The organism is Streptomyces sp. NPDC002958, assembly GCF_055563255.1.
Genome location: NZ_JBVHDS010000001.1, coordinates 362,495 through 477,837 on the forward strand (window position 1 = coordinate 362,495; position 115,343 = coordinate 477,837).

90 protein-coding genes, 5 pseudogenes and 1 riboswitch are annotated in these 115,343 nt (G+C 69.7%); of the genes and pseudogenes, 58 read left to right on the plus strand and 37 right to left on the minus strand.

Translation table 11 applies throughout. From position 1 onward, the window contains the following. Positions 1-86 precede the first annotated feature (86 nt). Entirely contained in the window at positions 87-1,349 is a 1,263-nt protein-coding gene (locus ACZ3IC_RS01765; RefSeq protein ID WP_467411538.1) for a nucleotide sugar dehydrogenase, read from the minus strand. A 250-nt stretch (positions 1,350-1,599) separates the two neighbouring features. On the opposite strand from ACZ3IC_RS01765, the gene ACZ3IC_RS01770 reads away from it, so the two are divergent. Continuing rightward, a complete protein-coding gene (locus ACZ3IC_RS01770) occupies positions 1,600-3,306 on the plus strand; it encodes a glycerol-3-phosphate dehydrogenase/oxidase (protein ID WP_467411539.1) in 1,707 nt (568 codons plus the stop codon). A gap of 20 nt (positions 3,307-3,326) precedes the next feature. Here the strand turns inward: ACZ3IC_RS01770 and ACZ3IC_RS01775 are convergent. Next, positions 3,327-4,141: pseudogene (locus tag ACZ3IC_RS01775) on the minus strand (serine hydrolase). Positions 4,142-4,262: 121 nt separating this feature from the next. Here ACZ3IC_RS01775 and ACZ3IC_RS01780 point away from each other — a divergent pair. The 5 genes from ACZ3IC_RS01780 (at position 4,263) to ACZ3IC_RS01800 (ending at position 14,123) form a co-directional block, all read left to right on the plus strand. Next, positions 4,263-6,269: a serine/threonine-protein kinase gene (locus ACZ3IC_RS01780; protein ID WP_467411540.1), complete on the plus strand. Its 2,007-nt coding sequence runs from the start codon at positions 4,263-4,265 to the stop codon at positions 6,267-6,269. Between the two features lie 180 nt (positions 6,270-6,449). Beyond that, a complete protein-coding gene (locus ACZ3IC_RS01785; RefSeq protein ID WP_467411543.1) occupies positions 6,450-8,687 on the plus strand; it encodes a serine/threonine-protein kinase in 2,238 nt (745 codons plus the stop codon). A 131-nt stretch (positions 8,688-8,818) separates the two neighbouring features. Then, a complete protein-coding gene (locus tag ACZ3IC_RS01790) occupies positions 8,819-10,468 on the plus strand; it encodes a serine/threonine-protein kinase (protein WP_467411544.1) in 1,650 nt (549 codons plus the stop codon). A gap of 139 nt (positions 10,469-10,607) precedes the next feature. Continuing rightward, complete coding sequence (locus ACZ3IC_RS01795) at positions 10,608-12,236, plus strand: succinic semialdehyde dehydrogenase (RefSeq protein WP_467411545.1); 1,629 nt, start codon at positions 10,608-10,610, stop codon at positions 12,234-12,236. A gap of 48 nt (positions 12,237-12,284) precedes the next feature. Continuing rightward, on the plus strand, positions 12,285-14,123 hold the full coding sequence (locus tag ACZ3IC_RS01800) for a GMC oxidoreductase (protein WP_467411547.1): 1,839 nt from the start codon (positions 12,285-12,287) through the stop codon (positions 14,121-14,123). 859 nt (positions 14,124-14,982) lie between these two features. Here the strand turns inward: ACZ3IC_RS01800 and ACZ3IC_RS01805 are convergent. Beyond that, complete coding sequence (locus tag ACZ3IC_RS01805; protein WP_467411548.1) at positions 14,983-15,285, minus strand: chorismate mutase; 303 nt, start codon at positions 15,283-15,285, stop codon at positions 14,983-14,985. 362 nt (positions 15,286-15,647) lie between these two features. Here ACZ3IC_RS01805 and guaA point away from each other — a divergent pair, with 362 nt between their 5' ends. The 7 genes from guaA (at position 15,648) to ACZ3IC_RS01840 (ending at position 21,836) form a co-directional block, all read left to right on the plus strand. Beyond that, the gene (guaA, locus tag ACZ3IC_RS01810; RefSeq protein ID WP_467411549.1) at positions 15,648-17,246 is read left to right on the plus strand and encodes a glutamine-hydrolyzing GMP synthase; all 1,599 of its coding nucleotides are present in this window, start codon (positions 15,648-15,650) and stop codon (positions 17,244-17,246) included. Positions 17,247-17,359: 113 nt separating this feature from the next. Further along, positions 17,360-17,962 carry a Uma2 family endonuclease gene (locus ACZ3IC_RS01815; RefSeq protein ID WP_467411551.1) on the plus strand — a complete coding sequence of 201 codons (603 nt, stop codon included), beginning with the start codon at positions 17,360-17,362 and terminating at the stop codon, positions 17,960-17,962. A 48-nt stretch (positions 17,963-18,010) separates the two neighbouring features. Then, the gene (locus tag ACZ3IC_RS01820; RefSeq protein ID WP_467411552.1) at positions 18,011-18,766 is read left to right on the plus strand and encodes an SAM-dependent methyltransferase; all 756 of its coding nucleotides are present in this window, start codon (positions 18,011-18,013) and stop codon (positions 18,764-18,766) included. Positions 18,767-18,885: 119 nt separating this feature from the next. After that, entirely contained in the window at positions 18,886-19,656 is a 771-nt protein-coding gene (locus tag ACZ3IC_RS01825) for a class II aldolase/adducin family protein (protein WP_467411554.1), read from the plus strand. Positions 19,657-19,769: 113 nt separating this feature from the next. After that, positions 19,770-21,038 (plus strand): hypothetical protein, encoded by a 1,269-nt coding sequence (locus tag ACZ3IC_RS01830; RefSeq protein ID WP_467411555.1) that lies wholly within the window; start codon positions 19,770-19,772, stop codon positions 21,036-21,038. A gap of 126 nt (positions 21,039-21,164) precedes the next feature. Then, complete coding sequence (locus tag ACZ3IC_RS01835; protein ID WP_467411556.1) at positions 21,165-21,674, plus strand: DoxX family protein; 510 nt, start codon at positions 21,165-21,167, stop codon at positions 21,672-21,674. A gap of 15 nt (positions 21,675-21,689) precedes the next feature. Continuing rightward, entirely contained in the window at positions 21,690-21,836 is a 147-nt protein-coding gene (locus tag ACZ3IC_RS01840; protein WP_467411557.1) for a hypothetical protein, read from the plus strand. On the opposite strand, the gene ACZ3IC_RS01845 is transcribed toward ACZ3IC_RS01840, so the two are convergent. Further along, on the minus strand, positions 21,831-23,168 hold the full coding sequence (locus ACZ3IC_RS01845; RefSeq protein WP_467411559.1) for a PspC domain-containing protein: 1,338 nt from the start codon (positions 23,166-23,168) through the stop codon (positions 21,831-21,833). The two genes, ACZ3IC_RS01840 and ACZ3IC_RS01845, sit on opposite strands and share 6 nt — an antisense overlap. A 230-nt stretch (positions 23,169-23,398) precedes the next feature. Between ACZ3IC_RS01845 and ACZ3IC_RS01850 the strand changes: the two genes are divergently transcribed. Both ACZ3IC_RS01850 and ACZ3IC_RS01855 read left to right on the plus strand, forming a co-directional pair. Further along, the gene (locus ACZ3IC_RS01850) at positions 23,399-24,697 is read left to right on the plus strand and encodes a PspC domain-containing protein (protein WP_467411560.1); all 1,299 of its coding nucleotides are present in this window, start codon (positions 23,399-23,401) and stop codon (positions 24,695-24,697) included. Continuing rightward, positions 24,681-25,376: a LuxR C-terminal-related transcriptional regulator gene (locus tag ACZ3IC_RS01855; RefSeq protein ID WP_467411562.1), complete on the plus strand. Its 696-nt coding sequence runs from the start codon at positions 24,681-24,683 to the stop codon at positions 25,374-25,376. The genes ACZ3IC_RS01850 and ACZ3IC_RS01855 overlap by 17 nt, the downstream gene beginning before the upstream one ends. A 96-nt stretch (positions 25,377-25,472) precedes the next feature. Here the strand turns inward: ACZ3IC_RS01855 and ACZ3IC_RS01860 are convergent, their stop codons facing one another. After that, positions 25,473-26,507, minus strand: a complete 1,035-nt coding sequence (locus ACZ3IC_RS01860; RefSeq protein ID WP_467411563.1) for a C40 family peptidase — start codon at positions 26,505-26,507, stop codon at positions 25,473-25,475. A gap of 356 nt (positions 26,508-26,863) precedes the next feature. On the opposite strand from ACZ3IC_RS01860, the gene ACZ3IC_RS01865 reads away from it, so the two are divergent. Beyond that, positions 26,864-27,217, plus strand: a complete 354-nt coding sequence (locus tag ACZ3IC_RS01865) for a hypothetical protein (protein WP_467411565.1) — start codon at positions 26,864-26,866, stop codon at positions 27,215-27,217. An 88-nt stretch (positions 27,218-27,305) separates the two neighbouring features. Here ACZ3IC_RS01865 and ACZ3IC_RS01870 read toward each other — a convergent pair whose 3' ends face one another. After that, entirely contained in the window at positions 27,306-28,475 is a 1,170-nt protein-coding gene (locus tag ACZ3IC_RS01870; protein ID WP_467411566.1) for a C40 family peptidase, read from the minus strand. After that, a riboswitch (cyclic di-AMP (ydaO/yuaA leader) is annotated at positions 28,474-28,638 on the minus strand. Its footprint overlaps the gene before it by 2 nt. A gap of 257 nt (positions 28,639-28,895) precedes the next feature. Here ACZ3IC_RS01870 and pcrA point away from each other — a divergent pair. Continuing rightward, complete coding sequence (gene pcrA / locus ACZ3IC_RS01875; protein WP_467411568.1) at positions 28,896-31,340, plus strand: DNA helicase PcrA; 2,445 nt, start codon at positions 28,896-28,898, stop codon at positions 31,338-31,340. Between the two features lie 111 nt (positions 31,341-31,451). On the opposite strand, the gene ACZ3IC_RS01880 is transcribed toward pcrA, so the two are convergent. Beyond that, complete coding sequence (locus tag ACZ3IC_RS01880) at positions 31,452-32,975, minus strand: M23 family metallopeptidase (RefSeq protein WP_467411569.1); 1,524 nt, start codon at positions 32,973-32,975, stop codon at positions 31,452-31,454. A gap of 250 nt (positions 32,976-33,225) precedes the next feature. After that, positions 33,226-34,194: an esterase/lipase family protein gene (locus tag ACZ3IC_RS01885; RefSeq protein ID WP_467411570.1), complete on the minus strand. Its 969-nt coding sequence runs from the start codon at positions 34,192-34,194 to the stop codon at positions 33,226-33,228. Positions 34,195-34,633: 439 nt separating this feature from the next. Here ACZ3IC_RS01885 and ACZ3IC_RS01890 point away from each other — a divergent pair, with 439 nt between their 5' ends. After that, the gene (locus ACZ3IC_RS01890; protein ID WP_467411572.1) at positions 34,634-35,047 is read left to right on the plus strand and encodes a cobalamin B12-binding domain-containing protein; all 414 of its coding nucleotides are present in this window, start codon (positions 34,634-34,636) and stop codon (positions 35,045-35,047) included. Between the two features lie 615 nt (positions 35,048-35,662). Here ACZ3IC_RS01890 and ACZ3IC_RS01895 read toward each other — a convergent pair. Next, on the minus strand, positions 35,663-37,255 hold the full coding sequence (locus ACZ3IC_RS01895) for a DUF5691 domain-containing protein (RefSeq protein WP_467411573.1): 1,593 nt from the start codon (positions 37,253-37,255) through the stop codon (positions 35,663-35,665). A 23-nt stretch (positions 37,256-37,278) separates the two neighbouring features. Then, positions 37,279-38,742 (minus strand): SWIM zinc finger family protein, encoded by a 1,464-nt coding sequence (locus ACZ3IC_RS01900; RefSeq protein ID WP_467411574.1) that lies wholly within the window; start codon positions 38,740-38,742, stop codon positions 37,279-37,281. A gap of 285 nt (positions 38,743-39,027) precedes the next feature. Between ACZ3IC_RS01900 and ACZ3IC_RS01905 the strand changes: the two genes are divergently transcribed. From ACZ3IC_RS01905 to sucD, 5 genes are all read left to right on the plus strand, one after another. Next, entirely contained in the window at positions 39,028-40,140 is a 1,113-nt protein-coding gene (locus tag ACZ3IC_RS01905; protein ID WP_467411576.1) for an ATP-binding protein, read from the plus strand. Continuing rightward, the gene (locus tag ACZ3IC_RS01910) at positions 40,137-42,581 is read left to right on the plus strand and encodes a DUF5682 family protein (protein WP_467411577.1); all 2,445 of its coding nucleotides are present in this window, start codon (positions 40,137-40,139) and stop codon (positions 42,579-42,581) included. The genes ACZ3IC_RS01905 and ACZ3IC_RS01910 overlap by 4 nt, the downstream gene beginning before the upstream one ends. Next, on the plus strand, positions 42,578-43,846 hold the full coding sequence (locus tag ACZ3IC_RS01915) for a VWA domain-containing protein (RefSeq protein ID WP_467411579.1): 1,269 nt from the start codon (positions 42,578-42,580) through the stop codon (positions 43,844-43,846). The genes ACZ3IC_RS01910 and ACZ3IC_RS01915 overlap by 4 nt, the downstream gene beginning before the upstream one ends. Positions 43,847-44,186: 340 nt before the next feature. Then, on the plus strand, positions 44,187-45,368 hold the full coding sequence (gene sucC, locus ACZ3IC_RS01920; RefSeq protein ID WP_467411580.1) for an ADP-forming succinate--CoA ligase subunit beta: 1,182 nt from the start codon (positions 44,187-44,189) through the stop codon (positions 45,366-45,368). Positions 45,369-45,389: 21 nt separating this feature from the next. Further along, positions 45,390-46,274: a succinate--CoA ligase subunit alpha gene (gene sucD / locus ACZ3IC_RS01925; protein ID WP_266358624.1), complete on the plus strand. Its 885-nt coding sequence runs from the start codon at positions 45,390-45,392 to the stop codon at positions 46,272-46,274. A 137-nt stretch (positions 46,275-46,411) separates the two neighbouring features. Here sucD and ACZ3IC_RS01930 read toward each other — a convergent pair whose 3' ends face one another. Beyond that, positions 46,412-47,383: an RNA polymerase sigma factor gene (locus ACZ3IC_RS01930; protein ID WP_467411582.1), complete on the minus strand. Its 972-nt coding sequence runs from the start codon at positions 47,381-47,383 to the stop codon at positions 46,412-46,414. A 227-nt stretch (positions 47,384-47,610) separates the two neighbouring features. Between ACZ3IC_RS01930 and ACZ3IC_RS01935 the strand changes: the two genes are divergently transcribed. Next, positions 47,611-49,269 (plus strand): cell division protein PerM, encoded by a 1,659-nt coding sequence (locus tag ACZ3IC_RS01935; protein ID WP_467411584.1) that lies wholly within the window; start codon positions 47,611-47,613, stop codon positions 49,267-49,269. A 4-nt stretch (positions 49,270-49,273) separates the two neighbouring features. Here the strand turns inward: ACZ3IC_RS01935 and ACZ3IC_RS01940 are convergent, their stop codons facing one another. Further along, positions 49,274-50,236, minus strand: a complete 963-nt coding sequence (locus ACZ3IC_RS01940; protein WP_467411585.1) for a hypothetical protein — start codon at positions 50,234-50,236, stop codon at positions 49,274-49,276. A gap of 320 nt (positions 50,237-50,556) precedes the next feature. On the opposite strand from ACZ3IC_RS01940, the gene purN reads away from it, so the two are divergent. Together purN and purH are read left to right on the plus strand one after the other, a co-directional pair. Next, complete coding sequence (gene purN, locus ACZ3IC_RS01945; protein WP_467411587.1) at positions 50,557-51,216, plus strand: phosphoribosylglycinamide formyltransferase; 660 nt, start codon at positions 50,557-50,559, stop codon at positions 51,214-51,216. After that, the gene (gene purH, locus ACZ3IC_RS01950; protein ID WP_467411589.1) at positions 51,203-52,756 is read left to right on the plus strand and encodes a bifunctional phosphoribosylaminoimidazolecarboxamide formyltransferase/IMP cyclohydrolase; all 1,554 of its coding nucleotides are present in this window, start codon (positions 51,203-51,205) and stop codon (positions 52,754-52,756) included. The genes purN and purH overlap by 14 nt, the downstream gene beginning before the upstream one ends. Before the next feature lie 113 nt (positions 52,757-52,869). Here purH and ACZ3IC_RS01955 read toward each other — a convergent pair whose 3' ends face one another. Beyond that, positions 52,870-53,640, minus strand: a complete 771-nt coding sequence (locus ACZ3IC_RS01955; protein WP_467411590.1) for an RDD family protein — start codon at positions 53,638-53,640, stop codon at positions 52,870-52,872. A gap of 229 nt (positions 53,641-53,869) precedes the next feature. On the opposite strand from ACZ3IC_RS01955, the gene ACZ3IC_RS01960 reads away from it, so the two are divergent. The 7 genes from ACZ3IC_RS01960 (at position 53,870) to ACZ3IC_RS01990 (ending at position 60,853) form a co-directional block, all read left to right on the plus strand. Next, positions 53,870-54,733 carry a bifunctional methylenetetrahydrofolate dehydrogenase/methenyltetrahydrofolate cyclohydrolase gene (locus ACZ3IC_RS01960; RefSeq protein WP_467411592.1) on the plus strand — a complete coding sequence of 288 codons (864 nt, stop codon included), beginning with the start codon at positions 53,870-53,872 and terminating at the stop codon, positions 54,731-54,733. 29 nt (positions 54,734-54,762) lie between these two features. Then, complete coding sequence (locus ACZ3IC_RS01965) at positions 54,763-55,545, plus strand: DUF3017 domain-containing protein (protein WP_467411594.1); 783 nt, start codon at positions 54,763-54,765, stop codon at positions 55,543-55,545. 487 nt (positions 55,546-56,032) lie between these two features. Then, positions 56,033-57,022 (plus strand): malate dehydrogenase, encoded by a 990-nt coding sequence (locus ACZ3IC_RS01970; protein ID WP_467411595.1) that lies wholly within the window; start codon positions 56,033-56,035, stop codon positions 57,020-57,022. Positions 57,023-57,291: 269 nt separating this feature from the next. After that, the gene (locus ACZ3IC_RS01975) at positions 57,292-58,371 is read left to right on the plus strand and encodes a tyrosine-type recombinase/integrase (protein WP_467411597.1); all 1,080 of its coding nucleotides are present in this window, start codon (positions 57,292-57,294) and stop codon (positions 58,369-58,371) included. Then, complete coding sequence (locus tag ACZ3IC_RS01980; protein ID WP_467411599.1) at positions 58,368-58,700, plus strand: helix-turn-helix domain-containing protein; 333 nt, start codon at positions 58,368-58,370, stop codon at positions 58,698-58,700. Before ACZ3IC_RS01975 ends, ACZ3IC_RS01980 begins: the two co-directional genes overlap by 4 nt. Before the next feature lie 4 nt (positions 58,701-58,704). Continuing rightward, positions 58,705-60,300, plus strand: coding sequence for a tyrosine-type recombinase/integrase (locus ACZ3IC_RS01985; protein ID WP_467411601.1), 1,596 nt, complete (start codon positions 58,705-58,707; stop codon positions 60,298-60,300). A gap of 43 nt (positions 60,301-60,343) precedes the next feature. Further along, positions 60,344-60,853 (plus strand): hypothetical protein, encoded by a 510-nt coding sequence (locus ACZ3IC_RS01990; protein ID WP_467411602.1) that lies wholly within the window; start codon positions 60,344-60,346, stop codon positions 60,851-60,853. Positions 60,854-61,304: 451 nt separating this feature from the next. Here ACZ3IC_RS01990 and ACZ3IC_RS01995 read toward each other — a convergent pair whose 3' ends face one another. Continuing rightward, positions 61,305-61,679, minus strand: a complete 375-nt coding sequence (locus ACZ3IC_RS01995) for a fluoride efflux transporter FluC (RefSeq protein ID WP_467411604.1) — start codon at positions 61,677-61,679, stop codon at positions 61,305-61,307. Continuing rightward, a complete protein-coding gene (locus ACZ3IC_RS02000) occupies positions 61,676-62,206 on the minus strand; it encodes a fluoride efflux transporter FluC (RefSeq protein ID WP_467411605.1) in 531 nt (176 codons plus the stop codon). The genes ACZ3IC_RS01995 and ACZ3IC_RS02000 overlap by 4 nt, the downstream gene beginning before the upstream one ends. 269 nt (positions 62,207-62,475) lie before the next feature. On the opposite strand from ACZ3IC_RS02000, the pseudogene ACZ3IC_RS02005 reads away from it, so the two are divergent. After that, positions 62,476-62,907, plus strand: a pseudogene (locus ACZ3IC_RS02005) (Tn3 family transposase); the annotation flags it as partial. Between the two features lie 49 nt (positions 62,908-62,956). Here ACZ3IC_RS02005 and ACZ3IC_RS02010 read toward each other — a convergent pair. Next, positions 62,957-63,577 carry a hypothetical protein gene (locus ACZ3IC_RS02010; protein ID WP_467411607.1) on the minus strand — a complete coding sequence of 207 codons (621 nt, stop codon included), beginning with the start codon at positions 63,575-63,577 and terminating at the stop codon, positions 62,957-62,959. Between the two features lie 107 nt (positions 63,578-63,684). Here ACZ3IC_RS02010 and ACZ3IC_RS02015 point away from each other — a divergent pair, with 107 nt between their 5' ends. The 3 genes and pseudogenes from ACZ3IC_RS02015 to ACZ3IC_RS02025 all read left to right on the plus strand — a co-directional run bounded on the left by ACZ3IC_RS02015 (position 63,685) and on the right by ACZ3IC_RS02025 (position 65,178). Beyond that, positions 63,685-64,323 carry a hypothetical protein gene (locus ACZ3IC_RS02015; RefSeq protein ID WP_467411608.1) on the plus strand — a complete coding sequence of 213 codons (639 nt, stop codon included), beginning with the start codon at positions 63,685-63,687 and terminating at the stop codon, positions 64,321-64,323. Positions 64,324-64,508: 185 nt separating this feature from the next. After that, positions 64,509-64,916: pseudogene (locus ACZ3IC_RS02020) on the plus strand (recombinase family protein); the annotation flags it as partial. Next, positions 64,906-65,178: a hypothetical protein gene (locus tag ACZ3IC_RS02025; protein ID WP_467412150.1), complete on the plus strand. Its 273-nt coding sequence runs from the start codon at positions 64,906-64,908 to the stop codon at positions 65,176-65,178. The pseudogene ACZ3IC_RS02020 and the gene ACZ3IC_RS02025, both read left to right, overlap by 11 nt. 49 nt (positions 65,179-65,227) lie before the next feature. On the opposite strand, the gene ACZ3IC_RS02030 is transcribed toward ACZ3IC_RS02025, so the two are convergent. From ACZ3IC_RS02030 to ACZ3IC_RS02040, 3 genes are all read right to left on the minus strand, one after another. Then, the gene (locus ACZ3IC_RS02030) at positions 65,228-65,974 is read right to left on the minus strand and encodes an isocitrate lyase/PEP mutase family protein (RefSeq protein ID WP_467411610.1); all 747 of its coding nucleotides are present in this window, start codon (positions 65,972-65,974) and stop codon (positions 65,228-65,230) included. 56 nt (positions 65,975-66,030) lie between these two features. Further along, a complete protein-coding gene (locus tag ACZ3IC_RS02035) occupies positions 66,031-66,543 on the minus strand; it encodes a carboxymuconolactone decarboxylase family protein (RefSeq protein WP_467411611.1) in 513 nt (170 codons plus the stop codon). 145 nt (positions 66,544-66,688) lie between these two features. Further along, complete coding sequence (locus ACZ3IC_RS02040) at positions 66,689-66,979, minus strand: hypothetical protein (protein ID WP_467411612.1); 291 nt, start codon at positions 66,977-66,979, stop codon at positions 66,689-66,691. Positions 66,980-67,446: 467 nt separating this feature from the next. On the opposite strand from ACZ3IC_RS02040, the gene ACZ3IC_RS02045 reads away from it, so the two are divergent. Then, positions 67,447-67,752: a hypothetical protein gene (locus tag ACZ3IC_RS02045; protein ID WP_467411613.1), complete on the plus strand. Its 306-nt coding sequence runs from the start codon at positions 67,447-67,449 to the stop codon at positions 67,750-67,752. Between the two features lie 6 nt (positions 67,753-67,758). Then, positions 67,759-68,964, plus strand: coding sequence for a glutathionylspermidine synthase family protein (locus ACZ3IC_RS02050; RefSeq protein WP_467411616.1), 1,206 nt, complete (start codon positions 67,759-67,761; stop codon positions 68,962-68,964). Positions 68,965-69,008: 44 nt separating this feature from the next. On the opposite strand, the gene rocD is transcribed toward ACZ3IC_RS02050, so the two are convergent. After that, positions 69,009-70,214, minus strand: coding sequence for an ornithine--oxo-acid transaminase (rocD, locus tag ACZ3IC_RS02055; RefSeq protein WP_467411617.1), 1,206 nt, complete (start codon positions 70,212-70,214; stop codon positions 69,009-69,011). A 273-nt stretch (positions 70,215-70,487) separates the two neighbouring features. Between rocD and trpS the strand changes: the two genes are divergently transcribed. Together trpS and ACZ3IC_RS02065 are read left to right on the plus strand one after the other, a co-directional pair. Further along, positions 70,488-71,501, plus strand: coding sequence for a tryptophan--tRNA ligase (gene trpS / locus ACZ3IC_RS02060; RefSeq protein WP_467411618.1), 1,014 nt, complete (start codon positions 70,488-70,490; stop codon positions 71,499-71,501). Between the two features lie 110 nt (positions 71,502-71,611). Further along, positions 71,612-72,202, plus strand: a complete 591-nt coding sequence (locus tag ACZ3IC_RS02065; RefSeq protein ID WP_467411620.1) for a 2'-5' RNA ligase family protein — start codon at positions 71,612-71,614, stop codon at positions 72,200-72,202. A gap of 92 nt (positions 72,203-72,294) precedes the next feature. On the opposite strand, the pseudogene ACZ3IC_RS02070 reads toward ACZ3IC_RS02065, so the two are convergent. The 3 genes and pseudogenes from ACZ3IC_RS02070 to ACZ3IC_RS02080 form a co-directional block, all read right to left on the minus strand. Continuing rightward, positions 72,295-72,480: pseudogene (locus ACZ3IC_RS02070) on the minus strand (decaprenylphospho-beta-D-erythro-pentofuranosid-2-ulose 2-reductase); the annotation flags it as partial. Positions 72,481-72,627: 147 nt separating this feature from the next. Continuing rightward, positions 72,628-73,200 (minus strand): annotated as a pseudogene (locus ACZ3IC_RS02075) (SDR family NAD(P)-dependent oxidoreductase); the annotation flags it as partial. Between the two features lie 60 nt (positions 73,201-73,260). Continuing rightward, entirely contained in the window at positions 73,261-74,610 is a 1,350-nt protein-coding gene (locus ACZ3IC_RS02080; protein WP_467411622.1) for an FAD-binding protein, read from the minus strand. A 141-nt stretch (positions 74,611-74,751) separates the two neighbouring features. On the opposite strand from ACZ3IC_RS02080, the gene ACZ3IC_RS02085 reads away from it, so the two are divergent. After that, on the plus strand, positions 74,752-75,681 hold the full coding sequence (locus tag ACZ3IC_RS02085; RefSeq protein ID WP_467411623.1) for a YihY/virulence factor BrkB family protein: 930 nt from the start codon (positions 74,752-74,754) through the stop codon (positions 75,679-75,681). On the opposite strand, the gene ACZ3IC_RS02090 is transcribed toward ACZ3IC_RS02085, so the two are convergent. Beyond that, positions 75,629-76,882 (minus strand): D-alanyl-D-alanine carboxypeptidase family protein, encoded by a 1,254-nt coding sequence (locus ACZ3IC_RS02090; protein ID WP_467411625.1) that lies wholly within the window; start codon positions 76,880-76,882, stop codon positions 75,629-75,631. The two genes, ACZ3IC_RS02085 and ACZ3IC_RS02090, sit on opposite strands and share 53 nt — an antisense overlap. A gap of 121 nt (positions 76,883-77,003) precedes the next feature. Here ACZ3IC_RS02090 and ACZ3IC_RS02095 point away from each other — a divergent pair, with 121 nt between their 5' ends. The 3 genes from ACZ3IC_RS02095 to ACZ3IC_RS02105 all read left to right on the plus strand — a co-directional run bounded on the left by ACZ3IC_RS02095 (position 77,004) and on the right by ACZ3IC_RS02105 (position 80,435). Beyond that, positions 77,004-77,249 carry an SCO4848 family membrane protein gene (locus tag ACZ3IC_RS02095; RefSeq protein WP_384452198.1) on the plus strand — a complete coding sequence of 82 codons (246 nt, stop codon included), beginning with the start codon at positions 77,004-77,006 and terminating at the stop codon, positions 77,247-77,249. Positions 77,250-77,279: 30 nt separating this feature from the next. Continuing rightward, the gene (locus tag ACZ3IC_RS02100; protein WP_467411627.1) at positions 77,280-78,692 is read left to right on the plus strand and encodes a metallophosphoesterase; all 1,413 of its coding nucleotides are present in this window, start codon (positions 77,280-77,282) and stop codon (positions 78,690-78,692) included. Between the two features lie 186 nt (positions 78,693-78,878). After that, a complete protein-coding gene (locus tag ACZ3IC_RS02105) occupies positions 78,879-80,435 on the plus strand; it encodes an ABC transporter substrate-binding protein (RefSeq protein ID WP_467412093.1) in 1,557 nt (518 codons plus the stop codon). Positions 80,436-80,631: 196 nt separating this feature from the next. Here the strand turns inward: ACZ3IC_RS02105 and ACZ3IC_RS02110 are convergent, their stop codons facing one another. Both ACZ3IC_RS02110 and ACZ3IC_RS02115 read right to left on the minus strand, forming a co-directional pair. Beyond that, positions 80,632-81,342 (minus strand): TetR/AcrR family transcriptional regulator, encoded by a 711-nt coding sequence (locus ACZ3IC_RS02110; protein ID WP_467411628.1) that lies wholly within the window; start codon positions 81,340-81,342, stop codon positions 80,632-80,634. A gap of 180 nt (positions 81,343-81,522) precedes the next feature. Then, positions 81,523-82,785 (minus strand): MFS transporter, encoded by a 1,263-nt coding sequence (locus tag ACZ3IC_RS02115; RefSeq protein WP_467411629.1) that lies wholly within the window; start codon positions 82,783-82,785, stop codon positions 81,523-81,525. Between the two features lie 87 nt (positions 82,786-82,872). On the opposite strand from ACZ3IC_RS02115, the gene ACZ3IC_RS02120 reads away from it, so the two are divergent. Beyond that, complete coding sequence (locus tag ACZ3IC_RS02120; RefSeq protein ID WP_467411631.1) at positions 82,873-83,382, plus strand: MarR family winged helix-turn-helix transcriptional regulator; 510 nt, start codon at positions 82,873-82,875, stop codon at positions 83,380-83,382. 306 nt (positions 83,383-83,688) lie between these two features. On the opposite strand, the gene ACZ3IC_RS02125 is transcribed toward ACZ3IC_RS02120, so the two are convergent. The 6 genes from ACZ3IC_RS02125 to ACZ3IC_RS02150 all read right to left on the minus strand — a co-directional run bounded on the left by ACZ3IC_RS02125 (position 83,689) and on the right by ACZ3IC_RS02150 (position 88,617). Continuing rightward, positions 83,689-84,291: a hypothetical protein gene (locus ACZ3IC_RS02125; protein ID WP_467411632.1), complete on the minus strand. Its 603-nt coding sequence runs from the start codon at positions 84,289-84,291 to the stop codon at positions 83,689-83,691. 183 nt (positions 84,292-84,474) lie between these two features. Beyond that, on the minus strand, positions 84,475-85,236 hold the full coding sequence (locus ACZ3IC_RS02130) for a succinate dehydrogenase iron-sulfur subunit (RefSeq protein ID WP_467411634.1): 762 nt from the start codon (positions 85,234-85,236) through the stop codon (positions 84,475-84,477). Continuing rightward, entirely contained in the window at positions 85,236-86,990 is a 1,755-nt protein-coding gene (gene sdhA, locus ACZ3IC_RS02135) for a succinate dehydrogenase flavoprotein subunit (RefSeq protein WP_467411635.1), read from the minus strand. The genes ACZ3IC_RS02130 and sdhA overlap by 1 nt, the downstream gene beginning before the upstream one ends. A gap of 28 nt (positions 86,991-87,018) precedes the next feature. Beyond that, positions 87,019-87,495, minus strand: coding sequence for a succinate dehydrogenase hydrophobic membrane anchor subunit (locus ACZ3IC_RS02140; protein WP_351202296.1), 477 nt, complete (start codon positions 87,493-87,495; stop codon positions 87,019-87,021). Positions 87,496-87,500: 5 nt separating this feature from the next. Next, complete coding sequence (sdhC, locus tag ACZ3IC_RS02145) at positions 87,501-87,881, minus strand: succinate dehydrogenase, cytochrome b556 subunit (protein WP_093900148.1); 381 nt, start codon at positions 87,879-87,881, stop codon at positions 87,501-87,503. Between the two features lie 208 nt (positions 87,882-88,089). Further along, positions 88,090-88,617, minus strand: a complete 528-nt coding sequence (locus tag ACZ3IC_RS02150) for a 2-oxo-4-hydroxy-4-carboxy-5-ureidoimidazoline decarboxylase (protein ID WP_467412094.1) — start codon at positions 88,615-88,617, stop codon at positions 88,090-88,092. A 313-nt stretch (positions 88,618-88,930) separates the two neighbouring features. On the opposite strand from ACZ3IC_RS02150, the gene ACZ3IC_RS02155 reads away from it, so the two are divergent. After that, positions 88,931-90,535 carry a beta-N-acetylhexosaminidase gene (locus tag ACZ3IC_RS02155; protein WP_467411639.1) on the plus strand — a complete coding sequence of 535 codons (1,605 nt, stop codon included), beginning with the start codon at positions 88,931-88,933 and terminating at the stop codon, positions 90,533-90,535. Between the two features lie 204 nt (positions 90,536-90,739). On the opposite strand, the gene ACZ3IC_RS02160 is transcribed toward ACZ3IC_RS02155, so the two are convergent. After that, complete coding sequence (locus tag ACZ3IC_RS02160) at positions 90,740-93,418, minus strand: FG-GAP-like repeat-containing protein (RefSeq protein WP_467411642.1); 2,679 nt, start codon at positions 93,416-93,418, stop codon at positions 90,740-90,742. A 192-nt stretch (positions 93,419-93,610) separates the two neighbouring features. Continuing rightward, complete coding sequence (locus ACZ3IC_RS02165) at positions 93,611-94,039, minus strand: hypothetical protein (RefSeq protein ID WP_467411643.1); 429 nt, start codon at positions 94,037-94,039, stop codon at positions 93,611-93,613. Between the two features lie 362 nt (positions 94,040-94,401). On the opposite strand from ACZ3IC_RS02165, the gene ACZ3IC_RS02170 reads away from it, so the two are divergent. From ACZ3IC_RS02170 to ACZ3IC_RS02180, 3 genes are all read left to right on the plus strand, one after another. Further along, positions 94,402-103,518: a golvesin C-terminal-like domain-containing protein gene (locus ACZ3IC_RS02170; protein ID WP_467412097.1), complete on the plus strand. Its 9,117-nt coding sequence runs from the start codon at positions 94,402-94,404 to the stop codon at positions 103,516-103,518. A gap of 14 nt (positions 103,519-103,532) precedes the next feature. Then, on the plus strand, positions 103,533-104,396 hold the full coding sequence (locus tag ACZ3IC_RS02175; RefSeq protein ID WP_467411645.1) for a hypothetical protein: 864 nt from the start codon (positions 103,533-103,535) through the stop codon (positions 104,394-104,396). A 920-nt stretch (positions 104,397-105,316) separates the two neighbouring features. Continuing rightward, positions 105,317-105,814 carry an Imm21 family immunity protein gene (locus tag ACZ3IC_RS02180; protein ID WP_467411647.1) on the plus strand — a complete coding sequence of 166 codons (498 nt, stop codon included), beginning with the start codon at positions 105,317-105,319 and terminating at the stop codon, positions 105,812-105,814. A gap of 214 nt (positions 105,815-106,028) precedes the next feature. On the opposite strand, the gene ACZ3IC_RS02185 is transcribed toward ACZ3IC_RS02180, so the two are convergent. From ACZ3IC_RS02185 to ACZ3IC_RS02195, 3 genes are all read right to left on the minus strand, one after another. After that, positions 106,029-106,460 (minus strand): hypothetical protein, encoded by a 432-nt coding sequence (locus ACZ3IC_RS02185; RefSeq protein WP_467411648.1) that lies wholly within the window; start codon positions 106,458-106,460, stop codon positions 106,029-106,031. 582 nt (positions 106,461-107,042) lie between these two features. Then, positions 107,043-107,264, minus strand: coding sequence for a DUF397 domain-containing protein (locus ACZ3IC_RS02190; protein ID WP_467411650.1), 222 nt, complete (start codon positions 107,262-107,264; stop codon positions 107,043-107,045). Beyond that, a complete protein-coding gene (locus tag ACZ3IC_RS02195) occupies positions 107,245-108,099 on the minus strand; it encodes a helix-turn-helix domain-containing protein (RefSeq protein WP_467411652.1) in 855 nt (284 codons plus the stop codon). The genes ACZ3IC_RS02190 and ACZ3IC_RS02195 overlap by 20 nt, the downstream gene beginning before the upstream one ends. A gap of 197 nt (positions 108,100-108,296) precedes the next feature. On the opposite strand from ACZ3IC_RS02195, the gene ACZ3IC_RS02200 reads away from it, so the two are divergent. The 8 genes from ACZ3IC_RS02200 (at position 108,297) to ACZ3IC_RS02235 (ending at position 115,223) form a co-directional block, all read left to right on the plus strand. Continuing rightward, a complete protein-coding gene (locus ACZ3IC_RS02200) occupies positions 108,297-108,524 on the plus strand; it encodes a hypothetical protein (RefSeq protein WP_467411654.1) in 228 nt (75 codons plus the stop codon). Then, on the plus strand, positions 108,524-108,970 hold the full coding sequence (locus ACZ3IC_RS02205; protein WP_467411656.1) for an ATP-binding protein: 447 nt from the start codon (positions 108,524-108,526) through the stop codon (positions 108,968-108,970). Before ACZ3IC_RS02200 ends, ACZ3IC_RS02205 begins: the two co-directional genes overlap by 1 nt. A 369-nt stretch (positions 108,971-109,339) precedes the next feature. Beyond that, positions 109,340-110,362: an NAD-dependent epimerase/dehydratase family protein gene (locus tag ACZ3IC_RS02210; RefSeq protein ID WP_467411659.1), complete on the plus strand. Its 1,023-nt coding sequence runs from the start codon at positions 109,340-109,342 to the stop codon at positions 110,360-110,362. 329 nt (positions 110,363-110,691) lie between these two features. After that, entirely contained in the window at positions 110,692-111,090 is a 399-nt protein-coding gene (locus tag ACZ3IC_RS02215) for a hypothetical protein (RefSeq protein ID WP_467411661.1), read from the plus strand. Between the two features lie 123 nt (positions 111,091-111,213). After that, on the plus strand, positions 111,214-111,843 hold the full coding sequence (locus tag ACZ3IC_RS02220) for an RNA polymerase sigma factor (RefSeq protein WP_467412099.1): 630 nt from the start codon (positions 111,214-111,216) through the stop codon (positions 111,841-111,843). Then, the gene (locus ACZ3IC_RS02225) at positions 111,840-112,658 is read left to right on the plus strand and encodes a hypothetical protein (protein ID WP_467411663.1); all 819 of its coding nucleotides are present in this window, start codon (positions 111,840-111,842) and stop codon (positions 112,656-112,658) included. The genes ACZ3IC_RS02220 and ACZ3IC_RS02225 overlap by 4 nt, the downstream gene beginning before the upstream one ends. A gap of 553 nt (positions 112,659-113,211) precedes the next feature. Further along, entirely contained in the window at positions 113,212-114,060 is an 849-nt protein-coding gene (locus ACZ3IC_RS02230; protein ID WP_467412102.1) for an RNA polymerase sigma factor, read from the plus strand. Further along, positions 114,060-115,223, plus strand: coding sequence for a hypothetical protein (locus tag ACZ3IC_RS02235; RefSeq protein ID WP_467411664.1), 1,164 nt, complete (start codon positions 114,060-114,062; stop codon positions 115,221-115,223). Before ACZ3IC_RS02230 ends, ACZ3IC_RS02235 begins: the two co-directional genes overlap by 1 nt. Positions 115,224-115,343 lie beyond the last annotated feature (120 nt).

Below are 115,343 nucleotides of genomic sequence, written 5' to 3' on the forward strand. Positions count from 1 at the left end.
GAAAGCGCACGACTGTGCGAGAAGTGACGCCGCAGGCTAGCAGCCGCCTGTGACATCGCCCACCGAAATCCTTGGGTAAATCCTTCTTACAACCGGTGTGCGGCCCCTCCCGGGGTCGCGCCGCGGGTGTCCAGGAGGAGCTGAGCCTTCACCGCGAGGCCCTGGAGATCGTACGTACGGTGATGCTGGAGCAGCACCGTGAGGTCGGCGCTCGATGCCGCCTCGTACAGCGAGTCGGCGCGCGGGACCGGGAGTTCGCGTACGCGCCAGTCCAGGACGTGCGGGTCGTGGTAGCCGATCTGGGCGCCCATGTCCATGAGCCGGGTCGCGATCTCCCGGGCGGGGGAGGCCTCCTGGTCGGCGAGGTCCGGCTTGTAGGTGACGCCGAGGAGAAGTACCCGGGCGCCGCGTACGGATTTGCCGTGTTCGTTCAGGAGGGTGGCGCAGCGCTGGATCACGTACTGGGGCATCCGGTCGTTGATCTCCAGGGCGAGCGAGACCATGCGCAACGGGTGGCCGGGGGTGCGGCTGTTGTACGGGAGGTAGCCCGGGTCGACGGGGGCGCCGTGGCCGCCCACGCCCGGGCCCGGCCGGAACGGCTGGAAGCCGAAAGGCTTGGTCTCGGCGCATCGGATGACATCCCACAGGTCGACGCCGAGATCGTGGCAGAGCACCGCCATCTCGTTGACCAGGGCGATGTTGACGTGCCGGAAGTTGGTCTCCAGGACCTTCGTCATTTCGGCCTCGCGCGGCCCGCGGGCCCGGACCACCTTGTCGGTGAGCCGGCCGTAGAAGGCGGCGGCGGATTCGGTGCAGGCGGGGGTGAGGCCGCCGATGACCTTGGGGGTGTTGGCGTAGACGTGGGTCCTGTTGCCGGGGTCGAGGCGGCTGGGGGAGTGGGCGAGGTGGAAGTCGCGTCCGGCGCGGAGCCCCGAACCCTCTTCGAGGAGGGGCAGCACATAGGTCTCGGTGGTGCCGGGCTGCACGGCCGATTCCAGCAGGACCGTGGTGTGCGGGCGCAGCCGGGCGGCGAGCGCGCGGGCCGCGTCGCCGACCGCGGTGAGGTCGAGGGTGCGGTCGGCGCCGAGCGGGGTGGGCGCGCAGATCACCGCGGTACGGACCCGGCCCAGTTCGGCCGGGTCGGTGGTGGGCCGGAAACCCCCCGAGAGCATCCGGCGGACGTCCGAGGCGGTGAGCGATCCCTCGACGGGGGTGCGGCCCGCGGAGAGTTCCGCGTAGGCGCGTGGGTCGGTGTCGTAGCCGACGGTCTGGACACCGGCGGCGACGGCGGCTTGGGCGAGGGGCAGGCCGAGGTGGCCGAGTCCGATGACGGCGAGGTCTGCGGGCATGTGGATGGGCCGTCCTTCCCTAAGACCATAGGAGTAGAAAGCGCAACCGCTGAGGACAGCGCAATGTCAGACTAGGCGTAAATATGACCTATATGTCGCATTGCAACGCCCCAGCCGCCCAGGTGTTGTCCACAGGCGCTGGCCGAAGTCATGGACGGCGGACAGAATCGAGAGGTGGGCACGGGCCACCCGGCCGCTCGGTCGGGTCGCACTCCATGCCGGACCACCCCGATCTACCCGGGAGGCAGCAGTGAGGACAGCGACACTGGGACCTGCGGAGCGTGCCGACGCGCTTGCCGCGATGGCCGAGCGCGAACTGGACGTGCTGGTCGTGGGGGCGGGCGTGGTCGGTGCCGGTACGGCGTTGGACGCGGCGACGAGAGGGATCTCGACCGGCCTGGTCGAGGCGCGCGACTGGGCCTCGGGCACATCGAGCAGGTCGAGCAAGCTGATCCATGGCGGGCTGCGGTATCTGGAGATGCTCGACTTCGCGCTCGTCCGGGAGGCGCTGAAGGAGCGCGGACTGCTCCTGGGACGGTTGGCCCCGCATCTGGTGAAGCCCGTGCCATTCCTCTATCCGCTGCGGCACAAGGGCTGGGAGCGTTTCTACGCCGGCTCCGGCGTGGCCCTCTACGACGCGATGTCGGTGTCATCGGGGCACGGCCGCGGACTGCCCGTCCACCGGCATCTCTCCCACCGCCGCGCTCTGCGGGCCGCCCCGGCGCTGAGGAAGGACGCCCTGGTCGGGGCGTTGCAGTACTACGACGCGCAGATGGACGACGCCCGTTACGTGGCGACCCTGGTGCGCACCGCCGCCGGATACGGCGCCCATGTGGCGAACCGGGCGCGGGTGATCGGCTTCCTCCGGGAGGGCGAGCGGGTCGTCGGCGCCCGCGTGAAGGACGTAGAGGCGGGCGGGGAGTACGCGGTCAGGGCCAAACAGGTGGTCAACGCGACCGGGGTCTGGACGGATGACACCCAGGCGCTGATCGGGGAGCGCGGTCTCTTCCACGTCCGTGCGTCCAAGGGCATCCATCTGGTCGTCCCGAAGGACCGCATCCACTCCTCGACCGGCCTGATCCTGCGGACGGAGAAGTCCGTCCTGTTCGTCATCCCGTGGGGACGGCACTGGATCGTCGGGACGACGGACACCGACTGGGACTTGGACAAGGCGCACCCGGCGGCGTCGAGTGCCGATATCGACTATCTGCTCGAACATGTCAACTCGGTCCTGGCCACGCCCCTGACCAGGGACGATGTCCAGGGTGTCTATGCGGGGCTGCGGCCGCTGCTGGCCGGCGAGTCGGATGTGACGAGCAAGCTCTCGCGCGAGCACACGGTGGCGCACCCCTTGCCGGGCCTAGTGGTCGTGGCGGGTGGCAAGTACACGACATACCGGGTGATGGCGAAGGACGCCGTGGACGAGGCGGTGCACGGTTTCGACCAGCGGGTGGCGGAGTGCGTCACCGAGGACATTCCGCTGCTGGGGGCCGAGGGATACCGGGCGCTGTGGAATGCCCGGGCGAGAATCGCGGCCCGTACGGGGCTCCATGTCGCCCGGGTGGAGCATCTGCTCAACCGCTACGGCTCGATGACCGAGGAGCTCCTCGAACTGATCGTCGGCGATCCGACGCTGGGTCAGCCGCTGCCGGCGGCGGACGACTATCTGAAGGCCGAGATCGTCTACGCAGCCTCGCACGAGGGGGCCCGCCACCTCGACGACGTACTGACCCGCCGCACCCGGATCTCCATAGAGACCTTCGACCGGGGCACGCGCAGCGCCCGGATCTGCGCGGAGCTGATGGCACCGGTGCTGGGCTGGGACGAGGGGCAGATCGACCGGGAGGTCGAGCACTACGAGAAGCGGGTGCAGGCGGAGCGCGAGTCGCAGCGCCAGCCGGACGATCTCACGGCGGACGCGGCGCGGCTCGGAGCACCGGATATTGTGCCGCTCTAGGGGCGGACGCGCCCCAGGTCTCACGCACGGGGTTCGCCGCTGCAGAACTCCGCGTCGAGCAGCCCCGGTTCGAGAGTCTCCGCATTGGTCAGCATGTCCGTGTCGATGCGGAATGTCAGGGTGTGCTTGCCGTCGCGCGTGGTGGCGGTACGGACGTAACTGCCCGCGATGCGGCCGCTGTGGCCCCGGACGGTGGTGCCGCAGGAGAGCTTCTGCGGATAGATGCCCAGGCCGTAGACGCTGTGCGTGGCACCGGTGTTCAGCAGGGTTGCCGGCTGGGTGGGCGGGAGGAGGCGCCCGCCAGCAGGGCCGCGTAGAAGCGGTTCAGATCGGTGAGCGTGGAGACCAGCTCCCCGGCCGCGCCCGCCGTGCGCGGGTCGAGCACGGTGACATCGCGGAGGCTGCTGTCGGCCGGGTCGCGGGTGCAGCCGCGGCCGTGCGGGGAGGGCAGGGCGTGCAGGGTGATGCCACGGCCCTCGTTGCCGTTGCCGTGGATCAGCTCCGGCAGCAGGTCGTCGACGATGTCCGACAGGTGCAGCCGTTTCTCCCGGGCGAGTTGGAGCACGACGGTGGCGACGAGGGTCTTGGTGACGCTGCCGGCCCGGAACCGGTCCGCCCTGCGGATACCGGGACCCGTCGAGCGGTAGGTGTCGTACGGTGCGGAAGCGGTGCGATAGGCCGGTAGCGCCGCAGTCGGAGCACCGCCTTCGGCGACGAGCCGGGGAAGGTAGGAGGCTGCGGGCGTGAGGTGTGGTTCGCTGGGCAAGGTCGCTGTTCCCAGGCCGAACAGCGCCGGCAGCAACGGGGCGGCGCGCAGCGCCCTGAGTATCGGCATGGCAGGGAACCCCCTTTCTCCGGGCGCATCATGACGGGCCTGCGGACCCGGCACCATGACCCATCCTGGGGTGAGGGACAATGAACGCTCTGCCAGGGCGGGTTGATCGCAGAGGGGACGCATGTCGGAGGCGGAGCAGGCACGGGAGCCCCAACGGGACAAGGACGGACGTCTCCTCGCGGGGCGGTACCGGCTCGGGGAGGTGCTCGGCCGGGGCGGTATGGGCACGGTCTGGCGTGCTGTCGACGAGACGCTTGGCCGCACGGTCGCGGTCAAGGAGCTGCGGTTCCCTTCGGCCATCGATGACGACGAGAAGCGTCGGCTCATCACGCGCACGCTGCGTGAGGCGAAGGCGATCGCCAGGATCCGCAACAACGGCGCGGTGACGGTCTACGACGTGGTCGACGAGGACGACCGGCCGTGGATCGTGATGGAACTCATCGAGGGCAAGTCCCTCGCCGAGGCCATCCGTGAGGACGGTGTGCTGACGCCGAGGCGCGCCGCCGAGGTCGGTCTCGCCATCCTCGACGTGCTGCGTTCGGCGCACCGCGAGGGCATCCTGCACCGCGATGTGAAGCCTTCCAACGTGCTGATCGCCGAGGACGGCCGGGTCGTGCTGACCGACTTCGGCATCGCGCAGGTCGAGGGCGACCCGTCGGTCACCTCGACGGGCATGCTCGTCGGCGCACCCTCGTACATCTCCCCGGAGCGCGCCCGCGGGCACAAGCCGGGACCGCCCGCCGACCTGTGGTCGCTCGGCGGACTGCTGTACGCCAGCGTCGAGGGAACCCCGCCGTACGACAAGGGCTCGGCCATCGCCACCCTGACCGCGGTGATGACCGAGCCGCTCGACCCGCCGAAGAACGCCGGTCCGCTGGAGGAGGTCATCTACGGCCTGCTCGCCAGGGATCCCGAGCGGCGGCTCGACGACGCGGGCGCGCGCGCCCTGCTCAACGATGTGATCCACGCTCCCGAGAAGCCGGCCCCGGTGGTGCCCCCGCCGGCCGACGCCACCCAGGTCATGGCGCTGCCCGGCAAGACGGCCGAGCCCGGCACCAAGACGGCGTCGAAGTCCGGGGAGTCGGGCGAGGGCGCGCGGGACCGGCTGCGGGGTGCGCTGCGCTCCGTACGGAACGCGAAGGCACCGGCCGTCGCGGCGGGTGCGGCCGCAGCAACCTCGACCACCACGCCGCCCCCTCCCTCGACCCCTCCGTCGACCCCTTCCTCGGCGGGTCCTTCGAAGCCTGCCCGGCCCTCGACTCCGGCGAAGCCGGCCACGGCCTCCGCCGCCGTACCGTCGCCGCGCCCGGCCATGTCGTCGACCACCCCGTCCCGTGCCCCCATTACGGACGTGGTGTCGCGCCGCACTCTGGCCGTCATCGCGGCCGTGATCGTGCTCGCCGTCCTCGGCACGGTCCTCGCGGTCACGCTCGGCGGAGATGACAAGGACGATGCGAGCGGCGGCAACGGCAAGGACGACAAGTCCGCCTCGGCCGGAGCCTCGACGGCCGGCGGCTCCACGGACACCGACAGCGGCAGCGGCAGTGGCAAGGATCAGGGCCAGGACAAGGGTCAGGAGCAGGGCGGCGGCCAGGGCAAGGACAAGGACGACGACGCGGGCAAGGGGTCGGACGGTTCGAAGGGCGACGACGCGGACGCAGGTGACGCACTGCCCGCCGGATACAAAGCCATCACGAACAAGCAGTTCCACTTCAAGATGGCGATGCCCGAGGACTTCCGGCTCACCGATACGGCGGGTCGCAACTCCGGCGGCATCTACAACGTCGACAAAGGCTTCCCGCGCGTCCAGGTCGACTACACCGATTCGCCCGGCGACGACGCCGCCGCAGCCTGGAACGCCGCGTGGAGCGGCGTCGCGGCCAGCAGCGACGGCTACCGCCACCGCGGCGTGAAAACGGTCCAGTACAACGGCTACCCGACCGTCGCCGACTGGGAGTTCGAGCGCATCCAGCAGGGTGAACGGATCCGGGTGCTGAACCGGGGCTTCAAGGTCGACGCCACCCACGGCTATGCGATCATGGTCAGTTGCAAGGCCAGCGAGTGGGACAGCAAGGAGTGCCGGACGCTGCGCAAGACCGCGTTCGACACGTTCGAGCCCACCGGCTGATCCATGGGTGAAAGGGCCGGGATGCGTCGACCCTGCCGTCAGGCCGTCACTTGCCACGTATCGTGAGAACCTGAAGACCGGACGCAGCCGGAACGGTCGGTCAATTGCACGGCAAGTGACCGCATGTGAGGGATTTGTGCGGTCTTCGTGGCCGGGGGCAGCGCGCTCTGGGGAGGCGTCGTGGACGACTATGCGGGTCGGGTGCTTGCCGACCGCTACCGCCTTCCGCTGCCTCTGTCCGATGAGCACGAACTGGTCGAGACCCGGGCGTTCGACACCTACAGCGGGCAGGAAGTCCTGGTCCGGCAGGTGCCGTTGCCCGAGGTGGTGGACGCCGAGGTGCTCGACGCCGATGATCCGGCCCCGACGGCCCGGCGGGTCACCGGGCGTGCCGTGCGGCAAGCCACGGACCCGGCGGTCCAGCGCGCGATCGAGGCGGCGCAGGCAGCGGCCCAGGTCCCCGACCATCCCAGGCTCGACCAGGTCTTCGACGTGTTCGCCGAGGCCGGCTCACTCTGGATCGTGAGCGAACTCGTCATGGCCCGCCCGCTCGCGGCCCTGCTGACGGAGTGCCCGCTCGATCCCTTCCGGGCCTCCGAGATCGGCTCCGACGTGCTGACGGCGCTGCGGGTGCTGCATGCCCATGGCTGGACCCACCGGAACATCACTGTCCGTACGGTGCTGATCTGCGACGACGGCCGCGTCGTGCTGACCGGTCTGGCGGCCGGGGCGGCGGAGGAGGCGCTCTGCGGGTACGCACCGACGCCGCAGCTCGACGACGAGGAGGAGGCCGGTTTCGGCCGCCCGGCGGTCGAGACGGGCCCGACCGGCGGCGACGACGGCGACGTCCAGCCGCCGCCCGGCCGACGGCTGCATCTCACCGGCACCTGGAGCGACGGCCCCGGATCCGGGCGCCCCGTACCCGCCGGTGGCTCGGGCGAGGACGCCCTGCGCGCCGACGCCCGGCGCCACGGCAACCCCCCGGCGCTGCCGGCGCACCGGCCCGAGCAACAGCAACAGCCGGGCGACTGGGACGAGATCACCGCGAGCGGCCGTACGGGCCCCGCCTACCGTGGCCCCGCCACCACGCTCGCCGCCGAGCGCGCCCGGCAGGCCCGGATCGCCGTCGTCGGCGCGGTCACCGAGCGCTGGGCGCCCGAGCAGGCCGGCCCCGTCCACGAGAACTGGCAGCTGGCGCCGCCGATCGGTCCCGCCACCGACCTCTGGGCACTGGGCGCGCTGCTCTACCGTGCCGTACAGGGCCACGCCCCCTACCCCGAGGAGAACGCGGCCGAGCTGGTTCAGATGGTGTGCGCGGAGCCGCCCGCATTCGCCGAGGAGTGCGGTCCACTGCGCCCCGTCGTCGAGTCGCTGCTGCGCCAGGACCCCACCGAGCGGCCGGACTTCGAGGAGCTGCGCGGCTGGCTGCGCTCCCTCGTGCGGTCGGCACCCGAGCCCGAGGCCGGTCTGGACGTCGTGCCACTGCCGTCCGCCGACAGCACCCGGCTGCCCGTCGTACGCCGCCGGGGCGAGCTCGTCCGCAGACGACTCGGCCGCTTCGGCCAGGCCGCGGCCCACGGTCGCCACCGCCATACGAAGGCGAAGCCCGACCGGCAGGACAGGCCCAGGTCGGAGAGAGAACCCAGAGCGCCGCGCGCGCCCAAGGGCCCCAAGGCGCTGCGCACCCCGCCGCCCCACCCTCAGCAGGGAGAGGGGCGGGCGCCGCGACGGCTGGGGCGTCTGCTTCTGGTGCTGATTCTGCTGGCCCTGGTCGCGGCCATCGCGTACGCGGTTACGTTCATGCCCAAGGCGGACAGTGACTCCGGCACCCGCTTCTCGGGCCCGGGGTCGTCGACGTCCGGTTCGCCGGAGCCCGGCGCCGGCGAGCCCGCGCCAGGCGGTCAGCCGGCGGCGCAGTCACCCGGCGCGCAGCAGCCGCAGACGAGCCGCTCCGCCGTCGCGCTCGCCCCCGGCTACGCCCTGCGCAAGGACCCGGAGGGTTTCGAGGTCGGTGTGCTCAAGGGCTGGCAGCGCAGTCCCGCCAACGCGGATCGTCAGATCCGTTACGGCAGCGACGGCTTCAGCCTGCTGATCGTCCCCGGACGCGACACCGTCAAGGCCAACGGCGACGACCCGCTGGCATACCAGGCCGGCAAGGAGCTGGAGCTGCAGCCGTTCCGCGACTCCAGCTGGTCGGGGTCGAGCGGGCTGCGCCGGATCGATGTCGGACGACAGGCCATGGCCGAGGGCCAGTTCACCTGGCAGGACGCCAACGGCCGTGAGGTGTACGCCCGTAACCTCGCGATGATTGTCGACGGCCGCTACCACATCCTCCAGGTCATCGGCCCGGAGGATCAGCGCGACAAGGTGTCGGACATCTACGAACAGGCCATCGCCTCCTACCGTGTGACGCTCTGACATCTGGCGATATGTCAGCCGGAACACGGCGGAGCGACAAGCATCACACTGCGGTCTCTTGGGTGATGCGAGGTTCCGTGGTCGTGCATCCCCTCCGTAATCTGGCCTTCGAGGGAACGGGACGGGTATACGTGGATCGATCACAGGGCACGGACACGGGACTGTTGCTGGCCGGAAGGTATCGGCTCGGCGAAGTCCTCGGACGCGGCGGCATGGGCAAGGTCTGGCGGGCCCACGACGAGGTGCTGCACCGCACGGTCGCCGTCAAGGAGCTGACCGCAGGGCTGTACGTCGCCGAGGCCGACCGGATCGTGCTGCACGCCCGCACGCAGAAGGAGGCTCGTGCGGCCGCCCGGATCACACATCCGGGCGTGGTCACGGTCCATGACGTGATCGAGTACGACAACCGGCCCTGGATCGTCATGCAGTACGTCGACGGTCCGTCACTCGCCGACGCGGCCAAGGAATCCGGCGAGATCGAGCCGCGCGAGGCCGCCAGGATCGGCCTCCATGTGCTGGGCGCCCTGCGCGCCGCACACGATGCGGGGGTTCTGCACCGGGACGTGAAGCCGGGCAATGTACTCCTCGCCAGTGACGGCCGGGTGCTGCTCACCGACTTCGGGATCGCGGCCATAGAGGGCGATTCGACCATCACCAGGACCGGTGAACTGGTCGGGTCCATCGACTATCTGGCGCCCGAACGGGTACGCGGTGGCGATCCGGGCCCTGCGTCGGATCTGTGGTCCCTCGGCGCCACGCTCTACACCGCGGTCGAAGGGCGCTCGCCGTTCCGCCGCACGTCCCCGATCTCCACCATGCAGGCCGTCGTCACCGAGGACCCGCCGCCGCCCGGGCAGGCTGGCCCGCTGGCATCCGTGATCACCGCGCTGCTCCGCAAGGACCCCGACGACCGGCCGTCGGCGGCGGAGACGGAGCGCATGCTGCTGGAGGCCATGGAGGGCCGCGAACCCCGGGCCGCCCAGGCGTACGTACCGACGCAGCGTGTCCCGGACGAGGTCCTGCGCTCGCTGGGCCCGGACGGCACGTCCGGTACGGATCGGCTGTCCCACCCCGTGGCCGCTTCCACCGCCCCGTCGTCGCCCCCGGTGACCCGGCGCAGCCGGAGCCGGTGGCGTACGGCGGCGCTGGTCATCGCCGCAGCCGCGCTGGTCGGCGGCGGCGCGGGGCTCGCCGCGATGAAGTATGGGGACCGTGCGGACGGCGCCACCGAACGGAGCAGCACGGGCACGCACGCGACCGACACCCCCAAGAAGTCCGGCACTTCGCCCGTGCCGAAGCCCGATCCCTCTGGGAACGGCGTCCCCGAGGGCTGGCACCGGGTGAACGACCCCGAGGGCTTCAGCCTGATCGTGCCCGACGGCTGGGAGCGCAGGGCGGACGGCAATCAGATCGACTACACCCCGGACAACGGTGTGCATTACATCCGGATCAGCATCGACCCGGCGCCCGACTTCGAGAACTCCTACATGCACATGCTGAACCTGGAGGAGCAGCTCGCCAAGCGGCTGCCCGGGTACCAGCGCAAGACCCTGCACTCCAATACGTACCGCGACCGGGAGGGCTCGCTCTGGGAGTTCACCTGGACCGAGACCAAGGACCATCCGGGCCCGCGCCATGCGATCGACCAGATGTACTACGGGGAGACGGGCGGCCCGGAGTACGCGATGTACATGACGGGTCCGGCTTCGGACTGGGACACGACCCGGGAACAGTTCGACACGATGCTGCGCGGATGGCGTGCGCCCGGCAGCTCCGACTGAGGCTGCCGGACCGTGCGGCGACCACAGGGGTCCTGATCAGGGGCTTTGTTGCCAGTGATCACTGGCTTGTTTGTGAGGACTGTGAAAACCTGTTACTCACGGGTACCCAAAGCGTGCGGCTGGACGTACTCTCGCCCTCATGACGGACTCGCAGGCCTCCACGTCCACCTCCGCAGCCGCAGCCGGCACCAACCCCGTGGCGCCCGCCCCCGCGGGCGTGCGCACCGCCGCCGATGTGGTGACACCCGAGGTGATCGCCCAGCTGACCCGCGGTGTGGTCGGCTCCGGCCGTACGGCCAACCACACCCCCTTCACCGGGGAGAAGCTGGCCGACCTGCCCGAGGCCACCCCCGAGGATGTGGCGACGGCCTTCGAGCGGGCCCGGGCCGCCCAGCCGGCCTGGGCCGCCACACCCGTCCGTGCCAGGGCAGCCGTGCTGCTCCGCTTCCACGACCTCGTGCTCAGCCGCCAGGCCGAGGTGCTCGACCTCATCCAGCTGGAGACCGGCAAGGCCCGACTGCACGCCCACGAGGAGGTGCAGGCCGTCGCCGTCGTGGCCCGCCACTACGGGCGCACGGCCGGCTCGTATCTCAAGCCGAAGCGCCACACCGGAGTCGTCCCGACCCTCACCAAGGTCACCGAGCTGCGCCAGCCGCGCGGCGTCATCGGTCAGATCGCGCCGTGGAACTACCCGCTCGAGTTGTCCGTCGGCGATGCGCTGCCCGCGTTCGTCTCCGGCAACGCCGTCGTGATGAAGCCCGACACGGAGACCGCGCTGACCGCGCTGTGGGCCCGGGACCTGCTGATCGAGGCCGGGCTGCCCGCCGAGGTGTTCCAGGTGGTTCTCGGTGACGGACCGGTGGTCGGCCCCGAAGTCGTCAAGCACGCCGACTATGTCTCGTTCACCGGTTCCACCCGTACCGGCCGTGAGGTCGCGAAGGGTGCGGCGGCCCGGCTCGTCGGGGTCTCGCTGGAGCTCGGCGGCAAGAACGCCATGCTTGTCCTGCGGGACGCCGATGTGGAGAAGGCCGCCGCGGGCGCCGTCCGAGCCTGCTTCTCCTCAGCCGGTCAGCTCTGCATCTCCATCGAGCGGCTGTACGTCCACGAGTCGGTCGCCGACGATTTCGTGGCCCGCTTCGCCACCCGTACGAAGGCCATGCGGCTCGGCAACTCCCTCGCCTACGGCGCCGACATGGGCTGCCTGGTCGGCGAGCGCCAGCTGGAGACCGTCACCCGGCACGTCGCGGAGGCCGTCGAGAAGGGCGCCAAGCTCGTCGCGGGCGGGGCCGCCCGCCCCGACATCGGCCCCCTCTTCTACGAGCCGACCATCCTCGACGGCGTCGAGGCGCCGATGGCCGTCTGCAGCGAGGAGACCTTCGGCCCGGTCGTCTCCATCTACCGCTTCACCGACGAGGACGAGGTCATCGCCCTCGCCAACGCCACCCCGTACGGCCTGAATTCGAGCGTCTGGACCAAGGACTCCAAGCGCGGCCACCAGGTCGCCGCCCGGCTGCGGACCGGCACGGTCAACATCAACGAGGGGTACGCCCCCGCGTACGGCAGTGTGCAGTCCCCGATGGGCGGCATGAAGGACTCCGGTCTGGGGCGACGGCACGGCTCCGAGGGCATCCTCAAGTTCACCGAGGCACAGACCGTCGCCCAGCAGCGGCTGATTCCGCTCGCCCCGTCCTTCGGCATGGACGACGAGAAGTACGCGGCGTTCATGACGCGCAGCCTGAAGGCGATGAAGGCGTTCCGCCTGCGCTGACCCCGTAACGCCGCTGCACTTTCTGCCCTTTTCGTGCCGAGGAGAGCCATGTCCCAGGACAGCCCTGCCCAGAAGCGGCCCGCTTCGCCGGAAGGGAGCGACGACGATGCCGCGTACGACTACGACGTCCTGGTCGTCGGCTCGGGCTTCGGCGGTGCGGTCTCGGCGCTGCGGCTGACCGAGAAGGGATACCGGGTCGGAGTCCTGGAGGCAGGCCGCCGCTTCAGCCCCGGCACCCTTCCCAAGAACTCCTGGGACATCAAGAACTATCTGTGGGCCCCCGCACTCGGGCTCTACGGCATCCAGCGCGTGCATCTGCTCGGCAATGTGATGGTGCTGGCCGGTGCGGGCGTCGGCGGCGGCTCGCTCAACTACGCGAACACGCTGTACGTACCCCCGGCGCCGTTCTTCGAGGACCGGCAGTGGGCATCCATCACCGACTGGCAGGACGAGCTGAAGCCGCACTACGACCAGGCCAAGCGGATGCTTGGAGTCCGGCTCAACCCTACGATGACCCCCTCCGACGTCCATCTGAAGGCGGCCGCACAGGCCATGGGCGTCGGCGACACCTTCCATCTCGCACCGGTCGGCGTCTTCTTCGGCGACGGCAAGGACGCCGACGGTACGGCGAGGGCGAAGCCCGGCGGCACGGTCGCAGACCCGTACTTCGGTGGCGCGGGTCCCGCCCGCAAGGCCTGCACCGAGTGCGGCGAATGCATGACGGGCTGCCGCCACGGCGCGAAGAACACCCTCAACGAGAACTACCTCCACCTCGCCGAAAAGGCCGGAGCCGTCATCCACCCGATGACCTCCGTCGTCGGGATCACGGACGATCCGGAGGGCGGCTACCACGTCACCACCGTCCCCACCGATTGCCGAAAAAAGAAGGCGAAGCCGACGCTGCTGCGCGCCCGCAAGGTGGTCGTCGCGGCGGGCACGTACGGAACACAGACCCTGCTGCACGCCATGAAGGACCGGGGCCTGCTGCCCCGGCTCTCGGACCGGCTCGGCGAGCTGACCCGCACCAACTCCGAGGCGCTCGTCGGTTCGCAGACCAGCGACCGGCGCTACCGCAAGAAGCACGGCACCGCGAAGGCCGACTTCACCCAGGGCGTCGCGATCACCTCCTCGATCCACCCCGACGAGAGCACCCACATCGAGCCGGTCCGCTACGGCAAGGGCTCCAACGCGATGGGTGTGATGTCCATCCTCCAGGTGCCGTACGGCAGCCGCCGGGTGCTGGGCTGGCTCGGCAACGTGGCCAAGCACCCGGCCCTCGCCCTGCGGTCGCTCTCCAACCGCCGCTGGTCGGAGCGGACCATCATCGGGCTCGTCATGCAGTCGCTGGACAACTCCCTGACGACGTACCGCAAGCCGGGCGGCATCGGCAAGGGCCTGCTCACCGCCCGGCAGGGGCACGGCGCACCCAACCCGACACAGATCGCGGAGGCGACGCGCGGCGCCTCACTGCTCGCCGACGAGATCAACGGATTCGCCGGTTCGAACATCGGTGAGCTGATGGGCACCCCGCTCACGGCGCACTTCCTCGGCGGCTGCCCCATCGGCGCGAGCGCCGAGGACGGGGTGATCGACCCGTACCACCGGCTCTACGGCCACCCCGGCATCTCGGTGGTCGACGGCGCGGCGGTCTCCGCGAACCTCGGCGTCAACCCATCGCTCACCATCACCGCACAGGCCGAGCGCGCGATGTCCTTCTGGCCCAACAAGGGCGAGGCGGACCCGCGTCCGGCACAGGGCGAGGCGTACGAACGGCTGGCCGCGGTCGAGCCGCAGGCACCGGCGGTGCCGAAGGATGCCTTCGGCGCGCTGAAGCTGCCGTTCCTCGGGCTGCCGGCCGTCCCGCCGAGGGGGAAGCCGCAGCGGTAGCGGCGAACCGGCACGGCAGAAGGGGCTGCACCCCCCTCCGAGTGCAGCCCCTTCATGCGTACGGTGACGGAACGTGTCACGCGTCGGTGTCACCGTTCCCGCGGCGCCGCCCGAAGTCCGGTGCACCGCTGAGAGCGGCACGGATATCGGGGCGGGCCTTCTGTGCCGGGGCACGGGCGGGGCCGGTGGTTCCGCATGGTTGACCCGTGGTGCGCCGCAATGGTTGTCCGGATGCTCACAGAATCCTTATGTGAGGGCACTCACGTTTTCCGCCGTGCTTCATCCTCGATCTGTGGTCGCACAACTGTTGGCGGGGTCACGCGGTCGAACTCGTGTCGCCGTCACGGCGGTCGCACAGCACCCACCGACCTCGGTGAGAACCATGTACCCGAGAGTCGCACCGCGCCGCAGCCGGCCTGCTGACCGCCGACTGCGGCGGATGGACGCCCGCCGCCCGGCACCGGCGGCATGAGCAAGGGCCCCGCGGACCGGCAAGCGGTCCGCGGGGCCCCGCGTGATCAGCACCGGGACGCGGCCTCGGCACCGAGCCGGACGGCTGCTCCCCGCGCAGACCGTCTTCGACCGGATACGGCCGGCTCCGGGCGTCCCCGGAGCCGACCGTTCTTGGGGTGACCGGGCTGCTGTCCCCTGCCGACCGGTCACGCACGCTGAAGCGCGGTCCCACGGCGTACCTGCAGTACGCCACACGCTCCAGCGGAGCCACGCGTGGTTTTCCAAAGCCGCCCCTGGCTGGCACGGACACCGGGACCAACGAAGCCACGGCGGCCCCGGTCACGCGCCGTACGGGTGAGAGTCGGCCCGAACTGGGATACGCCCGGACACCCCGAGCCGCAGGGCGTCAGACCCGTCCGCGGCACAGCTCCAGCAGCGTCATGGCGAGGGAGGTGCCGGGCTTGCCGAGCGCCTCCCGGTACCGGCCGAGGATCTCCATCTCGCGGGAAAGGCTGATCCGACGGCCGCCGGAGCTGATCCGGGCCTCCTGGACGACGGCCGAGAGGGCCATCCGTTCCTGGACGAGTCCGATGATCCGGTCGTCGAGCGCGTCGATGCGGGACCTCGCGTTGTCGATCCGTGCGGCGGCCTCGTCGGTGTGCGCGCCGGTCTTCTCGGCGACGGTCTTCGCAGTGCCGGTGCTGGTCATGGTGGTGACTCCTCGTGGGGTGCGGCCCCCGAATCCGACCGGTCCGGAACGCCAGAACGCCCCGGGCCTTTCGGCCCGGGGCGCCTGGAACGTTGCTTGTCAGTGGATCAAGCAGCACGACCATGGCAGCCGGCGGGCCGGATGCCATAGGTAAAGACGAAGGTCGTGTGCTGTCGCATGAATCTCAGTATTACCCTGTCGGCGCGGGTGGGCCAACACCGGGCCCGGATGCTGAGACGCCGTCCGGGCCCGGGTCCGGAGCCCGCGCTTCCCGCACCCCGTCCGGACGTGACGACGGCCGCCTCCGCAACCCCGGTAGAATCGACAAAACCGACCCCCTTTCACCGCCGGAAGGCCGCCACGTGCCAGCAGCACCCCCCGCCGCCGCTCCCGACATCGCCACCGACGTGGTCCTCGTTGTCGACTTCGGGGCGCAGTACGCCCAGCTCATCGCCCGACGCGTCCGTGAGGCCCGGGTCTACAGCGAGATCGTCCCGTCCACGATGCCGGTGGCCGAGATGCTGGCCAAGAACCCCCGGGCGATCATCCTGTCCGGCGGTCCCTCCTCGGTGTACGCGGAGGGCGCGCCCTCCCTCGACCGTGCGCTGTTCGAGGCAGGGGTTCCGGTCTTCGGCATGTGCTACGGCTTCCAGCTGATGGCCACCACGCTCGGCGGCACCGTCGACGACAACGGTGCCCGTGAGTACGGCCGCACCCCGCTCACCGTCTCCAAGTCCGGCTCCACGCTCTTCGAGGGCACGCCCGCCGAGCAGTCGGTCTGGATGTCGCACGGCGACGCCTGCTCCGCCGCTCCCGAGGGCTTCACCGTCACCGCGTCCACGGACGTCGTGCCGGTCGCCGCCTTCGAGAACGATGAGAAGAAGCTCTACGGCGTCCAGTACCACCCCGAGGTCCTGCACTCCACGCACGGCCAGCAGGTCCTGGAGCACTTCCTCTATCGCGGCGCCGGCATCGAGCCGACCTGGACCACGACCAATGTGGTCGAGGAGCAGATCGCGCTGATCCGCGAGCAGGTCGGCACCAAGCGCGCCATCTGCGGCCTGTCCGGCGGTGTGGACTCCGCGGTCGCCGCAGCCCTTGTGCAGAAGGCCATCGGCTCCCAGCTGACCTGCGTGTACGTCGACCACGGCCTGATGCGCAAGGACGAGACGGAGCAGGTCGAGAAGGACTTCGTGGCCGCCACCGGCGTCCAGCTGAAGGTCGTCGACGCCGAGGAGCGCTTCCTGAACGCGCTGGCCGGGGTCTCCGACCCCGAGCAGAAGCGGAAGATCATCGGCCGTGAGTTCATCCGCGTCTTCGAGCAGGCCCAGGCCGAGCTCGTCGCCGAGGCGGGTGCGGCCGGCGAGGACGTCGCGTTCCTCGTCCAGGGCACGCTCTACCCGGACGTCGTCGAGTCCGGCGGCGGTACCGGCACCGCCAACATCAAGTCGCACCACAACGTGGGCGGTCTCCCCGACGACATCGAGTTCCAGCTCGTCGAGCCGCTGCGCCAGCTGTTCAAGGACGAGGTCCGGATGGTTGGCCAGGAGCTCGGTCTGCCCGACGAGATCGTCCAGCGCCAGCCGTTCCCCGGCCCCGGCCTCGGCATCCGTATCGTCGGCGAGGTCACCAAGGAGCGGCTCGACCTGCTCCGTGAGGCCGACGCCATCGCCCGCGAGGAGCTGACCGCGGCCGGTCTGGACCGTGACATCTGGCAGTGTCCGGTGGTCCTGCTCGCCGATGTCCGCTCGGTCGGCGTCCAGGGCGACGGCCGCACCTACGGCCACCCGATCGTCCTGCGTCCGGTCTCCTCCGAGGACGCCATGACGGCCGACTGGTCGCGTCTGCCGTACGAGACCCTCGCCAAGATCTCGACTCGCATCACCAACGAGGTCGCCGACGTCAACCGCGTCGTGCTCGACGTGACGAGCAAGCCGCCGGGCACCATCGAGTGGGAGTGACGCTCCCCGCAGGGTCAACGTGATGCCGTCGCTCATTCGTCCGAGCGGCGGCATTGCCGTATCCGCTGAGTACGCTGGCTCAAGAGACGAGACTCACTCCTATGGGAGCAATCATGAGCGCCGCACCCGAGTTCGAGTTGGACGAGAAGTACAACTATCCGGTCCCCCCGCCCGGCGGCTGGACGGCTGAGGACCTCGACCGGCTGCCGAACCTGCCGAGGCGCACGGAGTTGATCGACGGGAGCCTCGTTTTCATGAGTCCGCAGACCAAGTTTCATATGCGAACCATGCGTCTGCTGGAAAACGCACTTCTTGACCAGGCCCCGGACGATCTCGATGTCTTCCGGGAATTCAGCATCAGGCTGAACAAGCGGAACCGACCTGAGCCGCACGTGCTCGTGGTTCCTCTCGGGGCCGACACCGGTCCAAAAGATACGTGGCTTCGGCCGGAGGACGTCATTCTGGCCGTGGAGGTCGTCTCTGAGGAATCGGAAGACAGGGACCGTGAGGTCAAGCCCCGCAAGTACGCCGCCGCAGGCGTGCGGCACTTCTGGCGGGTGGAGCAGAACGAGGGCCTGCCGGTCGTGTACGTCTACGAACTCGATCCCGCGCTCAGGGCTTACGTGGCCACCGGCATCCATCACAACCAGCTGAAGCTGGACGTGCCCTTCCCCATCGAGATCGACCTCACTGCGATCAACCGCCGCCGCCCGTAAAAAAATTGGGGAGAACCGCTCCCGCTATCCGTGGCAGGCTTCGCCCTCATGTCTGCCGATGAGATTCGCGCCCTGATGTCCGCCGCCCGCAACGACCGCCTGACCTGGAACACCCCGCTCTCCGAGGAACATGCCGCTCAGCTCGTCGATGCCTGCGCTCCCGGGCCCGGGGCGCGGATCGTGGACTTCGGCAGCGGTTGGGGCGAGCTGCTGATGAGGCTGGTGGAGTCGGCGCCCGGGAGTACCGGGGACGGCGTCGATACCGATCCCGAGGCCGTGGCGCGGGGGCAGGCGCTCGCCGGGGAGCGGGGGCTCGCGGAGCGCGTACGGATCCATGGGATGCCCGTCGCCGAGTGGGCTGACGACGGTTACGACCTGGCGGTGTCCATCGGCGCCTCGCATGCGTGGCCCGGGTCCACCCCCGAGGCACTCAAGGCCCTGCGGGCGGCTGTGCGGCCCGGCGGGCGGGTGCTGTTCGGGGAAGGGTTCTGGGAGCGCGAGCCGTCCGAACGGGCGCTGGCCGGGCTGGGGGCCGAGCCGGGAGACTTCGGTTCGCTGCTGGAGCTGATCCGGCAGGCCGAGGCCGTCGGGCTGCGGCCGCTCCAGGTGACCGTCGCCGACCAGCGCGAATGGGACCTCTTCGAGGCGAACGCCAACATCGGACGGGGCGAGCGGTGGGCGCTGGCCAACCCCGGGCATCCGCTGCGCGACGGTGTCGTCGCGGCGGTCGACGAGCGCCGCACCGGCTACTACGGGGGTTACCGGGGAACGCTCGGCCTCGCCTACCTCGTGCTCAGCGCCTGAAAGGGCCCCGAGCCCGTACCCGGACGGGTGCATGAATCGGTACGTGCTCGCTCTGGCCACCTCGGGCAACCGGCGGTAACTTCCGATCCCGTACGCCCTGGGAGCCCCGAGGAGTCGCCATGCCCGAGCCCACACCCATACCTGTGGACCAGCTCCACTTCGCGATGCCGCCCGTCCACGAGTCGGTGGAGGAGGAGCGCGCGTACCGCAAGGAACGGCTGGCCGGGGCGCTCCGGCTGTTCGGGGAATACGGCTACGAGGACGGCGTCTCCGGTCACATCACCGTGCGGGACCCGGAGTTCACCAGCTGCTTCTGGGTCAACCCCTTCGGGGCCCCCTTCGACGGGCTCGCGCCGGACGAGCTGATCCTGGCCAACGGGGAAGGGCAGGTCGTCGAGGGGCGGCACCACGTCAATCAGGCGGCGTTCGCCGTCCACGCACAGGTGCACCGGGCCCGCCCGGATGTCGTCGCCGTCGCGCACACCCACTCCGTGCACGGGCGGGCCCTGTCCGCGCTCGGCGAGCTCATCGAACCGATCACCCAGGAATCCTGCGCCTTCTACGAAGACCATGTGCTGTACGACGCGTACACCGGGGTTGTCGTGGACGAGGAGGAGGGGCGCCGCATCGCCGCCGCGCTCGGCGGTCACAAGGCGATCGTGCTGCGCAACCACGGGCTGCTGACTGTCGGCAACTCGGTGGACGCCGCCGCCTGGTGGTTCATCGCGCTGGAGCGCTCCTGCCAGGTGCAGCTGGCCGCGCGGGCGGCCGGAAAGCCGGTGCTGATCGAGCACCGGGACGCGGTCGCCACCCGTGAGCAACTCGGCAGCGATCTGGTGGCCTGGATCAACTACCAGCCGCTGTGGCGCCGGATCAGTCGCACATTCTGACGATACGCGCCGACGAGCCGCCCCGATGCGGGCCGATGCCCTTCCGTACGGCACAATGCGCAGAAATCACAGCTGAGTTGGCTGGACCGGGGCTTGAAAGGGCGGCGTTCTCCGTGGCGTTGGACGAGGCGAGGGCGAGCAGCACGCACGGCGGTGGCTGTACGTGCGGCGACTGCCCGCACGGGGCGCGCGAAGGTCACCGGCGTGCGGTGGCCGCCTTCCTGGCCAAGCGGGACGAACTCGTCGCAGGTCAAGGGGTGCCGCCCGGGGTCGCCCAGTCCGCCTCCGCGACCCGGCAGTGGGTCTCCGACGAGCTGACCCAGTCCGCCAGGACCGTCGCCGAACGGGGCCGGGAAGCGGGCGACGTCTGGCTGTACCGGGTGTGGCGGCGCACCCTGATCGTGGTGTGGGCAAGCGTCGCCGTGCTGGTCGTCGCCGAGGCCGCCACCGCCATCGGTGCGGGCTGGAACAACGCCCGCACGGCGGGACTGATCGCCGGCCTCGTCACCGCGGTCCTGCTCACCGGAGCCGCCCATGTCCACCGGGCCCGCGGCGGCCTCCTCGCCCCGGTGATCGGCGAGGACAACCGGCTCTCCACCTCCCGGGCGGTCGCCGCGTCCTGGGTGCTGCTCGCGGTCTTCTCCGTACTCGTGCTGGCGCTCCAGCTGGCGGGCGCCTCCGGCCATGCCGAGCGCGACGAACTGATCGAGGGGCTGGATCTGGCCCGGGGCGCCGGGGTGGTGACCGTCCTGGCGCTGGTGTGCGCCGTCGCCGTCGTCGTACGCCGGGTGGTGACCGTACGGGCCCTGTCGGGGCGGCTGCAGAAGCTGCGGGCCGACCGGCCGCGCGCCGCCGATCTGCTCACCGACGACTCCGGGCGGGGCAGCTTCACGGATGTGCAGTACGTGCTGGTGAGCACCGTCGCCGTCCTGTTCGCTGCGGTCCGCCTCGCCCGCAGGCCCGAACAACTGCCCGACCTGCCGTGGGGGCTTGCGCTGCTGGTCACCGTCTCGGCGGTCGCGTATTTCGCCGGGAAGTACGCGGAGGGCGGGCGCCCGGTGGTGCTCTCGGTGGTCCGGGCCCGTGAGGCCGGGGATCTGGACGCGCCGATCCGTACCGGCGACGACATCGAGATCCGGGGGGCGGGCTTCGTGCCGCCCGGCGCCGGGGCGCCGGACCGGTTGGCCCGCATGGTCGTACGAATCGGCCGGGTCCATGTGCATGTGCCGCTGATCCCGGTCACGGGCGGCTTCGCCAACCCGACCGACAGCGTGCTCACCGTGCCGGTACCGGTGGAGGTGGAACCGGGGCGGGTGGAGGTGCAGGTCGTGACCGCTGCCGGAGTGGAGACGAACCGGGTCGAGATCGATGTGACGGACTGACGGCCCGAACCCATGACCGGCCGAGAGGGTGGTGGATACCGGCCGACCGGACGACCCACCGAGTGAGCAGCGCGCCAACCGCGTACGTATGGTCTGTTGATAGGTCTACGGAAGGTGGGCAGCCACATGCAGGATCTCAGCACGAACGTACGCGGTCTGGGTGAGTCGAGAGGGATCAAGGAGCTGGCGCGGGAGCACGCCCTGCTGCTCCTGCGCATCTTCCTCGGTGTCACCTTCATCTACTCCGGGCTCTACAAACTGATGGACAGTTCCTTCTTCCACGCGAGTGGCCCCGGCTCCATCGGTGAGACGATGCAGGGGGTACGCGACTCGTCCGCGATCCCGGCCCTCGTCGACCTCGCGCTGAAGAACCCCGGCGCCTTCGGGTACGCCATCGCCATCGGTGAACTCGCCGTCGGCATCGGCACCCTCATCGGGCTGTGGGCGCGGCTCGCCGCGCTCGGCGGGGCGTTGATCTCGCTGAGCCTGTGGCTGACGGTGAGCTGGCAGGCCGAGCCGTACTTCCTCGGCAACGACCTGGCCTACCTCATGGCCTGGCTGCCGCTGGTGCTCGGTGGCGCCGCGTCGTTCTCCGTGGACGCCTTCCTCGCATCGCGGCGACGACGGATCATGTAGTTCACCCAGGTCGCGGTGGCGGCCAGCCAGAGGCCGCCGAAGAACAGCGGGAAGAAGAAGACCCACGAGGCTTCCCAGACCCCCGCCGCGTCCGCCGCGTATCCCGCTGCCAGGGCGAACATGACCACGCCCGCCACCGCCCGCCCCGGACGGATCTCATGACGCAGCACGGGTGACCTCCACCTGTCCGATGCCGACTTCGAGAGCGAGCTCGACCGTGCCGGCCGGTCTGCTGCCCGGGGGCGGCGGAAGCGTCCTGCGCTCCCGCTGCGACGGGTTGATGTCCACATCGGCCGGCGGGCCGGGCGGCGCATCGCTCGGCCCGCTGACCGGCAGCGTGACGTCGCCGAGGCCGACCCGCGCGTCCACCTTCACCGTCACCGCCTCCGGTACGACGACGACCGCGCGGCCCGCCCCGACCTTTACTTCCGTACGGACGGTGTCGCCCCGGGGGACCGTGATCCCGGTGAGGTCCAGCTGTGCCACGCCGGAGCCCAGTTCGTAGTGCGGCCGGACCGCCGCCGCCGACGCCGGCCGCCAGCCCTCGCGCACCCACTGGGTGGTGATGTCCTTCGGCAGCGCGGACGCGCCCGCCAGCAGGGCCGCCGTGGTCATCGACAGCATGACCGTGCCGAACCCGGTCCGGCCGAGGAACGCGCTGACCAGCATCCCGAGCCCGAACACCGCGAGCGCACCGGCCAGACCGAACTGCAGACTCGTACCGAACGGCTGGGAGTCCCAGCTCAGCCCCATGCCCAGACTGCCCGCGATCAGCGCGAACAGGAACACGAGACCGCCGATCGACGTCGGGCCCCTGGTACCGGGCTCCTGCCGGGGCACGCGGAACGGGTCTTCCGGCGTCGCCCCCCCGTGGCGTACGGCTGGGCCGTCGAGCGCCGCATCGGCCGGACCCCACAGATAGCCGGAGGCCACCGGTCCCGTGGTGCCGTCCTTGACGATCGGATCCCGCCACCACGACGGGCTGCCCGGCGTCGGCGGCGCCTTCACCTCGGGCGGCGCGTCCGCCACCGCCTGCGCGGTTGCCGGATGCAGCGGGTCCTCGGGCGCCGCCGTCCTGCGGTTCTGCGTCCAGACGGCGAAGCCGACGACGGCGAGCGACAGCATCGCGGAGAACGCCAGCGTGCCGCCGTTGCCCAGCATGGAGAGGAACAGCCCGCAGCCGATCAGCGCGAGGAGCGCCGCGATCAGCGACGCCCCCTCGACACGGCCGGACAGCAGCCTGCGCGCCTCGTTCTCGTCCTCGCCCTCCAAGGGGATCAGCAGCCAGGCGAAGCCGTAGAAGATCAGCCCGATGCCGCCGGTCACGGACAGCACACCGAGCACGATCCGGAAGATCACCGGATCGACGTCGCAGTACCGGCCGAGCCCGCCGCCCACCCCGGCCACGACCTTGTGCCGCGGGCTGCGCCGCAACTGCGATCGCGGTTCGGGGGATGGTGCGACACCGGGGGAGGCGTCCTGGGGAACGGTCATGGCTCCATGGTGACGGGCCGAGCGTCCGTCCGGACCCGAGCCGACCCTGGCCGATCCCTGATATTGGCCCGGCGGGCCCCTGGGGGCGAACCGGTACCGGGCCGGCGGCACCCGGGAGACTGCACCGGTAGCGGGCCTGCGCCCGGCGGAGACGTCCTCGCACCCTCTCAGGGTCCGGTCGGGGACGGACCCTGATGCCCTCGTGGGTACGGACATGTGACGATCGGGCAATGCCAGCCGCCACGCCCCGAGCCGCAAGCTCCCTCAACACCGACCTGGAGGAGCCGCCGCTGCGCAAGCTGTACCGCAGCGCCGACGGACGGCTGCTCGGCGGCGTCGCGCGCGGTCTTGCCGGGCATCTCGGGCTGCCCGTCGCCTGGGTGCGGTTCGTCTTCCTCGGCCTGTTCTTCGCGGACGGCCTGGGCTCGCTGCTCTACGCCGTGTTCTGGATCGTCGTTCCGCTCGGCGTCGGTGGTGTCGAGACGCCGCGCTCCGTCTTCGAGACCGCCCCGGACGGCAGACGCCGGCTCCGCAAACCCGACAAGGGGCAGGTCTTCGCCCTCATCGCACTGTTCATCGGCGCCATCGTCTTCGTCGGCAACGTCGACATGGGCAGCGAGGCCGACCGCTACATCTGGCCCATGCTGCTGATCGGCGCCGGTTCCGTACTGGTGTGGCGGCAGGCCGACAACGCCCGGCGCGCCCGCTGGATGGAGGTCGGCAGTCGCCGCCGGGTCCTGCATCTGGCCCGGGGACTGGCCGGGGTCGCCCTGGTCGGCCTGGGCCTGGCCGTCTTCATGGTGGTACGCGGCTCCGCGGCCCAGCTCGGCAACGTCCTGACCGCCGCGATCGCCGTACTCACCGGCATAGCGTTGCTGGCCGGCCCCTACCTCGTACGCATGACCCAGGACCTCTCCGAGGAGCGCCTGATGCGCATCAGGGCCCAGGAGCGCGCCGAGGTCGCCGCCCATGTCCATGACTCGGTGCTGCACACCCTCACCCTGATCCAGCGCAACGCGGAGGACGCGGGCGAGGTCCGCAGACTGGCCCGCGCCCAGGAACGCGAACTGCGCAACTGGCTGTACAACCCCGAGGGCACCGGCAAGGACGAGGACGACGAACCCGAGACCCTCGCCGAGGCGGTCAAGCGCGCCGCCGCAGAGGTCGAGGACAAGCACGGCGTCCCGCTGGAGGTCGTCGTCGTCGGCGACTGCCCGCTGGACGAGAAGCTGGCCGCGCAGATGCAGGCCGCACGCGAGGCGATGGTCAACGCCGCCAAGTACGGTGGCGAGGGTGGGGCGGTGCAGGTCTACGCGGAGGTCGAGGGCCGCACGGTCTTCGTCTCGGTGCGTGACCGGGGCCCGGGATTCGATCCGGATTCCGTACCGGGGGACAGAATGGGCGTACGAGAATCAATCATCGGCCGCATGCTGCGCAACGGCGGTACGGCGCGGCTGCGTTCGGTGCCCGGTGGGGGCACAGAGGTCGAGCTGGAGATGGAGAGGGCGAGCGATGACGGAGACCACTGAGGCGACCGGAGGCGCGGAGCGCCGGGTACGGGTCGTGCTCGTCGACGACCACCGGATGTTCCGCACCGGCGTGCAGGCCGAGATCGGCCGCACCGAGGAGACGGGCGTCGAGGTGGTCGGCGAGGCCGCCGATGTCGACCAGGCGGTCACCGTCATCACGGCGACCCGCCCCGAGGTCGTCCTCCTCGATGTCCACCTGCCCGGTGGCGGCGGTGTCGAGGTGCTGCGCCGCTGCGCCCCGCTGATGGGTGCCGTCGAGAACCCGGTGCGGTTCCTGGCACTGTCCGTCTCGGACGCCGCCGAGGACGTCATCGGTGTCATCCGCGGTGGCGCCCGCGGCTATGTCACCAAGACCATCACCGGCACGGACCTGGTCGACTCGGTCTTCCGGGTCCAGGACGGCGACGCGGTGTTCTCGCCCCGGCTGGCCGGCTTCGTCCTCGACGCCTTCGCCTCCACGGACGCACCGCCGGTCGACGAGGACCTGGACCGGTTGACGCAGCGCGAGCGCGAGGTGCTGAGGCTGATCGCCCGCGGATATGCGTACAAGGAGATCGCCAAGCAGCTGTTCATCTCGGTGAAGACGGTCGAGTCGCATGTCTCGGCGGTGCTGCGGAAACTCCAGCTGTCGAACCGGCACGAGCTGACCCGATGGGCGACGGCGCGACGGCTGGTCTGAGCCCCGCGGGGCTCCGCGCAGTCTTGGCGGGGCTCGTTCAGACGGCGTCGGGCGGGCTGCTCCGGCTGCGGGACGGCCCGGCCCGGCGTCGGGAGCCTATGCCACCCGGGTCGCTCCGGCGAAGGGCATCTGGTCGATCGGCGCGATCCGGACCGGTGCTCCCGGGCGCGGGGCGTGGATCATCTGGCCGTTGCCGATGTAGAGCCCGACATGGCTGATGCCGGAGTAGAAGAACACGAGGTCGCCCGGGGCGAGTTCGGAGCGCGGGATGTGTCGTCCGGCATTGATCTGGGTGTACGTGGTCCGGGGGAGCGAGACGCCGGCGGAGCGCCAGGCTGCCTGGGTGAGCCCGGAGCAGTCGAACGAGGAGGGGCCGGTCGCGCCCCAGACGTACGGCTTGCCGAGCGCCCCGTACGCGAACGCGACGGCCTCGGCGGCACGGGCGTTCGGTGCCTGGACAGAGCCGCGCGCGGTGCCGCGGGCGGAACGCGTACCGTCCGAGCCTTCATAGGCGGCCCGGTCGGCCGGGGACAGCGTGGCGAGGAGCCGCTGCGCGTCGGCCAGTTTGGTCCTGATCGTCGCCTTGTGCTTCTTCAGCTCGGCCTGGCGCGCCGTCAGCGCCGCCAGCTTTCCCCTGGCCTGCGAGCGCAGCTGGTCGATCCGGGCGACCTGGCGCTCCACCCCGTCGACCTCGGCGGCCTGGCGGTCGCCGATCCGGTCCACGTACGAGGCGCGCTCCAGATACTGGTCGGGGTCGGAGGAGAGCGCCAGCTGCACGGACGGATCGAGGCCGCCGGTGCGGTACTGGGCGGCGGCGAGGGAGCCCAGCGCGTTGCGCGAGGCGTTGAGGCGCTCGGTCCCGCGGGCGGCCTCGTCGCGCAGTGAGTCGACGGCATCGGCGGCGGCGGTCGCCTTCTCCTTCGCGCCGTTGTACTGCTCGGTGGCGACTTCCGCGTCGTGGTACAGCCGGTCCACCTCTGCCCTGACCTGGGCGGGGGTGCGCTGGGGGTCGGCGTGCGCGGAGCCGGGCAGGGCGGCAGCGGTGGCGGCCCCGGCAAGGGCGAGGGTGGCTGCGGTGCGGGCAGCAGAGCCGGTGTACGGGCGCTGCTTGGGTTTCCGATGCGCTGCCACGGGGGCGTGCGTCCTTCCTGACGACTGCCCGTCGGGGACTACCGGCGGGCCCGCCCGAGGTCCGGCGGCGGGTCGCCAACAGGGGAGCGGCCCGCCGCCGGACCTCTCGGCGGGGTGACCGGCCTGCCGTCCGGCTGCGGAGCGGCGGTGAAGCCGGTCACCTGGTCAGGACGCTAAACCCGGGACAGGGGGAAGAGTCGCAATGACGCCTATTGCCTGAATTTAGCGCGACACTGTCGCTAGCTGATCGAAAAAATTGCATCAAAGTCGGGCAATAGGTGCAGGCGTGAGTAAAGTGCCAGTAAGTCGCACCTGCCTGCGGAGTGGTGATATGGGCAAGGCTAGGCTGCGGACCCATGGACGTACTCATCAATGTCTTCGTCGCCCTGCACATCATCGGCATCGCCTCTCTGCTGGGCGGTTTCCTGACCCAGATGAAGGCGATGGGCGCGGGCACGGCCCGGTTCGTCCCGGCGATGCTGCACGGTGCGCTGACGATGCTGGTCACCGGTGTCGCACTGGTCGGGCTCAACGAGGCCGACGGCCATCACGTGAACAACATCAAGATCGGGGTCAAGCTGCTGCTCCTGGTCGTGATCCTCGCGCTCGTCTACGTCAAGAGGGACGAGGAGAAGGTCGACAAGGGCGCCTTCGCGGCAGTGGGCGGCCTGACGATCGCCAACATCTTCATCGCCACGCTCTGGACATGAGCCGGCCAGGCCGGCCCTGCGTCACCGGGCGGGCCCGGACCCGGGCCCGCCCGGTGACCGGCAGCCGAGGGGATGGCGGCGTGAGCCGCTACGCCGGTCGCACGCTGCCGTAGATCGGCATGTAGTAGATCGACTCCTCGCGCACATTCGCCCCCGGCTTCGGTGCGTGGATCATCATTCCGTCGCCCTTGTAGATGCCGACGTGGCTGATGTCGTCGTAGAAGAACACGAGGTCGCCCGGCCGCAGATCCGCCGTGGCGACCCGGGTGCCTGTCTCCACTTGGTCCCAGGTGGTGCGCGGGATGTCGACGCCCGCGGCCTTCCACGCGGCCTGGGTGAGCCCGGAGCAGTCGTACGAGGAGGGGCCCGTCGCGCCCCAGACGTACGGCTTGCCGATCTGGGCCGTGGCGAAGGCGATGACCTTCTCCGCCTTGGTGGTGTCGCTGGTGTCCGAGCCCGTTCCGGTGCCGGTTTCCGTGCCCGTTCCCGTACCGCTGCCGGATTCCGCCTCCTTCGCGGCCTCCGCGGCCTTGCGGTCCGCCTCCGCCTTGGCAGCGGCCTGCTGCTGCGCCAGCTCCTGCGCCTTGCGCTTGGCCTCCGCCTCCTTCTCGCGCTCCAGCGCCGCGAGCCGCGCCTTCTCCTCGGCGGTCAGCTCCGACAGCATCGCGCGCGCCTCGCCCAGCTTCTCCTGGACGTTCTGCTTGCTGGTGCGCAGCGTGGTCTGCGTCGCGGTCAGCGTCTCCAAACTCTGCACCGCTTCGGCCCGCTCCTTCGACGCCTTGGCCTGCTGCGTACGGAAGTCCGTGACCGCCTTCTGCTGCTGACCGGTCAGCCGGCTCATCAGCTGGTTCTGGTCGAAGTACGACTGCGGGTCGTCGGCCAGGAGGAAGGTGGTGCTCGGCGCGATGGAGCCCGTGCGGTACTGCGCGGCCGCGTAGGCGCCGAGAGTCCTGCGGGCGTCGTTGAGCTTGTCGGCGCGCTTCGCCACGTCCTCCAGCAGGGAGTCGACCTTGGCGCGCTGGGTGGCGGAGGCTTCCTTCGCCCGGTTGTACTGCTGGGTCGCGGCGCCCGCCTGCCGGTAGAGGTCGTCGACCTTCTTCTGGACGTCCTCGATGCTGGGCTTCGGAGAGGGCGCGGCCGTGGCGCTCTGCGTGGAGAGCAGGGTCACGGATGCCAGAGCGGCCGTCGTGAGCCCGATGGCCGGTGTGGTGGTGCGCACCCGGGTGCGCGGTTTGCGATGCGACGCCAAGGTCGGCATCTCCTTCCGTGGACCGCCTACCGGGTTAGCTGTCGGGTTCGGGCGGAACGGAAGGCTGCCCTACGGTCCGAGTGGGGATAAGGACCGATTCACCCCGTTGCTGCGCATGGGTCCCCGGTTCCGAACTCCCGCGTGGGCAGCCCGGATTCGGCGCGGGCGCCCGGTCGGCGTGGTTCGCCTCAGGGGGTACGGGCCGCCCGGTCGAGCACGCTAGCCAAACCATGATGCTGCTGTGAAGGTTGATGTTCGATATGCCCGATACATTTTCGTGATCTCGGCGAAGTGGGGCGGCAGGGGCGGGCAAGGGCCCGGAATCCCTTACGCGGCGTGGGTGCACGCTCTCGTTGTGTGCCCTCCCGTCGGGCGCGGTGCGCCATGCGGCCGCCGGGTGTCGGTGCGGCGGCCTAGACTCGACAAGCGATGAGCAGCCTCTTTGACGACAGCTTCCTGGCCGGCCTCCAGCACTCGGAGGAAGAGCCCCCGCCGCCCCCCGAGGACTCCGCACCCGAAGCGGTGCCGGAGGACCTCTTCGCGGGCGTGTTCGACGGGCCCCCGCCGCCGAGGGACGCGTACTACCGCGACGGCGCGCACCGCCCCGTCATCGACTCCGCGGCGCTCCTCGACGGGCTGAACACCGAACAGCGCGCCGCCGTGGTCCACGCGGGCTCCCCCCTGCTCATCGTCGCCGGAGCGGGTTCCGGCAAGACCCGGGTGCTGACCCACCGGATCGCCCACCTCCTCGCCGAGCGCGGGGTGCACCCCGGCCAGATCCTGGCGATCACCTTCACCAACAAGGCCGCGGGCGAGATGAAGGAGCGTGTCGAGCAGCTCGTCGGACCGCGCGCCAACGCCATCTGGGTCATGACCTTCCACAGCGCGTGCGTACGCATCCTGCGCCGCGAATCGAAGAAGCTCGGCTTCACCTCGTCGTTCTCGATCTACGACGCCGCCGACTCCAAGCGGCTGATGGCCCTGGTCTGCCGCGATCTCGACCTCGACCCGAAGCGCTTCCCACCGAAGTCGTTCACGGCCAAGGTCTCCAACCTGAAGAACGAACTGATCGACGAGGAGATCTTCGCCGGCCAGGCCGCGGACGGCTTCGAGAAGACCCTTGCCCAGGCCTACGCGATGTACCAGTCCCGGCTGCGCGAGGCCAACGCGCTGGACTTCGACGACATCATCATGACGACGGTCCATCTGCTCCAGGCGTTTCCCGATGTCGCCGAGCACTACCGCCGCCGCTTCCGGCACGTCCTGGTCGACGAGTACCAGGACACCAACCACGCCCAGTACACCCTCGTGCGCGAACTGGTCGGCCCGGCCGGCGAGGGCGACGCCCCCGCCGAGCTGTGCGTCGTCGGTGACGCGGACCAGTCGATCTACGCCTTCCGCGGCGCGACCATCCGCAACATCCTCCAGTTCGAGGAGGACTACCCGACCGCGACCACGATCCTCCTGGAGCAGAACTACCGCTCCACACAGACGATCCTGTCCGCCGCCAACGCGGTCATCGAGCGCAACGAGAGCCGCCGCCCCAAGAACCTCTGGACGAACGCCGGCACGGGCGCCCGGATCACCGGCTACGTCGCCGACACCGAGCACGACGAGGCCCAGTTCGTCGCCGACGAGATCGACCGGCTCACCGACGTGGGCGACGCCAAGGCAGGCGACGTCGCGATCTTCTACCGTACGAACGCGCAGTCCCGCGTCTTCGAAGAGATCTTCATCCGCGTCGGACTGCCCTACAAGGTCGTCGGCGGTGTGCGCTTCTACGAGCGCAAGGAGGTCCGTGACGTCCTGGCCTACCTCCGAGTCCTCGCCAACCCCGAGGACACCGTGCCGCTGCGCCGCATCCTCAACGTCCCCAAGCGCGGCATCGGCGACCGCGCCGAGGCGATGATCGACGCGCTGTCCCTGCGCGAGAAGATCACCTTCTCGCAGGCGCTGCGCCGGGTCGACGAGGCGTACGGCATGGCGGCCCGCTCGGCCAACGCCGTCAAGCGGTTCAACACGCTGATGGAGGAGCTGCGCACGATCGTCGATTCCGGCGCGGGTCCGGCGGTGGTCCTGGAGGCCGTCCTGGAGCGCACCGGCTACCTCGCCGAGCTCCAGGCGTCCACCGACCCGCAGGACGAGACCCGCATCGAGAACCTTCAGGAACTCGCCGCCGTCGCCCTCGAATTCGAGCAGGAGCGGGGCGAGTCCGGCGAGGAGGGCACGGGCACGCTCGCTGAATTCCTGGAGAGGGTCGCGCTCGTCGCCGACTCCGACCAGATCCCCGACGAGGACGAGGACGGCTCCGGAGTCATCACCCTGATGACACTGCACACCGCGAAGGGCCTCGAATTCCCGGTGGTCTTCCTGACCGGCATGGAGGACGGCGTCTTCCCGCACATGCGTGCGCTCGGTCAGGTCAAGGAGCTGGAGGAAGAGCGGCGGCTCGCGTACGTGGGCATCACCCGGGCCCGCGAGCGGCTCTATCTGACGCGGGCGGCGATGCGCAGTGCGTGGGGGCAGCCCTCGTACAACCCGCCGTCGCGGTTCCTGGAGGAGATCCCGGACCAGCACCTGGAGTGGAAGCGGACCGGGCCGATGGCAGCTCCGGCCGGACCGACGTCGGGGATCACCTCGTCGCTGTCCTCGTCGCGCTCGCGCTCCGGCCCCTCGGGCTTCGCGACCCGGCGCACCTCGGACAAGCCGACGATCGCGCTGGCCGTCGGGGACCGGGTCACGCACGACCAGTTCGGGCTCGGTACGGTGACGGCGGTCGAGGGGATCGGCGACCAGGCGAAGGCGACGGTCGACTTCGGGGACGAGCGGCCGAAGAAGCTGCTGCTGCGGTACGCGCCGGTCGAGAAGCTGTAGGCGGGGCGGCAGCCGGGGCCGTTGCTCCGGCTGCCGGGCGCGGGGGGTTGGGCGCCGGGCGCCGGGCGTTGACCGCCGGGCGCCGGGCGCGGGCGTCGGCCGCCGGGTGGCTCAGTTCGGGTCGACGCCGTGACTGCGGAGCCAGGGGAGCGGGTCTATCGCCGCGCCACCACCGGGCCGCACTTCGAAGTGCAGGTGCGGGCCGGTCGAGTTCCCGGAGTCACCGGAGTACGCGATGACGTCACCGGCCTTGACCGGGCCCGAACGGATTCGGGTGCTGCTCAGGTGGCAGTACCAGGTCTCGGTCCCGTCGGCCATGGTGACGATCGCCATGTTCCCGTAGGCGCTGTTCAACTGGGTGCGTACGGTGCCGTCGGTCGCGGCCATCACGGGTGTGCCGTACGAGACGGGGAAGTCGATGCCCGTGTGCACGGACATCCAGTTGACGCCCGCCTGGCCGTAGTACGCACTGAGGCCGTGCTGCGCGACCGGCATGACGTACTTGGGGCGCAGGGCCTCCTTGCGGGCGGCCTCTTCCTCGCGCTTCTTCTTCTCGGCGGCCTGCCGCTCCCTTAGGTCGATGCGTTCCTGGGTGCGGCTGGCGCGGTCGGCGAAGTTCTCGGCGTCGGCGCTGAGGTTGGCGAGCTGGGCGTCCAGCTTGTTGTTGGCGGCGACCGGCTTGACGGAGCCGGGGTCGGCGGTCGCCAACGTGGTCGTGCTGTCGTCCTTCTTCTCCTCGCTGCCCAGTCCGCCGACGGAGGCTGCGGCGATACCGGCCACGCTCATCACGCAGGCAGAGGGAACGACGACCGCGAGGAGCGCGGAACGCTTCGCGGGGGAACGCCGCCGACTGCGGCTGCCGCCACCACCGCTGCGGGTGGCGAGGCGGCTCAGGGGGCGGCGCGGGTCGGGCACGGCGTCGGCTGGGGCTTCGTGTCCGTCGGCGTCGTGCCCGTCCGAACCGAAGTCCGTCTCCGGGAGGCTGAACTCGGCGGTGCGGTAGGGCTCGTACGGGTCGTGGGAGTCCTGGTCCGTATAGGACTCGTACGGCTGGTGCGCCTCGTGCGCCTCTTGTACTTCGTGTGCCTCTTGCGCTTCGTGCAACACCTGTGCGGTTTGCGCAGTTTGCGCGGTTTGCTGATCGTGCTCGGGCGTGGCGCCGGTGTTCCAGGCGGTGGCGTCGTACGCGCCGGTGTCGTACGTGGCCATGTCGGCCGTCGCCCACTGGCCGGTCCGGTACCAGTCGTTGGTGTCCCACTGGCCGGTGGCGTCCGGGGTGCCGCCCTGTGCCGGAATGTTGGCGAAGGTGGCGGTGGCGGCCGTGGTCGCTGCCGTGCCGTAGTCGGCGGGCGTCCAGGTGGCTGTGGTGTCGTACGTCGGACCTGCGGCGTACTGCTGCTGGGGCTGCGCCGCGTACGGGGCGTAGGCGTCGTACGAGGTGGTCGGGTGTGCGCCCGTGTCCCACTGCGTGGAGTCGTACTGGCCGCTGTGACCGGCCTGCCCGGTGTCGTAGCCCGTGTCGTACGTGCCGTCGTAGCCGCCGGGGAGGGAGCCGAAGAGTGGATCGGTGTCGAAGCTGCCGGTGGATTGACCGTCATATTCGGCGTACCCGGCGTGGGGGTGCTGGTCGTCCACCAACTTCTCTCTCGCCTCGGCAGCAGGACCTGTGGTCTGGGGTCCGGCGGGGGGACCCCAGGGGAAGCAGTGGCCGCGACTGTACCCGGCGGTACGCGACGTCGACAATCTTCGACAGGTTCGAGCGGCTCAGGAAACGGGCAATCGGCCGTGTTTCGACAGGCTGTCCACACAGCCTTGGCTCTATGTTCGAAACGCGTTCTATTTGCGGGGTCTTCGGCGGGATGCGGCGGGGCGGGGTCCGTCCCGATCAGGCCACCGAAGCGGCTCCGGTAGATCCGGCCGTTCCGGCAGCTTCTGTGGCTCCTGTAGCCCCTGTAGCCCCTGTAGCCCTTGTGGCTCCTGTGGCTCCGGCCGTTCCTGCGGCTTCGATCGTCGTCGATTCGCGGGACTCCAGCGCCTGCCGGACCGCGGCGGCGACGGTCGGGTGCATCGGGAGTGCGAGATGGCCGATGCCGCTGACGCGTACGTTGAGCGCGTCGAGATCCGGGTGGTCGATGCAGGCCGCCTCGACCGGGACGATCATCCGGTCCAGCTCGCTCCAGAAGCTCACGAACCGGGTGCGGCAGCCGGGCGCCGGCCTGCGCAATTCCTCGATCGGTGCGGAGCCCGTACGCATCTGGCGCACGATGGGGATGGCGCTCGCCAGCGGGGCGACGTCCGTGCCCCCGTGCGGTGTGCCGAGGGTGACCAGCGTGCGCACGCGCTGGTCACCGCCCAACCGCTGGACGTAGTAGCGGGCGATCAGGCCGCCGAGGCTGTGCCCGACGATGTCGACCTCGTGGTGTCCGGTGCGGGCGCAGATCTCTTCGACGTGCCGCCCGAGCAGCTCGGCCGCTGCACGGATGTCGCAGGTCAGCGGCGAGTAATTGAGCGATTCCAGATGGCGCCAGCCGTGCCGGGCGAGGGAGCGGCGCAGCAGGACGAAGACCGAACGGTTGTCGATGAAGCCGTGCAGGAGCACGACGGGCGGCCGGTCGCTGCCCTCGGTGGGCAGGGCGGACATCCCGGCGGGTGTGGGTGCGGGTGTGGGTGTGGGCGGTTCGGCCGGGAGTGGCGGGGGCCGCCGCTCCCCGGTGATGCCGGTGGGGTAGAGGAGCGCATGCCCGGCCAGGACCACCAGCTCGAGTGCGGTGGCCTTGAGCAGCGCGGATGACAGCCGGGTGCAGCACAGACACGGCCGACGCGGCAGTAGGGGAAGGAAAGGCAGGACCTGCATGGCCGACCTCCTGCTTCGGCAAGCGGGGAGGCGGCTCCGGCCCCGTATGCCCTCGTGGGGTGCCGTTGCGGAGGTACGGCCGTCCCGCCCGGCCACCCGACCGGGGGTTCGGCCTCGATTCGCAGGCCCCTGTTCACCGGTGGTGACGACCGGTGAACGACCGGCCGACGCGCCCGATGCCGATGGGCCCGGCGGGCCGTACCACCGTGCCGCGCGGCTGGCGGCGCGGTGGTACGGCGACCTTTGTAGCGGCTCCCCTGGCGGCCGGTCCCGCACGGCAGGTGTGCCGCGTCAAGCGGGAACGGCGCCCGGTGAACATGTCCCACGTGTGATTTCCCCCTCCCCGCCCACCGCGAAACGACGGGTTGCGGGATGCTGTCGATAACGTTCGTTCACATCCCCGGCCCTTCAGGCGCGGGAGAGGCATGTGGAGGCAGTGATGGGTGTGACCGGTCCGATCCGTGTGGTGGTGGCCAAGCCGGGCCTGGACGGCCATGATCGCGGGGCCAAGGTGATCGCGCGGGCGCTGCGTGACGCCGGTATGGAAGTCATCTACACCGGGCTCCACCAGACGCCCGAGCAGATCGTGGACACCGCAATCCAGGAGGACGCCGACGCGATCGGCCTCTCGATCCTCTCCGGTGCGCACAACACGCTCTTCGCCAAGGTGATCGAGCTGCTGAAGGAGCGCGACGCTGAGGACATCAAGGTCTTCGGCGGCGGCATCATCCCGGAGGCGGACATCGCACCGCTGAAGGATCAGGGCGTCGCGGAGATCTTCACCCCGGGTGCGACGACGGCGTCGATCGTCGACTGGGTCAACGCGAACGTCCGCCACCCCGCGGACGCCTGACTCCCCCGCCGCGAGGCAGCGGGCCGAATGGTCCGCTTGCCCCGGGTGGTGCGTCGGGGACGGCTGTACGGGGCCGGTCGTCTCGGACTGGTCGCCCCGGGCCGGTTGGTCGGAATCGCTCGCCCGGGACCGGCGCTTTGGGCCGCCTGTACCGCTTGCCCGCGACAGGGTGGCCGGGACGGTGTAGTGCTTGCCCGGGACCGGCGCATTGGGCCGCCTGTACCGCTTGCCCGGGACGGGGTGCCCGGGACGGCTGTACCGCTTGCCTGGGACGGGGTGACCGGGCCGCCCGTACCGTTTGCCCGGGACGGGGTGCCCGGGCTGGGCGCCTGCCCCTCTGCCGGACACTCTGCCCCCGGGCCCGCTTCCTGCCCGCGCCCGGCTTCTCCGCCCGGGGCCTCGCTCAGTTTCCGGATGCTCGGCCTGGGGCTTCGGTCCTCGGGCGCCGCCTCGCCGGGGTCTGGGACATTCGACCCAGGGTTTCGGTCCTCGGGCGCTGCCCCGCCCAGTCCCGGACCTTCGCCCCAGGGCCTCGCGGCCCTCAGCCGCCCGGCCCCCCGCGCCAAAGCGCCCGATGCCTGCTGACCGCGCCCCGGCTCGGAGCCCGCCGCACCCTCAGCCCGGTATCAGTTCCAAGTCCATCGTCGCGCGCAGGCGCAGCGTGGAGACCAGTCGCTGGAAGGCCTCCGACCAGTAGCCGTTCGCGCCCGGTGAGGCGTCCTCCGGTTCGTCCGGGGTGGTGGTGAGGACCTCCAAGCGGTCTGCCTCGGACGGGTCCAGGCAGCGCTCGGCGAGGCCCATCACGCCGCTGAAGCTCCAGGGATAGCTGCCCGCGTCCCGGGCGATGTCCAGGGCGTCGACGACCGAGCGGCCGAGTGGCTCGGCCCAGGGTGTCGGGCAGACCCCGAGCAGTTGAAAGGCCTCCGACAGCCCGTGGGCCGCGATGAAGTCGGCCACCCATTCGGCCCGTTGGGCTGAGGGAAGCACGGCGAGCAGCTTCGACCGCTCGGCGAGCGACGCCGTACCGGGGCCGTTCGACGGGGGGACGGAGGGGGTGCCGAGCAGTGCGCGGGCCCACTCCGGATCCCGCTGCCGCACCGCTGCCCGGCACCATGCCGCGTGCAGTTCGTCGGCCCAGCCGTCGGCCACCGGCAGGGCGACGATCTCTTGTGCGGTGCGGCCACCGAACCGCCCCGGCCAGGCGGCGAGCGGGGTCGCCTCCACCAACTGTCCCAGCCACCAGGACCGTTCGCCCCGACCGGACGGCGCAGCCGCGACCACGCCGTCGCGCTCCATCGCGGCGTCGCATTCGTGCGGGGCCTCCACGGCGACCGAGGTGTCGTCTCCCGTCAGGTCCGGGCTCACGCAGGACATCGCACGGTCCGCCATCCGGCCGGCGAACGCCGACTCCGGCAGCGCGGACAGCAGTTCGGCAGCCGTCGAGCGGACATTGCGACTGCGGTCGGAAAGGGACTGTTCCAGGAAGGCCTCGTCCGCTCCGGACAGCCCGGTGCGCAGCGAATCGAGGAACATCAGCCGGTCCTCGGCGCGCTCGGTCGTCCACGTGGTGGCGAGCAGTGCGAGCGCTTCAGCGGGATCGTGCGCCCGTACGGCCCCGAGCAGCGCGATCCGTTCGGCGAACAGGCCCTCCTCCCACAGCCGGGTGACCGCTGCCGGCTCCGTGACGTCGGGCAGCGACGAGCTGCCTGACGAGCCGCGCAGAGCGAACTTCCACTCGGGGTTCAGCCCGGCCAGCCACAGCCCGCGCGGCCCGGCGAAGGCCAGGGCCTGCGGCCGCAGATCGGTACGGGACCTGGCCGCGTCCAGCAGGGGCGGGAGCAGTGCGGCCGGGGCCCGGAAACCGTGCTGATTGGCGATCGCCAGCCACTGGGGGATCAGCTCCGTGAGATCAGGAGCCGTGCCGCGTCGGCCCCCCGCGCCGCCGGGTGCCGACCGGTCCGCGAGCAGTTTGGCGAGCCTGCGCCGGGCGGCCGGGGGCAGCGGCGGCCGAGGGTCCGCGGGCGCCGGCTCGGGCCGGGCGGCCGCGGAGGCGGGCAGCAGTCCCGCCCGGCGCCGCACGGTGTGGAGCGCCGCCGCGTCCAGCAAGGCGGCCGGTCCGCCGCCTCCCTCGGCCGGGCGGCGGTCGGTGCCGAGAAGCGCCGACGTGACGAGCTCTTCCCATGGCGCGGGTGCGATGGTGCGAGGCATTGGGTCCCCCTTCGAATCCAACGTCAGATGAGCGGCACGGTCTCGGACGTCGTGTCGACGCTGCTGCGGCCGACGCCGTCGGCATCGACTCCGTGGGTTCCGGCGTCGGCTCCGGCGTCTGCGTCCGTGCACCAGGCCGCGAGCGGGTCGAAGCCGCGGTGGCCGCATTCGCCGAAGACCGTGACCGGGGAGCCGCCGGAGAGCGCGACGAGCTTCCACAGTCCGGGCCGGGACAGAGCCGCCGGGGCGATGGGCAGGGCCGCATCGCCCGCCGCGTCGACCAGTTGCCAGCCGTCCCCCGACGGCACGGGTATGACCTTGTGCAGCGTCACCGGCCAGGCCTCCAGCCAGGGGTCGTCCCGCAGGGCGTGTCCGTACGCGCCGATCGCGGACGCCGCCGTGTCACCCGGTGGTGGGGCGCCGGCCGGTGACGGGACACCGAACTGCCGGACCAGCTCCGCCCGTAGCCGGCCGGCACCCGGATAGGGCGTGATTTCGGCGTCGATGGTGACGCCCACCGGCAGTGCCAGCGCGGGGGAGCGCCCGGCCGCCCCGAAGGAGAGCAGCAGTGCCGTACGGCCCGAGTCTCTCCCGTACAGCCAGATACGACGCGTGACGATCTTGCCGTCCGGGGTGTCGTACTGGGCGAGGACCAGCCAGTGGTCGCGGACCGGTGGGCCCTCGGCGGGGGCGGTCAGCCCCACACGGGTACGGACCGTGGCCGCCAGTGGCTCCGGCAGCCGGTCGATGCCCAGCCAAGCGCTGTCCAGCAGGTGCAGCAGCGCGCACCCCTCCAGCAGCCGCACCGGCCAGCCCGGCCCGGACGCCGGTATGGAGCCCAAGTCCCTTACCCGGGCGGCCAGTCCGGGGGCCTGGGCGTCGACCATGCGGGCTGCCGTCTCCTCCCACAGTCCGTACCCCGACTGATCGGCTGCTGCCAGACCGCCGCGCAGCAGGTCCATCAGGCGCTGCTCCAGTTCCTGTGCGCCACCGGTGATCCGCTCGGCCCGGCGCTCGGCGCGCCGCCGGGCGGCCTCCGGGTCGGCCGGGCCCGTGGCCGAGGCGCCGCCCGCCGTCGGCCCATCCTTCTCCGCCTTCTCCGACGCACGCTTGCGACGGCCCGTCAGCCACTTACCGGCCCAGTCGGGCACCTCGCCCGAGGGCAGGGCCGATTCGCCGGACGCCCAGACCAGCAGCAGGCCCAGCGCGTGCTTGCACGGGAACTTCCGGCTGGGGCAACTACACGTGTACGCGGGGCCGGTGGTGTCCACCACCGTTTGATACGGCTTGCTTCCGCTTCCCTTGCACAGACCCCACACCGCACCCGAACCATCACACCCGCCGCCCGACCACGGGCCGGTCGAACCGAGCTTGCTTCCCGCCTTGCGTGACGACTCGTCAGGAGCCAGGGCCAGGACCTGCTCCACCGTCCAGCGCGCAGCCGGGTCGGCGGTGCGCAAGGGTTCTCCCCCGTGAGATAGCAGCATGGGAACGACGGTAGAACGCACCACTGACAATCGGCCCGATCGCCCTGGACGAGGGCGGGGCCGATGTCACCTGCTCGATCACGCACAAGGGCGAGGTCATCAAGGAGGCCAAGGGTGGGGCCTTGCCTCATCGCAGCGGGCGGCTGCGTCGCCATCTCGCCGGTGACCGGCTGAACTCTCCGACCGCAGCGGGCGAATCGGCCCCGACCCGCAGTCGGAGCCGATTGTCAGTGCCATGGTGCACCGTGGGAACCACATCAGGTCGACCGATCTGGAGGGGGATCCATGACCGTGTCCGAAACCATCGCCGCCGTCGGCGCGCAGGCCCTGCGACCGCATGCGGAGGACGCCTTCGCCCATGAGCTGAAGGCCCTTGCCGCGGCCGACGACCGCCCGAGGCCCGCCCGTTGGCAGCTGTCCCCGTGGGCCGTCGCCACCTACCTGCTCGGCGGCACACTGCCGGACGGCACGGTGATCACGCCCAAGTACGTCGGGCCGCGCCGCCTCGTCGAAGTCGCCGTGACCACACTCGCCACCGACCGCGCCCTGCTGCTCCTCGGCGTTCCCGGCACCGCCAAGACCTGGGTCTCCGAGCATCTCGCGGCCGCCGTCAGCGGCGACTCGACGCTGCTCGTCCAGGGCACGGCGGGCACCCCGGAGGAAGCCGTCCGCTACGGCTGGAACTACGCGCAACTGCTTGCGCACGGGCCCAGCCGTGACGCCCTCGTGCCGAGCCCGCTCATGCGCGCCATGTCCGACGGCATGACCGCGCGGATCGAGGAACTCACCCGTATCCCCGCCGATGTGCAGGACTCGCTCATCACGATCCTGTCGGAGAAGACGCTCCCCGTCCCCGAACTGGGGCAGGAGGTCCAGGCGGTCCGCGGCTTCAACGTCATCGCCACGGCCAACGACCGCGACCGCGGAGTCAACGAGCTGTCCAGCGCGCTGCGCCGCCGGTTCAACACCGTCGTGCTGCCGCTGCCCGCCACCCCCGACGCAGAGGTCGACATCGTGTCCCGGCGCGTCGATCAGATAGGGCGTTCGCTCGACCTCCCCGCCGCGCCTGACGGCATGGCCGAGATCCGTCGCGTCGTCACGGTCTTCCGCGAGCTGCGCGACGGAGTCACCACCGACGGCCGCACCAAACTCAAGTCCCCTTCAGGAACGTTGTCGACGGCCGAGGCGATCTCCGTCGTCACCAACGGTCTGGCGCTGGCCGCGCACTTCGGTGACGGGGTGCTGCGTCCCGGTGATGTGGCGGCGGGCATCCTCGGCGCGGTCGTCCGCGACCCCGCGGCAGACCGGGTGGTCTGGCAGGAGTATCTGGAGACCGTCGTCCGGGAGCGGGACGGGTGGAAGGACTTCTACCGCGCCTGCCGCGAGGTATCCGCATGACCGGGGCCGCGCGTCCTGTAGGACCGCTGCTGCTGGGCGTGCGGCACCACGGACCGGGCTCGGCCCGAGCCGTGCGTGCGGCCCTGGATGCCGCCCGCCCGCGAGCCGTGCTGATCGAGGGGCCTCCGGAGGGCGACGCACTGCTGCCGTTGGCCGCCGACGAGCAGATGCGGCCGCCGGTCGCGCTCCTCGCCCACGTTGTGGACGACCCGGGACAGGCGGCGTTCTGGCCGCTGGCCGCGTTCTCGCCCGAGTGGGTCGCGATCCGCTGGGCGCTGGCTCATGACGTCCCGGTCCGCTTCATTGACCTGCCCGCGGCGAACTCCCTGGCCATGACACAGGCAGCGGAACGCGAAGCGGGCGGAGGCGGAGGTGCGGACGGGGACGGGGGAGTGGACGGGGACAGGAAGGGGGAGGCAGGGCCGGCTACGGGCGACTCGCCCGCGCAGGCCCCGGTCGACCCCATCGGCGTACTGGCCAGGACCGCGGGATACGACGACCCGGAGCGCTGGTGGGAGGACGTCGTTGAACACCGCACCCGGGGCGGCGAAGCCGTCGACCCGCGGGCACCGTTCGCCGCGCTCGCCGAGGCCATGACGGCCCTGCGCGAGGTGTACGGGGACGGCGGCCATCCCCGGGACGCCGTGCGGGAGGCGTACATGCGCATCCAGCTGCGCAAGGCAGCAAAGGAGTTCGGCGACGACATCGCGGCCGTCTGCGGCGCCTGGCATGTGCCCGCGCTCGCCACGAAGACCACACTGGCCGCCGACCGCGCCCTGCTCAAGGGGCTGCCCAAGGTCAAAGCCGAATTGACCTGGGTGCCCTGGTCGCACCGCCGGCTCGCCCGGCACAGCGGATACGGCGCGGGCATCGACTCGCCCGGCTGGTACGGACACCTCTTCGACGCCACCGACCGCCCGATCGAGCGATGGATGACGAAGGTCGCCGGACTCCTGCGCGACGAGGACCGGTTCGTGTCGTCCGCCCATGTCATCGAGGCCGTCCGACTCGCCGAGACACTCGCCGCCATGCGCGGACGCCCGCTCGCCGGGCTGAGCGAGACGACCGACGCGATCCGGTCCGTCATGTGCGAAGGCTCCGATGTGCCGCTCGCGCTCGTACAGGACCGGCTGATCGTCGGCGAGACACTCGGCGAAGTACCGGACACCGCCCCCGCCGTACCCCTGCAACGCGACCTCACCCGACAGCAGCGCAGGCTCCGGCTCAAACCGGAGGCGCTGGAGCGGGAGCTGGAGCTCGACCTGCGCAAGGACACCGACGCGGCCCGCAGCCGGCTGCTCCACCGGCTGCGGATCCTCGCCGTCGGCTGGGGGGAGCCCGCCGCTGGCCGGGGGAGCACCGGCACGTTCCGGGAGAGCTGGCGGCTGCGCTGGGAACCCGAGTTGTACGTACGGGTCGCAGAGGCCGGGACATGGGGCACCACCGTGCTCTCCGCGGCGACCGCCAAGGCCGAGTCCCAGGCGGCTTCGGCGACCGCACTCGCCGAGGTCACCGCACTTGCCGAGCAGTGCCTCCTCGCGGAACTGCCCGACGCGCTGCCCGTGGTGATGCGGGCCCTCGCCGACCGCGCCGCGCTCGACGCCGACGTCGGCCATCTCGCCGACGCCCTGCCCGCGCTCGCCCGAACCCTGCGCTACGGCGACGTGCGGTCCACGGACACCGCGGCACTCGCGGAGGTCGCGGCCGGGCTCGCCGAGCGGATCTGCGTCGCACTGCCACCCGCCTGCGCCGGGCTCGACACCGACGGCGCCGCCGAACTGCGCCGCCGGGTGGACGGGGTGCACACCGCGATCGGGCTGCTCACCGGGGCCGTCCCCGATGACACGGACGGGCTGCGCGAGCGCTGGACCGCCGTACTGCACAAGCTCGCCGCCCGGGACACGGTCGCGGGCGTCATCCGGGGCCGCGCGGCCCGTCTGCTGCTCGACGAAGGACGGCTCGCAAAGGACGACGCGGCACGGCTGATGGGCCTGGCCCTCTCGCCCGGCACACCCCCGGCCGACGCCGCGGCCTGGATCGAGGGGTTCGTCGGCGGAGCAGCCGGGGGCGGCATGCTCCTCGTCCACGACGAGCGACTGCTCGGCCTGATCGACGCCTGGCTCAGTGGGGTTCCCGCCGACACCTTTGCCGATGTACTGCCCCTGCTGCGCCGCACCTTTGCCGCGTACGAAGCGGGTGTACGGCGCACGCTGGGCGAGCTCGTACGGCGCGGTCCGGCCGCCGGGGGACCGACAGCCACCGGCACCGGGGCGACGGCGCCCGGCTTCGGCCCCGGACTCGACGGGGCCCGGGCCGACGCGGTGATACCGGTGCTGCGCCTCCTGCTCGGTCCGGACACCGGCACCGATCCGGACCTGAGCACCACCGACCCGGACAAGAACGCCGAGAACGTCAAGGAACCGCTGGGGGCAACGGGATGACCATGGACACGGCCGGCACCACACCACCCCCGGCCCACAGCTCGTCGCCTGGCCCGGCCAACAGCTCGTCGCCCGGCCCGGCGGACCGCTCGGTTCGGCCCGGCCCGGCGGACGGCGAGCGGCTGCGCCGGTGGCGGTTGGTCCTGGGCGGGGACAGCGCCGAGAGCACCGGCTGCACCCTCACCGGACGCGACGCCGCGATGGACGGCGCGCTGACCGCGCTGTACGGCGGCGGGGGCGGACCGGGGGGCCGGGGCGGAAGCAACCGCTCGGCCGGACTCGGGGCCTCCGCCCCCTCCGTGGCCCGCTGGCTCGGCGACATCCGCACGTACTTCCCCAGCTCTGTCGTCCAGGTCATGCAGCGTGACGCGATCGACCGACTCGGCCTCTCCGCACTACTGCTGGAGCCGGAGATGCTGGAGGCCGTCGAGGCGGACGTCCATCTCGTCGGGACGCTCCTCTCGCTCAACAAGGCCATGCCCGAGACGACCAAGGAGACCGCAAGAGCGGTCGTGCACAAGGTCGTCGACGATCTGGAGAAGCGGCTCACCACCCGCACCCGGGCCACACTCACTGGCGCGCTGGACCGCTCGGCGAAGATCAACCGGCCGCGCCACCACGACATCGACTGGGACCGCACCATCCGGGCCAACCTCAAGAACTACCTCCCGGAGTACGGCACCGTCGTCCCCGAGCGGCTCATCGGCTACGGGCGGGCCGCGCAGTCCGTGAAGAAGGATGTGATCCTCTGCATCGACCAGTCGGGGTCGATGGCCGCCTCCGTCGTCTACGCCTCCGTCTTCGGCGCCGTACTCGCCTCGATGCGCGCCCTGCGGACCAGACTCGTCGTCTTCGACACGGCTGTGGTCGACCTCACCGACCAGCTCGACGACCCCGTCGACGTACTCTTCGGCACCCAGCTCGGCGGCGGCACCGACATCAACCGGGCCCTCGCCTACTGTCAGTCGCAGATCACCCGTCCCGCCGACACCGTCGTCGTCCTCATCAGCGACCTCTACGAGGGCGGCATACGCAACGAGATGCTGAAACGGGTCGCCGCGATGAAGACCTCCGGCGTGCAGTTCGTGACCCTCCTCGCGCTGTCCGACGAGGGCGCGCCCGCCTACGACCGCGACCATGCGGCAGCACTCGGCGCCCTGGGCGCACCCGCGTTCGCATGCACCCCGGACCTCTTCCCCGACGTGATGGCGGCGGCGATCGAGAAGAGGCCGCTTCCCATACCGGACAAGGAGACCCAGCAGTGATCACTCAGGCGCATCCGGGACCGGCGGCCTGACCGCCTGACCGCCCGGACCGCCCGCACCGCCTGACCGCCCAATCCGGGGCCCGTCCCCGTATCACCGCACCCGCAGCGATTTGTCCACTGCGACCCGGCCGCCGTCCTGATCTGTGACCGTAATCACCGCTCAGGTGTGATCTGCGATTTAGGGTCCTGCGGAGCACGGGGATAACCTGCGAGATGGACATGCCGCGTACCCGGGTCACCGTGTGCGCCTTCCTGGTGACAGAGCAGTCACGTTGCCCCTCGCGGCACGCCCACGCAGAAAACGAACCGCGAGACCATTGATTAAGGGACGGACGCGCGTGGACCTGTTCGAGTACCAGGCGAGGGACCTCTTCGCCAAGCACGGTGTACCGGTGCTGGCCGGTGAAGTCATCGACACGCCTGAGGCAGCCCGCGAGGCGACCGAGCGGCTGGGCGGCAAGTCGGTCGTCAAGGCGCAGGTGAAGGTCGGCGGCCGTGGCAAGGCCGGCGGCGTCAAGCTGGCAGCCACCCCCGACGAGGCGGTCGCCCGGGCGACCGACATCCTCGGCATGGACATCAAGGGCCACACGGTCCACAAGGTGATGATCGCCGAGACCGCTCCGGAGATTCTTGAGGAGTACTACGTCTCGTACCTCCTCGACCGCACCAACCGCACCTTCCTGGCCATGGCCTCGGTGCAGGGCGGCATGGACATCGAGGAGGTCGCGGAGAAGACCCCCGAGGCCCTCGCGAAGGTCCCGGTCGACTCCAACTCCGGAGTCACGATCGAGAAGGCCCGCGAGATCGTCGCCCAGGCGAAGTTCCCGGCCGAGGTGGCCGAGAAGGTTGCCGAGGTCCTGGTGACGCTGTGGGAGACCTTCGTCGCCGAGGACGCGCTCCTCGTCGAGGTCAACCCGCTCGCCAAGGTCGCCTCCGGCGACATCCTCGCGCTGGACGGCAAGGTGTCTCTCGACGAGAACGCCGACTTCCGTCAGCCCGAGCACGAGGCGCTCGAGGACAAGGCCGCGGCCAACCCCCTCGAGGCTGCCGCCAAGGCCAAGAACCTCAACTACGTCAAGCTCGACGGCGAGGTCGGCATCATCGGTAACGGTGCCGGTCTGGTCATGTCGACGCTGGACGTCGTCGCGTACGCCGGTGAGAGCCACGGCAACGTGAAGCCCGCCAACTTCCTCGACATCGGTGGCGGCGCCTCCGCCGAGGTCATGGCGAACGGCCTGGAGATCATCCTCGGCGACGCGGACGTCAAGTCCGTCTTCGTCAACGTCTTCGGTGGCATCACCGCGTGCGACGAGGTCGCCAACGGCATCGTCCAGGCGCTCGAGCTGCTCAAGTCCAAGGGCGAGGAAGTCACCAAGCCGCTGGTCGTGCGTCTCGACGGCAACAACGCGGAGCTGGGTCGCCAGATCCTTTCCGACGCCAACCACCCGCTCGTTCAGCGCGTGGACACCATGGACGGCGCGGCCGACAAGGCCGCCGAGCTCGCCGCGGCTGCGAAGTAAGGGACGAGGGACTCCAACACCATGGCTATCTTCCTCACCAAGGACAGCAAGGTCATCGTCCAGGGGATGACCGGTGCCACCGGCATGAAGCACACCAAGCTCATGCTCGCCGACGGCACCAACATCGTCGGCGGCGTGAACCCGCGCAAGGCCGGCACCTCCGTCGACTTCGACGGCAACGAGGTACCCGTGTTCGGGACCGTCGCCGAGGCGATGGAGAAGACCGGCGCGAACGTGTCGGTTCTCTTTGTGCCGCCGGCCTTCGCCAAGGCCGCCGTCGTCGAGGCGATCGACGCAGAGATCCCGCTCGCCGTCGTGATCACCGAGGGCATTGCCGTCCACGACTCCGCCGCCTTCTGGGCGTACGCGGGCTCGAAGGGCAACAAGACCCGGATCATCGGCCCGAACTGCCCCGGCCTGATCACCCCCGGTCAGTCCAACGCCGGCATCATCCCGGGCGACATCACCAAGCCCGGCCGGATCGGTCTCGTGTCCAAGTCCGGCACGCTGACCTACCAGATGATGTACGAGCTCCGTGACATCGGCTTCTCGTCCGCCGTCGGCATCGGTGGCGACCCGGTCATCGGCACGACGCACATCGACGCCCTCGCGGCGTTCGAGGCCGACCCCGAGACCGACCTGATCGTGATGATCGGCGAGATCGGCGGCGACGCCGAGGAGCGTGCGGCCGACTTCATCGCGAAGAACGTCACCAAGCCGGTCGTCGGTTACGTCGCGGGCTTCACCGCCCCCGAGGGCAAGACCATGGGCCACGCGGGCGCCATCGTCTCCGGCTCCTCCGGCACCGCGCAGGCGAAGAAGGAGGCCCTCGAGGCCGCCGGCGTCAAGGTCGGCAAGACGCCGACCGAGACCGCCAAGCTGGCGCGCGAGATCCTCGGCGCCTGATCGCTTCACCGCGTCGGAGCAGTACCGCAGTATCGCGTCACCGCACAGACGGCGCGGGCCCGCACCCCCGGTCAGGGGTACGGGCCCGCGCCGTCTGTGTCTGCTCTGTCTCGGCGCCCGTCGGCCGGTCCTGCCGCTCAGCCGACGGCTTCGGGGACCAGCCGGGCCGGACCCTGTACGAGCTCGCCCCGGAGTTTCTTCCGCAGTTTGAGGTCCTGCGGCGTCAGCTGCTGCGGACCGCCCCGTGGCGGCACCCCGCCGACCTGCTGAGGGGGTGACTGCGGGGTTTCGTACCGGGTCGGAGCAGTCGCCAGGGTGAACAGCGTCAGACCGATGAGCAGCACCGTGAAGAAAATGACCACCCTGGTCCACCGCTGGGCCCTGCGCTCGCTGTCCGTACGGATCGTGTCGGGCGCAGGGAGCGGGTCGGGCTGCTGGGCCTGGGCGAGCGCGTTCAGCTGTTGCTGCAGGAGCGCCGACTGCTCGGTGGGCGACGCCGACTCCGCCGGCTCAGGCAGCCGCTCTGCGACCGCGGCACGTGCGTTCATCAGCCTGCTCGCCGCCGCCGGGGTGCTGGCTTCCGTCTCCGCCGCGGTCTCCGGCAGGTCCAGGCCGACACCGTCGTAGAGCAGCAGGGTGCGGCGGTACGACGGCGGCAGGTCGAGCAGCGCGTCGAGCAGTGCGCGCGCACCGGGTTCGGCGGGCGGCGGGTCGAGCCGGCGGTGTGCGCGGCGCAGTTGGTTCCAGGGCGACAACGCGTATTCGTGCGCGGCGGCCCGCACCCAGCCCACCGGATCCCGGTCCACCGCGACCTCGGGCCAGCACTCCCAGGCCAGGGCGAAGGCCCGCGTGACGGACTCCAGGGAGAAGCTTCGGCGCCCGGTCAGCAGAAACGTCTGGCGGAAAAGGGCGGCGGCGCAGTGCTTGTACAGGGCATCGAATGCTTCGGCCGGCGCTTCTGGTGCTTGCGGTGCTTCTGGTGCCTCCGGCGCCTCGGCCGGTGTTTCCCGTGCCTCAGGTGCGGCATGAGTGGCGGATGCGCCGAATGCGCCCGATGCGCTGGATGCGGCGGGGAGATCGGGGGTGGTGCCGGGCTCGGTCGGGGCCATGGCGGTGCTCCCGGTGGCTTCGACGGGGGTCGGCGGACGGGACGGCGGTTTTGTGGATGTCACCGGCTTGGACAGCCTTGCGACCGTCGTCGGCGTCGCCGGGCGGGCTGTCCGCAGGGCCCGCGCTGGATGAAAAAGTACATAAACGCATATTGAGCGACACAGCGGCCTTTTGCCCGTTGCGCGGAATAAGTGCGTGTCGTTGGGAGCATTGCGGGGTGACCCAAGTGACCGAACGCAGCCCGTCGTTGTCGGCAGAGCAGAGCCGGTCCGCCGTTTTGGCCTTCACCTTCCTGCGTGGGGCGCTTGCGGCCGGGCTGGGGCTCGGCGCCCTCGCCGTGCTCGTCATGGTGCTGTGGATCAGCTCCCCGGCCCCCGACGACGGCCCCGGCGGGGCCCTTCACGCGGCGACCGGGCTCTGGCTGCTCGCCCACGGTGCCGAGTTGATAAGAACCGACACGCTCAGCGGGGCCCCCGCCCCGGTCGGTCTCGTCCCGCTGCTGCTCGCCGTGGTGCCGGTGTGGCTGGTGCACCGCGCGGCCCGGGATGCCCTGGAGCCCGGGCGAGGGCGCCCGGCGCCCTCGGCGACGGGCGCGTTCGCCACGGTCGCCGGTGGATATCTGCTGGTCGGGGCCGCTGTCGCGCTCTACGCGCGGGGAGGTGCGCTGTCCGTGCACGGACCGTCGCTGCTCTTCCCTGCCGCCGTTGTGGTGACGGGCGCGGCGGCCGCCGGGGTCTGGACGGCATCCGGGCGCCCGATCGGGCCGCTGCCGTCCTGGGTTCCGGTGCGCCTGCGTGAGGAGACGGCGCGTTCCCGGTTCAGGGAGTGCGCGGGGACGGCGTGCCGGTCGGCCGCGGCCGGGGTGGCGGTACTGCTTGGCGGCGGGGCGCTGCTCGTCGCGGTGGCGCTGGTGTGGCATGCGCAGTCGGCTCAGCAGTCGTTCGTCCAGCTTTCGGAAGACTGGGTGGGCCGGATCCCGGTACTGCTGCTCGCGCTGGTGCTGGTGCCGAATGCGGCGGCGTGGGGTGCCGCGTACGGACTCGGGCCGGGCTTCGCGCTCGGTACGGCGTCCACGGTCACCCCGCTCGCTTTCTCGGGGCGCCCGGCGCTGCCCGTCTTCCCGTTGCTCGCCGCGGTGCCGGACCGGGGGCCGGGGACGGTCCTGAACTGGGCGGCCGTGGCGGTACCGGTCGCGGCCGGGGTGACGGTCGCCTGGTTCACGGTGCGTCGGGCCGCGCCTGCCCTCGCCGCACGGGAGGAGACGTGGAGCCTGCGGGAGACCGCTCTGGCGGCCGGGCTGGGGGCGCTGGGGTGCGGGGTCGGCACGATGGCGCTGACCGCGGCCGCGGGGGGACCGCTCGGCACCGGCGCGCTGGCGGAGTTCGGCCCGGTGTGGTGGCTGACGGGTGCGGCGGCCTTGGTGTGGACGGCGTTGCTCGGCGTTCCCGGGGCGCTGCTGCTCCGGGCCTGGCGGCTGCGGGACAGGCACTGGGGCTGGTGGCCGCGACGGCGCTCGGAGGAGGAGTCGGCTGCGGAGGAGGGGGCGCTCGCGGCCCGGGCGCCCGGGAAGGTGTCCGAGCAGGCGCCCGGGACGCAGCCTCAGGAGCAGGGTGTCGGCGGCCGACGGTGGTGGAAGTGGTCCGGGCGCCGGGATTCCGGGCACCGGGATGACGACGAGGTGGTGGTCGAGCCGGTGCCCGGACGGGGAGCGGAGCCCGTACGCGTACCTGCCGCGGCGGCTTCCTCCGGGACCGGCGGTGCCGCGTCGGCGTCCGCGACGGACGAAAAGGGTGAGGGCTTCGAGCCGTACGACTTCCTGCAGACCGGGCCCCGGCACGAACGGACGGCCCGGCCTAGGGAGGCCGGGCCGTCCGGGAAGCCGTGATGTGTCAGTTCTTGACGCCGAAGTAGGGCTCCAGCGGCTTCGGCAGCAGGTCGTTGCAGGCCAGCTGGCCGGACTTGGTCAGGGCGTCGTTCACACAGGTGTAGTAGTCGCGGTAGACCAGCTGCACCGTGAACGTCGTCGCGACGATCGAGAGCGCGAGCAGTGCCGTCACCAGGCCGCTGACCGCAGCCGTGGTCTGCTGCCTGCCATAGCCCGGAGCGGCGGGGGCGCGGGGCGCGGCGACATGCCCGGAACCGGAACCCTGAAGGGGTCCGGCGATCGGCGTGCCGGACGCCGCGGCCGGCCCGGGTGCGCCTGCGGGGACGCCCGGCGCGGACGTGTCCTTCGGCTTCGCCCGGAGCGAGCTGATCGACCAGTACACGGCGAGCGCGCCGAGCAGCAGGCCGATCTCCGGCATGTCGAAGAGCGCGAAGAAGAAGGCCCACATGCCGCAGAGCAGCGCGTAGCGTGCGCGGCGCTGGGCGGGGTCGGTCGGATCCCAGCGCAGTCCGCCGGGGCTGCCCTCGGGGCCGCCCCGGCCGCTCGGCCCGCCCTGGTCTCCGGGGCGGCCGCCGAAGCCGCCGCTCTGGCGGCCGGGCTGCCGGCTGCTCCACTGGCCGCCCCAGATCGGCCGGTCGTCGGAGGAGCCGCCCTCGGGCGACCCGTTGCCATTGCCCCCGTTCCCGTTTCCGGTCCCCTGACCGTTGCCGTTGCCGTGTCCTGTGTTCGACGGGTGGCGGGGCTGCCAGGGCCGGTCGGGCCGGTTCTCGGGCGGTGCGGCGAACGGGTTGTCGTCCGCGGGGACGGGAGTACCCGAAGAATCCGCAGGGACGGGAGTACCCGAAGAACCGGAGGAACCGGAAGGGGAAGAGGAAGGGCCCGTGGGGGACTGGCGCTCCCGCAACAGCAGTGAGGTCCGCTCGGGCAGCGGGTGGCGGAGGGCGGTGCGGCGGCGTCGGTCCGGCATATGGTGAACGTCTTCCCCATCTCGTCATTTCCGCCCTGAGGACGGTTCCCTGTCCCCTGACGCTACCTCCCGGCCAGGAGGGGCCGAAAGCGGGGAGCGGGGCGCAGGGGGGCCGATACCCGTCACCCGGGCCCTCTGGCGCTTCGGCGCGGCCGATTTGCGGCCTCTCACCCCCGTCCCGTGGGGCTTCTGCGAGGTGCCGGTATCGTTGCTGGCGGTCGGATCGTTCGTAGAGTTCCCCGTATGTAGGGGCTCGGTTCTTTCGTACGACCATACAAATCAGCGTCGCTCTGCTTCATCACGCGAGAAAGGGCCCAGCCGTGGCCTCCCCGCCCCCCTCCGCCGCCGCACCGGCCCGTCTGGTCGTGCTGGTTTCCGGCTCCGGTACGAATCTCCAAGCCCTGCTCGATGCCATCGGTGACGACCCCGAGGGCTTCGGTGCGCAGGTGGTGGCGGTCGGCGCCGACCGCTCCGGCATCGTAGGTCTGGAACGGGCGGAGCGCGCCGGACTGCCGACCTTCGTGTGCAGGGTCAAGGACCACGCCACGCGTGAGGAGTGGGACGCGGCACTCACGGCCGCGACGGCCGGGCACCGCCCGGACCTCGTGGTGTCCGCAGGATTCATGAAGATCGTGGGCAAGGAGTTCCTCGCCCGCTTCGGTGGCCGGTTCATCAACACCCACCCCGCCCTGCTCCCCAGCTTTCCCGGTGCCCACGGGGTGCGTGACGCACTCGCGTACGGCGTGAAGGTCACCGGGTGCACCGTCCACTTCGTCGACGACGGCGTCGACACCGGTCCGATCATCGCGCAGGGCGTGGTCGAGGTGACCGAAGAGGACACGGCGGAGGGCGAATCCGCTCTCCATGAACGCATCAAGGAAGTCGAGCGCAAGCTGCTCGTCGAGGCCGTGGGGCGGCTCGCCCGTGACGGCTATCGCATTGAGGGACGAAAGGTTCATCTCGGTCATGTCGGTGAATAAGCCCATCCGCCGCGCCCTGGTCAGTGTCTACGACAAGACGGGGCTCGAGGACCTCGCCCGCGGTTTGCACGAGGCGGGCGTCGAGCTCGTCTCCACCGGTTCGACCGCCGGGAAGATCGCCGCCGCCGGTGTGCCGGTCACCAAGGTCGAGGAGCTCACCGGTTTCCCCGAGTGTCTCGACGGCCGCGTCAAGACGCTGCACCCGCGCGTCCACGCCGGCATCCTCGCGGACCTGCGCCTGGATGCCCACCGCGAGCAGCTCGCCGAGCTGGGTGTCGAGCCCTTCGACCTCGTCGTCGTCAACCTGTACCCGTTCAAGGAGACCGTCGCCTCCGGCGCCACCGCCGACGAGTGCGTGGAGCAGATCGACATCGGCGGCCCGTCCATGGTCCGCGCCGCCGCGAAGAATCATCCGTCGGTGGCCGTCGTCACCAGCCCCGAGCGGTACGCCGACGTCCTTGCCGCGGTCAAGGCGGGCGGCTTCGACCTGACCGCCCGCAAGCGACTGGCCGCCGAGGCGTTCCAGCACACCGCCGCGTACGACGTGGCCGTGGCCTCCTGGTTCGCCGACGACTACGCCGCCGCCGACGACTCGGGCTTCCCCGACTTCTTCGGCACGACGTACGAGCGGGGGAACGTCCTGCGGTACGGCGAGAACCCGCACCAGCCCGCCGCGCTCTACACCTTGGGCGCCGGTGGTCTGGCCGAGGCGGAGCAGCTGCACGGCAAGGAGATGTCGTACAACAACTACACGGACACCGACGCCGCGCGCCGGGCCGCGTACGACCACGCCGAGCCGTGCGTCGCGATCATCAAGCACGCCAACCCGTGCGGCATCGCGATCGCCGACGACGTCGCCGAGGCGCACCGCAACGCGCATGCCTGCGACCCGCTGTCGGCCTTCGGCGGTGTCATCGCCGTCAACCGTCCGGTGACCGTCGCCATGGCCGAGCAGGTCGCGGAGATCTTCACCGAGGTCATCGTCGCCCCGGCGTACGAGGACGGCGCGGTCGAGGTCCTGGCCCGCAAGAAGAACATCCGCGTGCTGCGCTGCCCCGACGCCCCGACCGCCCCGGTCGAGGTCAAGCCGATCGACGGCGGCGCGCTGCTCCAGGTCACCGACCGCCTCCAGGCCGACGGCGACGACCCGGCCAACTGGACCCTCGCCACCGGTGAGGCCCTGACCGCGGACGAGCTGAAGGAGCTCGCCTTCGCGTGGAAGGCCTGCCGCGCGGTCAAGTCCAACGCGATCCTGCTCGCCAAGGGCGGCGCCTCGGTCGGCGTCGGCATGGGTCAGGTCAACCGGGTCGACTCCGCGAAGCTGGCCGTCGAGCGGGCGGGCGAGGAGCGGGCACGGGACGCGTACGCCGCCTCCGATGCGTTCTTCCCGTTCCCGGACGGGCTGGAGATCCTTACCGCGGCCGGCATCAAGGCCGTGGCCCAGCCGGGCGGTTCGGTCCGTGACGAGCTGGTCGTCGAAGCCGCGAAGAAGGCAGGCGTGACGATGTACTTCACGGGTACAAGGCACTTCTTCCACTGATACGAGTTGCACCCGGGCAGCCCGGGTAAGACGGAAGGCCGCCGATTCCCCGGAAAGAGTGGGGAATCGGCGGCCTTCGCAAGGCGGTGAGGGCGGTTACACCTTCAGCATGCTCACTTCGTCTTGATGACGATCGTGCTGCCCGCGCGGTCGTGCCAGCCCTGGAGCTTGCCCGAGTTGTCGAAGAAGGGGGAGAGGTAGACCAGCAGCGTGCCGAGACCGCAGAAGAGTGAGCCGACCATCGGGATGATCCAGCGGATGAAGCCCGCACCCAGACCGGGGGCCTGGCCGGTGCTCTCCTTGACGACCTTGACGTTGAGGACCATCTTGCCGAGCGTGGCGCCCCAGATGGAGACCATCAGCCATTCGTAGAGCAGCGCGATCAGCGCGAACACGGCGATGAAGCCGAAGAAGCCCGCGACGATGCCGACGCTGGCGCTGGCCGCGTCGTTCACGCACTGGTTGTAGGCAGCGGTGCCGTATTCGATGCTGTTGCAGTCGTCGAGGGACTTCGAGGCGCCCACGAGGCCCGCGAGGCCTATCGCCGAGAAGATCACGTAGAGGATGCCGTAAGCGACACCGTCCAGCGCACGCGCGCCCAGGCGACGCCCCATCGTGGCGAGTTCGACGGTGCCGAGGCCCGCGACGTTTATGTAGCCGTTGTTGGCCTGGAGGGTGCCGCCCGGCTGCTGGGGCGGGTAGCCGTAACCGGGCTGGCCCTGCGGCGCCTGACCGGGCTGCTGCGGGTAGCCGTAGCCGGGCTGGCCCTGCTGTGGGGGTACGCCCTGCGGTGCCTGCTGCGGGTAGCCGTAACCGGGCTGGCCCTGCGGCGGCTGGCCCTGCGGCTGCTGGCCGTAAGGGTTGTTCGGGTCGCCGAAACTCATCTGGGACGTTCCTCCAACGTACGTGCGGGGACGATGCGGCCGCACGGAGGAAAGAAAAGGTCAGCGGTCCGCCCCCCGGTACTTCTGCGGCACTGCGGCCTTCATCGTTGTAAGCGCGACATAAGTTTGTCCAGTCGCTATCGGCGGATGTTGCTCAAGTGCAACATCGCGTCCGCCCTCGGGCACCCGGAATTGGTATGCGGGCGGGGTCATCCGCGAGTATGGGTGTATGAATGCCCAGATTCTCGATGGCAAGGCCACCGCAGCCGCGATCAAGTCCGATCTCACCGTCCGCGTGGCGGCCCTCAAGGCGCAGGGCATCACCCCTGGCCTGGGAACCCTGCTCGTCGGGGACGACCCGGGCAGCCGGTGGTACGTGAACGGCAAGCACCGTGACTGCGCACAGGTCGGCATCGGCTCCATCCAGCGCGAACTCCCCGACACCGCCACCCAGGAGGAGATCGAGGACGTCGTACGGGAGCTCAACGCCAACCCCGAGTGCACGGGGTACATCGTGCAGCTGCCCCTCCCCAAGGGAATCGACACCAACCGCGTCCTGGAACTGATGGATCCGGCCAAGGACGCCGACGGCCTCCACCCGATGAACCTCGGCCGACTCGTACTGAACGAGACGGGCCCGCTGCCCTGCACCCCGCAGGGTGTCGTCCAACTGCTCCGCCACCACGACGTGGAGATCAACGGGGCGCACGTCGTGGTCGTCGGCCGCGGTGTCACCATCGGCCGCTCGATCCCGCTGCTGCTGACCCGTAAGTCCGAGAACGCCACCGTCACCCAGTGCCACACCGGTACGCGTGACCTCTCCGCCCAGCTCAAGCAGGCCGACATCATCGTCGCCGCCGCCGGAGTGCCGCACATCATCAAGCCCGAGGACGTGAAGCCGGGCGCGGCCGTGCTCGACGTCGGCGTCAGCCGGGACGAGAACGGCAAGATCGTCGGGGACGTCCACCCGGGCGTGGCCGAGGTCGCCGCCTGGATCTCCCCGAACCCGGGCGGTGTCGGCCCGATGACCCGCGCCCAGCTGCTCGTCAACGTGGTCGAGGCGGCCGAGCGCAACGCAGCCGACGCCGCCTGAGCCGGCCGACCCGATCCGGAAGGAACCCCATGGGTGCTGGTGGTACGAGTCCGGCCGACCTGGCCGCCGCGGCGGACCGGACGTCTCCGGTGCCGCCGGGCGCGGGTGCGCCCGGTGAGGGCGCGGCGGATGAGGCCGCGCCGGATCGGGCTGCGATCCGTGAGGGCGCCGCTCCGTCGGTCGCTGCTCCGGAAGGTGCTGCTCGTGAAGGGGCCGCCGCGGGAGGTGCTGCTCGTGAAGGTGCCGCTCGTGAAGAGGCTGTCGGCCGGGCCGGGGCGGGCTCCGACGCGGATGCCGGTGAAGGCGTCGCCGAGGGTTCCGATGACGCGGGCCGGGGCGAGGACATCCGACCGGAGGGTGCCGCGGCCACCGGCTCCGGCAGCGCCTCCGCAGGCGCCCCGCACAGCGGTCCGCGTCCCTCGCGGAGGTTCCCGTCGCTCACCCGGGACACCGCACGTCCCGAGGGCGGTGGCCGGGCCGCGTCCGGGGACGCGCCCGCCCCGGCCCGGCAGTGGCCGCTGCTCGCCGTGCTCTGCACGGCCGGGATCGGGCTGTTGATCGTGGCCGTCGACCCCTTCGACGAGGCCTTCAGGATCGGCACGATGCTGATCGGCGTGGCCCTCCTCGGGGGTGCCGTGCTGCGGGTCGTGGTTCCGTCGGTGGGCATGCTGGCGGTCCGTTCCCGTTTCACCGACCTGGTGACGTACGGGGTGCTCGGCTTCCTCATCGTGATGCTCGCGCTGGTGGCGCAGCCCGGGCCGTGGCTGGACGTTCCGTTCCTGGAACACGCGGTCCACTTCACGATCCGCTGAGGCCCGCTCGTACGGCTGCGCGGCAGAGGGAGGGCGACCGCACTCCGAGGCCGGTGCCCGCGCCTCCGAGGCAGGTGCCCGTCCCCTCCCCCGAGAAGGGACGGACACCTGAGGGCGGGGCCACCGGAAAGCAAAACGCTCCGGAATGTGGTGACTTGAGCGGCCTTGCCCCCGTCCTGTTCTCAGCCTTGTGGACGGCGGGGAGCGGTTCAAGGGATCCCTGTGGCCTGTGGCACGGAAGTGACCATTCCGCCACGGTGTGATCGCCACGCAACGGTTGCGCCGGGGGCGTGCACGGGTACGCGCGATTGACCGGAGCGGGGTGAGCACTGTGTGACGGGCTGTGTGCGGCGCCACAGGGGGCCGGGCGGTCACGGGCTTCCGGGTCGGATAGCCTGATTGCTGGATATCTCTTCACATCAAGATTCAGGGATGTCCAGCACCAGGGGCAGTGACCCCCACCGCCAGCTGTCTAACGGAGATCGCCATGACCCGCACTCCCGTGAATGTCACCGTGACCGGCGCAGCCGGCCAGATCGGTTACGCGCTGCTCTTCCGCATCGCCTCCGGCCACCTGCTCGGCCCGGACGTGCCGGTCAACCTGCGTCTCCTGGAGATCCCGCAGGGTCTGAAGGCCGCCGAGGGCACCGCGATGGAGCTCGACGACTGCGCCTTCCCGCTGCTGCGCAACATCGAGATCACCGACGACGCCAATGTCGGCTTCGCCGGCGCCAACGTCGCCCTGCTGGTCGGCGCCCGCCCGCGTACGAAGGGCATGGAGCGCGGTGACCTGCTCTCCGCCAACGGCGGCATCTTCAAGCCGCAGGGCAAGGCCATCAACGACAACGCCGCGGACGACATCAAGGTCCTCGTCGTCGGCAACCCGGCCAACACCAACGCGCTCATCGCGCAGGCCGCCGCCCCGGACGTTCCGGCCGAGCGCTTCACCTCGATGACCCGCCTCGACCACAACCGCGCGATCTCGCAGCTGGCAGCCAAGACCGGTGTCGCCGTTTCCGACATCAAGAAGCTGACGATCTGGGGCAACCACTCGGCCACCCAGTACCCGGACATCTTCCACGCGGAGATCGCCGGCAAGAACGCCGCCGAGCTCGTCAACGACGAGGCGTGGCTGGCCGACACCTTCATCCCGACCGTCGCCAAGCGCGGCGCCGCGATCATCGAGGCCCGTGGCGCGTCCTCGGCCGCCTCGGCCGCCAACGCCGCCATCGACCACATCCACACCTGGGTCAACGGCACCGCCGCCGGCGACTGGACCTCCATGGGTATCCCGTCGGACGGCTCCTACGGTGTGCCCGAGGGCATCATCTCGTCCTTCCCGGTCACCACGAAGGACGGCAAGTACGAGATCGTTCAGGGCCTGGACATCAACGAGTTCTCCCGTGCGCGCATCGACGCGTCGGTGAAGGAGCTCACCGACGAGCGCGACGCGGTTCGCGAGCTCGGCCTGATCTGATCCGTACGCCCTCCGGCGCGTACCTCACCGCCCCCGGCAGCAGTCGCTGCCGGGGGCGGCTGCGTCGGTACGTGGCCGTGGCCCCCCGGGCCCCTACTGTGCGACATTCCGTGAGTTCCCCTGAGCCCTACTGAGCCCCTGGGCCCGTGGCCAGGGGGTTCTTCCTCGTTCGTGTGCTCTACTGGCTTGTGACGTAACTTCGGGATTCTTGAAGCGTTCTCATCTCGTCCGACCGATTCGCAGTCGGGTCGAAGGTGAGGAGGCTCGGGTTGGCGGCGCTGGCAGTCGTTCGGGACCTGCGTGAGCACTGGGCGCCCGCGTCGGCTGAGGAGCTGGAGCGGTTCGAGACCGATGTGCTGTCCGGGTTCGTCCTGGCACGGGCTTCAGCAGGGCTGGCGGACGGCACCATCCGCGGGGACGTCGGTCACCTGGATCAGATCAGGACCTGGTTCGGCCGGCCCTTGTGGGACATGGAGCCCGCTGACGCGGACGTGTACTTCGGGAAGGTGCTGCGGCACTCGCCCAGCGGCACCCGGCTGGGCCGGTCGCAGGCGTTGAGCACGTACTTCATGTTCCTGGAGCTGCGGCACAAGGTCGAGCTGCACCGGATGACCGGCCGGGTGGTCGAGTGCCCGATCGACGAGATGAACCGGCCGCGCGGGGCCAAGGATGCCCAGCTGCGGATCCCGCCGAGTGAGCCGGAGATCGGGACGTTGTTCACCGGCTGGGGCGGCGAGCTGGCCACCTGCCGGAAGTTCGCCCCCACCGCCCGGAACTACACCGCGGCGAAGCTGATGTCCCAGGTCGGCCTGCGAGTGAGTGAGGCATGTGGGCTCGACCTGGACGACATCAAGTGGGACCTGGGCCGGTTCGGCAAGCTCCACGTCCGTCACGGCAAGGGCGCCCGGGGCTCGGGCCCGCGCGAGCGGATGGTTCCGCCGATCAACGGTGCCGACCGGACGCTGCGGTGGTTCATCGAGGACGTGTGGGGTCAGTTCGACGACGATCACACTCGCCCTGGTGCCCCGATGTTTCCCTCCGAGCGCAAGAACACCGACGGCTCCGCCCGCCGGGTCGGCGACGACGCCCTGCGCAACGGGCTCGACAACGCGGTCGAGGCTCATCTGCCGAGCTGGACAGACGGGTTGACACCGCACGTCCTGCGGCACTTCTGCGCGTCCCAACTCTACGGAAACGGGCTGGACTTGCTCGCGATCCAGGAGGTTCTCGGACATTCCTGGATCGCTACGACCATGCGGTATATCCACGTGCAGCAGACCCGGGTTGAGGACGCCTGGGTCGCCGGGATGGAACGGGCCGCGAAGCGGCTGGAAGGACTGGCCCAATGAGGTGGAACCTGCGGCTGACGGCCGCGAACAAGGGTATCTGGAAGGCGTCCGAACTCCAGCGGAGCCTGGCCGAGCACGGATTGGTGATCTCAGCCGGCAAGATGTCCGGGCTGTGGTCCGGCCAGCCGGTCTCGCTCAAGCTGGAGGACCTGGACGTCATCTGCGTGGTCCTCTGCTGCGAGATCGGCGACCTGCTGATCCCCGAACCTGAGAAGGTCCACCGCCCCGGCCAGGCAGAGGAGATCGAACGGGCCGCGGTCGGCGCGGGGACCGCCGCACCGAAGGTGATCCCCAAGCGCCGGGACGGCCGGTCGCTGCCGCCGGAGTGATCCGATGGCACGGTTCCCGAAGGGGGGCTACGTCAAGCCCACCGATTCCTGCGACAGCTGCCTGGCCTGGGGAAACTTCAGCGGCCGCCTCTGCCCCACCTGCTACATGTTCGGCCGCGGCCACAACGCGGCCGCATGCACTGGCTGCCGCCGCATCCAGCCGCTGAAGTGGAACTACTGCCGGCTGTGCTGGTGCCAGGCCCGCCTCAGCGCGAAGAACGTCGCTGGCCATCCCGCGGACGAGACGGGCGTGCGGGACCGGCTCGCCGCCGTCCGGCATCACCAGCTGTTCTTCGTGGGGATGCACTACCGCAGAAGACCGACCCCCTCGGCACGGAGGCGCGGAGGACGGCGGGGAGCCCCGCGCAAGCCGCCTCCTGCACCGGCCTGGCGTCCGGATCCCGGCTGGCGGCAGCTACCTCTGTTCCCACAGATCCCCCGTGACTACAGCCGGCTCGCCCTGGCCGACGCCGACCTGGCCAGCCCGTGGCTGGCCTGGGCAAAGTACCTCGCCCACCGACTCGCCGAGGCCCGCGGCTGGGGACGCAACATCCGCTTCGCCGTCAACCGCAGCCTGGCCCTCGTCCTCACCGGCTACGTCGAGGGCGACGTCATCCGGCACACGGAGATCTTCGCCCCGCTGCGGGCCCTGGACCTGCCGGTCGGCCACACCGTCACGGTCCTCGAAGAGATGGGGATCTTCGAGGACGACGGCGAACCGTCCTTCGAACGCTGGATCGCAGAGAGGCTGGAGGGTCTCGCACCCGGCATCCGCGCGGAGGCCGAGCGCTGGACCCGTGTTCTGCGCGACGGCGGCCCCCGCAGCCTCCCGCGACGGGAAGGCACGGTCTGGCTCTACCTCAACCGAGTCCGCCCGGCCCTGCTGGAATGGTCGAACTCCTACGACCACCTGCGCGAAGTGACCCGCGACGACGTCCTCACCTACATCAAGACACTGCACGGCCACCAGCGCCACGACCAACTCGTCGCCCTGCGCTCGCTGTTCACCTGGGCCAAGCGTGACGGACTGATCTTCCGCAACCCCACCAGCCGGATCAAGGTCGGGCAATACGAGTACGCCGTGCTGCAACCGCTCGTCCCCGAGCAAGTCGATCGCTCCGTCGCGGCGGCCACCACCCCAGCGGCGCGGCTCATCCTCGCCTTCGCAGCGGTCCACGCCGCCCGGGTCGCCCAGATCGCCAACCTCATGCTCGACGACGTCGACCTCGGCAACCGGCGGCTGACCATCGCCGGGCGTGTCCGCCCGCTCGACGATCTCACCCGGAAGCTGCTGCTGGACTGGCTGGAGCACCGGCGCCGCCGGTGGCCGAGCACCGCGAACCTCCACCTACTGATCAACAACCAGACCGCCACGAAGACCAGCCGCGCCAGTAACCACTGGATCAGCGCCGCGATGCGCAGGCAGGACGCGACGCTGGAACGGCTCCGCGTCGACCGTCAACTCGAAGAGGCCCTGACCCACGGGCCCGACCCGCTCCACCTCGCCGAGGTGTTCGGGCTCGACGAGAAGACCGCGATGCGCTACGCGGACTCCGCACGGGCCCTGCTGGAACAGGCCGCTGAACAGCACCTTCGATGAAATCTGCTCGACCGGGACGCACCGTGAAGGGAATCATGAGCGAGTGACGTCGACCGAAGCAGCAGCAATCGCTCTACAAGACCATGCCGCCCTCTGGAGCATGGGCGAAATCCGCGCGAGCGATGTGGTCAATGCCGCCTGTGATGCACTCGTCGCCGGACTCGACACCCCCGGCCTTCGATTCCTCGCCGCCTGCACGCGCGCCGAGGCGGACTACTACGTCCACGACCTGCTTCCCGCAGCACTCGACGAACTCGGCCTCACCTTCTATCCCGTCGCCAGCGAGGCCGGCCAGGAAGCCGCCGCCCGAGCCCTCGCACGCCACATGCTCGCTGGCGAGCTCACGCCTCGGGAGTTCACTTTCCGGATTCACCAGCGCTACGGACATGAGCTGCCTCTGACTGAGCGGCTCGCCGAACTCGACGATGAGTACGACGTCCTCGCATACGGCGACAGAACCGTGGACCAGGTCGATGCCGAGGTCACGGCCGAAGCCCGCCGCCTCGCGGCCCATCCCACGGTTCCCGCCGAACCCACGGATACGCCCAGTTGATGCACACGGACCGACCTGCGAGTTCCCGCTGAACAGGCTTCGGTTTCCCTGAACCCACGGGGATCTACGGCCTCGGGGAACATCGGTACGGCGGTTATCGGTGAGAACGACTTCGGCCGCTGAAGGGGGTGAAGACGGCTGGAGGTGCCCGGGTCCTCCTCGAAGACGACCGGGTCCTCGATCCCGGCCTCGGCCAGGACGAGGTCTTGGCGGGCGGTGGACTGCTGGTCGGTCGAGACCCGCTTGTAGACCAGGTTCGCCACCGATAGGCCCCTTCCGTATGGAGGATCGGACCCTATCCGTCGTCAAACCCTGTCAGCAATCACCATCGGATCTGATTGGATTCGCGGCGCTCCGACACCCCTAAAAGCCCGGGTTCATTGGACGTGCACGACACCTGTCGTCAAACGATCGTTTGACGACAGGTAGGGGGCGGATGCAGAGGCCGATGTCAGCGCAGCACGGTGGTGGCGAGCGCGGTGGTGAGGTAGGCAGTGCCGAGGCCGGCGGCGATGCTGACGAGCGCGTTGGCGGCGGCGAAGTACTTCGCGCCGGTCTCGGCCAGGCGCAGGCTCTCGAAGGAGAACGTGGAGTACGTGCTGAGCGTCGCGCACAGGCCGGGGCCGATCAGGTGCTGGAGCGGGGTGGGGACGGTGGTGGCGGTCGCTGCGGCGGTGAGGAAGCCGAGGCCGGCGCAGGCGGCGATGTTCACCGTGAAGGTGCCCCAGGGGAAGACCGTGTCGTGGCGGGCCTGGACGGCGCGGTCGGTGAGGTAGCGCAGCGGGGCACCGACGATCGCTCCGGCGATGACCATGAGCCAGTTCACGCCTGCCCCCGCTCGGCGCGGGCGCGCGGGAGGACGGCGAGACGGGTCAGGGCCGCGGTGGCCCAGATCGCGGTGAACGCGGCCAGCAGGGTCGCTGCCGCGTAGAGGAGTCCGGTGCCGGGCCTGCCGCCGTCGAGGAGGCGCTGGGTGTCGATGGTGGCGGTGGAGAAGGTGGTGTAGCCGCCCAGGACGCCGGTGCCGAGGAACGGCCGGGTCAGGGGGTGGACGGTGAACCGCTCGGTGATCAGGACCATCAGGACGCCCATGGCGGCGCAGCCGGTAACGTTGATCCAGAACGTCGTCCAGGGGAACGCGGTGGCCGGGGTGGGCCAGATCAGGGTGGCTCCGTAGCGGGCGCAGGCACCGAGGACGCCGCCGGCCGCGATGGCCGCGAGGATCTCGGCCTGACGACGCTTGGGGCTCGGCGCCTTCGCGGACGGCCACGGGTCGACGGCGGTGTCCGGGTCGGCGGGTTCTGCCTGCCAGCCGGTGGCCGGGGTGGTGTGTTCAGGGTGTTCGGGGTGCACGTGGTCAGGCTCCTACCTGATCGTCACGGTCCGCGCGCGGACGCGCGGAAGGGTCAGGTAGGGACCGTTGGCGACCAGGTCGCGGTTGGGTACGGCGGGCCCCACCGCCGTGCAGCCGCCCGAACGGGGTGGCTGCACGGCCAGGCTACCGGTCGCGTACGCGTGCCTGGTGGGTGAGGTGGCCGGTCGGTGCCCCGGCCAGCAGTCCCCGGGCCGGGGTGATCAGTCCCGGGTCCACGTCGGCGCCTCCCCGTTGGTTCGCTGCTCGTCGGATCGACAAGACCATGCACCTGCTTGCCCTGGTCGACCCGGTCGACGACACCTACCGTCGGCTGATGAACCGGCAGCTCACCGTGCAGGGGTCCCGGCATCGCCTGGCCCGCGCGATCTGCCACGGCGGTCGAGGCCAGATCCGCCAGGCGTACCGCGAGGGCCAGGAGGACCAGCTCGCAGCTCTCGGCCTGGTCCTCAACGCCGTGGTCCTGTGGAACACCCGCTACCTGGACGCCGCCGTCGCACAGCTCCGCGCCGAGGGCCACGACATCAAGGACGAGGACGTCGCCCGCCTCTCCCCGCTCAAGGACCGGCACATCAACTTCCTGGGCCGCTACCTGTTCAACATCAAGGCCAGCGGTCCCGGCCAGGGCCTGCGCCCTCTCCGGGACCCGGACGCCGTCGAAGACGACGAGGGCAACGACTGAACCGGCGCGCGACGTACGGTGGAGAGGTAGCGCGTACCAGCCCGAGCTGTCAGAACGGCGGTTCGGTGGAGTAGGCGCCGTCCCAGGCGGGTGTGGTCGGTTTGCTTATCGCCTGCTGGAGGAGTCGTACAGCGTCTTGGATGCGGCCGAGGTCGATAAGGCGCTCGGCACGAAGAGAGCTGTTGACTGCCGGGTGCTGTGCGAGGACTGCGTCGGCTTCTTCGGTGCGGCCGGCTTTGGCAAGCATGTCCGACAAGGCCCAGGCCGCGTACCAGGTGTCACCCTCGGGGTGCGCCCGCGCCTGCTCGATCGCTTCGTCGAGCAGGCCGCAGTCGGCCATGAGCGGAAGCCGCATTTGGAAGAGGTCCCAGTACTCCTTGCCGTCGCTTCGCGCCTTGATGGCATCGAGGTGGGCCAGGCCCTCTCGGGACCGGCCGTGGTCGGCGTACAGGGTGCAAAGAGTATGGACGAGCCAGTCCTCCGCGTCGTGTTCGGTGAGCGCGCGCAGCACCTCGATCGCCTCGTTGCTCCGTCCGTGCCGGACGAGGAGCTCGGACAGTGGTACAGCCACTTGCCGCATGCCGGACGGCGTGGCACCGAAGATGCGGTAGGCGGCGATCGCGCCTTCCACGTCGCCGCGTTCCTCCAGCACTTCGGCAAGGCGCTGCACGGCGTGCCCGTGGTACTCGGACGCTGCGTACGCACGCAGTTCCGTGATCCGGTCGTGCCTGGCCAGCAGGTCGGCCAGCTGGTCACGGCCGTTGTGACCTCGCGGGTGTGCAGCAGGGCGATCGCATCCTCGACCCGGCCCTGGCGTTCCCTGATCGTGGCGAGCAGGCCGACGGCGTTGGACGGTTCCATCCGGAGGTTGTCGCAGTCCGGGTCGTTGCAGGCAGGGACCGCCGCTTCCATCCGGCCCTCCAACAGAACCGCCGCTTCCTCGTCCATGCCCGCCGTTTCGGCGACGTGGACCAGGCACTCGGCGAGGAACCAGTCCTGGATCCCGGCGCGCAGCAGCATGAACGCCTCGCCGCTGCGGCCGTGGCGGGCCAGCAGGCGAGCGAAGAAGACCAGCGCCAGCCGGTCACCGGCCTCCGCGCACGGGCGGGACAGCGCGATCGCCTCCTCCGCCCGGCCCCAGCCCTCCAGCAGCTCCGCCCGGGCTTGGGCCGCCTGCCACCAGTTCGTGGCGACGTACGGAGCGAGCACCTCCAACGCCTGTTCGCGCTGGCCCCGATGCCCGAGCAGCCGGGCCCACTCCAGCGCGCAGAACCACTCCCCGCGGCCGGCCTGGAACTCCACTTCCCGCTCATGACCGAGTTCGAGAAGCCGCGCCACCAGCGGCGGAGGAATGCAGCCCGTCAGGGTTCGGGCCCGGTAGTCAAGATCATCAGCGTCCACGACAGCGCACCTTAGCCCTCACCACCGACACAGCCCGCACGTCGGGGCCATCGCATGTGAGGGCAGGCGTCAATAAACGTTCGTTTTCTGAAGATCGCCCAGAAGGGCCACCCGGACCCCACAGAAGCTTCAAAAACCCCTTCAAAAATCAGGGCCGTTCAACAACCTCAGACCACCGTTTTCTGACATGCTCCGGAGCCATGACCGCCCTCGAACCGGCCGACGGGCCGGACCTCCTCGTCGCCGAGCCGCTCATCCGCACCGAAATCAAGATCGGATATGCCCGGGTCTCCACCGGAGGGCAGAGGCTCGAACGGCAGCTCGATGCCCTCGCCGCCGCCGGATGCCGGAAGATCTTCGCGGACAAGAAGTCCGGCAAGAACGCCCTCCGCCCCGAACTGAAGGCGTGCCACGCCTTCCTCGACGCCGGCGACACCCTCGTGGTCCCCTCGCTCGACCGCTAAGGTCGCAGCCTCCAGGACCTCATCAACATGGTCGCCGAGCTACGCGACCGAGGAATCGGCTTCACCTCGCTGCACGAGAACCTGGACACCACCACCCCCGGCGGCCGGCTCGTCTTCCACGTCTTCGCCGCCCTTGCGGAGTTCATCCGCGAACTCATCGTCATCGGCACCAACGAGGGCCTGGCCGCCGCCCGCGCCCGCGGGCCGGGTCGGCGGGCGCCCCACCGTTGCGACCGAGGAAGTCATCAAGGCCGCCCGCGACCTGCTGCCCGACCCTGGCCGCTCCATCACCTCGATCGCCAAACCCCTTGGCGTCTCCCCGGGCACCCTCTACAACCACATCCCCGACCTGCGCGAACTGCGCGCAGGCACAGTCCCCCGCCAGCTCGAAGCCCGTACGAGGTAGGCGGACCACCCCAGCAAGATCGTTCTCACCGGGATTTCCTGTACCTCAACTACTCACACCCGTACCCCTTCCGCAGTTCGTCGGCGATCTCGCGTACGGCCGTCATGGCCCGGCGCTGCAGCCCGGGGCCGAAGGTGATCCGGGTGGCGCCCAGCTCTCCCAGCCGGTGCGGGGTCGGGCCGTCCGGCTGGGCCAGAGCGTTGAGCGGGGCCGGGACGGCGGCGGCCAGCCGGGGGAGGGCCTCGGGCGGGGCCGCGATCGGGTAGACACAGTCCGCGCCCGCCGCCACGTACAGCAGGGCGCGGCGAACCGTCTCCGCCTCCTGGTCCACGCCGTCGGGAACGCCGCGGACGTAGGTGTCGACGCGGGCGTTGATGAAGAGTCGGTCGCCGGCGACCGCCCGTACCTCCGCCAGCCGGTCCGCCTGCCGCTGGGCATCGACGAGGGTGCCGTCGGCCGAGTCCTCCAGGTTGCAGCCGACGGCCCCGGTGTCCAGGAGCCGTTCCACGAGTTCCTCCGGCGCTAGCTCGTAACCCGACTCGATGTCCGCCGAGACGGGGACGGTGGCCGGGACGGCGCGCACGATCCTGGCCACGGCCGCGAACATCTCGGCGGCGGGCGTCGCCCCGTCCTCGTAACCGAGCGAGGCCGCAACCCCGGCGCTGGGTGTGGCGAGCGCCGAGAAGCCCGCCTCGGCGAAGACACGGGCGCTCGCCGCGTCCCACGGACCGGGGAGGACCAGGGGGTCGCCGGGCGCGCGGTCGTGGTGCAGGGCGCGGAGGACGGATGCGGTCATCGGGGGGCTCCCGAGAGTGTTCCGACGCAGGGGCGGGCGGGGTGGCGCGAGCCGGGTCAGTGCTTGATGTCGCCCGGCGTGTAGTGACCGGGCACCATGCGGGTGGTCACGGCGAACCGGTTCCAGGCGTTGATCGTAGTGATCGCGGCGATGAGGTGGGCGAGTTCGGTCTCGTCGAAGTGCTTGGCAGCCTTCTCCCACACCTCGTCCGGCACGAAACCGTCGGTCAGCACGGTCACCGCCTCGGTCAGCTCGATGGCCGCGATCTCCTTGGGCGTGTAGAAGTGCTGCGACTCCTCCCACGCGCTGAGCTGGACGATCCGCTCGATGGACTCGCCCGCCGCGAGCGCGTCCTTGGTGTGCATGTCGAGGCAGAACGCGCAGTGGTTGAGCTGAGAGGAGCGGATCTTCACGAGCTCCGCCAGGACCGGGTCGAGGCCCTTACGGGACGCCGCGGACAGCCGGACCATGGCCTTGTAGACATCGGGGGCCAGCTCGGCCCAGCGCATACGGGGAGTGTGCTCGGGGTTGAGTGCGGAGGCCGGGTGGCTGTGCTCGTTCGTCGTCATGGGTAAGACGCTATGCCGTGGATGGCGCATCGGTAAGGTCCATCCGTGATCTGGCGAGGGGGCGCCCCGCTGGATCACGGATGGAAAGCCCCGGCGGCCAATGAAGGCTGCCGGGGGGCAAGATGGGGAAGATCGCTCAGCAGGGTCAGCGAACGTAGACGCTGCCACCGAACTCCGATACGCGCGAGTTCCCCGGCGGGACGATTTCGATGATCTGGCCGGAGCAGTCTTGCGATGCGAAGATCAGCACTGGTTCGTCGGTCCGGTTTACGACGCTGAGCGGCCAACGGTCGGAGGAGTAGCACCCGGAGGGGTTGCTGTGAACCATTCCGTTGACGACCAGGTCTCCTTGGGCGGCGCTGGCCGACTGGGTGACTGCCAGGGAGAGCATTGCCGCGGCGGCAAGGGTGCCGAGCGTGGCCAGGGTGCGACGCATAGAGGTCTCCTGTTGAGCGTGGGGGCGCCGGGTGCGCCCCTCACCACCATAGATCACCACGAGTAACTAAATGAATGCGAAGCGTCACCGTGTTGATTGGTGGCGATTCACCAGGGCGAATCACGGATCCAGGTGGCCGGCCACGGGAAGCGGTCTCGTGGGTGGTTCACGTCCCGCTGGATGGGAAGTCCTTGCCCGTCTTTGTGTGGTGTCGGGCGCTGTGGCCGCGTATGGATCACGTGTTGCGACCGAGACCCCGGCTCGGCAGCGGCCCGCGAGGCGACCGCCGGGAGGACGGAGGCCGTACCGAAACAGACGGCGGCGCCGAGGGCGCAGATCATGCCGAAGAGTGCAAAGGGGCTCTGCTTGTGGACGTTTGGCGCACCCACTTTCCGCCGCAATCAGTGGCCCTCTAATCTGACGAATGGCCGCACTGGCTTGATCCACACGACGGGGGAGACGGAAGCATGGCCATACGCAAGCTGAGGTCGAGCACGGTGGTGCTCGGTGGCATGGGGGTGCTCGCGGCGATGATCACCTCCTGCGGTTCGGAACCGGACAAGCGGTGTGTCGACCCGCTGACCCACAAGGAGCTGCCCAGCTACAAATGCAAGAGCGGCAGTGGCAGTGGGAGCGGCAGCAGCACTGGTAGTGGCGGCGGTTCGTACTACTACGGCGGTTCGAGCAGGAACGGCAAGGTGGAGGGCGGCAGCTTCGACAAGGCGGCGGTCGACCGCGGCGGCTTCGGCTGCTCGGGCACCGGAGGCGGCTGAACCGGCATGGAACGCCGCACCACACAGCCGCGCCCCGGTTGGCAGGAGACGGTCGAAAGCCAGGGCGTCGTCTACCCGCTCACCCGCCACCCCGATGGGTCGTTGCGCCCGTACTGGGACGAGAGCGCCTACTACGTCTTCTCGCTGCCCGAGGTCGAGGCGCTGGAGGAGGTCGTCGAGGAACTGCACACGATGTGCCTGGCCGCCGCCGCGCACATCGTGGAGCGGGACCGGTTCGCCGAACTCGGCGTTAGCGACCGCGGGTTGGCGGACCTGATCGTCGAGTCCTGGCACCGCCGCGACGAACTCCCGTCCATCTACGGCAGGTTCGACCTGTGTTACGACGGGACCGGGCCGGCGAAGATGCTGGAGTACAACGCGGACACCCCCACCTCCCTGGTGGAGGCCGCGAGCGCCCAGTGGTTCTGGATGGAGGACCGCTTCTCCGGCGCCGATCAGTGGAACTCCCTGCACGAACGCCTCGTCGAGGCGTGGCGCCGACAGGCCACACTACTGCCGCCCGGACCGCTGCACTTCGCGCACTCCGAGGGCGACGAGATCGGCGAGGACCTGATGACGGTCGCCTATCTGCGGGAGACCGCCGAACAGGCCGGACTCGACACGGAGGCGCTCTCCGTGGAACAGATCGGCTGGGACCGGCTGACGGGCCGGTTCGTGGACGAACGCCTGCGGTTCATCCGCAGCTGTTTCAAGCTGTACCCGTGGGAGTGGCTGGCGACCGACCGGTTCGGTCCGCACGTGCTGGACACCCTCGACAACGGCGGCTCCACCGGTACCACGTGCTGGATCGAGCCCGCCTGGAAGATGCTCCTCTCCAACAAGGCACTCCTGGCGATCCTCTGGGAGCTCTACCCCGGCCACCCGAACCTGCTCGCCTCCTACCTCGACGGCCCGCGCCAACTCGCGAAGCAGGATGGGGCTTCCGGGGGCCGCGGCCGGGGATACGTGGCCAAGCCGCTGCTGGGCCGTGAGGGCGCCGGGGTCACGATCCACGAGCCGGGCAGCCCCGCGGTGCTGCGCGACGAGCCGTGCTGCTACCAGGAACTGGCGCCGCTGCCGGACTTCGACGGCAACCGGGTGGTGCTGGGGGCGTGGGTCGTCGAGGACGAGGCGGCCGGGCTCGGCATCCGCGAATCGGCGGGGCCGGTGACGGACGAGTATGCCCGCTTCCTGCCCCACGTCATCCTCTGACGGGTCGCGGGGGTCGACCGCCCCCGGGACCCGTTCATGGGGATTCAGCCGCGCAGCACGCCGCGGATCTGCTCCAGCCCCCAGTCCAGGTCCTCCTTGCTGATCACCAGCGGCGGGGCGATCCGGATCGTCGAGCCGTGGGTGTCCTTGACCAGCACCCGGCGGTCCATCAGCTTCTCGGAGATCTGCCGACCGGTGCCGTGGCTCGGGGCGATGTCGACTCCCGCCCACAGCCCGCGGCCCCGTACCGCCTCCACCGCGCCCCCACCCACCAGCAGCCCCAGCTCCTGGTGGAGGTGTTCACCCAACTCGGTTGCCCGCTGCTGGAATTCGCCGGTACGGAGCATCGCGATGACCTCCAGCGCGACCGCACAGGCAAGGGGATTCCCGCCGAACGTCGAGCCGTGCTCGCCGGGCCGGTACACCCCGAGCACGTCCCTTGACGAGACCACCGCCGACACCGGCACCACCCCGCCGCCCAGCGCCTTGCCGAGCACATACATGTCCGGCACGACGCCCTCGTGCTCACAGGCGAAGGTCTTCCCGGTCCGGCCCAGGCCCGACTGGATCTCGTCCGCGATGAACAGCACATTCCGCTCCCGGGTGAGTTCACGCACCCGGGGGAGATAGCCGGGCGGTGGCACCAGCACCCCGGCCTCGCCCTGGATCGGCTCCAGCAGCACCGCCACGGTGTTTTCGGTCATCGCCTCCCCGAGCGCGGTCAGATCCCCGTACGGCACGATCTCGAAGCCCGGCGTGTACGGACCGAAGTCCTCCCGCGCCTCCGGGTCCGTGGAAAAACTGATGATCGTCGTCGTCCGGCCGTGAAAGTTGTTCGCGGCCACGATGATCTTCGCCATGCCGTCCGGGACGCCCTTCACCCGGTAGCCCCACTTGCGGGCGGTCTTCACCGCGGTCTCCACGGCCTCCGCCCCCGTGTTCATCGGCAACACCGCCTCCATGCCGCACAATTCGGCGAGCTGGGTACAGAAATCGGCGAACCGGTCGTGGTAGAAGGCGCGCGAGGTGAGGGTCACCCGATCCAGCTGCGCCCTGGCCGCGTCGAGCAGGCGCCGGTTGCCATGACCGAAGTTGAGCGCCGAATATCCGGCGAGCATGTCGAGGTAGCGCCGGCCCTCGACATCGGTCATCCAGGCTCCGTCCGCCGAAGCGACGACGACGGGCAGCGGATGGTAGTTGTGCGCGCTGTGCGCCTCGGCGGAGGCGATGGCAGTTTCCGTGGTTGACACGGGATCTCCGTTCGTCGTGCGGCGTGGGCGGAGGGTGGTGCCCACTTTGTATCGTCGGTCGGAACCCTGGCGAGGAAACCTTGGATTCACGGCGCGCCCGTCGCCCGTCGCCCGTCGGCCGTCCGCAGCCATCCCCGCCCGTCCACCGTCCGCAGCCGTCCCCGCCGGTCCGGCTGTGTTCCTCGTCTCAGTCGCGACGGTGCGCGTCCCGGGTCCGGACACCTTTCCCACCGGCTGCCGGAGATCGGTTCCATACCTGAGACAATGGGTTTCATGGCCTCTGAACGCCCCCGCGTGCTCTCCGGAATCCAGCCCACCGCAGGCTCGTTCCACCTCGGCAACTACCTCGGTGCGGTCCGCCAGTGGGTGGCGCTGCAGGAATCCCATGACGCCTTCTACATGGTCGTGGACCTGCACGCGATCACCATTCCGCAGGACCCCGCACAGCTGCGCGCGAACACCCGGCTCGCCGTCGCCCAGCTCCTCGCCGCCGGTCTCGACCCGGAGCACTGCACGCTCTTCGTCCAGAGCCATGTCCCCGAGCACGCCCAGCTCGGCTGGATCATGAACTGCCTCACCGGCTTCGGCGAGGCGTCCCGCATGACGCAGTTCAAGGACAAGTCCGCCAAGCAGGGCGCCGACCGCACCACGGTCGGTCTCTTCACGTACCCGATGCTGATGGTCGCCGACATCCTGCTGTACCAGGCCGACCAGGTCCCGGTCGGCGAGGACCAGCGCCAGCACCTGGAGCTGACCCGTAACCTCGCCGAGCGGTTCAACGGCAGCTACGGCGACACGTTCACGGTGCCGGACCCGTACATCCTCAAGGAGACGGCGAAGATCTACGACCTTCAGGACCCGTCGTCGAAGATGAGCAAGTCGGCGGCCACCCCGAAGGGCCTGATCAACCTTCTCGACGAGCCGAAGGCCACCGCCAAGAAGGTCAAGAGCGCGGTCACCGACACCGACACGGTCATCCGCTTCGACCGGGCGGAGAAGCCGGGTGTCAGCAACCTGCTGACCATTTACTCCACGCTGACCGAAACCGGTATCGCGGAACTGGAGCAGAAGTACGAGGGCAAGGGCTACGGTGCGCTCAAGACCGACCTCGCCGAGGTCATGGTCGACTTCGTCACACCGTTCCGCACCCGCACCCAGGAATACCTGGACGACCCGGAGACGCTGGACTCGATCCTGGCCAAGGGAGCGGAGAAGGCCCGTGCCGTCGCGGCCGAGACCCTGGCCCGGACGTACGACCGGATGGGCTTTCTGCCCGCGAAGCACTGAGGCCAAGGACCCTGGCGGCTTCGCGGCCGCAGGGGTCACACTGGCGGCGGGATGTTGACCTGGTGGATGGCCGAGAACAGGCCATCGGCCATCGAGGATGGGAGAACGACGTGGGGACCGTAACGCTCGGCGTTTCGATCGCGGTCCCGGAGCCCTACGGCAGCCTGCTCCAGGAGCGGCGCGCGAGCTTCGGGGATCCTGCCGCGTATGGCATTCCCACCCACGTCACCCTTCTCCCGCCGACCGAGGCCGAGGCGGCCGACCTGCCCGCGATCGAGGCGCATCTCGCCCAGATCGCGACGGGCGGCCGCCCCTTCCCGATGCGGCTGTCCGGCACGGGGACCTTCCGTCCCCTCTCGCCGGTCGTCTTCGTCCAGGTCGTCGAAGGGGCGTCGGCCTGCGCATGGCTGCAGAAGCGGGTCCGGGACGCCTCCGGGCCGCTGGTGCGCGAGCTCCAGTTCCCGTACCACCCGCATGTGACCGTGGCGCACGACATTGCCGAGCAGGCGATGGACCGGGCGTACGAGGAGCTCTCCGGCTACGAGGCCGCCTGGACCTGTGGTTCCTTCGCGCTGTACGAGCAGGGTTCGGACAGCGTCTGGCGCAAGATCAATGAGTTCCCGTTCGGTGCCGGGGGCGGCGCGCCCGCCGTGCCCGCGCAGGGCGGTTCCTCCGTGGACGAGCCCTCTCTCCAGCCCTGAGCGCTCCAGGCCCTCCAGGCCCTCCAGGCCCTCCGAGCGCTCCGAGCGCTCCGAGAGCCCCTTTCGCTCGCTGAGCCCCCGGCGCCGGGGGCTCAGACCGGCAGGCGCCGGAACAGCGGGCGCGGTACATGCCGCAGTGCCGACATCACTGCGCGCAGTGACCCGGGCACCCACACCGTCTCCGAACGCCGCCGCAATCCGGTCACGATCGCCTCCGCGACGGCATCCGGAGTCGTCGCGAGAGGCGACTCCTCCAGGGGGCCCGCAGTGAACCGTGCCGCAGTGAACCGTGCCGCAGTGAACCGTGCCGCAGTGAACCGTGCCGCAGTGAACCGTGCCGCAGTGAACCGTGCCGCAGTGAACCGTGCCGTGCCGTGCCGTGGCGTGGCGTGCCGGGCCGTCGCGGGTCGGGCCGTCGTTTCCGGTCGTACGACCCCGGGGCGTACGACCATCACATGCACCCCCGTGCCGTGCAGCGCGTCACCCAGCCCCTGCGCGAACGCGTCCAGGCCCGCCTTGCTGGACCCGTAGATGAAGTCGGCCCGGCGGGCGCGTTCGCCCGCCACCGAGGAAAGCACCACCAGCGATCCGTGCCCCTGTGCCTGGAGTGCGCCGGCGCACACCAGCCCGGCGGAGACGGCCCCCGTGTAGTTGGTCTGGGCGACCCGGACCGCGGAGAGCGGCTCCTCCTCGTCACGTTCCTGGTCGCCCGCGATGCCGAAGGCGAGGAGCACCATGTCGATGTCGCCCTCGGTGAAGACCTTGCCGAGGGCGGTCTCGTGGGACTCGGAGTCGAGGGCGTCGAAGTCGACCGTACGGACGTCGGCGCCACGCGCGCGGAGTTCGGCGGCGGCCGAGTCGAGTGCGGGGGAGGGGCGACCGGCCAGCCAGACCGTACGGGTACGGCGTGCGATCAGCCGGCGTGCCGTGGCGAGAGCGATCTCCGATGTGCCACCGAGAACGAGCAGGGACTGCGGGGCACCGAAGGCGTCCTTCACGGAAACACTCCTTGCAGATGAGGGCGGGTGAGAGCGGGCGGGGGCGGAAAACCGCGGCGGTCAGAGCGACAGACGGCGCGACAGATCCGAGCGGAACGCTCCGTTCGGGTCCAGCTCGGCGCGCAGCGACCGGAATTCGGCCAGCCGCGGGTACATCGCGGCCAGCATCTCCGGCCGCAGCCGGGAGTCCTTCGCCAGGCAGACCCGGCCGCCGGCCCCCGCCACTTCCTCGTCCAGCGAGTCCAGGAACCCGGCCAGGCCCGGCAGGGTGGCCGGCAGGTCCAGGGCGAGCGTCCAGCCGGGCATCGGGAACGACAGCCAGCCCGGGTCGCCCGCGCCGAACCGTTTGAGCACGGCGAGGAACGACGGGCAGTGCCGCTGCGAGATCCGGTGCACGATCCTGCGCAGCGCCTCCTCCTGGCCGTGCCCGACGACGAACTGGTACCGCACGGATCCGCGGCGGCCGGGGGCCCGGTTCCTGTGCGGCAGGCCGTCCAGGGGGTGGAAGAACGTGGACAGCTTCTGGTGTTCGCCGATGCGGTACTTGGGGGCGCTGCGGTACCGGAGCTCGTTGAAGAGGGCGACGGAGGTACGGCCGAGCCGCCCTTCCGGTACGAGGGCGGGTGCGGCCGGCAGTTGTCCCGGGCGGAACGCCAGCGGTGTGCGCCGGGCGCGCGCCGGGAGCGCGTACCGGGGTAGGTGCTCCCCCCGGGTGAGTACGGAGCGCCCCGTCGCCCGGCCCCGGGCGAGGAGATCGATCCAGGCGGCCGAGTAGCGGTAGCGATGGTCTCCGGCGGAGAGCCTGGCCAGCAGGTCGTCCAGGTCGACGGCCCGCTCGGTGTCGACCGACATCCAGGAGCTGGTGACGTGGTGGAGCCGAATCGTGGCCGAGAGGATCACACCCGTCAGACCCAGCCCGCCCGCGGTCGCGTCGAAGAGATCGGTGCCGGGCCGGACCGTACGGATCCCGCCCTCGGCGGTCAGCAGCTCCAGCTCCTGAACGTGCCGGGAGAAGGAGCCGGAGAAGTGATGGTTGTGGCCGTGGATGTCGGCGCCGATCGCGCCGCCCACGGTGACATAGCGGGTGGTCGGTGTGACGGGGACGAACCAGCCCAGCGGCAGTAGTACTTCCATCAGCCGGTGCAGGCTGACTCCGGCGTCGCAGACCACCAGGCCGCTTCCGGCGTCGATGGTGCGGATCCGGTTCAGTGCGGTCATGTCGAGGACGGAGCCGCCCGCGTTCTGTGCCGCGTCGCCGTGGGCCCGGCCGAGGCCCCGGGCGATGGAGCCGCGGGGTCCGCAGCCGCGTACGGTCGCGGCCGCCTCCTCGTACGAACGGGGGCGAAAGCGCAGAGCGGTCGTCGGGGCGGTACGGCCCCAGCCGGTCAGGGACACGGTGTCGACAGACATGATGGTGACCGTATCGCCCGAGAAAACCCTTTCGAGGGATTTGTTACAACACTCACTGATATGGGTGATTGAAGAAGTGTCAACCCGTACAGCAGTGAAGGGGATGCCGGTTTTCGGTGCCGGGAGGGTAGTCGTATCGTCATGGACTGGCTGAAAAACCTCCCTGTCATCGGGCCGATCGTCTCCCGGCTGATGGCGACGCACGCCTGGCGCTCGTACGAAACGCTGGAACGGGTCCACTGGACCAGGCTCGCCGCCGCGATCACCTTCATCAGCTTCCTGGCACTCTTCCCACTGATCGCGCTCGGTGCGGCGATCGGTGCCGCGCTGCTCTCCGCCGAGCAGCTCAACAAGATCGAGAACAAGATCGCCGAGCAGGTGCCGGGCATCTCCGACCAGCTCGGCATCAGCGATCTGGTGGCCCACGCGGGCACGGTCGGGTTGGTCGCCGGTGCGGTGCTGCTCTTCACCGGCATCGGGTGGATCGGTGCGATGCGGGACTGTCTGCGCGCCGTCTGGGGCATGGACGACATCGATCAGGGCAATCCGGTCATCCGTAAACTCAAGGACGCCGGGCTGCTGTTCGGTCTCGGCGGGGCGGCGCTGGCGACTCTCGTCGTTTCCTCGGCCGGCTCCGTCGCCGTCGGCTGGACCGCCGGTCTGCTGGGCATCTCGGACCGCGGCGCGGGTGGTGTGGTGCTGCAGGTGGCGGCGATGGTCGTGGCGGCCCTCGCCGACTTCCTGCTGCTGCTCTATCTGCTGACGCTGCTGCCCGGCGTCGAACCCCCGCGGCGCAGGCTGCTGGTCGCCGGGGTGATCGGAGCGGTCGGCTTCGAGCTGCTCAAGCTGCTGCTCGGCAGCTATATGAAGGACGTTGCGTCGAAAAGCATGTACGGCGCCTTCGGGGTGCCGATCGCGCTGCTGCTGTGGATCAACTTCACGGCAAGGCTGCTGCTGTTCTGCGCCGCCTGGACGGCGACGCAGAACGGCAAGGACATTGAGAAGGACTCCGCGGCCGTCAGCGACGAGGAAGGCGGCGCATCAGGTCCGGCAGCGGCCAGCGCCGGTTGACCAGGAACACCCCGCCGGCCAGCAGCACCAGGACGCCTCCGGCGATCCCCAGCGCGACCCCGACGCCCCCGCCGCCCCCGTTGTCGGCAGCGGCCTCGGCGGTGTGCGAGGGGCCGTTCCTGCCCTCGCTCTTCCCTTGTGCCGCCGCGGGACCCTTCCCGGTCCCGGTTCCTGTGTCGGCGGACTTCGGGGGTACCAGCTCGCCGACCGGGGTTACTTTGCCGCTCGCGTCGAAGCCCCAGTCGAAGAGGCTCGCGGCCTCCTTGTAGACGGCGTTGAGCTTCTTGGACGACGGGTTCATGACGGTGACGAGCAGCACCTTGCCGTCACGTTCGGCGACACCGGTGAAGGTGTTGCCCGCGTGCGTGGTGTAGCCGTTCTTGACGCCCGCGACGCCCTTGTACGGGTCGACGCCGTCCGCACCGGTGAGCAGCCGGTTGGTGTTCTGGATGGCGAAGCTCTCGCGCTTCCCGTCTTTCTCTGCGCCGGGGAACTCGGCCGTGGCCGTCGAGCAGTACTCCCGGAAGTCAGCCTTCTGCAGCCCGCTGCGGGCGAAGAGCGTCAGGTCGTACGCGCTGGAGACCTGATCGGGCGCGTCGTATCCGTCGGGCGACACCACCTTCGTGTCGAGTGCCTGCAACTCCTCGGCGTGCGCCTGCATGTCGGCGACGGTCTTGGGGACACCCCCGTACATCTCGGACAGCACATGCACCGCGTCATTGCCCGAACGCAGGAACACCCCGAGCCACAGGTCGTGGACCGTGTAACTGAGGTCTTCCTTGATGCCGACCAGGCTGCTGCCCTCGCCGAGATCCGCGAGATCCTTCTTCTGCACCGTGTACGTACGGGTCTTCGGCTGGAGCCCGGGCATCACGGTGTCCGCGAAGAGCATCTTCAGGGTGGAGGCGGGGGGCAGCCGCCAGTGCGGGTTGTGCGCGGCGAGGACCTGGCCGTTCTCCGCGTCCGCGACGATCCAGGACCTGCCCGTGAGGTCCTTGGGCAGTACCGGCGCACCGGCCCCCAGCTTGACCTGCGTACCGGTCCGGCCCAGCAGTTCGCCACCGACCTGGGACATACCGGAGGGTGGTTTCGGCCGGTTGTCGGAAGTGTGCTTGTCGACCGCCGATGCCGGACTGGCGACAAAAGTGGACAACAAGGCGGCAGATGCGACCGTCAATGCGATCTTCTTCAGAGCAGGCACGGTCGGCAACGTACAGGGCAAAGGTGTGGATGTGGATACGAACGGCTTGACCCGCCGTGCGTACCGCCGGGACAGCCCACCCCGGGCGTGTCCGTCGGAGCGCGGCGGCGATACTGGATCCATGAAGCTCAGCCGCCCCGTCTCCTGGTTCCTGCTCGCTTTCGGGGTGTGGAGCTGGTTCATCTGGGTCACTTTCGTCAAAAACCTATGGAAGGACGGCAGTGGACTCGCCTTCGACGACGCGGGTGACCCGACTGCGTACTTCTGGGTGCATCTGCTGCTCGCCATCACGTCCTTTCTCCTGGGGACGGCGGTTGGTGTGATCGGGTTCCGCGGGGTCAGGGCCCTGCGTCGCGAACGTGCATAACAGGCCGTACGAAGGGTGGGGGGAGCGCACGTGGCAGTGGCCGGTTTCGCACTGACGGCGGTCGTGGTGCTCGCGCTGCTCGCCGGCGTGCACCGCTATCTGTGGCGCCGCTTCGTCGGTGACACGACGGCCGAGGGCAGCTTCCTGCGCCGGACCGGCACGGTGGCCGCGTACCTTCTGCCGCTGCTGAGCATCGGCGCTCTGGTCTCCGGCCGCACGGGTGCGCCCTTCTGGCTCCAGCGGATGCTGGCCTGGCCGGGCTACCTGTGGCTGGCCGCGCTGCTGTATCTGACGCTGGCCCTGCTGGTGGGGGAGGCGGTGCGGCCGATTCTGCGACGGGCGCTCGCGCGTCGCGCGGGCCGCGCTGAAAGTGTGGAGGGTGCGGGCGTCGGCGCGGCGTCGACGGGCGGCGCAAGCGGTGCGGATCGACAATATGGGGCGAATACCCCGGGTCTGTCCCCGGTTGCGGAAGCGCCCGCGGTGAAGCTTTCCGGCAACGATGTCCTCACCGCCGATGCCTCCACCGGCGGTACCTCTGCCATCGGCGCCTCTGCCGCCGGTACCTCCAGCGCCGGCACTCTCGTGGCTGAAGCCACTGCCCCGCCCCGCCCCGCCGCCCCCACGCGCCGCCTGTTCGTCGCGCGGGCCGTCGGGGGCGCCGCCGCCGTCGCCGGGCTCGGCACGGTCGGTTACGGCACGTACGGTGTCCTGCGCGGGCCGCGGGTCGAGCGGATCACCGTCCCGCTCGCCAAACTGCCCCGCTCCGCGCACGGCTTCCGGATCGCTGTCGTCAGCGACATCCATCTCGGCCCGGTTCTCGGCCGCGCCCACACCCAGCGGATCGTCGACACCATCAACCGGACCCAGCCGGATCTGGTCGCCGTCGTCGGGGACCTCGTCGACGGAACCGTCGCCGACCTCGGCCCGGCCGCCCAGCCGCTCGCGCGGCTGAATGCCCGTCACGGCAGCTTCTTCGTCACAGGCAATCACGAGTACTACTCCGGGGCCGCCCAATGGGTTGATCAAGTACGGGAATTGGGGCTTCACCCCTTGGAGAATGCCCGGGTCGAGATCGACGGATTCGATCTGGCGGGCGTCAACGACATCGCCGGGGAGAGCGAGGGGCAGGGGCCCGACTTCGCTCGCGCGCTCGGTGACCGGGACCGTACCCGCGCCGCCGTCCTCCTCGCCCACCAGCCCGTCGTCATCCACGACGCCGTCGCCCACGGCGTGGACCTCCAGCTCTCCGGCCACACCCACGGGGGGCAGCTCTGGCCGGGCAACTTCATCGCCGGGCTGGCCAATCCCACGGTCGCCGGGCTCGACCGCTACGGCGACACCCAGCTCTACGTCTCGCGCGGCGCGGGCGCCTGGGGGCCGCCCGTACGGGTCGGCGCACCCTCCGACATCACCGTCGTGGAACTCGCCTCCCGGCAGGCCTGACCCTCCATCGACGGTCTGTCAGGGACCTTGCGTATCCCCAAGGTTTCAAGTGCCGAACAAAAGGCTATGAGTCCCAGATTTGCTCTTCCAGATGTGAAAATCGTGTGATTGGCTGAGCGCGAGCATGTGGTGCTTTGCGTATCTGAGCGCAGCGCCGAGGTGGGGCTGGTAAGGGAGAGCACGGCAATGCGGTCGATCCGGCTACGGATTCTCGCGATTCTCGCGATTTTGGTCATCGCAGGCGTCGGCGCCTGGCAGCTGCTTCCCTCGGAGGAGGTGAACAATGACCCGGTCGCGGTCGGTACCACGGACGAAGTCACCTCGCTCGACCCGGCGGGTGCGTACGACGCCGGTTCCTGGGCGATGTACAGCAACGTCTATCAGTCCCTCCTGACGTTCAGGCCCGGGGCGACCGTCCCCGAGCCCGACGCCGCCGAGAGCTGCGGGTTCATCGGCCAGAAGCTCCAGACGTACCAGTGCAAGCTGCGGGACGATCTGTTCTTCTCCAACGGTCGCAAGATCACCGCCGACGATGTCAAGTACTCCATCGAGCGCATCTTGAGGATCAAGACGGATGTCGGTCCGTCGGTGCTGTTCCCGAGCCTCAAGAACGTGGTGGCCGAGGGCCGCACCGTCACTTTCAACCTCTCCTCGCGCGATGCGACCTTCCCGCAGAAGCTCGCCACGGGAGCCGGTTCGATCGTCGATCGCGAGTCGTACCCGCCGAACAAGCTCCGGGCCGGGAACACGGTCGACGGCTCGGGGCCGTACGTCCTGGAGTCGTACCGGCCGGGCGTCTCCGCCGAGTTGGTCCCCAATCCCCGGTACAAGGGTGCGCTGAAGAAGACCGGTGTCCCGGTCACCGTGCACTACTACGACGAGTCGGACGCACTCCTGGCGGCCTGGGAGGCCGGACAGCTCGATGTCACGCACCGCCAGCTGCCGCCGACCGCGCTCACCGAGCTGAACCCCGGCGACCCCGACCTGCGCGTCACCGAAGTGGAAAGCGCCGAGATCCGCAATCTCGTCTTCAACGTCCGCGAAGGCGCTCCGCTCGCCAACAAGAAGGTCCGGCAGGCCATCGCGTCGATCATCGACCGCGGGCCGCTGGTGACCGATGTCTACAAGGGCACGGTCGAACCGCTCTACTCGCTGATCCCGCAGGGCTACATCGGGCACAGCACACCGTTCTTCGACGCCTACCCCTCGCCCGACCCCGAGCGCGCCGAGAAGCTGATGGAGGAAGCCGGCGTGCAGACGCCGCTGCCGATCACCTTCGCCTACCGCGGCGGCGACGAGGCGTACGAGAAGGAGACCGCGGAGCTGCGTCGCCAGCTGGAGGCGGACGGGCTGTTCGAGGTCACGGTCAAGTCCGTCGAATGGCAGAAGCTCCAGAAGGAGTACGCGGCCGGCAAGTATGACGCGTACGCCGTCGGCTGGCTCCCCGACTACCCGGACCCCGACACCTTCAGCCAGCCGCTGGTCGGTCACAACAACAGCCTCCACAACGGCTACTCCAGCAAGAAGATGGACGAACTGATCAGCTCCACGCAGCAGTACAGCGACCGCAGCCGTACCTCGGCGGCCTTCAAGGAGCTCCAGGAGCTGGTCGGTGAGGACGTGCCCCTCGTGCCGCTGTGGCAGAAGAAGGACTACGTCGTCAGCACGGCCGATGTCTCCGGTTCGCAGTACCTCTCGGACGGCACCGGCGTCTGGCGGCTGTGGGAACTGAAGCGGATCTGACGGTCCGCCGCGCCGGACCCGGCGCACACGACACGATCCGGAGGGGGCGGTCGTCCCGGCACTGCCGGAACGACCGCCCCTCCTGCTGTTGCGCCTAGGGCCAATACCAGTGACTTTGGCGTCCGGCAGCGCCTCTGTGCACGACGTTTTCGCACGTCAGAGCCGTCAAAGGCACGCTAATTCACTGGTGTTGCGCCTAGGGCCGACGTTTCGCGGCGCCGGGAAGGAACTCCTCCAGCACCTCGTGAATCTGCCGCACCAGCGGTCGCAGCACCCGGAACCGGGACATTGCGATGGCGCGGGCTCCGATCGGGGTGGCGCGCTCGACCAGGCGGCGGCTGCGTTCGGCGTGCTCCGTCCGGTCGTACACCCAGTAGAGCACCAGGCCCATCTGCATCAGCCACATCAACTGCGGCAGCAGTTCGGCCAGTTCGGGGTCGGTCTTGGCGTCGGAGCCGGCCAGGCACCGCCGGTGGATGGAAATGGCCGCCTCGCGGGCCGCGACCGAGTCCGCCGAGAACGGGCTGAGCGGACTCTCCGGGTCGGCGGCGTTCTTGAAGAACTGGGCGGCGAAGCGGCGGTACGGCTCCGCCACGTCCAGCCACGTCAGCAGGACCCCGCGCATCCGCACCGCGAGGTCCTTGTCGCCGTCCAGGACCGGCTGGACCGCCGCTTCGTGCTCGGCGGCGAGCCGGTCGTAGAAGCCCTGGACGAGGTGTTCCTTGTTCGTGAAGTAGTAGTAGGCGTTCCCGACGGAGACGCCGGCCTCCTGGGCGATGGCCCGCATCGTCGTCTTGTCGTATCCGCGTTCCTGGAACAGCCGGAGCGCGGTTTCAAGGATGAGCGTGCGGGTCTGCTCGCTCTTGGGAACCTTGACTTCCTTCACGGCCTTCGCTTCCTTCACCACAGCCCCGAGGGTATCCGCCGCGGTCAGCCTTCAGGCCCAAGGACCGTACGGGCGCCGTCCCCCTCGCCGCACGGTGTCGCGGTCTGAGAGCGGTACGTCGCGGCGGCGAGCACGGTCGCCCGGTCGGGTGGCCCGCCGGGGTGGTCAGCCAGTGGGACCCGGGCCCGGGCCGGTGTCCGGTCAGCGCCCAGAGACGGACGATCCAGGCGGAGGTCCCGCGGCAGGTGCCCCGGCGGCTCGTTCCCCCTGCTTGCCGGGTGCCCCGAAGCGTCGTACGCCCGGCACCGCGGCCGTCGCCAGACAGGTCGCGCCGACCGCTACCGCAGCGGCGGCCAGGGGGACTTCGGCGCCCCAGGCCGATGCGGCGAGCGGGGCCAGGGCGTAGCCGAGCGGCATCGCGCCGAGGGAGAGCAGCCAGTCGTACGAGGTGACACGGGCCAGGGCGTGCGCCGGTACGGCGGACTGGACCGAGGTCGCCCAGACCGGGTTCAGGAAGCCGAGGCCGGCCTGGGCGACGCCGTACGCCGCGATGGTCACGGCGGCGGGCGCGTGGGCGGCGAGGAGGCCGAGCGGGACGGCGTACGTGGCGAGGCCCAGGTTGGCGATCAGGACCGGGCGGCGGGGGCAGGCCCGGCCGGCCAGCAGGGAGCCGAGGAGCAGGCCGACCGCGCCGGTCTGGAGGAGGGCGACCCAGACGCCCTTGCCGCCCAGCTCCCGGACGAAGAGCGCCGGACCCACGGTCATCAGGACGGCTGCCGCGCCGTTCCAGACGGCGTGGGCGATCAGGCTCGTCCAGTACCAGTCGCGGCTCCGGACCTCGCTCCAGCCCTCCCTGAGGTCGGCGAGCAGAGAGCGTCGGGGGATGGGTACGTGACGGACTTTCATGACGGACAGCAGCGCGGCGCTCACCGCGAAGCTCGCGCCGTCCAGTACGAAGGCCCAGCCCGGGCCCGCGGTGAGGATCAGGGCTCCGGCGAGGGCCGGACCGCCGAGCCGGGTCGCGCTGTTGACCACCGCCATCAGTGAGTTGGCGCGCAGCAGCCCCGACTCCGCCACGGTGCCGCGGATCAGCGGGGACACGGTCGGCATCGCGAACGCCCCGGCGGCGCCGCCGATCGCCTCGGCGACCGCGATCTGCCAGAGCGCGGGGGAGCCGCCGAGTAACTCCGCGCCGACGAAGAGCTGGGTCACGCACCGTACGAGATCAGTGGTGAGCGCGACTGTACGGGCGTTGAAGCGGTCACCGACGACGCCGCCCAGTGGCAGCAGGAGCAGTTTGGGGACCATCGCACAGCCCAGGACCAGGGCGAGCGCGCCGGTCGAGCCGGTGGCCAGATAGACGGCCAGGGAGAGGGCGGTGGGGATGGCGGCGTCGCCGAGGAGGGAGAGGGTGCGTCCGATGAAGAGCAGGCGGAAGGCGCGGGTGCGCAAGGGATGCGGCATGCGCGCAACCTATTTCGGTACCAAACTATTCGTCAACGAAATATCTGGTATCGAATCGCAGTCGGGGGCCGGGCGTACGCTTTCCCCATGGAACGACGCGACTGGACCGACGGACATGTGGAGCGCTGGAAGCCCGTCCTTCCCGACCTCGATCCCGATGTCGAGGGCGCGGTGATTCGTATGAAGAGGCTGTCCGTCCATCTGCGCCGGGTGCGTGAACAGTCCCTGGTCGACTTCGACCTGGACCGCCAGGAGTTCGACACGATCCACAAGCTGGCCGGACGCGGCGGGACGGCCACCCCCTCCGAGCTCGCCGCCGACCTCGACCTCGCGCCCGCCTCCGTCACGGGCCGTCTGGACGCGCTCGAACGGCGCGGCTTCATCCGTCGTACGCCCTCCACCACCGACCGCCGACGGGTCGATGTGGAGCTCACCGACGAGGGACGCTCGACCTGGCTGGGTGCGATGGACGTCCTCGGCCACGAGGAGTACCGGCTGCTCGGCGTCCTCGACAAGGACGAACGCACACTGCTCAACGACATGCTGCGGCGCATCATGGTGGTCGCCGAGGACCGGGGCGACGCTTCCTGGGAATGAGGCGCCGGGCTCTCGGTCCATTCCGCCGGCTCGGCCTGCCTCGAAGGCTTCGCCGGCTTCGTCGTCAGGGTCTCTGCCCACGTTGTCGGAGCCGGAGGGTTCTTGCCGGCTACCCGGCCGCAGATGGTGGCCCTTGACCGGGCTGAGGCCGGGGGCGATCCGCCCGTTCGGCAGCACGATGTCCCGGCCCCGGGCCCGGTTGACCCCGCCGAGCTCGCACACCGGCCCGGCGTACGCCTGGAGCCGGTCACGATCCAGCGCGACGACGGTGACGGAGTGATGGAGGCGCGGTGTCCCTGCGGATCGTCAGATGCTCATCGCGCGGGCCGTGTTGAGCTGCGCCATCACCATGGGGAAGGTCTCCGGGCCGGTCGCCGGGATCACCGTCGAGTGGTGCCTGCCGCCGCTGGTCACCGAGACCTGGATGAAGCCGGTCGTCTTCTTCTCCTTCATCAGGAGGAAGAGCAGACCGACCAGACAGAGCAGCGCGAAGACGATCGCGAGGACGATCGCGACCGTCGGGATCTTCTCCTCGGTGCGCGACAGGTCCGTGGCCGTCCACACCGCACCCTTGAGAGGCATCGGGCCGGCCGGCGTCACGATCTGGTCGTTCATGACGGTGATGTCACCGAACGTCAGCATCGGCACACCACCACCGGGCGGTGCGCCCAGCTGCTGCGGATAGCCGTAACCGGGCATGGCCGGCTGGGTCGCCTGGCCCGGCGGGTAGCCGTAGCCGGGGCCGGGCTGGGTCGCGGACTCGGGCAGTTGCTGCGGGTATCCGTAGGCCGGAGTGCCCGCGCCGGGGTGGCCGTGCCCCTGGCCGTCCGCGACGGTGGGCGGATTGCCCGGCTGCTGGGGAGGCCCCCACTTGTATGAGTCGTCCGCGTACGGATTCGGATCGCTCAACGTTCCCCGCTTTCGATCAAGCCAGTGCGCCCCGCGCCTTGCTGCGCCGGAGGCGGCGAACCGGTGTCAGGTTCCGCATGACCGTACCGTCAAGACCCCGACGGCGCAGCAAGAGGCCCCGCCTTTCCGCAGCGTTTCTGCGGAAGGACGGGGCCCCGGATGCGACCGGTGTGCCGGTGGCGGTCAGAAGCGGCGCGTGATCAGCGCCCGCTTGACCTCCTGGATCGCCTTGGTGACCTCGATGCCACGCGGGCAGGCGTCCGTGCAGTTGAAGGTGGTGCGGCAACGCCACACACCATCACGGTCGTTGAGGATCTCCAGGCGCTGCTCGCCGGCCTCGTCGCGCGAGTCGAAGATGAAGCGGTGCGCGTTGACGATCGCCGCCGGGCCGAAGTACTGGCCGTCGTTCCAGAACACCGGGCACGAGGACGTGCACGCGGCGCACAGGATGCACTTGGTGGTGTCGTCGAAGCGCTCGCGGTCCTCGGCGGACTGCAGACGCTCGCGCGTCGGCTCGTTGCCCTTGGTGACGAGGAAGGGCATGACATCGCGGTACGCCTGGAAGAACGGGTCCATGTCGACCACGAGGTCCTTGAGGACCGTGAGGCCCTTGATGGCCTCGACCGTGATCGGCTGCTCCGGGTTGATGTCCTTGATCAGCGTCTTGCAGGCGAGCCTGTTCTTGCCGTTGATCCGCATCGCGTCGGAGCCGCAGATGCCGTGCGCGCAGGAGCGGCGGAAGGTCAGCGAACCGTCCATCTCCCACTTGATCTTGTGAAGGGCGTCGAGCACACGCTCCTTCGGGTCGATCGAGATCTGGAAGTCCTGCCACTGGGCCTCGTCGGAGACCTCGGGGTTGAAGCGGCGGATCCGGAAGGTGACCGTGATGTACGGGGAGGACGCCGAGGGACCGGTCTCGACCTTGTCCAGAGTCGGGGTTGCCATCAGTACTTACGCTCCATCGGCTGGTAGCGGGTCTGGACGACCGGCTTGTAGTCGAGCCGGATCGACTCGGCGCCGTCGGCCGCGACCTCGCGGTACGCCATGGTGTGGCGCATGAAGTTGACGTCGTCGCGGTTCGGGTAGTCCTCGCGGTAGTGACCGCCGCGGGACTCCTTGCGGGCCAGCGCGGAGGTCGCCATGACCTCGGCCAGGTCGAGCAGGTTGCCCAGCTCGATGGCCTCCAGAAGATCCGTGTTGAACCGCTTGCCCTTGTCCTGGATGGACACATTGAGGTAGCGCTTGCGCAGCTCGGCGATCTTGTCGACGGCCGTCTTGATGGTCTGCTCGGTGCGGAACACCATCACATTGGCGTCCATGCACTCCTGCAGTTCGAGACGGATCGTCGAGACCCGCTCGGTGCCCGTCGAGTTGCGCAGCCGCTCGATCTGCTCCTCGACCATCTGGGCCGGGTTCTCGGGAAGGTCGACGAAGTCGTTCTTCGCGGAGTACTCGGCGGCGCCGATGCCGCAGCGGCGCCCGAAGACGTTGATGTCGAGCAGCGAGTTGGTGCCCAGACGGTTGGCGCCGTGCACGGAGACACACGCGACCTCGCCGGCGGCGTACAGGCCCGGGACGACGGTGGTGTTGTCGGCCAGCACCTCGCCCTCGACGTTGGTCGGGATGCCGCCCATGGCGTAGTGCGCGGTCGGCTGGATCGGAATCGGGTCCGTGTAGGGCTCGATGCCGAGGTACGTCCGCGCGAACTCGGTGATGTCCGGGAGCTTGGCGTCCAGCTGCTCCGGCGGCAGGTGCGTGAGGTCGAGGTAGACGTGGTCGCCCTCGGGACCACAACCGCGGCCCTCACGGATCTCCGTGTAGATGGAGCGGGACACGACGTCACGGGACGCGAGGTCCTTCATGACGGGCGCGTACTTCTCCATGAAGCGCTCGCCGTCCTTGTTGCGGAGGATGCCGCCCTCACCGCGGGCGCCCTCCGTCAGCAGGATGCCCATGCGCCAGATGCCCGTCGGGTGGAACTGGAAGAACTCCATGTCCTCCAGCGGCAGGCCGCGGCGCCAGGCGGCGGCCTGGCCGTCACCGGTCAGGGTGTGCGCGTTCGACGTCACCTTGAAGAACTTGCCGGTGCCGCCGGAGGCGAAGATGATCGACTTCGCCTGGAAGACGTGGATCTCGCCGGTCGCCAGCTCGTAGGCGACGACGCCCGAGGACTTCTTGACTCCGTCGACCTCCTGGAGCAGGAGGTCCAGAACGTAGAACTCGTTGAAGAACTCCACACCCTCCTTGACGCAGTTCTGGTACAGCGTCTGGAGGATCATGTGGCCGGTGCGGTCCGAGGCGTAGCAGGACCGGCGGACCGGGGCCTCGCCGTGGTTACGGCTGTGGCCGCCGAAGCGACGCTGGTCGATACGGCCCTCGGGCGTGCGGTTGAACGGCAGGCCCATCTTCTCCAGGTCGAGAACGGAGTCGATGGCCTCCTTCGCCAGGATCTCGGCGGCGTCCTGGTCGACCAGGTAGTCGCCGCCCTTGATCGTGTCGAAGGTGTGCCACTCCCAGTTGTCCTCTTCCACGTTGGCGAGCGCGGCGGCCATGCCGCCCTGCGCGGCGCCCGTGTGGGAGCGGGTCGGGTACAGCTTCGTGAGCACGGCGGTACGGCTGCGCTTCGTGGACTCGATGGCCGCGCGCATACCGGCGCCGCCGGCGCCGACGATGACGGTGTCGTACTTGTGGATCTGCATGATTTCCTCTGGTCCCTCTGCCCGGCGCCTAGCGGATGTTCGGGTCGAAGGTGAAGATCACCAGCGTGCCCAGCAGGACGGTGAACACCGTGGCGGTGTACAGCAGCATCTTCAGCCAGAAGCGGGTGTTGTCCCGTTCGGCGTAGTCGTTGATGACCGTACGGAGGCCGTTGGCGCCGTGCAGCATGGCCAGCCACAGCATCGCCAGGTCCCAGACCTGCCAGAACGGCGAGGCCCAGCGGCCCGCCACGAAGGCGAAGCCGATCTTGGAGACGCCGCCGTCCAGCACCAGCTGGATCAGGAGGTGGCCCAGGACCAGGACGACCAGGACGATGCCCGACAGGCGCATGAAGAGCCAGGCGTACATCTCGAAGTTGGTGCGCGAAGCCTTGGGGGTCTTGCCGGTCCGCTTGCGCGGCGGCTCGATGACCGGGGCCGGGTGGTCGACGTCGTAGAGGCTGACGCCCTCGACGGAGCCGATCGCGGCGGAGGACTCGGTGGACATTGGCCTCAGCTCCCGAAGACTTCGCGTACGGCGTGGCCGAGAACGGGGTACAGGGCCCCGACCATCAGCACGACCCAGACACCCACGACGGACCAGAGCATCTGCTTCTGGTAGCGCGGGCCCTTGGCCCAGAAGTCCACGGCGACGATGCGGAGACCGTTCAGCGCGTGGAAGAGAATGGCGGCCACCAGGCCGTATTCGAGGAGCGCGACAATCGGCGTCTTGTACGTGGCCACGACGTCGTCGTAGGCCTCGGGGGAGACGCGGACGAGAGCGGTGTCCAGGACGTGCACGAACAGGAAGAAGAAAATGAGGACACCGGTGACTCGATGAGCCACCCAGGACCACATGCCTTCCCGGCCGCGGTACAGCGTTCCAGCCGGCACGGAAAAACCCTCCGGGAGCGGGGATTGGGGCCGGCCGGCTTGACTGTCGGTCTGACCCGGCCGGGTACGGTCCACCGGCCCCGGCCATCGTAGCGACGCTTTGTCGGTTCGTCCGCGCGGGGGCCTCTGGTGTGATCAAAGTGGCAATCAAACTGCCACGGACGGGCTAGAACGGACCGGTGGGGACCGGCTGACCGACCCCGTTCCGTTATGAACCCGATATCAGCTCGATAATGCGGCCCCGGGCGAGTCGCCGCATCTCGTCGGCGGTGACCACCCGTTCCTGGTCGGGGTCGTGGCCCAGTCTGGTCCGGATTCCGGCGAGCACCTGGTCCGGCTGTTCGGCGGGCTCGAATCCGTCCAGGCAGATCACGAACACATGGCCGAAGCGGCACTCGTACGCGGCGTGCGCCGCCCGCAACGCGAGATGGGCGGAGTGCGGCGCGGCGTGGTGCAGCCCGGGGGAGACCTCGGCGGCCAGTGCCTCGGCGAGATCCGGCGGGGGCAGGTCGTAGCCCGCCTCGTCGGCGGCCAGCAGCGCGTCCAGGTCGGGGTACGGGCGGTGGGCGGCCAGTCGCTGCGCCCAGCGGTGGCTGCCGCAGCAGTCCAGCAGGGCGGCCTCGGCCTCGGCGGATGGTGCGGTGTTGAAGCGGTCGAGGCCCGGGGCGCGGGCCGGGCCCTGTGCCGGTGCGGAGTTCTGTACGGGTACGGCCGTCGGGGTGGCCGGTTGCCGCAGTCGCTTCGGGAGGCCGGCGTGGGACTCGCTGGACCTGGGCAGCGTGGGCTCCTGGAATCAACGGCATCCGTGAGCCTGGGCTGTGGGGGTGGTGGAACCAGGCGGATGCGGGGTGAAGGGAGGTAAGCAGAGTGAAGGGAGGGACGAATGTGCCTCAAAGCTAGCGAGGCTGGGCAACAGTCGTCCGACAGATGCGCGAACTTCACCCGGACGGGAGAGTTTCGGACCGTCCGATGGACCGCATTCCGAGGAGAATGACCGTTTATCTCGTTATTCGCCCCTTCTTCTCCCTTATGTCGGAGGTTTCTGACCGATGTCGCCCTCACGCGGCGCGCTCGTGGCCGGTGCGGTCCTCACCGCGGCGGCCGCCGTGGCGATCGCCGTCGTCGTCTGGCCGGAGAGCTCCGACAGCGGACGCACGGGGGAGTCGGGTTCCCGTACTCCCCCGCGCTCCCCGGCCGCCCCCTCGCCGACCCGGAGCTACCCGCTCTCCGCCCCGCCCCGCACCATCCCCGCCGTACGCGAGCACATCGCCGCCCGCGGCCCCGGCTGGCGACCGGGCCCGGCCGCCGGGGTCGTGATCGCCGACGGCAGCGGGACGCTCGCGGACGAGGGGCAGCTGCTGGCAAAGGAGCTGAAGATCCACTACCGGGGTGCCGTCCCCGCCCGCGCGGGCGACGTGGAACTGGCCCTCACCCCGGGCAAGGGCACCCCCGAGTCGTACACCCTCGCCACCCACGACGGACGGGTCAGGATCAGCGGACCCGACGAGGCCGGTGTCTTCTACGGGACCCGCACCCTGAAACAGTCGGTGCGCGCCGACGGCGAAATGCCCGAGGGCGAGGTGCGCGACCGCCCGGACCGGCCGCAGCGCGGACTCAACCTCGACATCGCGCGCAAGTACTACACCGTCGCCTGGATCGAGGACCGGCTGCGCGAGATGGCCGACCTCAAGCTCAACCAGCTCGGCCTGCACTTCTCCGACGACCAGGCATTCCGCATCCAGTCCGACACCCACCCCGAAGTGGTGTCGCCGCAGCACCTCACCAAGGCACAGGTGCGGCAGATCCTCGGCCTCGCGGACCGACTGCACATCGAGGTCGTCCCCGAGCTCGACTCCCCGGGCCATCTGGGCGCGGTCCTGCAGGCCCACCCCGACCTCCAGCTGCGCAATGTGTCCGGTGTGCGCTCGCCCGGATCGATCGACATCTCCAACCCGGGAGCGGCGAAGCTCATCGACGAGCTCCTCGTCGAGTTCACCGGGCTGTTCGGCGGCCCGTACTGGCATCTCGGCGCCGACGAGTACCTTGCGCTGATGGCCCAGGACCCGGCCGCCTCGTATCCGCAGCTGCAACGCGCCGCCCAGCAGAGGTTCGGACCACAGGCCGGCATCAAGGACCTCGCCACCGGCTGGCTCAACGACCGGGCGGCGGTGGTGCGCCCGCGCGGCAAGCAGCCCAAGGCATGGAACGACGGTTTCTTCCGCGACGGAGTCGTCCACGCCGACAAGGACATCGAGGTCGAGTACTGGACGGGCAGGGAGTACGGCGCCCGGCTGCCGGAGGAGTACCTGGCTGAGGGACGGCGCGTGGTGAACCTCAACGACGAGTTCCTCTATTACGTACTCGGCCAGCCCAACAACTTCATCTACCCGACGGGCAAGCGGATCTACGAACAATGGACCCCGCTCGTCCTGCGCGGCACCCAGCCGGTCCCGGCGCGCTACTCCGGCCAGATCCTCGGCGGCCGGTTCGCGGTCTGGGGCGACCTGCCGGAGGCGCAGACCCCGGCGCAGGTGGCGCAGGGCATCAGGATGCCGCTGCGGGCGACCGCCCAGAAGCTGTGGGACCCGGGCAAACCGGCGCTGAGCTGGAATCAGTTCCAGGCGCTGGCCGCGCGGATCGACGGGGAGGGCTGAGCGAGGCGGGCCGGACTCCCTGCTGCCGGCGGTCGTCGCCGTGGCGTATCTGCTCGCCGTGGCAGCGGGGCTGAACATCCGCAGCCGATGTCGTGCCGGGCCCGCGGCCGTGCCTGACCCGAGGGCCTCCGCACAAGGCAGGAGCCCCTCGGGTCAGGCCGAGGGGCTCCAGCATGTGTGCGAATGAGGCAAGCGGCCCGGGTGCTACGGGGCCAGGGTCAGCCCGATCCGGATCCCGGTGGGTGAACCGAGCGCCGTCACCCCGTAGTACAGGCCGGTGTCGGGCTTGATGCCCGAGGCGCTGGTGTTGTCGAGTTGCAGGACCGTGCCGTTGTTGGCGTCCTCACCGTCCGCGCCGATCGCGATGTCGGCTCGGCTGTATCCGGAGAGGTCGGTGAGCGATACCGACGAGCCGAGCCGGTCGTTCGACTCGGTGGAGCCGGGGATGCCCGTCGTGTCCTGGCTGTATCCGACGGCCCCGGTGCCGGTGGGACCGGTGGCGGAGCCGCGGATCAGGAAGACCTGGCCGGCGTTGCTCCGGTTCACGTCGCTGCGGGTGAGGTCCTCGCCGGGCGCGCCGGTGAGGATGTCGCCGAACCCGTCGAGATTGACGTCGCCGATGGAGACGGACGCCCCCATGTCGTCACCGGTCTCGCCGCCGCCCGGTACACCGGTGGTGTCCTGGTGGACCGTCTTGCGGCCGGTCGACGTCAGACCGGTGGCCGAGCCGAAGACCGCGGTGACGGCGCCGCCCTTGGCCGTGTGCCCGGACTCGGTGGCGGAGGGCTGGCCGACCGCGAGGTCGGTGGCGCCGTCGCCGTTGATGTCACCGGCGGCCAGCGAGCGTCCGCCGCGGGCGTCGAGGATGCCCACCCGCTGCAGTCCGGTGGCGGATCCCTTCAGCCACAGCAGCCGTCCGATGCCGCCCGGGTCGCGGTAGTTGACGGCGGCGTCCGCGTAGCCGTCCTTGTTGAAGTCGCCGGTGACCGCGGCCGCGTAGCTCACGGCAGCGGTGTACGCGGCGGTGTTCAGGTAACCGGATTTGGCCGCGCCGGTCTTGCCGTCCCAGGCCCACCAACGCCCCGGCTTACCCGGTGCGACGGAGAAGATGTCGGCCTTGCCGTCGGCGTTGAAGTCGCCCGAGGTGACCGTCGTACCGAGCTTCTCGCCGCCGATCCGGCTGGATTCGGTGACCGAGTACCCCTTGCCGGTCGTGAGGCCGGGGCCGTACATCACGGCGACCGTGCCGTTGTCGGCCTGCGAGAAGTCCTCGCCCGGCGAGCCGATGACCAGGTCCGCGTACCCGTCGCCGTTCACATCGCCCCAGGCGTTGGACGACCCGAACAGGTCACCCGCCTCGGAGCCGCCGGGCACGCCCGCGCTGCTCTGGTCCAGCGTCCGCTTCGCGGCCGAGCCCGGGCCGTCCTCGGTGCCGGGCAGCACGGTGACGCGGCCCGCGCTGCTCGCCGCTTTCGGGAGACCGACGACCAGATCGGTGATGCCGTCCCGGTTGAAGTCGGCGGTCGGGATCGCGGCGTTGCGGGTGCCGTTGGTCGCGTACGTACGGATCGCACCGAGCTTGGTGTACAGGTTCGCGCCCGGGCACGCCGTGGCGAACCCGTCGCGGTGTCCGGCGATGCTGTTGAACGTGACGTCACCGGCGGGCTCGGTGTTGCCGTCCGCGTCGGTGACGAGGCGGGTCAGCGTCACCTTGGAGGTGGGGCTGACGCCGTACTGGCCGAGCTTCCAGGCGGCGACCCGGGCAGCGGACTGCAGGGCGGCCTGGGACGGCTTGCCGGTTTCGAAGTTGCCGAGCAGCGATATGCCGGTCGAGTACGCGTTGAAGCCGTAGGTGTGGGCACCCTTGACCGGGAGGTCGGCGCCGCCGCCGCGGCCCTCGAAGATCTGGCCGCACTTGTCGACCAGGAAGTTGTAGCCGAGGTCGTTCCAGCCGTCGGTCTTCACGTGGTACGTCATGATCGCGCGGACCATGGCGGCGGAGTCGGCGCAGCTGTAGTTGTTCGTGTCGACGGTGTGGTGGATGTAGACCGCCCGCACCTTGTCGATGTACTCGGGCGGGCTCTCGACCAGAGACTCGTCGGCGCCCCACTGGGCGCGGCTGATGATCGGCGGCCGGTTGACGGTCGACGGCGGCGCGGTCGGTACGGTCGCCGTCGGCTCCGGGGTGGGCGAGGCGGTGGCCGTCTCGGTGGCCGTGGCCGTGGCCGTCGGCGTCGCGGCGTCCGTGGGTGTCGCGGTGTCGGTCGGTGCGGCCGACTCCGTGGGCGCACCCGTCGGCGTGTCGGTCGTGCTCGTCGCCGACGGACTCGCGGTCTCCTCCGCGGCGAAGGCGGCGTTGTCCATGGAGTCCGGAGCGACGGCGGCCGCCGGGTTACGGGACTCGGACTTGCTGACGCCCGGATCCACCATGTGGAGCTTGAGCCCCTTCGGCAGCGCTTTTTTCGAGTCGACCTTCACCTGTACGGCGTTCGAGGCGCCGACCCACAACGGCTCGGTTGCCTGCCGCGCGCTCGCACGCTCGCGTCCGTCCGGCCCGTCGGCGGACCACTCCAGTCCCCGCCAGGGCGACCACTTCCCGGTCTCTGCGTCCCTGGTTCGCACCTGCGCGGTGCTGTCCCGCTGAGCCGCCCCGTCCCAGCCGATGCCCACCAGCGAGAACGGCTCGGTGGTCGTGGCCGGCAGCGTCCGTTCGGTGGCCGTACCCCCGCCCAGCGCGAGTGACCGCAGCTTCGCCGGACGCTCCGCCGGACCCTTGGGACCGGCAGGGCTGTCGGACGGATTGGCGATGGCGACCGTCACCACGCCCGCCCCGCCGAGAACCACGGCACCGACGGTCAGCCAGGCGCGGCGCTTCAGGCTCATCGGTCTGTATGCATGCGAACTGCGTGGGCTCAAATGCCCCACCCCTCAAGTGAGTCCAATTTTGCGGAAGTTCAACGGGCCCCACCCGTCGCACAGGCGGCCCGGGTTACCCAGCGAAGCCCAGGGCTCAAACGTCACACCGATTTCCGCAAAAGTGACGCGCATCACAGAAGGCCGGGGCCGGTGCGGGGCTCACCCGGACGCGGGGAGTTCGCCGCTGCAAGTGGCCCGACCGTAGGCGCCCGTGGCCAGAGTGGACTGGACGTGCCGGCCGCGGATGGCCAGGGCGCAGGTGCCGGTGCCGCCCTTCGCGCCGAGGACGATGCTGACCAGGGGGTTTTTCCCCAGCGGCACGGGGACGGTCGCGCGCCAGGGCAGCCGTGCGTTCTGGACCGTGACCGAGCTGTGGTCGCCGCCGTGTCGGACGTACGAGATGTCGGCAGTGCCCTCGCCGGTGACCTCATAGGTGACATCGGCGGTCGGGACGGCGCGCGGTGCCGGCCTCTCCTCGGTGTCGAGGATGCCGTACGTCACCAGGCCGGTGCAGGCCAGCAGTAGCGCTCCGGCCGCTGCGATACCGCGGCGGTCGATCGGGTTCTTTTTTCTGTTTTCGCTGTCCACCGATGCTCCCGACAGAGATTGGAATCAAGGAAATAGGTCCGTCTATACAGGGCCTGGAGCGAAGGAATCCAACCCTTTCGCAAAAGGGGCAAATTGCCGCCCGGTTGGTCCGGAGGTGATGGCATGCGGGAACGTATGCCCAGTTCAAGGCCTTAAGTGCGGTCGCTTGACCAGGCGCTGACCAAGCCTCCAGTATCCCCGCTCGAATCCCTGGCGGGGATTTCTCTTTCTCTGCCGGTGGATTCGGTCAGGCTGTCTCGAAAACGTCGGGGTGGCTTATTCGGCGTGCTCGATTTCCCGTTCATCGGGCACCGTGCGAGGAGGAAAGAGTGCCGGAAAGATTCCGGCGAACCCTGGCGGCGATGGTCGTCGGGGCCCTGGGAAGCTCACTCATTCAGGCACCGGCGTTCGCTGCCGATGCACCGAGGAGCGATGATTCCGGGGTCTTCGACACCGTTGCCGGCTGGTTCCGCGACGACGAAGAGAAGAAACCGGACAAGCCTCCGGTCGGCGGCAAACTGGAGATCCCCAGCCGTCAGAAACTGCCCAAGGGCAAGAACGAGCCCAAGGCCACCCGGGTCAAGGAACTGTCCGGGAAGCGCACCGCACACTCCCGGTTCTGGCAGATGTCGGACGGTCGGGTGGAGGCGGAGATCTCCGCCGCGCCCACCGCCTACCGCTCGGGCAGTTCCTGGAAGTCCGTCGACACCACGGTGCGGGCCGACGACGGCAAGGGCGGCAAGGGCTACGCCTTCGCCAACACCACCAACACCGGCCGCAGCCGCTTCGGTTCGGACCCGGAGCGGCAGCTGCTGCGCTTCGAGACCGAGGGCGGACAGGCGGTCACCCTCGCCCTGGAGGGCGCGGCCAAGGGCGTCAAACCCACGGCCAAGGACAACACCGTCACCTACAAGGGCGCGGCCGCCGGCGCGGATCTCTCGTACCAGGTGGGCGTGGGCCGGGTGAAGGAGAACATCACCCTGGCCGAACCCCCGGCCGCACCGCCGAAGTTCGTCTTCACCCTGAAGGCCGGGGAGCTGACGCCCAAGGAGCGGCGGGACGGCTCGATCGCCTTCTTCGGCGAGGCCCCGGGGACACCGGTCCTGGTGATCCCGCCCGCGTTCATGACGGACGCGAAGAAGGACAAGGCATCCCCCTACGGTCACACCTTCAGCCCGAAGGTCTCCCAGGACCTCAGCCGCCACGGCAAGGACTGGCGGCTCACCGTCACTCCGGACGCGAAGTGGCTGGCCGCGCCGGAGCGGCAGTACCCGGTGGTGATCGACCCGACCATCACCATCGCGCCGTCCCCGACGGCAGCCAAGGACGTCATGGTCCGCTCGGACCAGCCGACGGAGAACTTCGACAGCACCTGGGACCTGTCCGCGGGCAAGACCAGCAGCACGGGCATCACCCGCTCGCTGATCCAGTTCCCACTGGACGAGATCCCCGCCGGGTCGAAGATCGACGCGGCCAAGCTGAGTCTCTACTACGACCAGGTCCACACCACCGGCTCCAGCAACGTGGACGTGGAGATCCGGCGGGCCACCGGCACATGGACCGAGACCGGGGCGACCTGGAACAACACCAGCGCACTGGCGGGCGAGCAGTCCTCCACCACGGTGCTGCTGGACGACGGCGATCCGAGCACGGCCGCGGTCGGTGAGTGGCCCAGGGTCAGCGGTACGGGCTACTCGGGCGACTACGCGTACAACAAGAACTCCGGCACGGGCGAGTCGTACACCTACCAGCCCCAGGTCCCCGAGACCGCCGACTACCGCGTCGAGGTGCACACCACCCCGCTCGCCGACGGCGCCACCGCCGCCCCGTACACGGTCAATTCGGCAGAGGGCACCAACAGCTACACGGTGAACCAGGCGACCGGTACCGCAGGGTGGCGGCAGCTGGGCACCACCCAGCTGGACTTCACCAAGGGCAGCACCGGCAAGGTCGTTCTCGGTGACACCGGTGACGCGACCAAGCGGACCATGGCGGACGGGGTCCGTCTGGTCAACGCGGCGCAGATCCGCAAGGACATCGGCGAGTACAACTCCTGGCACAACTTCGCGGTGGCCGACACGGTCCAGAAGTGGGTCAGCGGTACATCCGTCAACAACGGCTTCGTCATCAAGGCCGTCAACGAGTCCTCCACCGCCCCGCTCGGCGGCCCCCAGTACGAGGCCGGGGACTACGACTACGGCGACGAGACCTCCACGATCCCGCGTCTCTCGGTCACCTTCGGCAAGGTCGGTACCTCGCTGGCCTCGCCGACCGTGGTGCACGGTACGGGTCCGGAGCTGAGCTGGAGCGCGTACAAGAACACCACCGGTGACACCGGTCTGGACCTGGTCGAGTACCAGCTGCACCGTTCCACGCAGCAGGTCTTCACCCCGTCGGCCGCGACCCTGGTCGCCCCGGTCGCCAAGACCCTGACGGCGTACACCGACACCACGGCGACCCCGACCCCGGACAGTTCCGCGGAGGAGATCGGCAAGTCGTACTACTACCAGCTCGCGGTCAAGACCGAAGACGGCCAGCTGCTCGGCTCCCCGACCCGGGTCGTCGGCATTCCCAAGGCCGGCCGCACCATGCGGCTCATCCAGGCCGGACAGACCGACACCACCCTGTCCGCCCTCAAGCCGACCACCAATCTCAACACCATTGAGCAGGGCACGGTGGGCCAGGACTGGCTGAGCGTGGGCAACAACTCGGCCACGTACGGCAAGACCCGCGCGGTCATGAAGTTCCCCACCACGGGTATCCCCACCACCGCCACGGTGCTGGAGAGCAAGCTCTTCCTGTGGTCGACGCTCACCGAGCGGACCGGCACATCCAAGGCGACCTACGACCTCCACGGTCTGACCAAGGCCTTCGACGAGACCACCGCCACCTGGAACAACGCCACGTCCACCACCGCCTGGACCGCGCCCGGCGGCGACTTCTCGGGCACCGTCTCGGACTACGTCCCCGGCTTCAGCACCGACCTCGGCCGCCACTGGTGGTACTCCACCGAGCTGATGAAGTCCTGGGTGAAGACGCCCGCCACCAACAAGGGCGCCCTCGTCAAACTGCGCGACGAGTCGGGCACCGGCCCGCAGGAGCGCTCGTTGTTCCTGTCGGCGGGCGCCCCGGACGTACAGCTGCGGCCGCTGATGCGCGTGATCTACGTGGACTCCACCACGGAGGACACGTACTACGCGCCCCGGACCCCGTCCCGGATGACTCCCAACTCCACCTACACGGTGGACTTCACGGTCACCAACACCACCGCCACCACCTGGGCGGCGGGGGCGCGTCAGCTCTCGTACACCTGGAAGCTGCCCGACGGCACGGACGTCACCACCGGCGGCAACCAGGTCAAGACGGCGATCCCGGAGCTGGCCCCCGGCCAGTCCGCGACGATCAAGGCGCAGGTCAATACGCCGATCAACTCGGACTCCGGCAACAAGCGCACGGACTATGTCCTCGGCTGGGACGTCTTCAACCCGGCCGACTCGACCTGGCTGTCCGCCGGGACCGGCGGCATCCCGGTGCTGAAGCAGAACGTGGCGGTCGAGGACCCGACCTCCAACAGCCTCGGCCTGGAGAAGTTCTACTCGTACACGGGCAAGAACACCGGCGCCGGTTCGTCCCTGATGAACAACCTGGCCTCCGGCAACAGTGTGTGGCAGTACAACGCCATCAACAATCCGGGCCGTGGCGTCAACACCTTCGCGCGCCTCGCGTACAACACGCTGGACACCTCGGACACGGTCCTCGGTCACGGCTGGTCCGCGCAGGTCTCGGGACCGACGCGGCTCGGCGCTCCGCTGGACTTCCACCCGAATCCGAACCCGACCGAGATCAGGCTCCCGGACGGCGACGGTACGACCCATGTCTTCCGCAAGCAGCCGGACGGCTCATGGAAGGCTCCGGCCGGTGTCCACTACAAGGTGACGCCGAAGACGGGCCTGGACTGCACCCCTGCCAAGGACCCGATTCCGGACGCGTGGACGCTGACGCGTCCGGACGGTACGCGGTTCCTGTTCGGCTGCGACGGCTACATGACGTCGGTCATCGACAACGACGGCAATACGCAGACGTACACGTACGAGGAGCGCAGGTCCAACAACAAGCCGACCAAGTTCCTGACGTACATCACGGACCCGGCCGGCCGCCAGTCGCTCACGATCGACTACTACAAGAAGGGCGACGCGTCCTACGAGTACATCGACGGTACGGGCGCAAAGGTCTCCGGCAGCAATCTGACCAACTCGAAGATCTACGACCACGTGAAGTCCATGACGGACATCTCGGGCCGGAAGATCAGCTTCTACTACACCGACAAGGGCCTGCTCGGGCAGATCACCGACGGTGAGGCGTCCTCGCAGCCGAAGGTCTTCACGTTCACCTACGACGCCACGCAGGGCAACAAGAACGTCAAGCTGGTCAAGGCGACCGACCCGCGCGGCAACGCGACCGACCTGGCGTACTACTACCCGAAGGAGGGCGACGACCCGAAGTACCACTGGTGGACGCAGACGATCACGGACCGTCGCAGGTTCACCACGGACTTCGCGTACAAGCCCAACACCACTATCAGCGACAAGTTCACCGACACCAAGGTGACGGACGCCGAGTTGCACGCCACGGATCACGTCCTGGACGACTTCGGCCGTCCGGTGCAGATGACCAACGCCAAGTCCCAGACCTCCAAGCTGAGCTGGGACGCGGACAACAACGTCGTTCTGATGGAGGAGCACAACAAGGCGAAGGCCGCGTACTGCTACGACCCCAGGACGGGCTATCCGCTCCGTCAGTGGGACGCGGAAGTCACCAACTCCTGGACGGATTTCAACCCGACGGACTACTGCAACCCGTCCTCGTACCCGGACAAGGCGACGGCGTTCGAGTACACCACGCGGATCGACGGCTACTCCGCCGACCTGTTCCGCAAGACGTCTCCGCTGGGCAACACCTGGCAGTTCGGCTATGACGATTTCGGCAACCAGACGTCGGTGACCGACCCGGAGGGCGTCGCCACGGCGACGGTCGACGGCGACTACACGGCCACGACCGAGTACGACGGTTACGGCCAGCCGACCAAGCAGACCGATGCCAACGGCCACTCCACGACGTACGAGGAGTTCGGCCCGCACGGCTACCCGGCGAAGATCACGGACGCTCTCCAGGCGGCCAGCACCTTCGTCTATGACGAGCGGGGCAACACCACCGAGGTGGTGAACGCCAAGGGCGCCAAGGTCACGCAGGCGTACGACTACTTCGGCCGTCCGCTGGAGCAGAAGTCGCCGAAGGACCAGGCCGCCGGCGTCATCATCACGACGCCGGCCCCGGTCTACGACGCCAACAACAACATCGAGAAGGCCTTCGCGCCGAACGGTGCGGAGACCTCGTCGGTGTACGACGCGGCGGACCAGGTCACCGCGTCCCTCGCGCCCAAGGACATCTCGACGGACGACGAGCGGCGCACGACCACCACGTACGACAAGGTCGGAAACCCCCTGACCGTCACGGAGCCCAAGGGCAATGTGACGACGACGGCCGGCGACTACACGACCACGTACACCTACGACGAGATCTACCAGCCCGTCTCGGTGGTCAACGCCAAGGGCGACAAGGTCTCCAGCGAGTACGACAACGTCGGCAACCTGGTCACCGTCGTGGACCCGAGGAAGAACGCCACCGCCGACACGGCCGACTACACCACGAAGTACGTCTACGACCTGAACCACCGGGTCACCAGGACGACGGACGCGGCAGGCAAGTTCACATCCGTCAACTACGACCTCGACGGTCGCACCGACAAGGTGACGGACGCCGAGGGCAACACGAGCGAGACGGTCTTCGACCGGCGCGGCCTCGCCAAGGAGGTGAAGGTCCCGTACTCGAAGGACGGCTCCGGGAACATCACCTACCGGACGACCAGGATGGAGTACGACGAGGTCGGCAACCAGACGAAGGAGATCAGCCCGCGCGGCGTCGAGACGACCGACGACGCGACCGATTTCACCTCGGAGACGGTCTACGACGAGCTGAACCGGGTCAAGGAGCGGCTCACCCCGTTCGACAAGGACGATGCCAAGAACTCCGCCCCGGACAAGACCTTCTACTTCTACGACACGGTCGGTCAACTGGAGCGGGTCTCGGCTCCTCCGTCGCAGGGCCAGTCGGTCCGTAACGACACCGAGTACACCTACTTCGACAACGGCTGGACGAAGACGGCCAAGGACCCCTTCGACATCACCACGGCGTACGACTACAACGTCCTGGGCCAGCAGACGAAGAACACGCTGACCTCGGCCGGTGGCTCCTCGCAGCGGACGATGACGTGGGACTTCTATCCGTCGGGCAACCAGAAGGCGCGCTCGGACGACGGCATCCCGGTCGGCAAGCAGGTGGTGGTCGTCGACTCCACCGACGTCAACAACACGGCCACCCAGGGGAACTGGGACGCGTCCCAGGCAATGGGCCAGTGGGGCTACGACCTCCGTACGCACCCCAGGGGCACCGGCACCTCGTCCTTCACCTGGCAGCTGAACATCCCGCAGGACGGCACGTACGAGGTCTTCACCCGGCACGGCGACGTGACCGGTGCGGCCACCGACGCCCCGTTCGAGATCACACACGCCTCGGGCGAGGTCACCAAGCCCGTCGACCAGACCACCCGGTCCGGTGAGTGGGTCTCGCTGGGCTCGTACTCCTTCACCGAGTCGGGCACCCAGAAGATCACCCTGTCCGACCTGGCCGACGGCACGGTCGTGGCCGACGGCATCAAGCTCGTCCGCGCCAACACGGGTGAGACCGACAACGAGAAGAAGGACTTCACCTACCGCTACGACGTCAACGGCCTGCTGTCCGAGGTCAGGGACCTCGCCCCCGGGGCCACGGCCGACGCCTACGCGATGACCTACGACGAGCTGAACCAGCTCGAGAAGGTCGAGGAGAAGTTGGGCGGCACGGTCAAGAACACGACCGCGCTGACCTACGACGCCAACGGGAACCCGGTCACGACGACCCACGATCTGACGTGGTCGAAGTCCGAGTACGACATCCGCGACATGGTCGACAAGATCATCAACGCGGACTCGCCGACGTCGGGCAACCAGCAGATCACCGGTTTCACCTACACCGACCGCGGCCAGCCGCTGAAGCAGACGAAGCCGAACGGCAACACTGTCGACTACACGTACTGGCTCAACGGCGCGGTGAAGTCGCAGACCGAGAAGAAGAGCGGCGAGGTGGTGATCGCCTCACACGACTTGGAGTACGACCCGAACGGGAACCGTTCCAAGGACACGTCGAAGGTGATGAACGCCGACAACGCGGCGGACTACCTCGACACGGTCTCGACGTTCGACTACGACCCGCAGGACCGGATCGCCAAGGTCACCAAGACCGGTGATGCGGCGGGCACGGAGACGTACGGCTATGACGGCAACTCCAACATCGTCGAGCAGACGGTGGGCGGGGTGACGTCCACGTCGACGTACGACCGCAACCGTCTGCTGAAGACGTCTGCGGGTGGTGTCGCCTCGACGTACAACTACGATCCGCTGGGCCGTCTGGACACGGTGTCTTCCAACGGCTCGGTCCAGCAGAAGAACACCTACGACGGTTTCGACCGGATCGCGAAGAGCACGGCAGGTACGGGCGCTTCGGCCAAGTCGACGTCGTACGTGTACGACGCCTTCGACCGCACCGTGTCCGAGACCACGTCGGGCACGGGCGGGAAGACCACGGTCTTCACGTACCTGGGCATGGAGGACAAGGTGCTGCGGGAGGAGGTCGCCGACAAGGCGACCAAGTCCTACCAGTACTCGCCGTGGGGTCAGAAGCTGACCCAGATCAAGCACGGCACCGACGCGACGAAGGAGTACTCGCAGTACCTCTACCACCCCAAGGGCGATGTGGAGGCGATCACCAAGGACGACGGCAACACTCGTGCCACGTACGGGTATTCGGCGTACGGCTCCGACGACGAGAAGCAGTTCACCGGTGCGGACAAGCCGGATGCCTCGAACCCGGAGAAGGAGCAGTACAACGACTACCGCTACAACGCGGCGCGGCACGACGACGGTTCGGGCACCTATGACATGGGTTTCCGGAACTACGACCCGGGCCTGAACCGGTTCCTGACGCGTGACATGTACGGCGGCGCCCTGGACGACATGTCCCTGGCCACCGACCCGTACACGGGCAACCGGTACGCGTTCGCGGGCGGCAACCCGATCTCCTTCGTGGAGCTGGACGGCCACCTCTTCGGCATCGACATCTCCCTCTCGGACGTGGGCCACGCGGCCCTGGACGTGGCGGGCATGGTCCCGGTGATCGGCGAGGTCGCGGACGTCGCCAACGGCGTCTGGTACATGGCGGAGGGCAACTACGTCGACGGTGCCCTGTCGATGGCGGCAGCCATCCCGGGTGCCGGCAACGCGGTCACGGCCGCGAAGTGGGCCAAGAAGGGCGCGAAGGCCGTCGACGCGGTCAAGGGCGGCAAGAAGGCCGGCTCAGGTGCCAAGAAGGTGGCGGGCAAGCCCAAGACGTCCAAGCCGAAGAAGACTACGGACCAGCCTGCACCCAAGAAGCAAGGCGGCAGTTGCAAGGCGCCGGCGAAGAAGAACAGCTTCGTCCCGGGCACCAAGGTCGCCATGGCCGACGGGTCCACGAAGAACATCGAGGACCTCAAGGTCGGCGAGTACGTCCTGGCTTCCGACCCGGAGACCGGCGAACTCCAGGCACGTCAGATCACCGACACCATCGTCGGCGACGGGGTGAAGCACCTGGTCACCCTCACCGTCGACCCCGACGGCGCGAAGGGTCCAGCCGAGCCCGGCACGATCACGGCAACGACCGGTCACCCCTTCTGGCTCCCCGACTTCGGCCGGTGGGTCACTGCCGGGGAACTGAAGCCCGGAATGTGGCTGCAGACCGCGACCGGGGCCTGGTCCCAAGTCACGGGCGTCGACGAGACCGAGCGGACCCAGCGGGTCCACAACCTCACGGTCGACGCAGTCCACACATACTTCGTGTACGTCGCCGGCACTCCGGCGCTGGTCCACAACGCCAACCCGCCGGTCCATGGCGCCTGCGCCGTCACCGGTGGACCCTACCGGGGCGGCCAGTACAAGGACCAGCATGCGAAGAAGGGCGTGATCGAGCGCAACCACATGCCGGCGAGCCAGTCCATCAAGGACGCCTTCGGCATGCCGGAGGGCCAGGGCCTGACCATCCAAATGGACAAGGCCGATCACCACGCCACGGAGAGCTGGGGCAGCAGTTACGACGGGCAGATGCACCGCGCCCACCAGTCGTACCTCCTCAAGCAGGGGCGCCTCACGGAAGCTCTCCAGATGGACATCGACAACGTGAAGTCGATGTTCCCAGGCAAGTACGATGCCGCGATTGATGAGATGCTCACGAAGCTGCCCAACTTCATCGAAGCCGCAAACAAGGCCGGGTTCAACCGGCCGATCGTCTAATCCCGGAGGCCGCCTTGATCGACATGGAGATTCTGCCGTTGAAGGGATTTCCCGAGGTGCGCTTCGGGATGCCCAGGCAGTCCGTCAGAGAGACTCTGGGGGAGCCGTCCGTATTTCGCCGCTCGGCATACGCTCCGGTTCTTTCGGACGCCTATTACGAGTTGGGGATGATCCTGGGATACGACGACAGGGACTCGCTGTGTTCAATCGAGGTGGCCGCCCCGGCGGAACCGAGCCTGCGAGGCGTGGGACTGCTTGACCGTTCCCACACGGAGGTACTGGCGGAGCTGCGCTCCGCCGGTGTTCCCGTGGAGCAGAAGGGCTCTGACTGGGTTGTCCCGGGGCTGGGTATCGTGCTCGGCAATCCGCATGCGGAGGCCCCGGGGGACTTCCGCAGCGTTCTGATCTCCTCACGTACCCGAGTGATTTATGAATTCTCCTTCTTCGAAGGGGAAGGACGAATCGCGTCGGGGAGCTTCGAGGTGGATCCCCACCGCGGCTTCGGAGCTGTGCGGCTGGGAGCCTCGAGAGAAGAGGTGCGTGAACTGCTGGGCAGCGGAATGGAGTCCGAACCTGAATTCGGGCCCGCCTCGCAGGACCATTTCCTGTCAGCGGGTGCGGCTGTCGGATACGACTCCGAAGGCCGCGTGACACGCGTCGTCATGGCCCGGCCCGCGCAAGTGGTGTACCGGGGCATGGAGCTGATCGGGCACCCGTACGCCGAAGTCGTGGCGGCGGCGCGCAGACAAGGCGTCGCCGTCGTGGAGCGCGAGGCCGAACTCGTCTTTCCGGAGAGCGGGTTCAGCGTGTGGACGGCGCGCGCCGGAGACGACGTGCTGCCAATCGTCGCAGCGGCACTCGGGCGGCACGACGCGTAGCGTCTGGACCGGGTGCGTGACGGCCGGGGCCGACTGCCGGCCAGGACAAGGAACTGGCGGGCAACATGCCGGTCGAGGTCGACCTCACGACCAGGGGAATGCCGATTCATCGGGTTGGACGAGTCCTTCGAGTACATGGATTTGGGGCTTCCCTGACCGAGTTCAAGACGAAGTGACCCGTATGAACGCGCTCAGACTGGCATGGTTCGCGTTGTCCCTCGCCTTGTCGCCACGCGTCTGGGCCCGCCGTCCGGATACCCTCCGGGCGGCGGGCCGCTCCGTGTCGCCGCTCGCCGTGCCGTCGGCTGTAATCGGTGTGATCTGCATCAACCAAGTGTCCTTCGTGGTCGACGTGCTGCGCCTGCACGAGGGAGAACCGTCCTTCATCACGAGAGGTGTTGTACAGAATCCGCGGTCCGAGTGTGCGACGCAGCCCTCCTTGAGCAACTCACGGCCGACGGCCATCCTCAGCGCGTCGACGACCAGTTCGGCGCGGTGGTGGTCGGCTGTCGCGTACCCGCTCACCTCCCGGGTGGCCTGGTAGATGACGGTGGCGAGGTACCCTCGTGAAAGCTATATCGGCCGTACGGCCCCGGCGCGGACGGTGTCGCAGGCGTCTCGGCAATCTCCGTGCTGACAGGGCGTACCACTCCGCCGAAACCCTGGCTTGGCTGCGGAAACGCGGCATCATCGCCCGTATCGCGCGCCCGGGCATCGAGTCCTCCGAACGCTTCGGCCGGCACCGGTGGAAGATCGAGCGCACCTTTTTTCTGGCTGTTCGGCTACTGCTGCCTTACCTTCCGGTATGAGCGCAAGGCAGCCAATTCCTTGCCTTCCTCGGCCTCGCAGCCGCGCTTACTTGCTACAAGAAACTCGCCAAACTCACTACATGAGAAATCGTCTAAGGAGGTGAGGACGCCATGGACCTCACATGGGTTGAGTCGGAGGGCGGGCCGATGATTGTCGTAGAGGAGTCGCTGAGGCGCCTCTGGGGCGGTTACACGAACTCCGACTACGAAAAAGCGTGTGAGGTCGAAGGCTACGCCGGGCTGGTGCCGTTCGGGGAGCCGTCGGCCCCCGGGCCCGCGCTGGCGATCAACGACATCCCCGCCCCGACCGCATTCATGGAGGAGTTCCGTGCCATTGTTCAATGGATCTCGTCGTCCAGCGATGCTCGATTCGTCGAGGTCGTGCGCGGAGGCATCGAATTCGTGGGTACATGGGTGGACGGCCCGGTCGTGCAAGTGAACGGCCCGCTCGCCGTGTTCGATGCTGCTCTGCCGGGAACAGAAGCTCGTGCGGACGAACTTCTGCTGGTGGAGATCGAGCCCGCGGTCTATCGACTGAGGACCGCGGACATCGAGTCGGACGCCGGTACGTGTGCACGGGTCCACAAGCTCGATTGGTTGATCCAGTGAACTGCGCGTAGTCGTTGTGCATCGCTGTCGGCCGGGGTCGTAACCCACCGCGCTTCGGCCCGGTCGATTACCGCGCGTCACGCAGTCGAGTGCGGGATCTACCGCCTCAAGAGGCATCGCGCGGTCGCCACGCGATATGACAACCTCGCGGTCCGCTACGAGGCGACCGTCCTCATCGCGGCCATCAATGAGTGGTTGTGATCGGCACCCGTCGCTAGAGCTCGTGGTCCTGGGCCAGTTCCTCCCAGCGAATGCTGCGAAGTGCAAGGTCAGCGTCCTCGCCCGATGGGACATCCAAGACGGTCTGGAACCAGACCACAGTGAGGGCGGAACGGTGCAGCACCGGGTCGAGTTCAAGGGCTACTGCTGTCGAGCGGAAGGCGCCGATGCAGGCCACGGAAGGCAGCACCTCGACGGGGCCGAAGGCGCCGGCGGTCTGGTCCGGGTACTCGCGGGAGGGCGGAACCAGATGGACCGGCGTGGAGGGAAACGCGTGTTCGGCCTGCCGCTGGAGGCTGCTGACCTTCATGTCGTTGATGGGCTTGCACGGGTAGCCCTCCAGCATCCCCCCGTAGGTCGAAGACATTCGCAGCTCGGTGAGCTCGATCGAACGGCCGGACGTGAGGGTTATGTGGCTCAGCGACATGCCGACACCCTATGCGCACGATTCACTCCCGATACACGGCCTAGAAGGGGGGCCAGTCCGGTCCGGGTGGAGGAGTGGGACCGATCCGCTTCCTATCGCGCATCTCCAGCGGCCAGCGCTGGTCGATGACGGCTGCGGCCTCCTTACAGGTTTCGCAGGCATTGGGCCACTCCGGCACCCACAGGTACGGAGAGGTAGGCAAGCTGTCATGTTTCATGCCGCACAGGGTCGCGCCGGAATCTGAGTAGGCGTAAGCCACGTCGTAGGCATGGGCCACGTCCTCGGGCAGCTCCGGTGATTCTGCCCGCTCCCAACGCCCGTACATAGGCTGGTACTGCGGCCGTGAGACCTCACGGGGATCGTGTCCCAGCTCGGTCCATGCGTAGCACCAGGAGCAGAACCACCGCTCCTTCACCGGCAGGTCCCATTTCATCCGCGGTTCCGCTACCGGCATCCGTCGCATTTCGTGTCCACACACGTCACAGGTCACATTGACGATCCCTCCATGTGGCACTGGCCAAGGATTCCCATAGGCAGTGTCGGTAGAAGGCCCCTTCCGAACCGGCATTCTGTTAGGAGTTCTTACGCAGATCGGCGGCCGGACGCGTCCTTGAGGGAGGTGACGAACGACGTCCAGGCGGGGGCGGTGACCGTGAGGGTCGGGCCGTCGGTGAGCTTGGAGTCGCGGACGGGGACGATGCCCGCGAGGCCGTCGGCGACCTCCACGCAGTTGCCGCCCGTGCCGTTGCTGAAGCTGCTCTTGCGCCAGACGGCGGTGCTCAAGTCAATCCCGTAGCTTGCCATTTCGGTCATCCTCAGCCGCTCGCTCGATCAGGACGAGGGACGCCTCCGGAGGCAGCGCGGCGGCCCTGAGCAGATCGTACGACCTGCGGTACTCCTCAACGAGGGACGGATCGTCGATGGTGTCCCCGCTGTGCTGCGACTCCAAGTAGACCAGCGGTGGAGCATCGGGGAAAGCCATAATCGTGGCGGCCCCCATCATGAGCGGGTGCGGCCCGCAGTTCCACGGGAGGATCTGTGGAACGATCCGCCGTCGCCGCGCCAGCGCTGCAATGTGCTCCAGCTGTTCGGCCGACTGTTTCGGAGGAAGGATCGGCTGGCGCAGCAGCACCTCCGGCAGGATCGCCCAATAGGCAGGGGTTTTGTGGCTGTCTTCGAAGAGACGGGCCCGTGACATCCGCGCGGCGACCTTCTCCTCCACTTCGTCGTCGGGTGCCAGCGGCATCGCCGCCCGGACCACCGCCCGCGCGTACGCGTCTGTCTGCAGCAGACCGGGAATCAGATTCGGGCACCACTCCTCGATGGTCTTGGCGTGCTTCTCCGCTTCCAGAGCGCGCTCGAAGTAGCTGGCGTGGCCTCGCCTCTTCGCCTTCCGTACGTCCTCGCAGCGGCGCTGGAAGAAGCCGTCGGTATCCAGCGTCCGGTCCACGTGCTCGGCCAGTTCGGCCGGCATGCGGCGCTGTCCGCGTTCGATCTCGCTGAGGTGGCTGGGGCCGTAGAAGCTGCCCTCCACCAGTTGTTGGAGGGTCAGTCCGGCCTCCTCCCGTTTCCAGCGCAACTCCTTGCCGTAGAAGGTGGGGACGCTTGCCGACCCGTCGATGTCCTTGCGCTGTCCCATCGTTCACCACCATTGGTGTCGTTGCCGCCCGTTTCACGGCGTGTCCGCCCGAGTCCCGGGGATTCCCGCGCCGATGCCAACGCGCAAGGGCATACGCGCAGTTCACGGCCGGGAGCCCGAAGCTCTTTCACGGTAGGCCGTGGCGCGTCAGAGTGTGAGTGATTCGTCACAGAGCGCACTGGAAGGTGTGACACGCCATGAACGACCACCCCCACGACGGCGCGGGTACGGACGCCGATGCGCAGGACTGCGTGAACGAACTGCGGGCCGCGCTCGCCGCCCACGGCGTCACGCTGCCCTCCCTCGGGGTCGACCTGCCGACCTTTGCTGCCCGCTACCGCACTCCGCCACTCATCACGCTGGGCAACTGCAACCTGCCCACCGCACGCGCTCTGGTCGCCGTGCTGCGCAAGGGAGTCGCGTGATGCGAGAACCACTGACCCTGGAGCTTCTCGCCACACCCAAGGCCGTGCCCGAGGTGCGCCACGCCCTGCGCGCGTACCTGGGCGGCCCCTGTGCCGACCTCCAGTTGTGTGCCACCGAGCTGATCACCAACGTCATCCGCCACCTCGGCGAGGGCGTCCCCGTAACGGTCCGCGCTTGGTGCGACCAGGGCCGTGCGCGATTGGAGGTCACCGATCCCGACCCCCGGGCCCTGCCCGTCCTGTGCAGGGCGGCCGGAGACGACGAGACCGGCCGCGGCCTCACCCTGCTCGATGCCCTGGCGCTGCGCTGGGGCGTGGAGCAGGGCCCTGGTACCAAGACGGTGTGGTGTGAGCTGCCGGGCAGCGACCGCACGTCCCCTGGTGAGCCCTCCGCGGCCATTCGGGTCGATTCGGAAGGGATGTCCGTGGGCGTGATCGCAGGGTGAATGCTGCTGTGCAGTTCGCCCGTTGTGCAGGCTCGGTGGTCGGTCGTGACGAAGGAATGGGCACGTGCGAATTCGTTTCAGGTGTGTTGCGTTGCTTCTCCCTCTGCCGCTCTCGCTCGCCGCTTGCGGCGGCCTGAGCTCCCGGACGAGTCCGCCGGCTGCCGAAGGTGACCTCGTGTGAAGAAGGTTTGCAGGTCAGCCAGATACCGGACCGCGTCCCGACGGTCAGAGACTGGCTCCTGCGGGAAGGCGAGGGCTCCTCGGACCTTCCGTGACAGGCGGCGCCGACAGATCGAATGACGTCGTTGCGGTTGCGCTGAGCGCGTAGGGATCTTGGCCGGAGCGTTGCGTGATGACAGCCTTGCGGCCATGAAGATCCTTGTCATCGGTGGAACTGTCTTTTTGGGCCGTGCGCTCGTCGACGAGGCGCTCCGGCGCGGCGACGAGGTGACGTTGTTCAACCGTGGGCAGTCAGGCCCGACGCCTTCCGGGGTAGAGGCGGTCCAGGGAGACCGCGAGGACGAGGCCGCCCTGCGTGCGCTGGCGGAAGGGAGAACCTGGAACTGTGTGATCGACACGTGCGGGTTCGAGCCCCGTACCGTGCAGCGTTCGGTCCGGGCACTGGCCGGGCACGCGGGAGCGTACGCGTTCGTCTCGTCCTTCCACGCTTACGCCGACTGGCCCGCCAAGGGGGTGGACGAGACCTCCCCCCGCCACGCCTGCTCTCCGGACGCCGCGCCGGACGACGTGCCCTACAACGCGCTCAAGGCCGGATGCGAGCGGGCAGTCGAGGAGGGCTTCCCCGGACACGCCCTGATTGTCAATCCTGGCATCATCGTCGGTCCCGGAGAGAACATCGGACGCCTCCCGTGGTGGCTGGAGACCATCGCACGGGGAGGCCGTGTACTGGCTCCGGGGTCCCCGGACCGTGCGATGCAGCTGATCGACGCCCGCGACATCGCCAACTTCGTTCTCGACCGGCTCGCCGAGGGAAGTACCGGCCGCTACCTGACCACCGGCGTCCGCGAGAACACCACGATGGGCGAGCTGCTCCGCGCCTGTGTCGATGCCACCGGCGCCGACACCGAACTCGTCTGGGCCGACGAGCAGTTCCTCCAGGATCACGACGTAGCCCCGTGGACCGAAATGCCGCTGTGGATGCCGGACATCCCCGAGGTCTCCGGCGCGTGGACCGCTTCCTCGGCCAAGGCGCTGGCCGCCGGTCTGCGTTGCCGCCCGGTCGCCGAGACCGTCGCGGACACCTGGCGGGCGCTCAACGACGGTGGACATCCGCGACCCAAGTACCTTCAGGGAAAGATTCCCGTCGGCTTGGACGGGGCCAAGCGCGACGCGGTCCTCGCCGCGTGGGATGCCCGCGAATCGCAGCCCTGAGTCGGCCACCGTGCCCCGGCCCCGCGGCCTGTGAAACGGCGGGGCCGGGATCTTCCTGCACGTCAACGGGAGCGGTGCCACCGCCGGTTGCGTCTCTGTGCCGCGTGCCGCGTGCCGCGACTGGCGTCGGCGACGTTCGAGGTGGGGTGATGGTTGTGCGCGCGCAAGCGATTCGTCCTCTTCCTGGCCATGAGAAGGACCACAGTGCCCTTCGTGTGATGTTCCCGGGCCCCTGAGCGCTGGGTCAGTGTCGGTGATCGCAGGCACGGCGAAGGGCGGGCGGAATCATGGGTGGGGACGAGCAGACAACGTTTCCCGAAGCAGCGGTGATGCGCTCCTACACATCGGAGTTCGTCGCCCGACTCACCGCGCGCAGCCGGCTGCCCCTCGACTACTCGGTCGCCAGCCTCCGGCTCGTCGACCTCGTCGTCGACGGCCTGCGGCGTGATCAGCCGCAACGGGACCGCGTCTCCGGGACCCTGCTGGGGCTCGGGGCGTACACCGGCGAAGTGATCGTCCGCAGGGCCGGGGGGACATGGGTGGACTTGGACGCCGCACAACGGGAGCTGTTCCGGCAGGCGGTGGGCGTGCGGATGCCCGACGGACGGGTCTGGAATCCGCTCGGCAAGGTCGTCAACCGCTTCGAGTCGGGGGCGGAGGAATCGGTACAGCGGCTGTATCTCCTGCTGCACGGGCGGGCGGCGCAGCACAAGGCTGTGTGCGGGTAGCTCCTGCGCGTGGAGAACCTGTGACATTTCTGTGGCTCCGGACGCAGAGGGAGAGAGGGGTGTTGCCTCGGCAGGACAGGAATACGGGGGCCGGTGCCGGATCGGGTGTTGAGCAGGGAAGCGTTGGGCACGGGCGAGGAGCAGCGCCGCAGGCAGATGTGCGACGCCGAGCTCGGTGCTGCCGTCGAGCGGGCCCAGCAGGGGGACGAGGACGCCTTCGCCGTCGCGTACCGGATGGTGCAGCCGGGCCTCCTCGGCTACGTACGCGGACTGGTCGGCGACGATGCCGAGGACGTGGCCTCCGACGCCTGGCTGGAGATTGCCCGCGATCTGGGGCGGTTCCGCGGTGACGGAGCAGGGTTCCGCGGCTGGACCGCGATGATCGCCCGCCACCGTGCGCTGGACCACCTGAGGAAGCTGAAGCGGCGGCCCCGTACCACCTTGATCGAACAGGATGTGCTTCAGCTGCCCGGCGGCTACGACACGGCCGCCTCGGCGCTGGAGAGGCTCTCCACCCAAACGGCGCTGGAGGTCATCGGGACGCTGCCGCGCGAGCAGGCCGAGGCCGTACTGCTGCGGGTGGTCGTCGGTCTGGACGGTCCTGCGGTGGCGCGCGTGCTCGGCAAACGCGCGGGGGCGGTCCGCACGTCCGCGTACCGCGGGCTCAAGAGACTGGCGGAGCAGGTGTCCTGGGGCAGTGGGACGGGTGCTGTGACGAAGAGGGCGCGTCGTACGCTGAGTGATGAAGCATGAGATACGAATCGCAGCGGCCGCCCGAGCCGCCGGAGACACCCGAACTGGCCGCGTTGCTCGCGGCAGCGCGGCGTACCGGGGCACTCGACCCCGGTGACGAGAAGCGCGCTACCGCCGCCTTCGTGGCCGCGCGGGACGAGGGCGCGCACAACGCAGTGGTGCGGTGGCCGCGTCGACGTGACGACTGGCGTCCGGCGAAACGACGGCGCGGTGTGCGCTCGTTCCGGGTGATGCTCGGTGGCTTCATGGCTGCGGCGACGCTCGGCGGGGTCGCGGTGGCCGCGGGTTCGGGGGCGATTCCGGAACGTTTCGGTGGCGGTGAGAGCGACGCGGCGGAGTCCGTACGCCCCCCGCGCACCTCTCCCGCGACACCCGGTGGGCGTCCCTCCAGCGAGGAGTCGCTGCAGCCGGACGGCGATGGTGCCTCGCCGGGGGTCACGAACGCTCCCGGCGACGGGCATCCTTCCGGTCGGCCCGACCGGGCACAGGACGATGTCGCGCTGTGCCGTGTGTACCTCAGCGACCGGGGCAGCGGGAAGGCCATGGACGCCGCTGCCTTCGAACGGCTGGAGGCGGCCGCGGGCGGTGCGTCGGAGGCGGCGGTGACGGCCTACTGCGACGGGCTCCTCGGACAGCCGTCACCGGGGGAGTCGAAGAAGGCCCAGGGCAACCGGGACGCGGAGGAGAAGGCGGAGGAGAAGGCGGAGGCGGAGGAGAAGGCCGTGCCTGAGGGGAAGCAGGGCGGCCGGACGCCGTCGCAAGGGAGCGGGACCCGGACCGGGAGCGGCGGCAAGGATGGGACCGCTGTCGGCTGAATCGCCGACCGTCGCGCTCGTCGTCGCTGCCAAGCAGTCGGGTGGCGGCCTCGACTCGGTCGAGCTCGATCACCCTCCCTCAGGCCGCCGCCGTGGAGCAGGGTTTCGTCGAGCAGGTGTGGCAACAGGCCGCTCCTACCTTCAACTCCGAGATCCTCGGTCCGCACTTCGAGGACCTGGCCCGCGACTTCACCCGTCGTTACGCCCACGGAGGATCGGGTGAACGCCCGGATGCGTTCGTCACGGGTTGGTCATGCAGAGGTCCCGCGCCCTCGGTAATGCCTGGTCGGAGCGAGCGGAAACGAGGACGACCGGGGCCGCCACCCCCCACAGGAGAGACCCCGGTCGTCTTCCGCGGGGCCGTAGGACGACCCCGTACTTCTTACAGCGCCGTGACGGCGTTTTCTGTCACACCGCACCCTGTCCGAAGAATGTTGCAAGTTGTACAAGTCGTGGACGTGACCCCCGCGAAGGACGTAGCGTGCTGAGTCGCGCAGGGTGGCGCGGCAGTGATGACCAGCTGCGATTCAGGACAGCAGGGCAGGTTGAGGGAGTGCTGGGGGACGACGCGGAGTTCACTGCCGCGGTGCTCGCGGCACAGGACGGGGACGAGGATGCCTTCCGTGCTGTGTACCGCGCTGTGCAGCCGCGGCTGCTGGGCTACATACGGACACTGGTGGGGGAGCCGGACGCCGAGGACGTGGCGTCCGAGTCCTGGTTGCAGATAGCGCGCGACCTCGACCGGTTCAGCGGCGACGCCGACCGCTTCCGCGGCTGGGCTGCGCGGATAGCCCGTAATCGTGCCCTGGACCATCTGCGAATGCGCGGCAGACGCCCCGTCATCGGCGGCGACGAGTCGGAACTGTCGGAGAAGCCGGCCGGGTCCGACACCGCCGACGAGGCGATGGAGGCCCTGGCCACCGGCCGCACGATGTCGCTCATCGCCCAGCTGCCGCAGGACCAGGCCGAGGCCGTGGTGCTGCGGGTGGTGGTCGGTCTGGACGCGAAGAGTGCGGCGCAGACGCTGGGCAAGCGGCCGGGGGCGGTGCGCACCGCGGCGCACCGGGGACTGAAGCGGCTGGCCGAGCTGTTGCGCATGGACGGTGCGCACGGCGCGGACGGCGCGGACAAGGCCGACGACGCCGACGGCCGCCCGGACGGTGAGGGCGGTGCGGGCGGTACGGACGGTGAGGGCGGCGAAGGTCGGGCCGACGAAGGCGCGGGCATCGCCGTGAACCATGCTTCTGCGGGTGATCCGGCGGATTCGGCAGCCCCTCGTGGAAGCGTGGCAGGCCGGACGGCGGAGCTCGGTGCTGTGCCCGCCCAACGCCCCTCCCACAATGGTCTGGCGGCGCCGGCCGGTGTGACGCATTCGCGTCTGTGGACGCAGAAGGACATGTGATGGCCGACGAGCAGTACGAATGGCTTGACAAGGACGCGGCGGAGAGATTGCTCCGCGGCGAACCGGTCGATCCCGTCGGCGGCCACTCATGTACGGAAGCGGAGAGGCTCGCGGCAGCACTGGGCGCCGCCGCGCGGGCCGCCCGCCCGGCCACCGGCGAACTGCCGGGCGAGGCCGCGGCGTTGGCCGCCTTCCGTGCCGCCCGGCAATCCGCGCGCGCAACGACACGTGCGCCGAACCCGCAGGTGGAGGGGTACGCCGAGAAGACAGCTGAGCCGGCAGGTGCCGACGTCCTCGAACCGGTGCATATCCGGCCGACCTCCGGCGGCTCCGTACCGAGCGCCTCCTCCGTCTCCGCGGGCTCCGGATTCTCCGCGGGCTCCGGCCGTACCCGCTCCCTGCGCTGGAGCCGGCCCCTTCGCTTCGGCCTGGTCGCCTCTTTCGCGGGCTGTGCGCTCGGTGGGGTGGCCGTGGCCGCGGGCACCGGGATGTTCCCCGGACCGTTCGGCGGGCACGCTCCCGTACCGGCGACCTCCGTCTCGGCCACGGCGACGCCTGAGCAACTCGGTTCGGGGGCCACCACCGACGAGAGCCCGTCCGCACCGCCGGCCGCCTCCCCGGAGACGGTGCCCTCCATGCCCCCAGCGGCCCCCTCCACCCCCTCCGGTGACCGGGAAAGCGACGAAACCGGCAAGGGCGAGGAGCACAGGGGCGGCGACGACAACCGGAAGCGGGACGGTGCCGCGGGCGGATCCTCGGACGGCACCGAGAAGGGCAGACTGCCCGACGGCTCCGGGAACAACACCTCCGGCGACTGGTACGACAGGGCGCTCAAGGCATGCCGTGACTACCGCAACGGCGACCTGGACGACGACCGCAGACGGAGGCTCGAAGCGCTGGCGAAGGGCGCCCGCAATCTGGACCGGTACTGCGACCGCCTGATCGCCGGATACGGGAAGGGCCAGAACAGCGCGGGCCGCGACGGCGGCGACGAGCAGAACGCCGGCGATTCGAACGTGGACGGCGGCGACGGCGACGACGACGGCTCCCGCAGGCTTCCGTCGATCCGCTTCAGCACCACTCCGCCGCCCTCGCCCTCGGCCCCGGTCTCCTCGCCGACAGCGGATCGGGCGTCCCTCGGCGCCGTGGGTTCACCCCGCTGAGAGCCGTGCGCGCCGGTCCTTTTCGCGCCGTCCACCGCAGGGTGTGACGTTTTTCGAGGCCACGACGCAGTACAGAGTGAGCCGACTGGTCATCGGCAGCGCTCAGAGCCGGGGTTCCCC

Excerpts from the sequence above, each read along its gene's own strand:
- ACZ3IC_RS01765 (WP_467411538.1), bottom strand. The coding sequence starts at position 1,349 with ATGCCCGCAGACCTCGCCGTCATCGGACTCGGCCACCTCGGCCTGCCC.
- ACZ3IC_RS01780 (WP_467411540.1), top strand. The coding sequence starts at position 4,263 with ATGTCGGAGGCGGAGCAGGCACGGGAGCCCCAACGGGACAAGGACGGA.
- ACZ3IC_RS01795 (WP_467411545.1), top strand. The coding sequence starts at position 10,608 with ATGACGGACTCGCAGGCCTCCACGTCCACCTCCGCAGCCGCAGCCGGC.
- ACZ3IC_RS01800 (WP_467411547.1), top strand. The coding sequence starts at position 12,285 with ATGTCCCAGGACAGCCCTGCCCAGAAGCGGCCCGCTTCGCCGGAAGGG.
- ACZ3IC_RS01805 (WP_467411548.1), bottom strand. The coding sequence starts at position 15,285 with ATGACCAGCACCGGCACTGCGAAGACCGTCGCCGAGAAGACCGGCGCG.
- ACZ3IC_RS01815 (WP_467411551.1), top strand. The coding sequence starts at position 17,360 with ATGAGCGCCGCACCCGAGTTCGAGTTGGACGAGAAGTACAACTATCCG.
- ACZ3IC_RS01820 (WP_467411552.1), top strand. The coding sequence starts at position 18,011 with ATGTCTGCCGATGAGATTCGCGCCCTGATGTCCGCCGCCCGCAACGAC.
- ACZ3IC_RS01825 (WP_467411554.1), top strand. The coding sequence starts at position 18,886 with ATGCCCGAGCCCACACCCATACCTGTGGACCAGCTCCACTTCGCGATG.
- ACZ3IC_RS01835 (WP_467411556.1), top strand. The coding sequence starts at position 21,165 with ATGCAGGATCTCAGCACGAACGTACGCGGTCTGGGTGAGTCGAGAGGG.
- ACZ3IC_RS01845 (WP_467411559.1), bottom strand. The coding sequence starts at position 23,168 with ATGACCGTTCCCCAGGACGCCTCCCCCGGTGTCGCACCATCCCCCGAA.
- ACZ3IC_RS01850 (WP_467411560.1), top strand. The coding sequence starts at position 23,399 with ATGCCAGCCGCCACGCCCCGAGCCGCAAGCTCCCTCAACACCGACCTG.
- ACZ3IC_RS01855 (WP_467411562.1), top strand. The coding sequence starts at position 24,681 with ATGACGGAGACCACTGAGGCGACCGGAGGCGCGGAGCGCCGGGTACGG.
- ACZ3IC_RS01865 (WP_467411565.1), top strand. The coding sequence starts at position 26,864 with ATGGACGTACTCATCAATGTCTTCGTCGCCCTGCACATCATCGGCATC.
- ACZ3IC_RS01870 (WP_467411566.1), bottom strand. The coding sequence starts at position 28,475 with ATGCCGACCTTGGCGTCGCATCGCAAACCGCGCACCCGGGTGCGCACC.
- pcrA (WP_467411568.1), top strand. The coding sequence starts at position 28,896 with ATGAGCAGCCTCTTTGACGACAGCTTCCTGGCCGGCCTCCAGCACTCG.
- ACZ3IC_RS01885 (WP_467411570.1), bottom strand. The coding sequence starts at position 34,194 with ATGCAGGTCCTGCCTTTCCTTCCCCTACTGCCGCGTCGGCCGTGTCTG.
- ACZ3IC_RS01890 (WP_467411572.1), top strand. The coding sequence starts at position 34,634 with ATGGGTGTGACCGGTCCGATCCGTGTGGTGGTGGCCAAGCCGGGCCTG.
- ACZ3IC_RS01895 (WP_467411573.1), bottom strand. The coding sequence starts at position 37,255 with ATGCCTCGCACCATCGCACCCGCGCCATGGGAAGAGCTCGTCACGTCG.
- ACZ3IC_RS01900 (WP_467411574.1), bottom strand. The coding sequence starts at position 38,742 with ATGCTGCTATCTCACGGGGGAGAACCCTTGCGCACCGCCGACCCGGCT.
- ACZ3IC_RS01905 (WP_467411576.1), top strand. The coding sequence starts at position 39,028 with ATGACCGTGTCCGAAACCATCGCCGCCGTCGGCGCGCAGGCCCTGCGA.
- ACZ3IC_RS01910 (WP_467411577.1), top strand. The coding sequence starts at position 40,137 with ATGACCGGGGCCGCGCGTCCTGTAGGACCGCTGCTGCTGGGCGTGCGG.
- ACZ3IC_RS01915 (WP_467411579.1), top strand. The coding sequence starts at position 42,578 with ATGACCATGGACACGGCCGGCACCACACCACCCCCGGCCCACAGCTCG.
- sucD (WP_266358624.1), top strand. The coding sequence starts at position 45,390 with ATGGCTATCTTCCTCACCAAGGACAGCAAGGTCATCGTCCAGGGGATG.
- ACZ3IC_RS01930 (WP_467411582.1), bottom strand. The coding sequence starts at position 47,383 with ATGGCCCCGACCGAGCCCGGCACCACCCCCGATCTCCCCGCCGCATCC.
- ACZ3IC_RS01940 (WP_467411585.1), bottom strand. The coding sequence starts at position 50,236 with ATGCCGGACCGACGCCGCCGCACCGCCCTCCGCCACCCGCTGCCCGAG.
- purH (WP_467411589.1), top strand. The coding sequence starts at position 51,203 with ATGTCGGTGAATAAGCCCATCCGCCGCGCCCTGGTCAGTGTCTACGAC.
- ACZ3IC_RS01955 (WP_467411590.1), bottom strand. The coding sequence starts at position 53,640 with ATGAGTTTCGGCGACCCGAACAACCCTTACGGCCAGCAGCCGCAGGGC.
- ACZ3IC_RS01960 (WP_467411592.1), top strand. The coding sequence starts at position 53,870 with ATGAATGCCCAGATTCTCGATGGCAAGGCCACCGCAGCCGCGATCAAG.
- ACZ3IC_RS01965 (WP_467411594.1), top strand. The coding sequence starts at position 54,763 with ATGGGTGCTGGTGGTACGAGTCCGGCCGACCTGGCCGCCGCGGCGGAC.
- ACZ3IC_RS01970 (WP_467411595.1), top strand. The coding sequence starts at position 56,033 with ATGACCCGCACTCCCGTGAATGTCACCGTGACCGGCGCAGCCGGCCAG.
- ACZ3IC_RS01980 (WP_467411599.1), top strand. The coding sequence starts at position 58,368 with ATGAGGTGGAACCTGCGGCTGACGGCCGCGAACAAGGGTATCTGGAAG.
- ACZ3IC_RS01985 (WP_467411601.1), top strand. The coding sequence starts at position 58,705 with ATGGCACGGTTCCCGAAGGGGGGCTACGTCAAGCCCACCGATTCCTGC.
- ACZ3IC_RS02030 (WP_467411610.1), bottom strand. The coding sequence starts at position 65,974 with ATGACCGCATCCGTCCTCCGCGCCCTGCACCACGACCGCGCGCCCGGC.
- ACZ3IC_RS02035 (WP_467411611.1), bottom strand. The coding sequence starts at position 66,543 with ATGACGACGAACGAGCACAGCCACCCGGCCTCCGCACTCAACCCCGAG.
- ACZ3IC_RS02040 (WP_467411612.1), bottom strand. The coding sequence starts at position 66,979 with ATGCGTCGCACCCTGGCCACGCTCGGCACCCTTGCCGCCGCGGCAATG.
- ACZ3IC_RS02045 (WP_467411613.1), top strand. The coding sequence starts at position 67,447 with ATGGCCATACGCAAGCTGAGGTCGAGCACGGTGGTGCTCGGTGGCATG.
- ACZ3IC_RS02050 (WP_467411616.1), top strand. The coding sequence starts at position 67,759 with ATGGAACGCCGCACCACACAGCCGCGCCCCGGTTGGCAGGAGACGGTC.
- trpS (WP_467411618.1), top strand. The coding sequence starts at position 70,488 with ATGGCCTCTGAACGCCCCCGCGTGCTCTCCGGAATCCAGCCCACCGCA.
- ACZ3IC_RS02080 (WP_467411622.1), bottom strand. The coding sequence starts at position 74,610 with ATGTCTGTCGACACCGTGTCCCTGACCGGCTGGGGCCGTACCGCCCCG.
- ACZ3IC_RS02085 (WP_467411623.1), top strand. The coding sequence starts at position 74,752 with ATGGACTGGCTGAAAAACCTCCCTGTCATCGGGCCGATCGTCTCCCGG.
- ACZ3IC_RS02095 (WP_384452198.1), top strand. The coding sequence starts at position 77,004 with ATGAAGCTCAGCCGCCCCGTCTCCTGGTTCCTGCTCGCTTTCGGGGTG.
- ACZ3IC_RS02105 (WP_467412093.1), top strand. The coding sequence starts at position 78,879 with ATGCGGTCGATCCGGCTACGGATTCTCGCGATTCTCGCGATTTTGGTC.
- ACZ3IC_RS02115 (WP_467411629.1), bottom strand. The coding sequence starts at position 82,785 with ATGCCGCATCCCTTGCGCACCCGCGCCTTCCGCCTGCTCTTCATCGGA.
- ACZ3IC_RS02120 (WP_467411631.1), top strand. The coding sequence starts at position 82,873 with ATGGAACGACGCGACTGGACCGACGGACATGTGGAGCGCTGGAAGCCC.
- ACZ3IC_RS02130 (WP_467411634.1), bottom strand. The coding sequence starts at position 85,236 with ATGGCAACCCCGACTCTGGACAAGGTCGAGACCGGTCCCTCGGCGTCC.
- sdhA (WP_467411635.1), bottom strand. The coding sequence starts at position 86,990 with ATGCAGATCCACAAGTACGACACCGTCATCGTCGGCGCCGGCGGCGCC.
- ACZ3IC_RS02140 (WP_351202296.1), bottom strand. The coding sequence starts at position 87,495 with ATGTCCACCGAGTCCTCCGCCGCGATCGGCTCCGTCGAGGGCGTCAGC.
- ACZ3IC_RS02155 (WP_467411639.1), top strand. The coding sequence starts at position 88,931 with ATGTCGCCCTCACGCGGCGCGCTCGTGGCCGGTGCGGTCCTCACCGCG.
- ACZ3IC_RS02160 (WP_467411642.1), bottom strand. The coding sequence starts at position 93,418 with ATGAGCCTGAAGCGCCGCGCCTGGCTGACCGTCGGTGCCGTGGTTCTC.
- ACZ3IC_RS02170 (WP_467412097.1), top strand. The coding sequence starts at position 94,402 with ATGGTCGTCGGGGCCCTGGGAAGCTCACTCATTCAGGCACCGGCGTTC.
- ACZ3IC_RS02180 (WP_467411647.1), top strand. The coding sequence starts at position 105,317 with ATGGACCTCACATGGGTTGAGTCGGAGGGCGGGCCGATGATTGTCGTA.
- ACZ3IC_RS02185 (WP_467411648.1), bottom strand. The coding sequence starts at position 106,460 with ATGTCGCTGAGCCACATAACCCTCACGTCCGGCCGTTCGATCGAGCTC.
- ACZ3IC_RS02190 (WP_467411650.1), bottom strand. The coding sequence starts at position 107,264 with ATGGCAAGCTACGGGATTGACTTGAGCACCGCCGTCTGGCGCAAGAGC.
- ACZ3IC_RS02195 (WP_467411652.1), bottom strand. The coding sequence starts at position 108,099 with ATGGGACAGCGCAAGGACATCGACGGGTCGGCAAGCGTCCCCACCTTC.
- ACZ3IC_RS02200 (WP_467411654.1), top strand. The coding sequence starts at position 108,297 with ATGAACGACCACCCCCACGACGGCGCGGGTACGGACGCCGATGCGCAG.
- ACZ3IC_RS02205 (WP_467411656.1), top strand. The coding sequence starts at position 108,524 with ATGCGAGAACCACTGACCCTGGAGCTTCTCGCCACACCCAAGGCCGTG.
- ACZ3IC_RS02210 (WP_467411659.1), top strand. The coding sequence starts at position 109,340 with ATGAAGATCCTTGTCATCGGTGGAACTGTCTTTTTGGGCCGTGCGCTC.
- ACZ3IC_RS02215 (WP_467411661.1), top strand. The coding sequence starts at position 110,692 with ATGCGCTCCTACACATCGGAGTTCGTCGCCCGACTCACCGCGCGCAGC.
- ACZ3IC_RS02225 (WP_467411663.1), top strand. The coding sequence starts at position 111,840 with ATGAGATACGAATCGCAGCGGCCGCCCGAGCCGCCGGAGACACCCGAA.
- ACZ3IC_RS02235 (WP_467411664.1), top strand. The coding sequence starts at position 114,060 with ATGGCCGACGAGCAGTACGAATGGCTTGACAAGGACGCGGCGGAGAGA.